Consider the following 115,343-nt stretch of genomic DNA (forward strand, 5'->3'; position numbering starts at 1 on the left):
AGGAGCTCTCTTTCAGGTAAGGTGAAGATAAGAAAAATTCTACTATTTTCCTTGACTTTCAAAACAGTACCTTTATCAACAAGGATTTATCAGCTTTAGCAGTGTATTTGCAAGTAGGAGTTTGAAACATTAGCTGACCTTGCTGAACATAACACCTGTGATGATACATTTGTGTCTCTGAAGTATCCGCATATTTTGGCATCACCCAAGTCAGCTTGAGTAGAATAAGGGCAGAAATTAGGTAAGCCAATGTTTTTTATCATTTGTTAAATTTAAATCAAGTTCAGTTCCTGACTTTTGTCAAAAACAAAAATAATGAACTGGATTATCTTGATTATAGCTGGGCTGTTTGAAGTAGCTTTTGCTTCTTGCTTGGGTAAAGCAAAAGAAACAACTGGAAGTGAGATGTACGGGTGGTATGGTGGTTTTTTACTTTCCCTAACAATCAGTATGCTACTCTTGATGAAAGCCACGCAAAATCTGCCGATCGGAACTGCTTATGCTGTCTGGACGGGCATTGGCGCTGTTGGCACGGTAGTGATAGGTATTGTGGTATTTAAAGATCCTATTACTTTTTGGCGTATCTTTTTCATCATAACCCTTATCGGCTCCATCATTGGGCTAAAATCTGTTTCGCATTAACTCTTCAATGACTTTACTACATCATCTAATTAGAGCAAATGGTAATTAGGGAACCATAAAGTCATAGCTTGTATGGAATTTTTAAAGGGTCAATCATAATATGAAAAATTAGTGCTAAAAGTAAATTAGCGAATTAGTTGGCTGCTTAACTGATTTAGCTTCCTTTAGTTAGGTAATTCCTGGCAATGTCTATAACTTGCTGCAATATGTTCTTCAATACCAGGCTGTTGTCATGCTTTCTCCATAATACATAAAGGTGCATACTATAAGGCAGAGGTATAAAACGCACGTTAGGAAGTGCACTTAAAGAATAGGATAAAGGTAGTATGGAGACCCCAAGCCCTTTTGAAACTAGTCCAAGTATCATTCCCCCAAAATCAGTTTCAACATGCACGTTGGGAGTAAATTGGTGCTCTTCAAAAATCTGTCGGAGAGTAGCGGTGTAGACTGAGTTATGCGCCAGGTTGGGTAGGATAAATTTCTCGTACTTTAAATCCTGAAGTCCGCTAAAGTTATGCTCATTGAGGTGGTAGTCAGATGGTACAACAAGAGCAAACGATTCTGAGTAAAGGCAAGTGGATTGCAAAGCGTAGTTCTCAGCAGGTTCTCTCCTGAGGGCCAGGTCCATCTGGTAATTGAGCAAAAGCTGCTCGAAGCTGGTATCAGTAGGCTCCACTAACTCCACCTTCAGTTCGGGCAGCGCGTGAGAAATATTGGCGATTAGATCTGGTATAAAGCTATACACAATAGAACCAGGATAACCAATTTTTACATGACCAAATGCTCCTTCATGAATCTTCTTTGCTTGCAAGTGAATCCGGTTGATCGTATCCAACAAGGGTATCCATTGGTCTCTTAGGTATACGCCAGCTTCGGTTAATTTTACACTTCGCTTGCTTCTTTCAAAAAGCTGAACACCTAGTTCTTCTTCCAACGCTTTAATCTGCCTGCTGAGCGCGGACTGGGTTATAAACATGCGTTCTGCTGTTTTCCAGAAGTGCAGTTCCTGCGCCAGTGCGAGAAAATATTTTATCTGCTGAATCTCCATTTACACTGATTCATTTTTTGCATTAGTTAAGCCAAACATAGCATTTTTATACACATAGAAACGCAGTTATTTTGTAATAAATAATAATCTATTACGCAATGGTGTCAATACGTCGGTACATGGGGGAAACGGTAGGTTGGGTTAGTGCAGTTATTTCGCTTTCAGCCTTCACGTTGAATAGTATGGGCTTTATTAGTGGTCAGTCAGTTGAATATTTGGTAATGAATATCATAGCTTGTTTTTTAATGATGCTATACGCCATATCCAAGAAAGCGCATGCGAGCTGGGTGCTTAACAGCATCTTTATGGGAGTGGCTGTAATCGCATTAATCAAGTCTTTTCTCACCTAATACATAAGAAAAGGAATTGTAGTGTATTAGTCATTACAGGCATTTTTTAGTTACATCTTTTGACTTTCATACAATGAAGGAGATAGGAGACAAACAATAATAGCTTGTTACTGCATTCTTCGACATAACTTCAGGGTAGGCAGTGTACTAAATTGTTTACCATAACTTCAAAGCCACTGAGGTCGTGATGACCTATTAGAGAACCATTTTTTCTTACAACAATGAGTATAAAAATTAGAAAAGCAGTTGAAGATGATAGTGTAAAGGTTTGGCCCTTGATGAAAGAGTTAGCCATTTTTGAAAAATATATCGAATCTTTTGCCATCACACCAGAAATCGTACGTGAAAGTGGATTTCATAAAAACCCGCCTGATTTTTATTGTATAGTTGCAGAAGATGAGGACAAAATTGTAGGCATGTTGGTGTATTATTTTCTGCCATATACTGCTCAAAATAGACCTGCTATTTATATGAAAGAACTCTATGTTGATGCACGTTACAGAGGGCAAAAGATAGGAGAGCAACTAATGCATGCTTTGCGGGAAGAAGCTAAACAAAAGAATTGTGGGCAAATTAAATGGACTGTTGCCCCTTGGAATAAGGCAGGCATCAAGTTTTATGAAAGATTAGGGGCGAATGAAAATCGGGATTGGCTAAACTACGAATGGAACATATAATTTTCAGGTATTACATTAATGGATAGAGCAATGGAAGTAATCAATATAACAAAAGCAACTAAAGACGACATTAACCAATTGCAGAAGATTGGTAGGCAGACATTTTCTGAAACATTTTCAGCCAGCAACTCTGAGGAGAACATGGCCAAGTACTTGGAAGATGGATTCTCTTTAGAAAAGTTAACGACTGAACTTAATGATCCAGGCTCAGAATTTTATTTTGCACTGCTTAACAAGGATGTAATTGGGTATCTGAAGCTGAACTTCGGGCAATCGCAAACGGAGTTAAAAGAGAACAAAGCACTAGAGATTGAGCGGATCTATGTCTTAAAAGAATTCCATGGAAAAAAGGTAGGCCAACTGCTTTATGAGAAAGCCCTTGAGATTGCAAAGCAGAAAAATGTAGACTTCGTTTGGTTAGGAGTATGGGAAGAAAACCCAAGAGCAATTAACTTTTATAAAAAGAATGGCTTTGTAGAGTTTGACAAACACATCTTCAAACTAGGTGATGACGAGCAAACAGACATTATGATGAAGCTAAATCTGATCGAAAAATAAGAAGGTTGCTGTTGGCAAAGCTGGCATATAATACAGAGTGTTGAATGAGTATAGACCAGATTATTGATAATATTTTCCAGCTTCCTGATACTTCAAAATCAATTCTTAAAGAGAACATTGTCGAAGTCAGGTATCCAAAAGGTCACATTTTGTTGAGGGCCGATAGGATTGAGTCAAACTTATACTTCATCCATAAAGGGATCGCTCGTGCATTTGCCTACTCAGGGGAAGCCGAAATTACTTTTTGGTTTGGTAGAGAAGGAGATACCGTCCTATCCATGAAAAGCTATGTAGAAAATCAGAAAGGATATGAGAACATAGAACTGTTAGAGGATTGTATCTTATATGAATTAAAAGCAGCCCACCTTCAAAAGCTCTTTCTTGAGGACTTGCATATAGCAAACTGGGGACGGAGATTGGCAGAGCAAGAACTAATAAAGACGGAGGAACGGCTCATATCCCGTCAGGTACGAACTGCCTCAGAACGATATGGACAATTGGTTATCGTTAATCCGGACTTAATTCAAAGGGTTCAGTTAGTCCACATCGCTTCCTACCTAGGTATAACTAGAAATAGCCTTAGTAGAATTAGAGCCGAAATCAGGTAATACCCTTTTTTAACATTTGGTAAATTCATTTTCAGCCCGATTCCAGACCTTTGATGAAAGAGGCATGAACTGGATTCTTCTGATTACTGCAGCAATAGTATTATACTATTGTTATCCTATTAAACAGTATTGCCGAGACTCCGACCCCTTGCAAAAGGCGCTGACAGGTTAAAGGCTCCCACGCTAGATTATCAGTTCTCCTATATCAATGGCTAATAGCCTTGGTTAAATAATGATGTGAAAATCAAAAGTAAACCTAATAAATATATGGAACCGATATTAAAAGAAAACCCCAACCGCTATGTCCTATTCCCCATCCAGCACGAAGAAATATGGCAGATGTACAAGAAGGCAGAGGCCAGCTTTTGGGTAGCAGAGGAAATAGACCTGGGGCAAGACATGAAAGACTGGGAGAACCTAAACGAAGGCGAGCGCCATTTCATCAGCCATGTCCTGGCTTTTTTTGCAGCCTCGGACGGTATCGTGAACGAGAACCTGGCCGTGAACTTTATGAATGAGGTGCAGATCCCGGAAGCCCGCTGTTTCTACGGATTCCAAATCATGATGGAGAACATCCACGCCGAGACATACTCTCTGCTGATTGACACCTATATCAAGGATCAGCAGGAAAAAGACCGTTTATTCCACGCCTTAGATACAGTACCAGCTGTTAAGAAGAAAGGTGAGTGGGCGCTGCGTTGGATCGACAGCGAGAACTTTACGGAGCGCCTTATTGCTTTTGCGGCTGTGGAGGGCATCTTCTTCTCCGGCTCGTTTTGTTCTATCTTCTGGTTGAAGAAGCGCGGCCTGATGCCAGGTTTAACGTTTTCCAATGAGCTTATCTCCCGTGACGAAGGTGTTCACTGTGACTTTGCCTGTCTGCTATACAGCATGCTGGTGAACAAGCTGCCAGAGGAACGCGTGCACGAAATTATCCGCGATGCGGTAAGTATAGAGCAGGAATTTGTGACAGACTCGCTTCCTGTTGACCTAATCGGCATGAACGCAAAACTGATGAGCCAGTACATCGAGTTTGTGGCCGATCGCCTGTTGGTAGACCTTGGCTATAGCAAGATTTACAACTCAACTAACCCATTTGATTTTATGGAGATGATCTCGCTGCAGGGTAAAACTAACTTCTTTGAGAAGCGTGTAGGCGAGTATCAGAAAGCCGGCGTGCTAAGCGACAAAGACAAAAATGTTTTTTCGCTGGACGAAGACTTTTAACTTTAATCAGCCTTCTAATTTGCGCTATATGTAATTTCGGATAAAGCAGATTAGAAGGCTATATGTTCTAGCAAACACTCCTCAATAACTGGTTTGATATTGTGTTGCAAATAAATGGTTGGTGGGTTTAAAAGTGTGGCTATAGTTACTTTTTGACTGGTTTGTATGAGAGTAATGAGTTGCTTTTACTTGAAATGCACCTGTTCTCTAAATGCAGTTCAAAAGAAAAACTATTTATGCTATTCTTCACTTTATAGGGAGCTCTAGAATGTTACTGCAAACTAACAGTTGCAAACATAAAACAAACATTCCCAACACGGAGGCAGCAGTCGTAATTCAACTAATCTCTGCACTTTGTTTAGTATGAGCTAGGTAGCAATAGCAGGTAACCCGGCTAATACTCAGGAGCCTTGGGAATCTCAATTCATGGAAAAAATTGTCTCTTAAAACCCTCGTGGCTGTTGCACAACCATCTTAGATATAGCCGTTAAATAATAGTTAGTGGTTAATTCTATGGTGTTATGCAGGGAAGGAAGAATTTTAAAGATGAGCGGCAATTGCTCTTTTCGCTTTCGGCCCATGTGCCGGAACATAACTTTTACCGGCGCCTCAAAGCCAGGCTCGACCTATCATTTCTCTACGAACTAACAGCTCCCTACTACGGCAAGTGCGGCCAGCAAAGCATTGATCCGGTCGTCTTCTTCAAGCTCTGCCTGATAAGCTATCTGGAGAACATCGTATCAGACCGTAAACTGATCGAGCACTGTAGCCTTCGGCTGGATCTGTTATATTTTCTGGACTACCAGCTCGACGAATCGTTGCCCTGGCACTCTACTGTATCGCGAACCCGCAAGCTATTCCCTGAACGCTTGTTTGAAACTCTGTTTGACAAGGTTTTCAGCCTTTGCGTAGAACAGGGCATGGTGTCGGGCAGTGTGCAGGCAATCGATTCCGCCCCGATTAAGGCCAACGCTTCCATGGAAAGCCTACTATTAAAGCAGCCACAGGAGACTGAGCAATTGTATCTGACGACTCTACCACATGACGATCAACACCCTAAGAATAACAAATCGACACAACTTATCACCGCTCCCGCCCATCAGCTCAGGAAACTGGAAAAGCATCAGCAAAATCTCAAAAGCGCACCTACTGCTTTAGGCGCAAATCATGAAAAGGCACAGCTAGTTAGCAACAAGACACATTATGCCCCACATGATCCTGATGCCCGCATCTCTGTCAAGCCAGGGAAGGTCAGAAAACTCAACTACCACTGCAGCATGGCAGTAGATACGGCACAGGGTGTGATCTCGCATATTCAGGCCGATTTTGCTGATGGTCGAGATAGCCAGTATCTGCCATCCCTGACTGGACAGGTGCAAAGCCGGCTTCTAGCTCATGGACTCCTGATGCAAGACCTGCTGGCCGATGCCGGGTATTCCAACGGCTCGAACTATTACTTTCTGGAATTGCGGGGGATTACTGGATGGATACCGGTATTCGGCATGTACAAGCCCGAGATAAATGGATTTCCTTATGATAAGAAAACAGACCAGTTTAGCTGCCCGATGGGTAGGCCACTACAGTTCAAAAGCTTTGATCATACGCCGGACGGCAGGTTACTGAAGCATTACTGGGCAGCGCCCAGTGATTGCAGGCAATGTCCTAGCAAAGCTACCTGTGCCCCTAAGACCCGGTGCCGCAAAATTACCCGCACCGCATATGATGAGCAATACCAGCGGGCCTACGCCCGGCAACATAGCAAGCAGGGCAATCACATGAAAAAGCTTCGCCAAAGCACCATAGAGCCTGTCTTTGGAAGCCTGGTGCAGCATTATGGCCTGCGCAAGATCAATGTGCTGGGTAAATCAGGAGCACACAAAGTAATGGTGCTGGCAGCCGTTGCCTTCAACCTCAAAAAGTACATGAAGTGCAAACCAGCCAGAGCTGTAAGCATGGCGCAGGTACTGGAAAAAGAAGCTCTTTTAATCGACTCTACTGCGTTTTTAATACGATATGTAACGCAAACTTCTAAAGCTAAAATGAAGTTATTGCCTTAGGAAGTTTAGACGCAAAAGAGTGGTACAAGTAAAGTAGTTGTGCAACAGCCACCCTCGTTTTCCTAAGATCCGCTTATTTGATGAAATAAGCATGTTTTGGTGGGTAATCATGTGAGCCAAAAGATCGTTTTCTTGATACTATCAACCAGTTGTTTGGGGTACAGCTGCAACCTGGAAACAATAAGTTTCAACCTAAAATCTAATTGATTGCAGACCTAAAGCAACGAGTTTAATGCTTGTACTGTTTCCAATATTGATACCTTTAATAGAAGCGGCTTGTTTACTAAAGTGATTAGCCTTTTGTGAGAATGCAGTTTTTCATCTAGTTCAACCGATTTCGATACTCACTTGGTGTAACGCCCAGCAGTTTTTTTACATAGCGGGTAAAAAAGGAGCGGCTGCCAAACTCCATTTTATCGGCAATCTCCGAGATGTTGAGGTTCTTGTTTTGCAGCAGGAGGATGATGCGCTCCTTGGCAGTGCGTTGAATCCATTCGGAGGCCGTGACCCCGGATGATTGCTTACAGATCTGGTTAAGGTATTTGGGAGTAATGTTTAACTCATTGCTGTAAAACTGGACTTCCCGCTCCGTCATGCAATGTTCCTGTGCCAGTTGCATAAACCGCTCATATAAGGTTCCCGTTTGCAGACTGTGTTTGCGTCTTTCATATTCATTGGCAAAAACGTGCCACATTTCAAGAATAAACAGCTGCATTTGCAAGTGCAGGGCTTCTTCATAAAAGCGGTGGTTAGTTTCCAGGTAGCGGTCATATAGCCATTTAAAGTTCAAGAGGATTTTTTGCTTATCATTTTCGCCATGTATTGTTTTTACCGGATACACCCTTGAATGCAAGAGGGCATTGATACTCCAGCTCTGATCGGGAATGTTATTGTTCAACAAATCTTTTTCCGCAAATAATACCGATGCTTTAAAGCTTTTTGAAAACTTCAAATCAGCCAGCCTACTTTCGGCAAACCAAAACAAAAACTCCCCTTTTCTGCATTCCATGTGCTGATCATTGAATGTAAACTTGATGCTACCACGATGGCAGAACAAATGGGTATGATAATGCTTTTCGAATTGATCTGGAAAATCACTCTTACCCGACACTTCCTGTAAAATTACTTTTGGTTGCATTCCAGTTGGCATTAAAAGTCCTTCTGCTAATATAAGTGATATGTGAAATTATTACAGCATTATGTGTAACAATTGGAAAGTTAAGGTGCTATACCTTTGTATCATACAAATGATACAAGATGCAGACATCCGATAAAGATATTTTTGAACGCCTGAGAGCAGGAGAAACTATAAGCCCAGCGGATACGCAGGGGAGCAGGTTGCGCGAAGCATCCTATGCTACAATGAAGTTGGTTCAACAAATGAATAATTCAAGTGACCCAGAAAAGATCCGAGAAATATTAAGTCAGATCACAGGGAAAGAAATAGATGCATTAACCACAGTATTTCCACCCTTGTATATCAATTACGGGAAGAATACTAAAATCGGCAAAAATGTATTCATCAACTTTGACTGCACCTTTCTGGACCTTGGAGGCATTACCATTGAAGATAATGTGCTGCTAGCGCCAGGCGTGAAATTACTCTCAGAAGGCCATCCGCTTTCTCCGGGTAGCAGGCAGTCGCTTGTTCCAAAACCCATTTGCATCAAGAAAAACGTCTGGATTGGCGCAAATGCAACGATACTTCAAGGGGTGACGGTGGGAGAAAATTCGGTTGTTGCGGCCGGAGCAGTTGTATCAAAAGATGTTCCTGCCAATACAGTTGTTGGTGGCATCCCAGCGAAAATCATTAAATCCATTTAATATGAAAAGATTCATCATCATGCTAGTAGCCTTGCTGATTAGTGGGCAGGCTATAAGTCAACAAGCAAACAAACAAGCTGTTAGTAAAACAAAGGATCAAGAGCACTACACCTTTCAATTAAGTGATAAGGTAACGCGCCAAGCAGTTACATTTAAGAACCGATTCGGGATTACAGTAGCCGGAGATCTATATCTACCAAAGAATAGTGGCAATACAAAGTTACCGGCTTTAATAGTAAGTGGTCCGTTCGGAGCTGTGAAAGAGCAGTCCTCAGGACTTTACGCAAACGAAATGGCTGCCAAAGGTTTTATAACGTTGGCTTTCGACCCTTCCTTTACAGGCGAAAGTGGTGGAGAAGTCCGCAATGTTGGTTCGCCAGAAATATTTACAGAAGATTTCAGTGCAGCGGTTGACTACCTTGGTTTGCTGCCTTCCGTTGACCGTGATCGCATTGGTGCGATTGGGATTTGTGGTCTGAGTGGTATGGCACTTACAGCTGCCACATCCGATTCACGGATTAAGGCGGTAGCCACAGCTTCGATGTATGATATGTCCCGCAGTATGAGCCGCAGTTACAAAGACAGTTATACAGTAGAACAACGCAAACAGGTAATTGATTACCTAAGCCAGCAGCGCTGGACAGATGCCGAAAACGGTACTTATGCAATAGGCTTACATGAAGTTCCTTTTGACAAAGACGGTAAAATAGTAAAAGGAAAGCGGGTGCTTCCTGAAACACTTCCTAAAGAAGCTGACCCTGTACTGGCTGCTTTCTTCGACTATTACCGAACACCACGAGGTTTTCACTCAAGGTCCATTAACTCTACCACTGCCTGGACTGCTACGACACCAATGTCCTTCTTCAATTTTCCGATGGCAGCAAACATTGAGATGATTTCGCCACGGCCAGTTATGCTGATTGCAGGCGAAAAAGCACACTCCCGTTACTATTCTGAAGATGTTTATAAGATGGCTTCAGAGCCTAAACAATTGGTAATTGTACCTAATGCAGACCACGTTGATTTGTACGATAGGTTAGATAAAATTCCATTTGATAAATTGACATCATTCTTCAACGAAAACCTGAAGATAGGTAAGTCTGCTCAGGCAGAATAGACTAAGGGGAGTAGTAGTACAAATAGAGAAAAGAAATAAAGGCTAAAAGTATGAGAACATTTTTGATTACAGCCATAGCTCTTTACAGTCTGTTAATAACAGGCTGTAAAGAACAAACTGATCAGCAGGCAGCTGCAACAGCAGTACAAAGCATCTTTCCGAAAGGGGATTTAGGCCCAGCAGAAAACTTCACAGGAAAAGCCTGGAATTATGGTTTGGTTCCTGCGGATTCTACTTATACCACGCTAGTAGGCAACGTCTATTTTGAACCAGGTGCCAGAAGCAACTGGCATATCCATCCGGCTGGTCAGATTCTGATAATAACTGATGGTGTAGGTTATCATCAAATTGAAGGTCAACCTAGGCAAACCATTAGAAAAGGCGATGTGGTAAAGTGTCCGCCGAATGTGAAGCATTGGCATGGGGCAAGTCCGGATACGGGATTACAGCAAATGTACCTTTTACCCAATACAGAAAAAGGTATTGTGCAATGGATGGAACCCGTAACGGATGAGGTATATAATAATCAGTAAAAGCTTATTAAGATAAAAACTGAAACGCCATTATGAAAAGGTTATTCCTACTTGTTTTCTGCACTTTCTCTCTTTTGAATAGTTGTGGGTCTTGTACCAAAAGCACGGTAGCGCCCACAAAAGGTGGCTCTGTAAATACCGATGATCCAACTCAAACAGGAAATAAAATGAAAATCCATATTGGAACCAGCACTTTCACCGCAACACTTTATGAAAACGCTACGGCTGAAGCCTTCAAAACCCGGTTACCAATTACTGTTAATATGGTTGAACTGAATGACAACGAGAAGTATGCTGATCTACCAAGTAGTTTACCAACCAATGCTTCAAACCCCGGTACCATTCAGGCTGGCGATCTAATGCTTTACGGTTCTTCGACACTGGTGCTATTTTATAAATCCTTTTCTACCTCCTACAATTACACAAAGCTTGGACGAATCGATGACATTACCGGACTTACAGCAGCGCTTGGTTCCGGAAATGTAAAAGTTACGTTTGAATTATAGTAAGAAAAGGGAAAGAATTAAGCCCAGCATTTCATTAGTTTCTGAGAAAGCCTTCAATTTACCCTGAAGGCCTTTTTTATTCTAATACGAAATCCTCAGATGTTTTTCAATCATTCATTTTTTTAATAAAACGCTTAATATTAAAACTCCCATTTTAAACTGAGCCTCACAACAAAACAAATTTGAGCCCCACAACAAAACTATAAACGTTTCATATCCACTAACTTTGCAATACCAAAACATTGAAAATTAAACAGGTACAAACAATGCAATCATTTATAACACCTAAATGAATGTTTCGTGATAGGTTAAATTTTAGATAACCTGGAAAGAATAAATTATAAATACCATTAGATTGTTTTAGAAAAAATGGAAAAGGGTTATCAGATTATTTCCGTGAACAATATTCTTTATTCTTGTGGTAGCAAGGCGCAACGTAACGGTGAACAGTTCATTGATGTGCACGTTCTTGGATTTGTTCTGACAGGAGAATTGCACCTTACTACACCTGAGAAGGTAATCATAATGAAAGCCGGCTCTATGGGTCTGATAAAACGGAACCAGTTAGTTAAAGCAACCAAAGTCCCGCCTCCTGGTGGGGAATTCAGTTCTATTAATATCTTTCTAACTCAAGATATTCTTAGAAAATATATAAGTGAAATTCCCCAGGATATTACAGGAAAAACCCACGGAGAAAGCTTTTTTGAAATCCAGAAAGATGCTTTACTGAAAGCTTATTTTCAGTCTTTGCAACCTTATTTTCAAGCACCGGAACGCTTTACTCCACAGCTTGCAGAACTCAAAACAAGGGAAGCTTTTGAATTGATCTTAAACATTGAGCCAGAGCTGAAAGAAGTACTTTTCGATTTCAGTGAGCCTCACAAAATCGACCTGGAAGCATTTATGCATCAAAACTATATGTTTAATGTTTCCATAGATGGCCTGGCGAAACTTACTGGTCGCAGCCGTGCAGGTTTTAAGCGAGATTTTGAGAAAATTTTCCGGACTTCCCCCGGGCAATGGATAAAACAGAAACGATTGGAGCAGGCTTATTATCTGATTAAAGAGAAAGGAATAAAGCCTTCCAATGCATACCTGGACGTTGGCTTCGAAAACCTTTCACATTTTTCTTATGCTTTCAAGCAGGCTTTTGGGATTAATCCTTCATCGCTTTTACATGCCTAACCCTGGGCTATTAATTTAAAATTTACTTAATGCCAGAAGCTGGCAATTATCATAATGAAAACCTTAATGTACATTACAACAACCGTTATTATTCTAACTCTTATAGGATTTGCTGTTATGAGTCAGAACGCATATGGCGCGCGACCAACCGGAAACCGGAAAGAGTTAATTAAGAACTCCAAGAATTATCGGGATGGTAAATTCCAGAACCTTAGCCATACGCCCAGCCTTGCCGAAGGGTATACTTATTGGGGTGTTCTCAATGATTTCTTTTTCAGGAAAAAAGTAAATCCGGTACCTACTGGAAACATTCCTGCAATTAAAACCAACCTGAAAAACTTACCCCCAAATGAAAACCTCCTGGTTTGGTTTGGTCATTCATCGTACCTGCTGCAGTTAGATGGAAAGACTATTTTGGTAGATCCAGTGCTTAGTAACCATGCCTCTCCATTCAGCTGGATGAATAAGGGTTTTAACGGAACAGATGTTTATACCGTGGATGATCTGCCTGAAATTGATTACTTGCTTATCTCTCACGACCACTACGACCACCTTGATTTTGAAACGATAAGTAAATTGAAAGGAAAAGTAAAAAACGTTATTTGTGGATTAGGAGTTGGCGCGCACTTTGAAAAATGGGGGTATCCTGCTTCTATGTTAATCGAAAAAGACTGGGGCGATACCGTTAAAGTAGACGATAAACTTACTTTTCATCTCACCCCAGCCCGTCACTATTCCGGCCGTGGGCTAATCCGAAACAGCACACTTTGGACTTCGTTTGTAGTGGAAACCCCTACCAAAAAGATTTATTTAGGTGGGGACAGCGGCTACGATAAGCACTTTGCAGAGATAGGGGAGCGATTTGGGGGATTTGATTTAGCCATACTTGAAAATGGCCAATACAATGAAGCCTGGCGCTACATCCATACCTTGCCCGATGAAGTTCTTAAGGCCAGTAAAGTCCTGAAAGCAAAGCGAACGTTTCCGGTGCATTCCAGCAAGTTTAACTTAGGTGGGCACCCCTGGGACGAGCCCCTTTCCAAAATAACCGAATTAAATAAGCAAGTTAACCAACCACTTATCACCCCTATGATCGGCCAGGTTGTAGAACTGGATAATGAAAAGCAGGTTTTTAGTAAGTGGTGGGAAAATGTCAACTAATCTAAAATTTTCAAATAGTAGTCATAAAGAAATGAAGTTAATAATTGCCGGAAGCACCGGAATGGTAGGCAACTTAGTTTTAAATAACTGCCTAAATTCTGATAAAATAAGCGAAGTAAGAAGTTTAGTTCGAAATCCTACTGGATTAAAGCATCCAAAACTTACTGAAATTGTAATTCAAAATTTTGAAGACTACTCTGAGCACTTCAACTTATTCAAAGATATAGAGGTTGCATTCTTTTGCGTTGGCGTTTATACCGGGCAAGTTCCAGATGAACAATTCAAACAAATTACGGTAAACTATGCGGTTGCATTTGCTACTGCCCTCAAACGGGAAAGTCCGGATGCTACGATTTGCTTATTAAGTGGTGCTGGCGCTGACAGAACCGAAAAAAGCAAAACTTCTTTTGCCCGTTACAAAGGGATGGCCGAGAACCGGATCTCTGATTTGAACATGAAGTTTTACGCTTTCCGGCCTGCCTATATTTATCCGGTCGAACCACGTAAAGAACCAAATTTGGGATATGGAATTTTAAGGGTCTTTTATCCTCTTCTAAAAATGTTCGGCCAAAAATACAGTATTAAATCTACCGAGCTAGCAAAAGCAATGCTGAACGTTGGATTGAATGGTGCGGATAAGGAAATTCTAGAGAATCAAGATATTTTAAAGTATATAAACTGAGATAAGAACCAGCAGTATAAAAGCTATCAGGTTAGTATCATATTAAGTTCAAGCTGAATCTTGGTTAGAAAAAATCAATTTAAAATGGTAAAGTTTCTGGCGCAAAAAGTAAAAACAACTGACATCAGGTTAACCCAATACTTAATACTAAAACTATGGATACAACAAGAACGATAGCGGAAGGAGGCACTTCTGCAAAAACAAAAGCAATAAAGGCATTCGGAACGGAAGCAGCTACAGCACCTTTAGATCAGTTAAATATAAAGAGAAGAATACCCAAGCCACACGATGTAGAGATCGATATTTTGTATTGCGGGGTTTGCCACTCTGATCTGCACACAGCACGGAATGAATGGCACGGCACCACTTATCCCTGTGTACCTGGTCATGAAATTGTTGGCAGGGTCGTAAGTGTTGGAGATCATGTTACCAAGTTTAAAGTCGGCGATCTTGCTGCCGTGGGTTGTATGGTAGATAGCTGCCGGGAGTGCGATTACTGTAATGAAGGATTGGAGCAGTATTGTGCAGAGGGCAACATCCAGACCTACAATTCGCCGGACAAATACCTAGGTACGCAAACATACGGCGGCTATTCAGAAAGTATTGTTGTAACCGAAAGCTTTGTTTTACGGGTGCCAGAAAACCTTGACTTGGCAGCTGTCGCTCCGCTGCTTTGCGCTGGCATCACAACATACTCGCCGCTGAAGCATTGGCATGTTGGTCCTGGCCAGAAGGTAGGCGTGGTTGGCCTGGGTGGTCTGGGACACATGGCCGTTAAAATTGCAAAGGCCATGGGTGCAGACGTAATCGTATTTACTACTTCACCTTCCAAGGTGGAAGATGCCAAACGATTAGGTGCTGACGAAGTGGTGTTATCTAGAGACGAAGCGCAAATGGCAAAGTATGCAGGCAAGCTTCATTTTGTGTTGGATGCCGTATCAGCAGAACACGACATCAACACTTACCTGAATCTGTTGAGAGTAGATGGTTCCTTGGTGCTGGTAGGAGCACCTGAGCAGCCGCTGCCGGTAGCTGCGTTCAGCCTCATCCCTCAGCGAAGAAGCTTCTCCGGGTCTATGATCGGTGGTATTGCAGAGACACAGGAAATGCTGGACTTCTGTGGCAAACATAATATTGTCTCAGACATAGAGCTAATTAACATTCAGCAGATCAACGAGGCGTATGAGCGCTTGCTAAAAGGGGGTGTTAAATATCGTTTTGTAATTGATATGGCTTCTTTGAAGGAATAAAAGTACTGAACAAGTATATACTGGCATGCAATTAGATTTAGTATGATCCAGTATAAATACAAGAAGGAGTTAAGAGAGCTAAGACTTGAAAGAGGGAAGTAACAGGGTTTGAAATCTTTTTTGTTACTTTCCTGTTACTCTGGAAACAAAAAACCCGCTTATTTTATGAAATAAGCGGGTTTTTAAGCTTTACTATGTAGTCCGCAGGATAACTTAATGGGGAGTTACATCTGTAGCTTGAGACTTTTTAGGATCCTATAGCTTCGGGGTTTAAGTTAGACTGCCTACACTTAAGTTAATTTCATTTTAGTATCGAATCTTGATCAACATTAAATCATGCTTTGATGAGACCTCAACTCTTGGTTTGAGGCAGGGGCAGCTTATCGTTAGCAAGGAATAAACTCCCCCTGCCGGTTGCTATCTTGCGGCGGATGGTATACTGCCTATTTGATACTTGTGGAATCAGTTTGTAATATACAAACGTGAACTTTATATCGTCTTTACTTTTTTGCAGATAAACGTAAAAGAATAGCGGATGAAGTAAAGGATTAGCCTTAAAGGCTGTTCATCCAGTTTACCATGTACTCCACTACATCAGGGGCAAAGGTTTCCTCTAGGTTGTTATACTCTGAGATCAGGCCGGTGCTGGTAGTCTGGAACAGGTGGTTTTTGTTCTCGAACTCTTTGATTGTATAATGTTTATTGCCGCCTTCCTGAAGCACTCTTTCTATGCGTTTCAGGTTAACAGATAATACCTGTAGGTCTTTGGATCCGTTTATGGCTAGCACAGGGCACTTTAGTTTCTGAATCTCTGAAGCTGTATTGTAAAACAGATCTTCGCGATAAGCCGGCGTCAGAAAATCTGCAAATTGATTTGGGTTGAGCGGAGTTGGCAGTTCCAGCAGCTTTCTTTCTTCAGGGCTGAGCTTTGCTACTTCTGAATCCAGCTTTTTAAACCTGGCAGCTATTTTGGACATGGCTTTGGCATCATCTTTTTCGCTTCGGATGGTCTCAAAAACAGCCTTCAATACCTTCTCATTCACAGCAATACCAGTCGGGCTCACCCCTATAGATTGATAGTGCGCACGTGCCTGCTCGTAGTAAGCCGTATGCACTGATTCTACTGCCGTCCCCGACAAGAGCACCACAAAAGCCACATCCGCTGCCCGATTTGCAGCAATAGGGGCTATCTCAGCACCCAAGCTATGACCTATCAAACCAATTCTCGATTTATCGATTTCGGGGCGGGACTTCAGGTAGTTAACAGCAGCCACGGCATCACTTGCCAAGTCTGCTATACTTGCCGAGGCAAAATCGCCGGTAGATTTGTTTACACCACGGTCATCGGTTCGCAGGACGGCATAACCGGCACGTGTCAGCATATCAGACAGCACCAGGAATACTTTGTGCCCGAATATGGTCTGGTTGCGGTCGTTGGGGCCGGAGCCGGAAATGAGCAGCACTACAGGGTGCAGGCCAGCGGTGTCAGGTATGGTGAGTGTGCCAGACAGAGTTACGTTGGCTGTTTCGTTGCGGTAGCTTACTTCTTCCGATAAGTATGGCAGCGGCTCTGTAGGCTCCTGCGGCCTGCGTGACTTTGCTACCGGAAGTTTCCCCACTTTTTTCATGTTCATCGGGAAGGCATCTGTGCTGTTTTGGGCCAGCCCACCCTGTATTGAAGTAGCATTTAACAGGGTGCCTTTGTAAGTGGCATTCAGCGCCTTTACCTGAAGTATTAGCTGGCTGCCGTCGAACTGCACTTCATCTACCGGGATGTCGTACACGTTTTGGTCGAGGCTGTGCAGCACGGCCTGCAGTTGCTGGCTTTCATTGTTACTGATCTCAAAAGCAATGTTCATGTGCACATCATTTTTGATCTGCAGCTTCCCAAGCCAGATTCCCTGTATAAGCTGGCCTTGCTGGGCCTGCGCTGCTGTATGGAGCAGGCTCAGGAGAAAGATGCTCAGGAAGAGAATGGAGTTGTGTAGGAGTTTCATCGTTTTATTTTGCTTTAGTTTGACTATCAGACACCCTGCCTGCTTTGGTGATCCAAACCTACCACGACTTCTCCGGTACAGAAAATCAAATCCGTCAACCCATTCTCTTATTATGCCAATTCTGGATTTTATATTTCAGGCCCCGTTCGTCCATACTTTTTCAAGTTCACATAAAAAATCGTGCAGTTCATCCATCGTGGTGTGGAAGGTATGGCGGGATTACTAATTTTAGGTGCTTGTCTGAATCAGGGTTTGTTTCCCATCTTTTAATGAAGAACCTGAATGGGGTAAATAAACTCTGATTAAAGCAACAACAGAAGAAAATAATTTCTACTTTACTGTATGCTGAAACGCAAACACATAGAACCCATTATACACGCGGTTGTCTGGCTGTCGGGTTACCTGGCGATTATACTTTGGGTAAACACGCTAGGCTCCTTCAAGAGCACCGACGGAACGATCCTGCTGCCCCTTACTATTGGTACCTTACTCAATATCTGCCTGTTTTACACCATCGCACTTGTGCTGATACCGCATTACTCAGCTACTAAAAAAGCGGGTATTTTCCTGTTAAGCTCACTTGCAATCTGGGTGGGACTGACGGCTTTGGAGACAGGTATAGACTATTTGCTCTTCATTAATTATTATTCTACCGAAGACGAAGGCTTCTGGGGACAGCTGCTCATAAACCTGCTGTTCAACTTCATTATTTTCTCACTGGCGCTTGGCTATGGCTTTACCAAAAGCTGGCTCCGCAACGAAAAGCAGCGACAGCAATTGAAAGAAGAAATGCTGCAGGCGGAGCTAAACTTCCTGAAGGCCCAGGTAAATCCGCATTTCCTGTTCAATGTGCTGAACATGGCCTATGCCAGCGCAGCCGGCAACGGCGACAAACGTACGGCAGGCATCGTAGAAAAGCTGGCCAACCTGATGCGCTATATGCTTTATGAGAGCAACGTGCAAAGAGTGGAATTATCGCGGGAGTTGGAATATATAGGTAGTTTTATTGAGCTGCAGAAAATGCGCCTGTCGCCGGAGCTACAGACAAACGTAAAGTTCATCGTTGAGGGCGATCACATCAAGTATAAAATCGCACCGCTCATACTTATCCCTTTTGTGGAGAATGCCTTTAAGCACGGTATTCGGCTCGACAAGCCTTCCAATATTTTAATCAGGCTCATACTGAAAGACAGGCAGCTATACTTTGAAGTGCAGAACAGCATCGCACAGTTACGCAAAGAGCCGGGGCAAAAAGCCGGAGGTGTAGGGCTGGAAAACGTAAAGAAAAGACTGGCCCTGCTTTACCCCAGTACACACCAGTTACAGATTTCCCGAAAAGATGATAGATTTAGTACATCCCTTACCCTTAAGCTGGATTGATGTTCGTTGGTCGTGTTCAGTTTCTGGTAGCTCGATTTACGTTTATAGTGCCAATGAGACTTTCTAACTTTCTAACTCCCAAACCCTCTAACATCCATGAAGTGTATTGTAGTAGATGATGAGCCTTTTGCACTTGAGCTGGCGGCGGATTATGTGCGGAAAACACCGTTTCTGAAGCTGGTTGGCACGTTCAGCAATCCGGTAAAGACGCTGGCTTTTTTAATGGAGCAGGAAGTGGACCTGATGTTTCTGGACATTAACATGCCGGAGCTTTCAGGAATGCAGTTGCTGGCCGCCTTACCTCGCAAACCAATGGTGGTGTTCACTACCGCTTACCCCGAGTTCGGTGCCGAAAGCTACAACTACGATGCCGTGGATTACCTGCTCAAACCCATTAACTACGCCCGTTTCCTGAAGGCGGTGAACAAGGCAGTGGAGTTACAGAATCTGAAAAGAAAAGACAATAATGCCCAATCTCATGCAGAATCAGCTGCTCCAATCCAGGACAGATTGAATGTGCTCCTTAAAAGCGGAACCCAAACCTTTAAGGTAAAGCTGGAAGACATACTTTACGTGGAGGGCGCAGGCAATTACATGGCTTTCTGCACCAAAGGCAAAAAGATTCTCTCACTGCTGACCATGAAAGAAGTGCTGGACCTGCTGCCTGCCGACCAGTTTGTGCGGGTGCACAAATCCTACATCGTGTCGCTGAACCACCTCGATGTGATAGAGCGCCACCAGGTAACCATTGCAGGCAAAACCATTCCGATTGGGATTACTTACCGTGAGCAGTTTTTGGCCAAGGCAGGCAATCAATAGGCTTGGAATATGTTGGGCCGTTCTTGTATTGTGGTCCAACTTTGTGCCTAACCGGAGTTATTTTTCGCACTTACTTAAGCTATATTCTGCAGTTGAATAAATATATAATCTTTATATATAATTCTATAACATACCTATCTATTCTGTTCCTGAATTTTGTTGCATCAACTATAATGGCAGCTGATTTGGTAAAAGATCTGATTGTAAAGGAGGGTATGCAATGTGTGGCCGTTCTTAATGAAGAGCTGTTGAAAATTGCAGTTAAAATTAAATAGCTGAGTAAAGGCTTTAATATTTGAATTGTTGAAAGCACTATAACTTAACAAAACCTATTTTGGAAAATTTAAGGACACAGATAGATCGGCAGCTCGAGTATAGCAGAAGAAAGAATCTCTTCTGTAACCCAGAAAATAACCTCTTAAGTTTTAAGCCTGAAACTATAGCGTACCTGCGGCAAAACCATCAGGCAATTAAAGCGCAATCGTTGGAGGAAGAAAAGGAATTGACGGAGTACCTGGTGGATGGTGCTATTAGGTCGTTATGCCATGCCAACCAGTTTTATTATTTTAATGAGCTTGATAAAGCTACTTTGCAAAAGCTTTACAACAAGTTACTTTCAAAACTAAAAGCTTTGCCGGAGAATGAAGAGGAAGAAGCTTATAAACAGTTAGCCACAGAGCATTTCAGTGCACTGCAGTCATTCCTTAGAAGGTCTAACCCCTTTGCCAGACATCTTTACTCTAACAAGGCGCCCTATCTGGAGCAGGAAGTTGTTTGTGAGGAGTATACTGCCGCTACACAGCTTCACTTGCTAAAGATTGACATTGCTACCCTGAAGGAGCCAGTACTGGATCTGGGATGCGGTCAGCAGGCACACCTGGTCAGGTATCTGCGAGATCAAAAGCTGGATGCTTATGGGGTAGATCGTAGCGTATCTCCTTCAAACCACACTTTTAAAGCTGACTGGTTCGAGTTCAGCTTAAGCGACAAAACCTGGGGAACAATTATTAGTAATCTGGGCTTCTCCAATCACTTTCTGCATCACCATTTGCGGGTAGGAGGGGATTATGCCAACTTTGGGATTCGCTATAAAGAAATACTGCACGCTCTAAAAACAGGCGGGACCTTTTATTATGCACCGGATCTGCCTTTTATAGAGAATTACCTCAAACCTGAAGAGTTTCTGCTGCAGCGGTTTGCTGTTGAAGGTACCGAGTATAAAGCCATAAAAGTAACAAGATTGGGCTCTTAAGAAACGGGAAGGCGCATGATTTAACTATTTTATTAAAACTAATTTGTATGAGGTTCTGCAGTATAAGCTGTATAAAAGTATCTGGAAGTGTAATAATCGTCCTGGTAAGTACCCTGGTGCTTTGTATCAAAAGCCTTGGTGCGGCTCCTGATTCCAGTCATACCACTTTTCAAAAAGTTCCAGTGTCATTTAAAAGCGGAGATAACTTGCTTAAAGGGATACTGATAAGCCCCAGGGGAGCTAAAACTAAAGTTCCAGCTATTGTTTTCTGCGTTGGCTCCAGTAGAAGTTCCACTGTGGCAAACTACGCCTCTCTTTTGGACTCCCTTTTTGAGCAGCATCTGCCACTGGATAGTATAGCGCTTCTTTACTTTGATAAGCGAGGGGTAGGTGAGTCTGAAGGTAAATGGTACAACACAGATTTTGAAGGTAGGGCCGCCGACGCAAAGGCTGCTGCTGACTATCTAGCTTCACTCCCAATGATCGACAAAAGTAGGATTGCAGTGGCTGGACATAGTCAAGGAGGCTGGATAACGCAGGTATGCCTGGCAAAGTATCCTGACACCTTTGTGGGAGGTATTTCACTTGCCGGTCCGACCTTTGATGTAAAGGAACAGGTAAGAAATGACTATGCAAGTGTGTTGATGTGTCAGGAGCAGATGGAAGAACAGGCTGCCAGAGAAAAGGCGCTGAGAATGGTAAAGCGCGATTTTTTCCTGGCATCTCTGCTACCTGTCCAGGAAAACTGGAAGCAGCTGAAAGTCATCAGGAAGTTTGACCCGGGCCAGTATCTTCCTTTTATCAATAAGCCGATACTCCTGATGTTTGGGGAGAACGACGCCCTTGTTTCTCCTAAGTATGCGATTGAAACGCTGAACAAATATTTTCCACAAGGTACTCCATCTAATTTTAAGGTATTGACAGTTGCAGGAGCCAACCATTCTTTCAAGGTTGCTGATTTCTGCCACAAAGGACCCACAAAGCATCTACCTTATTCAAAAGAGAGCAAGAAGCAAATAGCTGCCTGGGTGCGGACTGTTCTTTTACAGTCTTAATGCAGCCCATGAGCAAAAGCTAGGTGTTAAAGAGTACGGGAGCTTCAACAGTGAGAAGTGCGCTAGCATGTGATGTTGTTTATGATGTACTGTTGTGTTTGAGTGAAGAATTATGAAAGTCATGCTTTACAGAGTTTCCCCAAGCCAATGCTTCTTGCACTGATCACCATATTTGCCATTGAACTGCTTCTGAACTTTCTTTTCCTTTAGTATCTGCTAGGCAAGGCAGCCATGCGCTAAATATTCATAAGTAAAACTGCTAATCCATGGAGAAGTAACTACAGTACAGAGTTCCACTCTGATTATTTAATTCAAGGATGCATCAAATAATTAACACTTCTAAGGCTTATGTCATTTAAATCAAACAAGCAAATACTTCAAGTTTTCCTGCCTTATAAATAAGGCACAAAACATTATATTTGATGCGTACATCACAGACTATGAAATATGAACAAAGAGCAGTTTCTGCACCAGGATTTATTTGCTGTTGTCATGCTGTTTGGCATTATCCAAAGTGTTCTGCTTATCTACCTTTTCACCTTTAAAAATAAAGCCCCGTTTTTCCTGAAGCTTCTGGGCTTGTTGGTGCTTTCTCTCACCCTTATTACTGTCGAAATATTCCTGAGCTATAGCGGCTATATTGTATATGCTATTCATTTGGTTGATTTCAGCGAGCCGCTCAATTTCGTGCTAGGCCCACTTATCTATTTTTTTGTATTTTGTGCCTGTTACCCTAAACCATTCAATAAAAAATATTACCTGCACTTTATACCCTTTGTTCTGTACCTGGCTTATTGTGTTCCATTCTATCTTCAACCGGAGTCTGTTAAACTGGATGCTTTTCTATCGGCCTACCAGCCGGTTTTAGCAAATCCTGAACTGGAAGAAACATCAAATCTTGACCCACTCTTTTTAAAGCGGTTTGTTAATGAATTATGCCTGATGCACATAAGTATATATCTGGCACTCAGCCTTTGGTTGCTTAAACTGGAAACCAAAAGTCTGAATCAGTATACTAAGAAGCTGGTGCGGGCTGTTGTGTGGGGGATGAGCGCTTTATTGATCCTTACCCTTCTTGTTAAGTTTAGCTTTAGAGCTGACCTGGGTGATTACATCATTGCTGTTAGTTTTGCAGTTTCGGCCTTCGCTCTGAATGGAATACTACTACAAAGCTCCCAACTGTTGTCAGAAAAAGGAATGGAAACAGAGCATAAGGTTCCTGAGGCAAAGTATAGCAAGTCTGGCTTAAGCGAAGCACAGAAAGATGAGATCCTGCACCAGCTGAACGGGCTTATAGGAAAGGAGAAGTTTTATGTTGACCCAAACATCAGCTTGCAAGGTTTGGCTGCACGAATCCACACACATCCTAACTATTTGTCGCAGGTAATAAATGAGCGATTGGGCAAAAGCTTTTTTGACTTTATAGCTCAGTTAAGGGTAGATGAAGCCATCAGGTTATTGAAAAGTTCTTCGCATCAGAACACCCCTATTGAAGTGATTGCAGAAGAGGTAGGCTATAGTTCCAAATCTGCCTTTTACAACGCTTTCAAGAAAATAACGGGTAAAACACCTGCTCAGCAGCGTTCTTCCTTATAAGAAAGGACTACCTCCTTTCATATCAGGTTTACCTTCCGCTGTTTGTTGCCCTAAGTTTACCGAAAATTTAACGGTAAATTTTATGGAACAGACACAAACAATGTATCGCAGGTACGACCTTGATTGGTTAAGGCTTTTAGCTTTCATGCTCCTGATCTTATACCATGCAGGTATGATCTTTGTCAGTTGGGGATGGCACATACAGCACCCCGAAAGCAGCAAGTATTTTGAGTGGGCAATGATGCTGGTTAACCAGTGGCGGATGCCCCTGATCTTCTTTATAGGTGGAGCTGTGATCTGGTACTCGCTCCACAAGCGAAGCAGTGGAGAGTTCGTTAAAGAGCGCCTGGTTCGTATTCTGATACCATTGCTGTTTGGTATGTTGGTAGTAGTTGTGCCGCAAGCTTATTATGAGCAGGTTCAGAAGGGTGGATATGCCCAAAGTTTCTGGGACTTTTATACATCTGCCTATTTCTTTGAATTCTTTACCTGGAACCACCTGTGGTACCTGGTGTATGTACTTTTTTACTCCTTAGTGTGCCTGCCCCTGTTTAATCGCTGGATCAAAAAAGGGCAACCTAAGTGGATTGATCGTTTGATCTCGAATCCTCTTGGAGTAGTATTACTTGCTTTACCTATTATTATAAGTGAAGTGCTACTCAGAAAAGCTTTCCCTTCTTATCAAAATTTTATTACAGATCTTGCAAATCATGCCTTTTACTTACCTGTTTTTATCTACGGGTTCCTGATCGCTACTAATGCAAAGGCCATGGCTGCTATCAAGAAAGCGAAATGGAGCTACTTATTACTTGGGGTTGCACTATACACTGTGCTTTATACTTTCTACTGGGTACCTGAGACTGAGCCTGCAACCATACTAGGGTACGCCGTATACCAGGCCCTGCAAAGCTTAAACACATGGTTGTGGTTACTCATTGTATATGGCTTTGGCAGCACTTACCTGACCTTCTCCAATAATTTTTTGAAGTATGGTAGTCAAGCAATATATCCATTTTATATCCTTCACCAGACCATTATCATTATCATCGGTTATTACATAATCCAGATGCAAGTTGATGTAGGATGGCAGTTTTTGTTGATCAGTAGCGGTACTTTCCTGATTTGCGGTATCCTATATCACTTCATCCGGCAGTTCTGGTTAGGCAGGCTCCTTTTTGGTTTGAAAACAGATGTTAAAAAGAAAGGAAAAGCAGCAGTTAGTACAGTAGCCGCTGTGTGATAATACCGGTATAATAAAAAGGAGCCTAATGATCTCTAAGCTCCTTTTATTGTACTAATAAATAATTCATACTCAGGTTGTAGATCAAAAGCTTTCAATGCTGGGACTGGCAGCCTGCGCGAATAATTACTAATAGCTTTGGCTACCTTTTTTGTAGCACCTGTTTTGCTCTGGGGCCTATCCAACCTAAATGAGTGTGTTTAAAGCTGTCCGTGAACTTTAAGCCATAGCCTAAGGCTCTATCCATAGTACTGTGCCCGAAAAGCAAAAGACCTGTAAACTGCAGCGTCTCATGGCCAAGATAGAATCCGGAAATGCCAACTGCAATGGCAATGCCCTGGTGGTGTAGCAGGTTATAGGTAAAAGCACCAACTCTTGAGCTAACCAGGTAACCGGCCATCCCTATATCCGGAACAAGCAACAGAGCAAAGTATAGCCACCAGTCATACCCTAAGAATAAGGTGCCTACATAGGAGAGTATAAGCTTGGCCAGGTCTTCTGATTTTAGTAGTATTTTCATCATTATCATATTTAAAATCGGTAACCAACATGTACAGTAGGGAAGACTCCGAACTTGTCTTGCTGAAATTCTTTGCCTTCAAACTTTATTTTATCTGTATGGATATTGTAGTCAAGACTGATCCATGGGGTAATATAAAGACCTTTAGGTGTACCATCTTGATCTTTTTGGAAAAAGAAGCGGTAACCAATATGCGTGCCTATACCTATAGTTTTACCTGTCTCTTCAACGCCACTTTCTTTGTGAGTTGCTTTATTAGAAGTATAGCCGGTTCCGATACCGGTATAAAAGCCCTTTGTGCCTTGTAACAGGTAACTAGCTTTTATGCCGTAACCGTGAGTCATTAATTTACAGCCTTTGTTGCCGTGGAAGCTTTCCGGCTGCTGTACACCAAAAATGCCAACATCCAGGCGTACCCTGTTGGGTTGGTATATTACATGGGCGGAGTAGCCTTTCAGGAAAAAGGCGATTGGATCAACTTCAACTTCCCAGGTTGGAGTTGGCTTCTCTGTCTGAGCTTGTGAAACAGTGAACAGAAGGAGTGTAAGAGCAGTAATGAGTAGCTTTTTCATGTTTTATTTTGTGTGTTGTGATTGATTCGCTTAACCTACCAGTACAGCAGCAGCTTTAGATGACTAAGGCTAGTGCTAATACTATAAGTAGTACAAATATTTGCCAATCAATCAGATGTGGGAAATTATCTTTCCCGAACACTTAAAATCAAAGGATGAGCTTTGGAAATAGGAGACTGAAGACTTTAGAGCAAAGTAGAGTGAACTACAAACTATAAAAAGCAGGCGACTTATTAAGACTGATGTGTTATAGTTCTAAAATAGAATAGGCTAAGCATCAAGCCATTCTTTGAATGCTGTGTATTTTTCTATACTTACAAATATCTCTTTAAGAGTGGCAGGCTGCAACTCAACTTTCAGTCGGGTAGGGGAATATTTATGAATAGAATTGATAGACCTCAGGTGTATGATGAACTGCCTGTTAATTCGGAAGAAATGCTTTGGGTCTAGAATATTAGACAGCTTTTCCAGTGTATAATCTACAGGCAGGCGTTGTCCTTCCTTTGTTACCAGGAATGTCAGTTTTTCTTCAGAGTAAAAATAAGCAACATCAGCTATATCTATAGTTCTTATTTTACTGCCCTGTGTTATTAGAAATCTGGATTTATAGGTAGGCTCTTTATGAAGTGTCGCATTTAGAAGCTGCTTTAAAGAATCAGAACTAATACCAGCTGTACTATTTAACTTCTTAAATTTAGTAATGCTGGCTTGTAATTCATCCTGGTTGATAGGTTTTAACAGATAATCGATGCTGTTTACTTTAAACGCCTTGATCATATAGTCGTCGTAGGCAGTAGTAAAAACTACCGGTGTAAAACACTCCACCTGATCAAAGATTGCAAAGCTTTGCCCATCGTCCAGGTGAATGTCCATGAAGAGCAGGTCGGGTTGAGGATGTGTGCTCAGCCATTTTACACTCTCTTTTACAGACGGTAAAACAGCTTCTACTGTAATGCTGTTGTCGCATTTAATCAGCAGACTTGCCAGCCTTTTGGCAGCAAGTGACTCATCTTCAATGATTGCTACTTTCATGAGCTATTAGATAAGGAGAACCAGAACAATGCAACTCCTGAAACAGGAGAAGCCCTTACATTTTACAGCTCTTTGCAAGCTAGGTCAGTAATGGAACCCTCGCCTGATACAGGCTGTCAGACAGCTGGAAAGTTACTTTTTTCGGTGTAAAATAACTATATCGGTTTGTAATATTTTTCAATCCAACACCTGTAGAAGCAAACTCCTGCTTCCTTAACTGCACATTATTCTGCACCACCAGGTAACCATCATCTTCCGCTCTTATGTCTACTACCAAGGGGCTGCTTTTAGATAGCTCATTGTGTTTAACAGCGTTTTCAATCAGCAGTTGTAAGGTTAAGGGAGGAATGTAAAGGTTCAGCTTTTCTGCAGGAATGGATACGTTTACCTGTAGCTTATCTTCAAATCGAATTTTAAGCAGAAAAATGAAAGCGTTTATAAAATCAATCTCTGTTTTTAGCGGTACTAACTCCTGATCACGCTGCTCCAGCACATAACGGTAAGCTTTTGCAAGCCGATCAATAAACTTTTCTGAAAGATCGGCATCTACATGCACCAACGATGATAACACATTAAGACTGTTGAACAGAAAGTGGGGATTAACCTGGTTTTTTAAGCCTTCGTACTGCGCCTGTGCAATTTCTTTCTGTAGTACCTCTGCGTTGACAGCTGCCTTATGGTAACTTTTAAGAGCATTCAAACCTGTAAGAGCTGAGAAATAAACTCCAGAGAATAACAGGTTGATGACTGCGTTTAATCGTAATTCAACTTCAAAGTCTATTTTACCTATGGGCTCCATCTGAAGTATAAATACAAAGGGCACGATACCTATCAGAAAAACTAACAGCAGGCTAAACAACTGGAATACAAGCAGCCCAACAATATACTTTAGGTACAAGGCTTTTAAAAAGGACAGATACTTTTCCTGTTGGATTATAAGTAAGCGGTATCCTTCATATAAGAGCAAGAAATAAACAAAGGCGTAAATAAGATCAAATAAAAGGTGGCTTACCGGGTAAAACAAGGAGCCATAAATAACAAATGCCAATGCACTTGTATACAATACAGAAAGTAAAACAGCTGAAACGAGCTTTAATTTTATAGTTTCCTTATTACTTTTCTCTCTGATTAAGCTAGCTAGCTTCATACATTCATGTTTGTTCAGGTTGACTCTGAATAAAAGGTAAAGCTCTTCTTGAAAGCTTTAAGATCAAACCCTACTGTTCATAGGTGGAGCAGGGTTAGATCTGATGGCAAGTTGATGATTTGCTTATTGTGCTTCTGCTTCTATGATTGAAACTGCAGAAGCTCCAAAGTAGCCTATAGCCCCGTTACTAATGTTGGAAGGAGCATTGGCAGGTGTACCTTCAAAAGGGCCACCAGAAGAATTTTGCTGGTTTAGAAGAGCAAACCAGAAGTCGTAAGCTGGCTTGTCGATACCATACACTTCAACTCTTAATCTGTCTCCTTTTTGTACAGCAAACTGCATATTGGCATGGCCATAATTACCGTCATAAAGCTCATCATTCAGCACAGCCAACTCATCGGGCTCTAATACTCCATTAATATAAACATTCCAGCGGTAGTTATTGCCTTTACCTGCCGGGTCTCCGAAATGGACGATAGGGTAATAACCTTCATCTTCCATATGTCCTGCAGCTTTGTATTCGAATGTTAATGAATCAAGCGGAGAGACAGCAGGCATATAGCTCTGAGCAGTGTATTCTTTGCCGTTAACCACAGCTTTAAAATAATAGGTGTAGCCAGGGATACCCTGCAACGTGTTTGTCTGGTACAGACCCTCGCCGGCCGCTTTCAGTGTGTCTGTATGGCCATGATTGTCGGAAATAATGACCAATGCACCGTTAACGCCTGTTGTACGTCCTTCATCCAGGTACCCCTTGGTATTGGATAAGCGCACCTTATACGGGCCCGGCTGATCTGTTAACAAACCTTCCACTACTAATCTGCTCTCAGCTGTGTCCAGTTCGTAATCAATCACTTCTTCGCAGCTGGTAAAGGCCAGCATAAGCATAGCCAGCAAGTATAAAAGTATCTTTTTCATTTTGCGTCTGATTAAAAATTGAAGTTATAGGTAAGAGATGGCACAATACCGAACAGGTACGTTTTTACAGCTTCTGTTTTGCTGCTGTCATCTTCGTTCTCGCGGAAGTAGATAGAGAAAGCGTTTTTGCGTGCATATGCATTGTAGATACTCAGCGTCCAGGAACTGGTGTATTTCTTAAACTCATTCCTCGGCTTCTCATAGGTAGCGGAAAGGTCTAAGCGGTGGTAATCTGGCAGGCGGTAACCGTTACGCTCAGAGTAAACAGGGTAAGTTTTGCCATTATACTCGTAACGGCCGACCGGCATGGTAATAGCCCCACCTGTAGCGTAAGTCCAGTTAGTTCCCAGGTTTATACTTGGGCTAAACTGATAGCTAAGCACCAGGTTTCCGGAGTGGCGGCGGTCATAGCGCAGCGGGTAAGACTTGTTATTATTAATTCCTGGTACTGTGCGTTCTGTTTTAGATAAAGTATAGCTTATCCAGCCAGTCAGTAACCCCTTCTGCTTGCGCAGGTAAAATTCAGCTCCATAGGCTTCGCCGCTGCCCCGTAGTAACTCTGTCTCCAGGCGCTCGTTCAGGAATATCTCTGCGTAATCCTTATAGTCGATCTGGTTGTCCATCCACTTGTAGTATACTTCCACAGAGCCTTCAAACATGTTATCCTGAAAGTTGCGGAAGTAGCCGGCTGCTACCTGATCAGCCTTCTGTGGTTTTACATACGTGCTGCTTGGTATCCATACATCAAATGGCATTGCGGATGTAGAATTTGACACCAGGTGCAGGTATTGCAGTGTTCGGTTGTAAGATGCCTTAATAGAGCTTGCATCATTCAGTTCATACTTGGCTGCAAAGCGTGGCTCCAACCCACCATAGCTTTTTATCTTCTCAAATCGGCTATAGGTTACAGTATCTACCGGCGTATCAAAGTTTTCATCGTACAGGTACACTTTGCCCGGTCCCATGTTCGTAAAGCTGGATAACCTTAAGCCATAATCAAGGGTTAACCGGTCCGTGATCTGGTGCTCATTGCTCAGGTATAGCGCTCCCTCCAGCGCACTCGTAGAATTTAGTTTAAGCGCGTTAACATAAGAGAATTTGCCCGGTTTAACTTCAGCAGGCATAAAGTTATGGTAAGTCAGGTGCAGGCCAAACCGCAGCTGGTTCCTTGGATTTAGAAAAAGAGTGTAGTCATTCTTTAATCCATAATCTTTGATGTGTGACTTCCAGGTAAATTCAGATTCTTTTTCTTTTGAGCCAAGAGCATAGTCAAAGTCGGAGAAGATAAAGGTGGTGTTGGAGAAAAGTCTGTCACTAAACAGGTGGTTCCAACGCACAGTGGCAGTGGCATTACCCCAGTTCATCTTAAAGTCGTTGGTGGCTGCTACATCGCGTCCAAAGTAACCTGACACATATAGGCGGTTCTTTTCGTTTAAAGTATAGTTGAGCTTGGTGTTCAGGTCGTAGAAGTACAGTTTGTTATTTTTTACATTCTCATCGCTGCTCAATCCAAAGAAGATGTCGGCATACGTGCGGCGGCCTGATACTATAAAGGAACTTTTGTCTTTGATAATGGGTGCTTCAACTGTCAGGCGGCTGGAGATAGTACCTATACCACCCGATATTTCCAAGTTTTTATTGTTCCCCTCTTTCATGCGGATGTCCAGAAGGGAAGAAAGCCTGCCGCCATGTTGGGCTGGAATTCCCCCTTTGTAGAGCTGCACGTCTTTAATAGCATCGGCATTAAATACTGAGAAAAAGCCCATCAGGTGCGAGGCATTATACACAGGTGCTTCATCCAAAAGAATTAAGTTTTGGTCCACACCGCCGCCACGCACATAAAAGCCCGATGTGCCTTCGCCGGCATTCTGCACACCTGGCAGTAGCTGTATGGCTTTTACCAGATCTACTTCACCCAGCAGGGCAGGCATGTTTTTTATTTCGGCCACCTGCATCTTCAGGGTGCTCATCTCCATGCTTTTCACGTTGGTGTCTTCCCTACGCGATACAACTTCCACTTCTTTCAACTTAGTCACATTTTGCTCCAATTCTGTGTCAAGTTTCGTGCTGCTCTGTAGGTGCACTTGTCTGGAGATAGTTATATACCCAAGATAATTGAAGGTAAGGGTGTAGGTGCCTTTAGGTAGGGTAAGAGCGTAGTAGCCGTACTCGTTGGTAGTAACGCCAGTACCCGGTAGCTCTTGCACGCTAACCGAAGAGCCGATTAATCCTTCGCCAGTGGCTTTATCTTTTACATAACCGCTGACGGTTACTTTCTCCTGTGCTACTGCCACAGATGTCGATAGGCAAAGCAGTAGCACTAGTAAGCTCAATAATTGTTTCATGGTTTTATTTTGTAATATATATAGGAACAATGGGATAAGCGACACAAAGGTATTTTGCTACTGGAAGTAAGACTTTATAAAATTTCCGGAAAGCTTTATAGTTTTAATAACCTCATGTCATACTTTTAGTGCCACTCTCTAAATCATAAGCAAAATTATGGTGGTATTGGTACTGCTTAAAATGAACTTTTCCGAACACCGTATTTTGTTGTATGAAAGCTGATAAATAGGGTATGAACTGATAAATAATTGTGAGTTCACACTTTAGTTGGTTAATTATACAAGTGCCGATTCTATGATGGGTACTGTGGAAAGATCTCTTCAACTTGACTGAGAAGGGCTGAAACTAATTGATTCAGGTTTCATACTGCTTCTGCGTTTCCAGCTTCAAAAGCTTGTTTCTGATGCAGCATAAGCTAGAACCTGAGCAGTTCAAAGTATACCAACTTATCACTGGAACCCGAAATTGATCCAGGTTAACCTGCTCAGACTAACGGCGATCTTGGAAGAGATCTACTACAGGCTTACCGGATGAAATAGAAGTGAAGAAAAGCATTGCACGCCCAACACAAGAGCTAAAGGAGTAGACACAAAAGGCATTTTGCTTTTCGCGAGTTAAGAAAAGAACTCTTTTGTACAATAATAGGGTATAATGTTTCAGCTAATATAGTTACTTTATCTGTCTGCGCAACAGCTGCGCATTGATAGCTACAATCACGGTGCTCAGGCTCATAAGTGCAGCACCAATGGCCGGAGAAACCATGATTCCCTGCTGATACAGTACGCCAGCAGCCAATGGAAGTGCTATGACGTTGTAGCCTGTCGCCCAGATCAGGTTTTGGATCATTTTCCGGTAAGTAGCTTTGCCGAACATGATAAGCGAGGCAATGTCCTGCGGGTTGCTGTTTACCAAAATGATGTCAGCTGTCTCGGCGGCTACGTCGGTGCCAGAACCTACTGCAATGCCTACATCAGCCTGCGCCAGGGCAGGAGCATCGTTAACACCGTCTCCGGTCATGGCCACAAACTCTCCCTGGGCCTGCAGCTCTTTTATCTTCTCCTGTTTCTGGTGTGGTAGCACATTGGCCAGGTATCCATCCATACCCAGTTTATCGCTCACGTTTTTGGCTACGCGCTCATTATCACCGGTCAAGAGCAGGTTCTTAATGCCGTTCTCCTTTAATACTTTTATAGCGCCTGCAGACTCCGGTCGTATCTGGTCGCGCATGGTAATGTAGCCGGCAACCTGCTGGTCCACCAGCACATAAACCACCGTTTCTACACCTTCTTCGGCCTTACTTTCCGGCACTTGTATGCCATATTCTTTTATATAGTTTGGGCCAACCACTTTTACATCGCTGCCTTCCACAGTGCCTTCCAGTCCTTTGCCAGGCAAGTAATTAAAGTTTTCTGAAGCAGGTACGGCAATGCCATCCGCTTTTACTTTACGCAGAATACCCTGCGAGATATAGTGTTCGGAGTTCTGTTCCACACCCGAAGCCAGGCGTAGCAGTTCCTGCTCAGGGAAACGCTGGTCGAAGGAAACAACCTGTTCCACTTCATGAGAGCCTTGCGTCAGGGTGCCTGTTTTATCGAAGATGATGGTCGTGATCAGGCGGGAATTCTCAAAGGCAGTTCGGTTGCGTATCAGAAGCCCGTTATTGGCAGAAACAGCTGTGGAGATAGCTACTACCAGCGGAATGGCCAGGCCTAGTGCGTGCGGGCAGGAAATCACCATCACCGTTACCATCCGCTCCAGGGCAAAGTCCAGTTCAGCGCCCACCAACAACCAGACGGCAAAGGTGCCAAAGCCGGCGACCAGTGCCACGTAGGTGAGCCATTTAGCTGCTTTATCGGCCAGGCGCTGCGTGTCTGATTTTGTTTTCTGTGCTTCCTGCACCAGGTTGATCACTTTGTTCAGATAGCTGTCTTTGCCGGTGCTAACCACACGCACCTGCAGCGAACCGTTCCCGTTGATGGCTCCGCCGATTACGTTATCATCTTTCCTTTTCTGCACCGGTTTGCTCTCGCCGGTCAGCATGCTCTCATTCAGGTAACTATCACCCTGTACCACCACCCCGTCAGCAGGAACTTTCTCTCCGGGCTTTACCAGGATCAGGTCACCTGGCTGCAGGTCTTCAACTTTTAGGGTTATAGTCTCTCCGTTTCTGATCACCTGCGCTTCGGATGGCATCATGCTTACCAGCAGTTCCAGGGCTTTAGATGCCCCCAGCACCGATCTCATTTCGATCCAGTGCCCCAGTAGCATGATCACGATCAGGGTGGCCAGTTCCCAGAAAAAGTCCATGCCTTCGAGCCCGAAAGCAACGGCGGTGCTATACACATAGGCCACGGAAATGGCAACACCTATCAGCGTCATCATGCCCGGTGCACCTTTCTTTACTTCTTCTACTAAACCTGTCAGGAAAGGCCAGCCACCGTAAAAATAGATGATACTGGAAAGTGCAAAAGCGATGTACATGCCATAGGGCACATCCAGCGAAAAGCCAAGAATGTGCTGCACCATCGGGCTTAGCACGATCACCGGAACCGACAGCACCAGCGATACCCAGAAACGCTTCTTAAAATCTTCGATCATCATGCGGTGATGGTCGTGCCCGGCTTCACCGTGTGCCGCGTGTCCCTGGTGTGGTGGGTGATGGCGCGTGTCGCTGTGCATGGCATCGCTATGGCCATGCAGGGTTTTTTCTTGCAGGCGCTCTTCTGTTTTTTCTGTCTTGTTTACAGACTGTTCTTTGTGGCTGTGATGTTCGTGGTGTCTGTGATCTTTATTCATAGCTTTTCAGTTTTATGGACCTGTATCGGGTAACCTTTTCGGATATATCATGTACGGTCATTTGCCCCACGATGCTCTGAAGACTACCAAACCACTATGCTGATTTTCGCTGAGTCAGGATGTCTTATTTCACATATTGTTCTTTCTCCGTCTTCCTTAGTAATCCTAACCCATGAAGCGTTTGCAGCAGGCTATCTATCTGTTGCAGGCGCTGCGGTTGCTGTGCTTTGGCTACGGGCTTGAACTGATGGATAAGCTCCTGTGCGGTGGCCGGGCGCTCGTGTAGTTGCAGGGCACGTTGCACGGCCTGTGCCTGCTCCGAGAGCGTTTTTGGCCAGGCCAGTACTTCCTTAGCAGTGGCTTTCACAGCTTTGGATTTGGTTTCTATGCCCATATCGGTTTGCTGGGTGCCTTGCGGGTTCTGGTACTCTGGCCGGAGCCAGCGGATCTGGCCGCGTGCTTCTTCGGCGGCGCGTTCTTTGTTCAGGGCCACGAGGCGCTCCAGTATCTCTTCTTCGGGCAGGTTGGCAGGCCAGCCATAGGCGGCGGCTACGGCGGCATCCAGCTCCTGGTGCAGCTGCAAAAGTATACTTACCAGCCCTTGTTCGTGGGTTTTCTGCTCTTTGGCATTCAGCGCTTCGCCCGACCGAAGTTTCTCGAGCACGTTATACATGTCGGTTATAGTTAGCGTGGGGTGCTGCGCCTGCCGCTGCTTGCGGTGCTCGTCCAGCTGCTCGGCTATACTTCGGATCTGCTCCTGCTGTGCTTCGGTGGCGGCAGGGAAGGGGAAGGTGTCGAAGCAACGGGATTTGTTATATCTAGGGCGACTTTCAAGTGTTCCACCAGCAGCTAGAGACCATTTAATATGTATTGAACTTGACAATACTCCAAGATGATAGTAATCTTCAAGTGCAATCGCGATAATCATTGAATCAGGTAAAATATTGGAATCTAGGAAAGTGAAAATTCTATGCTTTGAAGTATAAACTGTGGCTATATACTTTCCTAATCCTTTGAGTGCTTCTCTTAGTAACGGCCTTGCCTCTCCAAACCAAAGCCAATTTTTCTTATAAGAAGCTCTGTTATTTTGGTCCCTTTCGGGTTTTACATTATTTAGAACATGCTGATATAACTGTGGAAATTTCTGCCTAGCTTGACTTTCTGTTAATCCATATAAGTCAATCACATATAAATCTCTAGAGTTTTGCGTTAGGTCTTTCCCATTCAAATATGGTTTGATATGCTCATTTATCTTAGGGTCTTCTCCATAACCCATGGCTTTAGCTTCTATTGGATTTAGTAGAAAACCAGCACCATAAAGCCCCATGCCAACACTTGAAATATTAGAATTTGAATCTAAGGTAACAGCACTTGTTACGTCAGCTCCCAAAGTTAAATCAGAGTTGATACTGCCATAGCTTTCTGAGAAAATTACCTTGCCTTCTACTTCGCCAGGGTACTCATTGATAATTTTATCTAGCCTTCCAGAAGTAGCGTTTAATTCGGCGACAGTCATCGCAATTCTAACAGCAGCTCCATCAGCACTATCTACCCAAGGATGATCAGGTATGGTATAAACTAAAGATAAAGGCTCTTTCCCTTCCATATGAGCCTGTATAACTCGACGGTTAAAGGTCTGCTTTATACTATTTGTAGTGATGAAACCGAAGCGTTCAGCCTTATAAGCACGCATAATTTCAGCCGCTTTATTCCACCAGTACATTACAAAATCCGCACTTTCCGGGACTATACCTTTGTATGTTTTTCGTAATGCATCCACATAACCATCACCTAAAGCACCACGCATCGCCTTATCACCTATAAACGGCGGGTTGCCAACTATAAAATCTGCTTCGGGCCAGGTGGCGGGTTTGGGGTCCAGGTAATCGTAAACTATAGTTCGGGCGGTTTCGTCGGGCACTTCCTGTCCGGTAACCGGGTGCGGTTTGGTGCTGTGGCCGTCCCAGCGGGTAACGGGCTGTCCGTTGGCGTCGAGGCGGGGTTTGCGGTCGGTGTAGCTCAGCACCGCGTCCTGCTGCTTGATGTTGCCGTACTCGCGCAAAATAGGGTTGCTCAGGCGGGTGGCCGAGCCGTGCGCCCGGAAGTGCCACTGCAGGTACCCGATCCAGAGCACCACGTCGGCGATGGCCGCTGCCCGTGGGTTTACTTCCAGGCCCAGCAGCTGAGCAGGAGTTACGGTATAGCCGCCTGTCATGTCCAGGGTCCGCTGCCCCGGGAAATGCTCCAGGTACTCCAGCACTTCGCCTTCCAGCCTTTTGAGGTGCTCCAGGGTCACGTACAAAAAGTTGCCGCTTCCGCAGGCCGGGTCCAGCACGCGCACCGAGCACAAACGGCGGTGGAAGCTCTCGATCTCTTTTCGGGCTCCAACTTCGTCGCCGCTGTCTTCAAGTATGGCCGAGGCGGTGCGGGCAGCTTCCCACTCTTCGCGCAGCGGCTCAATTACGGTTGGCATTACCAGGCGCTCCACGTAGGCGCGGGGCGTGTAGTGGGCACCCAGTTTGTGGCGCTCGCGCGGCTGCAAAGCCCGCTCCAGCAAGGTGCCGAAAATGGCAGGCTCCACATCGGCCCAATTGGCTTCGGCGGCAAGTATAAGCAGGTCCAGTTGGGCTTCGGTAATGGGCAACGCTTCGGGGTCTTTAAACAGGTAGCCGTTAAACTGCGGTATGTTGGTGCGCAGGGCCGGGTCAAATCCACCTCTGTCCATCGTTTGCCACAGCGCCTTCAGTGCATCGGGGAAGTAGGTTATATTCTGGCGGTAGTCCTGCAGCAGTTTGGTAAACGATTTTTCGGGCAGCAACTGCACGTCTTCGGCAAACATGGTAAACAAACAGCGCATCAGGAAACCCGACACCTGCTCGGGTGTATAGCCGGTCTGCTCTAGCGATGCCGCCAGCTTAGCCAGCCGCTCGGCCAGCTGCCTTGTTACACGGGCCGCACGTCGGCTTGGGTCCAGTTCCAGCGGCTCGGTAAAGAGCAAACGCAGGCGCTCGCGCACTTCCTGTTGGGCCAGTTCTTCTAAGGTAATTCTATAGTTCTGCGGGTCGGGGAAGGGCACATAGGTCTTTCCCTGCCGCGCAAAGTCAGCATACAGGTCGATGCAATACCCCACATCCACCACCGCCAGGAACGGCGGCCAGCCTTCGGTAGTCGGCAGCGAGCGGGCGTAGCGCAGGGCCTGTTCTTTGGCCTTTTTCATTTCGCGGTCCCAGGTGCGGGTATCGCGGGTGGCAGTACCGGATTTGGTCTTTGCGCGTTCAGCGCCCAGCAATTCAGCTTCGGTTGTGGTTGCTTTGTCGGCGCCCTGTTTGGCTTCCAGCACGAAGCAATCTTTCTTGTAGAGGTCGATAAAGTTGGTGCTCGTCCGGCCTTCGCCATCATCAAACACCACAGGCCGCTCAAAAGTATAGTTGGCTTCGTGTACCTTGTCGGTGGCCGGCATCGGTTTTTCCACGCCCAGCAGCTCACACAGCTCCGTCAAAAACAACTGGTAATTAGCACGTTCTGAAGCGCCGGAAGCTTTCCATCGGGAGATGAAGCTTTCTATAGTTGGAGTAGAAGTAGAGGGCATAGTTTGCTTTCGGGTAAAGTATGATTTTGCAGTTGCAGTATATTAAAATTTAACGATATTTACGCACTCTTTTTAAGGTTTAGCATCGTAGCTTAATATAAAAGCCGCATCCAAAACAGGATGCGGCTTTTGCTTTTGCAGGGCTATAGTTCCAGCTTTTTAGCCCTAGGTTGGCAGTGCTACTTCAGCAACTTATAGGCATGTGCTAACCTGTGCGTAGGCGAGCTTTCTACGGCCTGCTGTATAGTTGCCACATGGGCTGCGCCATATATCACCAGTATTCGATCCTCCGGGCTTTCGGTAATGCGCTGTATGTTGCGGAAAATGCGCAGGTTACGGTTAAACCAGGTAGCGCTGTACCAGTCTACACCCATGTAATCGTGCGTCTGTTCTTCGTAACGGAATGCTTCCCTAAAATAGTTGGCATGCCGTGTGCGTATCGTTTCCGGCTGGTTTTCATAGCGTAGCATGTCATAAACGGTGCGTGGCATTTTGCCAGATAGCTTGGCTACAGAGTCGCGGGCGATGGTGGTTTTGCGCAGGTACTTCCAGAAGCTGGCATGGCGGGCTGCAGCTTCTTCGCTTATCTCCAGAGGCTTCCCACCGGGCTTCTGGTAGCTATCCAGGTTACCCCAGGCATTGATGCAGTATACCCGCTGGTGGCCTAACTGCTTTGCCAGCCTGAAGCCTAACTGGTATACTTCATCTACACCAAGCTCGTAGCGGCCATCCAGGTAGGCCTGGTACAGCGAGTCTATTCGGGGTTGTTCTTCGGGCATTATTTCTACAGCAATTTTTGTAGGCTTAAACTTGGCCATTTGTTTAGTGATCTTCTGTATGTCGCGCTGGCCTTCTTCTGAGAGCACATCCAGCTGGTCTTTTTTCTCGGTTACAATAATGTCTTTGTTGCGGTAGGTAAAATGGAAAGTGCCCAGCAGCATTACCTGTGCCTGCTCATTTTTACCTTCCGAAGTTTTGACCTGCGCCTTAACAGGACTGATGCTGAAACCTGCTAACAGGGCTAAGGAGAGTAATATCTTTTTCATAGTGGTAGGTTGGTTTTTGTTTAGAGATGAAAATAATTAGGTGTCGGTTGCCTGTAGTTATTGTTTGCGCTGTAACTATAAGTTTATCAAAAGTTTATTTCTGACTATAGTTGTATGTGGCAAAGTACGTGTAGAGGAGTTGCCGGCTCAATGGATAAACCGTTACTTGTGTTGGACAATTGTGCAGGAAATTCTAGTTCTTAAGTTTTACAGCATAGAGGTACCCGTCTGAGCTCCCGAAGTAGATGGTTTGCCCGTCGATGGCTGGCTTCGATAGTATAGAGCCCAGTTGGTGGATCTTGCTTTCTGATTGCTTCACCTCCTCCATTGTTTTGCCATAGAGCACAAAGTCTTTCCTGAACTCATCTTTTTCGTCGTACACTTCCGAGGAGTTTATCCTGCTGCTTTCCGTCTGAAACTCCCACTTCACCTCGCCGCTAGCGTGGTCAACGCCATAGAGTTTTCCGTTGAAGCAGCCGAAGTAAATAAGGTTTTCATGTGCCACTGCCGCTCCGTACACACGCATGTTAAGCGGTAATTTCCACTTCATCTGCCCATCCGTTTTGCTTAAGCAGTAGAAGGCATGGGTGTCGGAGGTGCCTACGTAGAGGTTATCCTTGTAGAGCAGGGGAGTGGCGATGATCCAGCTGCCGCGCTCCTTCATGTTCCATTTCCCTCTACCGGTTTTAACATCCAGGGCATAAATGTTGTAGTCCCGGCTGCCAAAGTATACCACGCCATCTTGCACAAGCGCAGCTTCCTGTATTTCTCCTTTCGGAAAGTGAGTATCGCCGACTGTCCGGAACTGCCACAGTAGCTTGCCGCTCTCTGCATCCAGCGAGTAGAAGTGGCCATCGAAGCTGCCGAAGTACACCTTACCATCCTGAACAGCTGGGGAGGCATGAATGGTGTCTCCGGTCTTAAATTTCCACTTCAGCTTGCCCGTTGCATTATCCAATGCATAGAGGTGGCTGTCCCCGCTTCCCCAGTAAACGGTGTTGTGCTCTACGCTTGGAGAAGACAAGTAATAATCCCACAGGTCATAAGCTTTTTCACCTTCGGATTTAAAGACCCACATCAGTTTTCCGTTCGCTTTGTTCAGGGCATATAGGTTACCGTCAGCGCTGCCGATGTATACCAGGCTACCCTGCACAACAGGAGAGGAATATACGGCGCCACCGGTTTTGAACGTCCATACTTCTTTGCCGCTAAATTTATTCAGCGCATAAAATGTGTGATCACCGCTTCCTGTAAATAGCAACTCTCCATCTACTAAAGGGGAGGAGTACACTCTGCCTTTGGTTTCAAATTTCCATATAACATTCTCCTGGCCGTGCACCAGCAGTTGTGTAAGAAAGAGTAGTAGTGTTAGTATTAACCTGATCATAGTTTTAATTTTTGTGTTGTAGGAATTAAGTAGCCAATAATACACTTTTATCTCAAGCAGCTACAGCAGAGTATTTTACTTTAACCTAAGATAACAGTGCCGTCTCAACTGCCTGTGTGGCATGTATGGTGGATGTATCGAAGAGCACCACATCCCTGTCCTTTGGCCTGACAAGAAGCGGAACCTCGGTACAGCCCAGGATCACGCCTTCGGCATCATTGGCTATCAGATTGTCTTGTTAGGTTTTATGTATAGGTGATGATGTGTTACTTCTTTTTTGAAAGTATGTAGTTGCCACTGCTGCTGTTCATAGTCAGCGTGTAAGACTCGTTCAGTTCAAGAGTCCAGCCGTCTCCTGAGATTTTATTTCCGTTAAGTTCTGTCGGCAATGTGAGGGAGATCTTTTTCCAGTCCGGGCTCATCAGGGCACCATTTTCTACTGTCAGGATACCCCAGTTGTCGGTGACACGGATGGTAGGATAAACGGTGCCTTTGTCTTCTAAGGGCATCATGTTACGGGGGTCGAAGGAGACATTCATCTTCTCAAAGTATAGCTCCACGTGCGGCTGCTCCACAAATTTGCTTTTGTACTCGGCTACAAGTTTTCTTTTCTCTACTGCCCGTTTTGTTTCTTCTGCCATTATTTGCCTGCCGTTATAGTCCGCTGCTATTCGTTCGGCTTCATGCCTCAGATCTTGTGGTACCTCTATTTCGAAAGCATCTATAAAATAGCTGGTGAGATCAGTGTCGGGGGAGATTTTCTTGTTCCAGTACTTGTTGCGGCTGCTAAGCAAATAACCGTAAACTGGGATGGTGTGGTAGGCAAAGGAGCGCACAAACGTCGGGTTTTGCTGAAAGGAATTGATGCTGTTCTCAAAATGCACAACCGCCTGCTTTCTGCTTCTTTCGCTGATCACAAAACCCGTATACTCTGCCAGTCCCTCGTTAAGCTCCAGCAGGTTTTCTGTGGAGTCAGCATCCGGGTAAAGCTGGTGGCGATACTTTCGGAAGGTAAAGGCATGGGTGAGGTATTGCTTTCGCTCCCGATCGGGTGATGCCTGTAGTGCCTTTTTGAGTGCTTCCAGCTCCAGCCGTAAATAGATTCGCCCGTTCTTCTCATCCAGGTGGTTGTTGGCCGCGTTATGGAGCGCAAAGCCCAAGGACGGCTGCGTTTTATGGAACAGCTCATGAGCTAGTAAATTGATCCGCTCGTGTTTATCCTGAGGCAGTGGAAGCAGGAGCATGGCCCAGTGTTTACCGCCCCAATGCAGGGCTGTGTTGGCTACGTTTACTTGGGGTGGCAGGTAACCTGTAAACCGGTCTGCGCTGCCGGTTAAAATTCCTGCTGTGTCGGCTTCGTTCGCTACTATTTTTCTGGTCTGTGGGTCCACGATCAGGATGGAAGTATATAGGTCCATGTTCCAGAGCTGCCTGTGCTTTTTTGTGGCGGTCTCTATCTCCTTAAAATAAGTTGTAAAGCTGATGGTGTCTGGTTTTGCGGATTGGGTGCGCCCTGTATTTGCAAGTTGCAGCAGCAGGAGCAACAGTAGGTAAGACTTTTTCATAGTGGTAGGTTGGTTTAGGTTTAGAGATGTACACCCTAAGGTGCCGGTTGCCTCAGCAGGTAAGCTGCATGAGAGATTTTTATTAATTGTCTGAGACTCAAAAAGTATTTTTTGTGCTACTCCTGTTGTACAGGCACAAAGATCTCTTGTTAGTGCTCCGGACTCAATAGACAAACAGGTACTTCTCTTGCACAAATGTACAGCTCTCTGCGGCGTGTTTTTAGCAAAACAGAAAATCTGTAAATCAAACAGAAGATGATGTAATAGTTGGCCGCCGAAGACCTGCTATGTTTGCTGCACAAAATATACCTATGGAACATATAAAGATCTTTATCAAAAACATGGTGTGCGACCGCTGCAAGCGCGTGGTGGAGCAGGAACTGACAAAGCTGGGCTATAGCGTGCAGCAGGTAGAATTAGGCGAAGCTGAACTGGAAGCCAATACTATAAATTTAGAAGACGTGCGACAGGTGCTGGCCGTAAATGGTTTTGAATTGCTGGACGACCGCAAGGTACTCTTAATAGAGCAGGTAAAACTGGCCGTGATTGAGCTGATACACCAGCAGGGCGAAGCAGGCATGCACCTGAACATGTCGGATTATCTGGCTAAGAAACTGGGTATAGATTACCACACACTCAGCACCTTGTTCTCGGCTACCGAAGGCGTAACGATAGAAAAATATGTGATCCTGCAGCGCATCGAGAAGGTGAAGGAACTGCTGGTATACAATGAGCTAAGCCTGAAAGAGATTGCCTATGAACTGGGCTATAGTAGTGTGGCGCATCTCTCGAACCAGTTTAAGAAAGTAACCGGCCTTACCGCCAGTCATTTTAAAGAAATTAAGACCAGCAAGCGCAAAACTATAGATAAAGTAATAGATTGAGTAACTATAGTTGAAAGGAGAGAAGCCGGTAATATACTTGTGTTACCGGCTTCATTAATCATGGTAGGTGCGCCTGTGCTATTCAAATTATGCAACACGAAGCTATAGTTGTGTAACAGGTGTGGCTGCGTAAGTTGCGTCCTTTGCAGGTATAAACTATACTATACCAAAACTATGAAGATCATTTTAGTAGGTGCCACCGGCACCATTGGCCGCCATCTGCAGCAGGCACTCGCCTCAAAGCACCACCTGATAACCGCCAGCCGCCACAACGCAGATATAAAACTGGACATTACGCAGCCCGACAGCATCTGGGAAATGTTCGAGACAGTAGGTAAGTTTGATGCACTGGTTTCGGCAACAGGGCACGGCATATTTGCCAGCTTACCCGACCTGCGCACCGACGACTTTTACGAAGGCATTAAAAGCAAACTGATGGGGCAGATAAACCTGGTACTGATAGGCCAACACTACATAAACCCCGGCGGCTCCTTTACCTTAACATCCGGCATCCTGGCCGACGAGCCCATACGCGGCGGCACTTCGCTGAGCATGATCAACAGCGCCCTGCACGGCTTTACCATGGCTGCCGCTACCGAACTGGAAAACGGCGTGCGCCTGAACACAATAAGTCCCGGCCTGGTAGAGGATTCCGTTGCAACTATAGGTGCCAGCTTCCCCGGCCACAACCCTGTACCCATGCCTCGCGTGGTAAATGCCTACATCAAAAGTTTAGAAAGTGCGCTGACGGGGCAGGTACTAAAGGTGTATGGGTAAACTATAGTTGGGGAGAAAAGAAACCGCCACGCAGGGTTTAGGTTGTGTGGCGGGTTGTAATTCACATCTTGAAGATTTATAATTAATATTTATTTTATTTTTGAGGAAGGGGAGTGCTGTATGATTTCATCTATAAGATTTATCAGGCCATTTATTGAAGTTATATGTTTAGTAGTGCGTTCAAAAACTTCATAGTTAAGTTGCTGATTAATCTCCTTTTTTACCTCTGAAGGAGTTCTAGAACATACATAGATTGACTTGTTTTCAGCATTAAACTTATTCTTAATTATTTTTTTCAAGTGAGGCTCGTTTTTCATTGAATTCCCAAGAATTATAAGCTTATCAGCTGATTCTAAAGCCTCTTGTAAAGCCAAAAAATACCTATTTAAGACAGGGTTCCTATTTATTAATTCTTCTTTTTGATAGGGATTATTAAAAATGATAACAGGATCACCGTTTATTGCATCCTTTGGAGTTTTATATGTATTACCGAATTTCTTTTCAAAACGATAAGAACCATGGATGTGTAAAACTCGAAGGTCACTTTTTAAATTATCTTCATATAATTTAAAATAGCCTGGAACATCATAAGTTCTTCCAAATCCATCTGCACCTAGAAAGCCTCTCTGCGAGCTTTTAGTCAATAGGGTATCAAAAATACCGTCATAGTTTGTTGTAAAAATGTCACAGGATGTTATAGAATTTTTATCTAACAAATTCTTGAATGAATCTCCAAAGTAAGGGAAGATTCGCTTTAAATCTTTATAACCTTCAGATGTTTCATGTTGTCTAAATTCTTCTGCTATTTCTTTAATTTTATCTATTAATAGAAAATTAAAAGTATGTTTTATCCTTTCAATTTCTTCTTTCCCTATTACTTTTTCAAAAGCTTCTATACTAGAAAAGAAGTCAAGGACAGCATAAATCATTCTTATTAGTTCTTCTTCATTTACTGAGGGATACCCTTTCTTTAACTCATGGAACAGTAAATCGAACTTTTTCCATAAAGAAGAAATTGATTTTATTCTATCACTTAGTTCATCTTTTGACGAATGGAGTCTTGCCGGCAACTCTAATTCATCTGTATTTCTAATTATTGATTCGATTAAATAATTAAATCCGTTTCCAATAATAAAAGCTATTTTCATGGTTAAAGGTTGTGTTGGTAAAATTTTAGATATTATTTAAAAAGTAAAATAAATAAATAAAGCTCATTGGGAAAATTAAATGAGTATATATAAATCTAAGCGTTATGTATTATAGACGATAAAATCCTACAACTCTCACCCAAAATCCTGTAACAGCACTGCCGACCACGCACCCTACCTTTGGCATGTTCATCAATATAAAACTATAAGAACATGAGAGAGTTAAAATTCAAAACTACTACCAACTTAAATCTCTGTTGAACTATAGCCGGCTTAAACAGTTTGCTACGGTTCGCAGAATTGTGCAGCAAAACTGCTGTTTTGTGCATTGAGCTATAGCTGGCAACTATAGACTTTTGCACCGCTGCAACAAAAACCGGTCTTTTCGCACAGCGCTACTGGCAAACCTCCGGAACAAAGGAGCACTGCCAGTAAAATAACAGTCATCCAGAACTATAAAACCTCAAACTATAGCTGCCCCTGAAAAGGCGGCCAGCTAGCTTATTTTCTAAATTTTACAGATAGACCTATGAAAAAAATAGTACGCACCTTTTTAAGTGCAGCTGCCATCAGTATGCTGCTAATCCAACAGGCAAATGCCCAGATAGACCTGAACTTTCCGGCCTCTCTAAAGCCCGATACCACCCAGGCGGGCAAGCCCTATTTCAGATCAGGCATAAACGGTATCATCACGGCATCGGGCTTTGTGCAGGACGGCACGTTTGGCATGGGAGATGGTGCCATTACCATGTGGGCGAACCCGAAACAGCCTACCCAGGACGAGTACCAGTTCGGTGGCGACCTGCGCAAGACTTGGCTCATCTTTAAAGGTACAGCCTACAACCTGCCGCATGGCATCACGGCCACTGGTCGCGCCGAGCTGGACTTTTTAGGGGGAACGGCGGGCATAGGAGGCTTTGCTGACGAGAACCTGCTGCCGCGTGTACGCCTTGCCTACGTGGAAGTGCAGAAAGGACAGACCCGGGTGCGCCTGGGCCAGAACTGGACCCCGATGGTAGCGCATTTTCCTAATTCCGTAACACACTTCGCGATGGGTTATGGTTCGGCAGGTGGCATCGGTTTCCGTAATCCCGGCCTGTTTTTGTACCAGGGCCTGAGCAGTCCGGAAGCTGCTACCAGAGTGCGCCTGGATGTGGCTGTTTTCCGCGGCTCCTGGATCGGTCCGAAAGCGGAAGCCGACGGTCGTGATGAAGGCGAGATTGGCGTGCCGCAGACAGAACTTGGCCTGAACATCAGTAACCAAACCAGGCCGCTGAAATGGGAAATAAACATAGCCGGCCACTACGACCGCAAACGCCTGGTGCAGGGCGATACACGCAGCAACCTGGCTGGCAAAGCCGTACAGGCAGGTACCAAGCTAACTTATGGCGGCGCAACGCTGCAGGGCAATGCCTATTGGGGCCGCGCCATCGGCCAGAGTTGGGGCCAGTTGCTGCAGTTCGGCGACATAGAAGGCTACGGTGCCTGGGGACAGGCGGGTTATAAGTTCGGTAAGCACCTCAGCGCCTGGGTAATGTATGGACAGGATAACCCAAATGATACGGATGTGCTGGCAGCAGTACCCGGCAATGCCCGCCTGAAGAACGAGATCATTGTGCCCATGCTTCGCTATGATGCAGGACCGCTGGGTATAGCCCTGGAGTGGTATCGCGCCAACACCGACTGGCGACTGCTGGAGAACGGACAGGAAATCTACAAAACCACATCCGCTAACCAATTGGCGCTGGGCGCACAGTTTGTGTTCTAACCTTGCAAAATTCTGATGAGCATCCAGCATCAAAACCATTCATAATTCACTCAATCACTCAGTCAAAATTAAATTCAGAAACTATGAAAAATTCATCTGTTAAAACCTTTGTACTTATCTCCCGCATCCTGATCGGAGTTACATTCCTGATAGCCGGACTGCATAAAGCGCTGTTCTGGGATGGCCCTGCCATGTGGATGGCCTCTAAAGGATTGCCGTTTGTGCCGCTGCTGTTAGGTGCAGCTATGGTTACAGAACTGGCAGGTGCCTTGCTGCTGTTTGCCGGTTTCAGGGTAAAGCAAGTTGCTATCGCTCTAATCCTACTGCTATTGCCCATGACGCTGTTTATGCACACGTTCTGGAACATGGAAGGTATGATGCAGCAAACGGCTGTCATGGACTTCATTCAAAACATCGCCATTATGGGTGGACTGGTAGCACTGGCTGTAGTAGCGCATCTTTCATCCAAGCAATCCAATTAAAACGAAATAAAACAGTAACAGCAGCCGTGCTTCGGATTACCGGGCACGGCTTTAACTATAATACTATGGGACATCATCACCATCATCACGGGCATCACCACCACGCGACCGGTAACATCCGGTTTGCCTTTTTCCTGAACCTGGGCTTTGCTATCGTAGAGCTGATCGGGGGCTTTTTTGTGAACAGCGTTGCCATTATGAGCGATGCGCTGCACGACTTCGGCGATGCCTTTACCCTGGGCGTAAGCTATTTTCTGCAGCGCAAATCAGAACAGCAAGGCAACGAGCGCTATACCTATGGCTACAAACGCTATTCGGTGGCAGGCGCACTTTTGACATCACTTATCCTGATTACTGGCTCTGTGTTTGTGCTTTCAGAAGCTACCGAAAGATTACTAAGCCCCGAAATGCCTGACCCTTATGGCATGTTGCTTTTTGCTATAGTTGGGCTGGGCGTAAACGGAGCGGCCTTCTTCAGGCTGCGTGGCGGGCATAACCTGAACCAACGGGCTGTGTCGCTGCACATGCTCGAAGATTTGCTGGGCTGGGCCGCCGTGCTGGTAGCCAGTGTGGTGTTGCTGTTCTTCGAGTGGCCGTGGCTCGATGCGCTGCTCTCAATCGGGATTGCCTTGTTTATGCTGGTGAATGCGGTAAAAGGGGCCTGGGCTGCTTTAAAAGTGCTGCTACAGGAAAACCCACTGGCAACAGAGCTGGATGCTGTAAAGGCGCAGGTGCTTTCTGTTACGAATGTGCAGGATGTGCATCAGCTTAAAGTATGGTCGTTGGATGGGGAGCATCACATATTGTCGGCGCATGTGGTGGTGGAATCTGTAAAAGAGCCAACTGCCATGGCCGCCCTGAAGCAGGAGATACGCAACACCTTAAAACCCTTTGCCATAACTGATGCCACTTTAGAACTGGAGCACGCTGGCGAACGCTGTACAATGAACTCATAAACCTGTTCTTTAAAAAGCAGAAAGCCGTTACTATCCAGTAGCGGCTTTCTGCTTTTTGACCATACCGCAAGTTTAGCGTAAGCGTAACTAACAATGGGGCCAGTTTCCCCGAAATTCTTCGGGACAAGGTAACTGGCTTTCTGCGCCAGCAGAAACTATAGTTTACGGAAAGCTATAGTTGGGAAGAGCTATAGTTGTGGTATTTGTTATAGCGCGGGCACCCTCGCTCGTGTGGGCTATAGTTTGGTCTTCCCGCCCAGTTGGATAACAGGTCTAACTTTATAGATAAGTCACGGATCGCAGATTCGCGCCATCTCAGCTCTATGGATCAACTAAAGTTCTATAGTTACGGCTATAGTTTGTATTGCTTTTTCAAAGCAAAGCCAGTTGCAAACCGGCTCGCACAAGCCACCACATAATTTTACTTACCCTTCAAAGATCTTCAGGTAGCGCTTCACCGATCTTCTGAAAGCATCCTTTGCGCCTGTAGCTATAAGCTGCCCGTCAAAAGCACCGTGAATGGTGTCAAATTCCAGCGGCTCTACGCGGTTGCGGATCTGCTCGATGGCTTTTTTAGGGAGTGGCACCAGGTTGGGGTAACTATACATCATCGAAACATGCCGGCGGTCGCGGGCAACGTACAGGGTATCGCCGGTGAGCAGGGTGCCGTTGCCGTGGTGGGGCAGGTGCATAACGGTACTTCCATCAAAATGCCCGCCTGTGTGCACAACTTTCATCCCGTCCCATAGTTGTAATTCGTTGCCTTCCCATAGTTGTAGGTGCTTGCTTTTGTCCTGTATCCATTGTTTGTCGAGGTGGTGCAGGTAAATGGGGCAGTTAAAGGCGGCAGCCCATTCGGCCATTAAACTATAGTAGTGCGGGTGCGAAATGGCAATGGCTTTTATGCCACCCAACGCCTTGATGTAGGTTATAGTCTGCTCGTCGAGGTAAGGAATACAGTCCCACAGCACGTTGCCATTTTTCGATAGTACCAGGAGCGCTTTCTGGCCGATGGCAAAATCAGGGGTGATCTTCAGCTCATATAGGTTCTCCTGCAACTTAGTGATCTTTATGCTGTGCTCTTTTGCCAAACTGTTGTAGCTGAGCCAGGTTTGGCCGCCATCACCTACGTACTGGCGCTCGTCGGTGCAGATAGGGCAGGTGTCGGTAGCGGTTTTGGCAGTGGCGTAACGGGTGCCGCAGGTAGCGCAGATGTTTTTTTGCTGCGGCTCGCGGACAGTTATTTTTACTGGCTTGACACTGCTGCCCGAAAAGAAGTGGTGCGCAGGGCCGGGCAGGAGCAAAAGCGACGAGCCCAGCAGCGAATTTTTCAGAAATGATTTACGATTCATAATATGCTGTTTTACGAGGTAAAACGTTGTTTAACAGCACAAATGTCTATAGTTAAGTGGCTGGCTTCAATGGACAAAGCGTCGCTTGTCCTGCACTTACAGGAGCCTAACTTACGGGTTCCAGCTCTTTGCTCCGGAAGGCCAGGGGAGAAGCGCCGCTGTTTTTGGTGAAGAAGCGGGTAAAGTAGGCGGCATCTTCAAAACCCAGCTGTGCCGCTATTTCTTTTACTGATAACTGGCCGTGGTGCAGCAGGCGTTTTGCTTCCAGCATCAGTCGTTCTTTTATCAGCTGGCTCACATTCTTGCCGGCATACTTGTGCGTGATTTCGTTCAGGGTGCGGGGTGTCAGCGAAAGGGCATCGGCATAATCCTGTACAGCGTGTTGTCGCTGGTAGCATTCTTCTAACAGTTGCTTAAAGGTACGGTAAGTCAGGTAACGCGGTTCGGGTACAGGTTGTGTTATAGTTTGCGTGTGCACATCCTTCAGCTTATAAACCTGCAGCAAAAATATCTTCAGGTAAGAGGCAATGATCACTTCCGATAGGTCAGTTGGCTGCTTGTACTCCTGCAGCATTTTCTGCATCAGGTCATCGAGTAAAGCTACCGCGGTAGCATCCAGGTGCAGTACAGGCTGCACGTTTATGTTATCGAAAATGCCATACTTCAGCAACAGGTTCTCGGCACCCGCTTCCACGGCAAACACCGACTCGTTGAATTTGAGTACAAAGCCTTTGGTAGGGCCATCTTTCCGGATCTGGTGAATGTGGCTGGGCTGCAGCAAAAACAGGCAGGGCCCTTTAAATTCATACGGCTGAAAGTCGATGGTATGCAGGCCGCTTCCTTCGGTAATCCAGATGATCTCATAGTAAGTATGGCGGTGGGGTGCTACACGTCGAAGCCCTGCATCAGGCGCATCCTGGTACGAAGCAATGTAAAAGTCGCGGAATTTGCTTTTGGTAAAGCTTTCTGCTTCGGTGAAAACAGGAATAGGAATGCTTGCCTTGGCCATAGTTTTATGTGTTAGATGCGGAGTTGGTAAAGATAAAGAAGCTATAGTTAAATCTATAGTTTATGGTCAGTACAGATTATAGTGGTTTTTAACTTCCGTTACGTCACCTGCAGGTTTCCCATCATGCCCAGGTCCTCGTGCTCCAAAATGTGGCAGTGGTACATCACGCTGCCTTTAAAGGTTGTAAAAGGGATTGCAATGCGTACGGTGCTGTTTGCCGGTACATTCACCACATCTTTCCAGGCTCTGAAAGGGGCTGACACACCATTTATACTTACCACCTGAAATGGAAAAGTATGCAGGTGGAACGGGTGATCCATCATCATCGGGTTCACAATATCCCATACTTCTAATGTATCAACTTTAGCTGTCAGATCGGTGCGATGTTGGTCGAAAAGTTTGCCGTTTATGGTAAACTGCAGTGGCTGCATACTTGCCCCAAAAGTTATCGTTTTACGGCCTGTTGCAGTGGCCAAGTCAAGGGGTGGAACCTCTACAAGTTTAGGTGGTAAACTAACAGCTTTAGGGTGTCCGGTAACAGTAAATTTTGCCAGTAGCAAACCTTCTTCGGGTGTGTCTGTACTTGGGCCAACAGGAGTGCGTTTGTAAGGCAGGTTGAGCAGTTGCAGCTCTTCCGCCTGCGTGACTTCCACTAAAAGATCGGCTCTTTCGCCGGGCGTAAGCAGCAGCGCATCCAGCGCAACGGGAGCTTCCAAGAATCCGCCATCCATACCTATTACCTGTAGTTTTTTCCCGGAAACTTGCAGGTTATAGTAGCGGGCAGATGATGCGTTAACAATGCGCAACCGGAGCAGTCCGGTTGGTACACTAAACACTGGTTGCTGTTCGTCATTTACCAGCACCAGTTCCCCTTCTTTTCCTTTGCCCCAGTCCATACCTTTATGTGGCGCAACTTTACCGTTTTGCAGGGTAATGTCGTGCAGCACCAATACTTTTTCGGTAGCAGAAGCGATAGGCTCCATAGCATCCACAGCCCCACGAATGATGATCGGTCCTGACAGTCCTTCAAATAATTGGCGGGTAACTTTTCTGTGGGCATGTGGGTGGTACCAATACATGCCGGCACTGCCCGGCTGTGCTTCAAAAGTATAGCTCAGCGACTGGCCCGGCTTTACCACCTGGTGCGGCTTGTCAACTTCCGGCGCCATAAAGATGCCGTGCAGGTGCAGGTTGCTTGGCTCGTTCAGTTTGTTTATAAAATTAACAGTAACCACATCACCTTCCTGCACTTCCAGCAGCGGCCCCGGAAAGCTGCCGTTGTAGGTTAACACTTCGGCCTGCTGTCCGGCTATAGTTGTGGTCAGTGGCTGTGCCGTCAGGTTAAATGTGCATGTTGGTTTGTCTGGGTGTAGAGGCATGTTCATAGTTTTATGATGTAGCGTTTAACAGGAGCAAAACTATAGACCAGCACCGCTTCAAGCGTTACAAGATTTGCTTAAAACATTATAGATTTTTCAGGTGAACTGGCTGGTTTACCTTCCCAGCACTTCAGGGTTGGCTATTTTTACAGGTGTACCACTGGCAAAGGCAGTAACGTTTTCAAATGCCTTGCGGAAGTATAGTTCATAGCTGTGTTGCTCCACGTAACCCAGGTGCGGCGTACAGATCACATTTGGCAATTGCAGCAGTGGATAATCTTTATCGTAGATAGGCTCTGTTTCATACACATCTACGGCAGCAAAGCCGGGTCTGCCTAGTCTAAGCGCATGCAACAGCGCACCTTCTTCTATCAGTTCTGCCCGGCTGGAATTTACCAGCACCGCATTCGGTTTCATTAAGCCTAAATCTGATGCTGTAACAATACTTCTGGTGCTATTCGCTAAGCGCAGGTGCAATGTTACCACGTCAGCTTTGGAAAAGAACGCTGCTTTGCTCTCAGCTATTAATAAGCCATCTTGCAGGGCCTGCGTACGGGAGTTTTTACTGCCCCAAACCATCACTTTAGCACCAAAGGCTATGGCGTAGTCAGCCATACGTTTACCTATCTTTCCATAGCCCCAGATGCCAATCAGTCTTCCGTGAATGGTGCTACCGATGTTGGTTTGCCACTGTCCGGCTTTCATGGCTTCTATGGCCTGTGGTACCTGCCTTACTGCATTCATGATCAGGAGCCAGGCCAGCTCTGCCGGAGCTACTGGGGAGCCAATGCCTTCGGTAACTGCAATATTATGCCTGGTGCATGCCGCCAAATCTAAATGATTTGAGATTTTACCGGTCTGGCTGATAAGCTTCAGTTTAGGCAACTGCGCGACCAGTTCTTCGGTAATGGCTGTTCGTTCACGCGTTAGTACCAGAGCATCGGCATTTTTAAAGCGTGCAACCATAGTTGAGATGTCCTTAACCGTATCGTTATAGATAGTAACCTGATGGTCTTTCAGCAGCTGAAAACATGGCAGGGAACGAATAACATTCTGGTAATCGGCAGGAATGATGATGTGCATTAGAAAGATAATTGTATGCCTGCAAAACTCTGTTTTATGTAGGAAAAGCGCAACGGACAAATGAGTATATTATTTGGACAAACAGGTATGCTCTATAGGAGGCGCTGATTCTGTTTCCAGCTGAGTCAAGCTTTTGAGACGCATGTCGATTGTAGAGCAGATTACGATACTACGCTTTTTAGAGAAGTCTACTAGTGGGATGGGAGCGAGGCTATAGTTAGGTTTGTAGTTGGTGCTGGCTTGAGAAAGTGCAAGTGAGTAGAGCTGTGATTTTTAGGATCTTTAAGAAACTAGTAAAAAGTGCGATATCAGCCATGAAACTGATGGCTAAAAACAGGATTAAAGCAGGAGTACAGAAAGGCACGATTTAGTGCCGGAAACCGTAGAAAATGCTTACTCCGAACTGCGGAAATTTGTGCATTCATGTCCTTCAGTCAATAACCGGATATTTTGCGGTAAAACATGTATAGTCCGTATGCGGAAATAGCCCCATTTACCCCTTAAAACTATGCCGCGGAATTAACTAACTTGCGGAACTAAAAATGCGCGCAGAAAAGCGTGTAACTTTTTGTAACAGGCTTTCCGGCTACGGAAAAATGTTCCGCAACTAAACGTGATCCTACCTGTTGCGGAAAGTTCCGACGAACAATCTTTTTCGCCATCGGTTTCCGTCTGCGGAGTAATCAATTCTACGGGAATTCCGGGCACTACATTCAGATTATTTCTCCGCTAAATTACCGTTTTTGCTCCGGCTAAACTTGTGGTAGGTTTTGTAACTGTTTCCGTTGTACTTTTTTGTGAATTTGAACTGCACAATTATAAAGCCACATGAAAAGTGCAGAATACTTGTTTTTCAAGCTTTTTTGCGGAAACACGGAAACTGCTGTTTTTGCCAATTTTCCGTTGTTAAAAAATAGTTGTAACTCATTGTAATATCGTTAGTTGCGTCAGTTTATTACTGCTCATTTTAGCTGTTGCTCCGGAAGTGTGGTGCGGACAGTGATTTTACTTATTCCGCACGATCTTTCTGAAGATTATTGTTTCCGGCCTATTTCCGCATGTAAAAACACCTGCTCCGGTTGCTCATTTCGCATGTTTTCGGCAGCTTAAAAAGTGAGTGTAACTAATTGTGCGTACGTAACTTAGCTGTCCGCAAACTTTCCGCAAAGACGCTGATTTTAACAGCTCTTACGGAAACTACACGGTCTACTGCAAAACCCGCATCTCCGGCTCGTCTTTTCCGTTTCCGCAATCTGTAATAACACTTCTAATATCGCGCCTGCGAGCGCATGATGCGCCCGTACATGCGTGCACGCGAGATCCGTTTTCAAGTTTTTTGAAGTTAACACTTTGCTTACCTTACCTGCTGTTTCAACAACTGAACTGGCTTAAGAAAATATTTTATCCTGAAATAAAACAAATATTACAAAGTTGTTGTATAGTGTATTTTAAATATTACCTTTGGGTAAAATACAGTATTTAGATACCCAAGATGGAAGAGACAGAACTACCGGAAACAAGCACAGATGATTTTGCTTTGCAGCTGGACCTGCAGGAAATGGAGCAGCTACCCGAGCTGTATGAAAAGCTGCGCGAGCCAATTTTTTCGTTAAAGCAGACGGGTATAGCGCCTAAACTCTACGTGGACTGGAAGAAAGCCGGACTAGCCCCCAAGACCGAAGAGCAGGCCTGGACTAAGCTCAGTTTTCTGGAGTACCTGTGGCTCAAGATGGCCAAAGAACTGCGCGAATTGGGGCTGCCGCTGGCACGGGTAAAAGCCTTGCGGGATTACCTGATGAATGTACAGGAAATACCTGCTGATGCGCTTACGCCGGAAATGATCGCAAAGCTCCGAGAAGAGTTGATCAAATCGATGCCTGCTAAACAAGCTGAAGCACTGATCGAAGAATACCGCAATGGGCAGGTACAAGCGGCCCAGGCAAACTATGGCATTCAATTTTCGCTGCTCGAAACACTGGTGTATGCTGCCCTGTACCGCAAGCAGGAAGCAGGTATTCTGATCTTTCCGACAGGCGATCTGGTGCCGTGGCTGGATGAGATGCAGGGCATAGGACCAGAAGGGCAGGTGCTACTGTCAAGAACGCATGTGTTTTTATCTATTACCCAGCACCTGGCGGCTTTTATCCTGGATGCAGACAAAGCCGATTACATTCCGCGACTCTCGCTGCTAAGTGAAGAAGAGTTGCAGGTAGTGCGGGCTATCCGCAACAAAAGCTTCCGGCAGGTCACCATCACCTTTGATGAAAAGCGACAGATCACGTTGCGCACCACCTCAGATGGTATGCTGGATGAACGAATGTCAAAGCAACTGATCGAAACGCTGGCGCTGAAGAACTACCAGTCGGTTGAATTAGAAAATCGCGGTGGTTCAAAGCTCAGGTTTACCAAAGAGCACCGTCGCAGGATTTAGTGCTTAGTACCTTCTTACAGTAGTTTACTCTTGCGGGACGCTGATCCGGTAGGAGCCCAGGGTAGCGGTTACCCCGCCCCCTAACGTAGTAGCCCGCCCTGGTACTGGTCGCCCCGGACTTGTGGCACTGGCATACATAACAGTGAAAACCATAACTAAAACTCAACAACAGAAAAGCAAACGAACAAACAGTAATCAAAATCAAAAGTTAAATCAAGTACAGGCTAAGCGAAAAGAAAGCGCTGCTAAAGTTGTAGAACTTGAAGATTCGGCAGAGCAGTTCAGGGAGTATGATAGCTACTATAAGCAGCTCTCGGAAGAAGTAGAAACAATAGAGCGCCATGTGCGCGAGCTGAGGCAAACACCGGGGTTGGAGCACTTAACTGAAACTGAAGCACAGGCACAGGTAGATTTTATGCTGCGCTATAGCGCCTGGATCTTTAACCAGCACTCAGAAGAGCAGTTGAGAACAACTATAGCTGATTTAGATGATCCTGATGTAATGGCAGTTGAATCAGCAGATGTAGTGAAAGTACAAAAGCGATTAGCTAGAGTAACAAAAAAAGTAACAAAGTCCCTTACCCGTTAACCTAAATAAACATGAAAAAGCAAACCACTGCAGCCGTGCTTGAAGTAGCTAAAGCTGCACCTAAATCAAATAAAGTAGCTAAAGCACCCAAGACGACAGCTACAAACTCTTCTTCGAAAGCTAAAACGAAGGTTGCTGCAACTAAGCCTGCGACAGCTAAAAAGCCAGCAGTACTTCGGGCTACGATGGGGAAAGGAAGTGAGCTGAGCATCTTTGCACGGCCACTGCAGAAAGGCAGCAAGAAAGCTGCGCCGCGGGGTAAGGTGGCTATCATTTACACGCGTGTATCAACTAAAGAGCAGGCTGTAACCAATCAGAGCCTTTCGACGCAGTTAGAACGCTGTACAGCTTATGCGGAGCGCCACGGCTACCAGGTTGTTGGCAAATTTGGTGGCACGTATGAAAGCGCTAAATCAGACGAGCGCAAGGAATTTCAGAAAATGCTCGAGTTTGTAAAGAAAAGCAAGCTGCGGGTGGGTTATATCATTGTCTACTCGCACGACCGCTTTTCCCGTACGGGCTCTTCGGCCATCGGCATCGTCGATGAATTGAACCGCATGGGCATAGCCGTCGTGGCTGTTACGCAACCCGTAGATACCATGACAGCATCGGGTAAACTGCAGCAGGGCATTCAGTTTCTCTTCTCTCAGTTTGATAATGACCTACGCCGGGAAAAGTGCATGACAGGCATGGAAGCGCGCGTGCGGCGTGGGTTGTGGGTAGGGAAAGTGCCGATGGGGTATGATAAAGTGATCGTAGGAAAAGAAGTAATTCTAAAACCCAACAAGACTGGTAAACTCATCCGTCTGGCTTTTCAACTGAAAGCAGAGCAGGGGCTATCAAATACAGACATCATCAAGCGCCTGAAAGCACAAGGGTTGGTACTCTACAACCAAACCATCACAAAACTCTTTAAAAACCCCTTCTACTGCGGTTTAATAAGCCATGGCTTACTCGATGATGGGGAAGTGGTAGAAGGGCAGCACGAGCCTTTAATCACGCGCCAGCTGTTTTTAAAGGTCAATGGCTTGCAGGCGCAGAACGCGCATGGCTATACGCAGGTCAAAGAAGACGAAGAATTGCCCCTACGCCATCATATCAAGTGCGGTAGCTGTCGAAAGCCGCTCACGGGCTATGAGATGAAGAAAAAGCAGATCCATTACTACAAGTGCAACACCATCGGCTGCAAGCTCAACCGCAATGCTTCAAAGCTGCATAACCTGTACGAAGGCTTTTTATCTGAACTTGAAGTAGACCCACGCTATCTGCCTAAGCTGGCTGAAATCATGGAAGAGACTTACTACAAGTTAACAGAAGAAAGCCGTAGCGAAGAAAAGCGGTTGCAGACCCAGCACACGGAGCTGAAAAAGAGATTGGATGTACTAGAGCGGCGTTATGCGTTTGGTGAAATCGAGAAAGATCTGTTCACAAAGTATAGCTCTGAGCTGAAGACAGAGCTGCTGGAAATCGAGCAGAATCTGGAAAAGTGCGCGCCAGCGTTATCGAACCCAAAAGAGTTCATCAAAATAGGCCTGGAAAAAGCGGTAACTATCTCAGAATCATGGGGTAAAGCTTCTGTGCAATCAAGAAAGCAACTGCAAGCGATGATGTTCCCGGATGGGGTGTATTATGACCGTGAAATGGAAGGTTATCGAACCCAAAGAGTAAATGGCTTTTTTGCCCTTTCCAGCCAGATACAGCAGTTTTTGGAGCAAAAAGAAAAAGGGAAAAGCGATCAAAATAATCACTTTTCCCTTCCAGTAGCCCGTAGGGGAATCGAACCCCTGTTACCAGAATGAAAATCTGGCGTCCTAACCCCTAGACGAACGGGCCGTTCTGTCTAATTGTGGTGCAAATATACGGCTCTTTTAATTCATGCAAAATTTTAAGGCATATTTTTTTTAACATATTACGTAAGGGGCTAGGAACCAGCGTGGAAAAAATTATTGGTTTTACACTATGGTAATCGTAACTTCGCACCAATAAATCAAAACTCTCAAACTTAGATACCATGTCTAAAATAAAAGTTGCAATTAACGGTTTTGGCCGTATCGGCAGACTTACATTTAAGGCCCTGCTTCAGAAAGAAAACGTTGAAGTAGTAGCTATCAATGACCTTACAGACACCAAAACGCTGGCACACCTGCTGAAGTATGACTCAGTACACGGCCGCTTTAACGGTACTGTGGAGGCTTCTGCCAACGGTATTATTGTAAATGGCCAGGAAATTCAGATTACTGCTGAGCGCGAACCAAAGAATTTGCCATGGGGCAAACTTGGCGTTGATGTAGTGCTGGAGTCTACAGGCCGTTTCGTTGACGAAAAAGGTGCCGGTGGTCACTTAGAGGCTGGCGCTAAAAAAGTAGTAATTTCTGCTCCTGCAAAAGGAGATATCCCTACAGTAGTTCTTGGTGTAAACGAAGAGATCCTTAAAGGTGAGGAAACAATCGTTTCTAATGCATCTTGTACTACCAACTGCCTTGCGCCAATGGCGAAAGTGCTGGACGATACTTTCGGTATCGAAAAAGGATATATCACAACAGTTCACGCCTATACTTCTGATCAGAACCTGCAGGATGCGCCTCACAGCGATTTGAGAAGAGCACGCGCTGCTGCTTATTCCATCATCCCAACTTCAACAGGTGCTGCTAAGGCAGTTGGCCTTGTATTGCCTCACCTGAAAGGCAAGCTTGATGGTGTTGCGATGCGTGTTCCTGTTCCGGATGGCTCTTTAACTGACCTTACCTGTATCCTGAAGAGACCTGCTACAAAAGAAGAAATCAACGCTGCCATGAGAAAAGCAGCAGAAGGCGATATGAAGGGTATCATGGAGTATACTGAAGACCCTATTGTTTCTATCGACATCGTAGGCAATGCGCACTCTTGTATTTTTGATGCAGAGATGACATCAGCTAACGAAACACTTGTAAAAGTAGTTGGATGGTACGATAACGAAACAGGTTATTCTAACAGAGCTGCTGACCTGATCGCAAAAATAGGTTAAGTAACCTTGTTTAAAATTAAAGCGAAAGCCTGCTACACTTGTGGCAGGCTTTCGCTTTTTTGTTTGTACTAAACTGCAACAGCTTGGTATGAGTATAAAGTGATAAGTATCAACATAAATGTAAACGCAGATCATTATAAACATTAACATATGCTAATACTTTTGTAACTTAATACTCCACTTAAACCTAACCCGATGATTAAAAGAATACTAGTGCCAACCGATTTCTCGGAGCAAGCCAGAAGCGCTTTTGAGGTAGCAATAGCCATTGCACGCAAAACAGGTGCAGGAATTAAACTTTTGCATGCAGTAGAGGTGCCGTATGGTTCAGGATTTAGTGCCACCGGAGACCTTACATTGCAGCCAGATAATATGGAGCAAGTCTTTGTGCTGCAGCTATTAGAAAAAACTAAGGCAGACATGGCAAAACTTGTTAACTCGACAGAACATAGAGGGGTGGAAGTGGTGCAGCAGGTAGAAGTGAACAGGCCCATCAACCAGATCAGGAGAACGATAAAAGAAGATGGCGTGGACCTGGTGGTGATGGGATCAAAGGGATCTAGCGGGTTAGACGAGTTTTTAGTGGGCTCTAACACAGAGAAAGTAGTGCGTACAGCTGATTGCCCTGTGTTAACGGTAAAAGGAAGAGATCCGGAGTTTATCGTAAAAGAAATCGTGCTGGCCTCAGACTTTAAACGCGAGATAAAGCATGCTATGGAACGGTTTAAAACTTTTCAGGCGCTGTTCGGTGCCCGAATGCACTTGGTATACATCAATACGCCCGGCGCATTCGAGTCGAGCAGCAACATTAGCCAGAAATTAGAGCACACGGCACAAAAGTATGGCCTTCAGAATTATACTATCAATGTTTACAACGATGTGATTGAAGAAGACGGAATCCTGCATTTTGCAGAGGAGATTCGTGCTGACATGATCATGATGGCCACCCATGGAAGAACAGGACTGGCGCATTTGCTAAGCGGAAGTATAGCCGAAGACCTGGTCAACCACACTAACATTCCTGTACTTACTTTCTGCATGAAATAAGTATAAACCATTGGCAAAAAGCAGGGGCCTGGCGCATAGTTTGTGCCGGGCTTTTTTGTTTGTCCGCTGAATAAAGTAATTTTACGCATTGCCTACAGAAATAACTATGCCTGCACCTGCGCACATTCGGTTTATAATCAATCCAACATCCGGTACAAAGAGTCGTGTAAATGTTTCGGAGCGTATAGAGCAACTACTGGACCGCAGTAAGTATAAACCTGAGATTCTGTTTACAGAATACGCCGGGCATGCCCCCCTGCTAGCTAAAGAAGCCGCAGACAAAGGCTGCGAGATAGTGGTGGCCGTGGGCGGTGACGGTACTGTAAACGAGGTGGCACGTGGGCTTTTACATGCTGAGACCGCTTTGGGTATACTTCCGAAAGGATCTGGCAACGGCCTGGCCCGCCACCTTAAAATACCCATGGGCTTAGACAAAGCCATACTTACACTTAACCAGGGCCATATAACTACCATAGACAGCGCTAACATTAACGGGCATCCTTTTTTTACTGCAGCAGGGATCGGCTTTGATGCCTACATCAGTTCTGTTTTTGCGGGGAATAAAAAACGAGGCTTAAAAACATATGTGGAGCTGGTAATGAGAGAGGTGCTTAATTACAAACACATGCCAGTTAAGGCAAGTATAAATAACAAGGATTTTGACACCGACTGCTATGTAATGGCCTTTGCCAATGCTGCCCAGTATGGGAACAATGCCTACATCGCGCCTCTTGCCGATATACAGGATGGTTTTTTGGACGTATGCCTAGTGCGTAGCCTGGACCTGATAAAAGCCCTGAACCTAAGCTACTGCATGCTTACAAAGCAACTGGCGAACTCAGACAGCGCTGAATATTTTAAAACAACACACGTAAAAGTTAACACCGAAAGGCCTATCATGTATCATGCTGATGGGGAGTATATAGGAGAGGACACGGCATTTGAGGTGCACATGAACCCACAGTCTCTAAAGGTGCTTGTGCCGCAGAAAATGTAGATACTAAGTTGGTGGATGATTTTATAGTTAAACTCAGCAGGTATTTTAAATTCATCCGTTTATGAAGCTACCCATGTTTGGTTTACATTCCTTTTGCTACTGTTTGATAATTAAAATAAAATGAAAGACAAAAATAAGAAAGGCCGCCAGGGGGTGGTATACTCTACCAGCTCTGATTTTAATTATGCTTATGAAAGCGAGCAGGAGCAAGAAACGCTACCGCCACAGCAGCAGAACTTAAAAGTGATGCTCGACAAGAAGTCGAGGGGAGGTAAGCAGGTAACATTAGTTGAGGGATTTGTAGGTACAGATGATGATCTGAAAGAACTGGGCAAGACCCTTAAAAACAAATGTGGCGTAGGTGGCTCGGCTAAAGACGGTGAAATACTGATTCAGGGCGATTTCCGGGATAAAGTGCTGCAAATTTTACAGGCTGCAGGCTACAAGGCCAAACGTGTTGGAGGATGATCGTATATCAGGAGTTGGAGAGGCAATAGGTTTATACTTGGTTTTGCTTAACAAGAGCATCCAACGTATAAAAACATGAAGTACCGCCTCCCTAACCCCTGAACTGTTTAGAGGCCTAATTCTTTAACTTTCTCCAGGTCTTCCGGAGTATCGATGCCTATGGTTTCGAATGCTGTTATGGCGGTGGCAATTTTAAAGCCATGCTCCAGCCAGCGTAGCTGCTCCAACGATTCGGCCAGTTCTAAGCCAGATGGCGGTAGCTGCGTTATCTGCTCCAGTATATCTGTCCGGTAGCCGTAAATGCCAATATGTTTGTAGTACGTGTGCTGTTTGTGCCAAATGTCGTTGGGTACGTTGCGGCAATAGGGGATAGGCTGCCGGCTAAAGTATAAAGCTTCTCCAGCTTTGTTTATCACCACCTTCGGGGAGTTAACATTGAACAGTTCCTCCGGGGTATTTATCTCTTTTATGAGCGTTGCCAGTTGTGTGTGGGTGCTCTGGAAACAGCCTGCTACCAGGTTAATCTGCTCGGGCTTTATAAAAGGTTCATCGCCCTGTATATTGATAATGTAGTCGAATGGCTGGTTATACTGCTGATAAGCCTCAAAGCAACGGTCGGTACCGCTTTGGTGATGCTCGGCGGTCATGACTGCTTTTCCTCCGAAGTCCTGCACATGGTCAAAAATACGTTGGTCGTCAGTTGCTACCAATACAGCTGTTAAGTTTGCGCTTTTGGCCTGCTCGTATACCCGCTGTATCATGCTTTTTCCATTAATGTCGGTTAAAGGCTTGCCAGGGAAACGGGTGCTGGCGTAGCGGGCAGGTATAATTCCGAGTACTTCCATAGATTTCTGATTTCTTTTTATACTTGCCAAATGTACGCAAGGTCAGGCGTTTTAACAGCGGGCGGTTTTCTTTTTCTTGCCTGCTCTGCCCATCGTCTCCATTTGCTCGATGTAAGGTAAAGCAACAGGTACCTTACAGGATGTCTGGCCCATGTATACATCTACTTTACCTATAGCTTTTGCCACGGCTTTTGCTTTATCTGTTAAAGAAGGCACAAAACCGCCCATTGCAATTACAAACCCATTCATCGTGTAGCGCACCCGGTTGGGGCTGTTGTGTATGTTTTGCTGCACAAAGTCAAGTTGCTGGTTCAGGTAATCCAGGTCCAGTTCGCTATCAGGTTTTATGCTGGCAAGGTTTGATAAAGTGGCCCACCCCGTTGTGGCAATTGTTTCGATGTCGGATTGGATCCATTCTTTGGCGAGCTCAAACCCATACTTGCTTTCTGCCGCAACACTAGCTACAGTATGTTCACTAATCATGTACCAGTAAGCTTGTTCGGCCCAGCGCTGCAGGTCTGCTTTAGAAACAACATTTTCATCAGCGATAAGCCCAGCCAAGTACATAGCATCTGAGTTGCCGGTATCATATAACTCCATTGCCAAGGTATGGTTCTTTTTAATTTTCTTCTGGATAACTTTCAGGTCGCCAACCTTAACTCCAAAAAAGGGTTCTTTGGCGCCGTGTTTAAGAAAGGTGTTTTTGATGGTTTCGCTGCCCAGACTGGCAAGCTGCTGCATTATTTCTGGTGTCGTCATGAGTATGCCTCTGCAAGCCAATATATGGTGTGATATACGTTGGCGTTTTTACTTATTTGAATAAACAGTAGTTTTTTTGCCTTAGATGGCAGTAACAGAAATTACCCGAAGGGCATCCATCACGCGAGGCTGGGGAAGCATGCCGCAACGGCGATCAATCTGGTTTTCTAGCGGGAGGTAAGTGAGTCTTACTTCTGAGGTTTCGTTTTCTTTAAAAGTCCCAGGTATGGCATCTTCGTTTTCTGGGAGATATTTTTTCCCGTCTATCTCTATCTCAAAACCGCAGCCATCTGCCGCAATTTCGCCAGTCCAGAGTAAAGTGGCTTGTGTGGTGATGCCCTCTTTTTCAGATTCGTTTGCGTTTTGGCAGGCTGTCATGGTTATGGCTGCAAGTATAGTTACAAGTATAGGTGCTAGTTTCATATTGGCTTTTTAGTTGGGCATTTTAAGTGGAGTGAATTTAAATTTCAGAGTATAAAGCGCAGCGGTAAACTGGGCAGGCCACACGTAAATCGGATGTACAGCGATACTTAAACAGCCACCTTTTTAACCCGCAGCGAGAAAGTGCTCTGGTCTATTACCTGCACGGCATCGCCCTTCTGGATAAAGCCATCGCGGGCCTGGGCATCATACATTACGTCATCTATCACTACACGTCCGGTTGGGTTCATGGGGGTATGGGCAATACCTGTTTTACCAATCAGGTGCTCGGCTGTGTTAGCTGACCGGTAACCCTCGTTGCTGTGAAATGAATTGGTAAGCACCAGTCGCTGCATGGCGCTGCTGCCCACCAGCCTGTTCCAGCTCAAGGCAATAAATGCAGCGGCTCCCACCATGCCAATAACAACGGATATCAGGCTCTTCATCAGTTGGTCGGAGGGTACAAATGTAAAGTCAAACGTCTGGTTGTTTACCATGATCAGCACCAGCGATACCAGTACAAGCGCAATGCCGCTAATGCCAGCCACCCCAAAGCCGGGTATCACGAAAACTTCCAGCAGGATAAGTATAAACCCTGCCATTAACAGCAGTATTTCCCAGTTTTCGGCCAGCCCGTTCAGGTAGTAGGGCACTAAGTAAAAGGTACCGGCCACAATGGCTGCCAGCAAAGGAAAACCAACCCCCGGAGTTTGCAGCTCAAAGTATAAGCCGCCAATAATCACAAGCAATAATATGCCGCTTATAAAGGGGTTCAGGAAAAAGGAAATAATCTTGTTTGTAGTGCTTAATTGGTAGGTTATTACTTCTGCGTCAGATAGGTTGAGCATTGCCAGCACCTCTGCTGTAGAGTTTGCTGTGCCCTCGCAAAAGCCATACTTTATCGCTTCTGAAGTGGTTAGGCTCAGCACTTGTCCTGCCGATAAGGTGCTGTCTACGCTTGCTTCTACCATCGCCTCTGCCATGTGTGGGTTTCGGCCGTTGGCCTCTGCGGTAGAGCGCATGATAGAGCGCATGTAGCTTTGATACTTGCCCGGCGCAGCCTGTCCGTCGCCGCCTACCACGGTTGCTGCCCCAATATTGGCACCCGGTGCCATGTAAATGCTGTCGCAGGCTAGGGATATCAGGGCACCTGCCGATGCTGCATCTTTGTTTATAAATACATACACCGGCTTGGGATACTCCAGAATGCGGGTTCTTATCTCGTCGGCATCGTTCAGGGCACCTCCAAAGGTATCGAGTATCAGCAGGATATGATCGGCTTCCAGAGCTGTTGCTTCGTTTAAGGCCAGTTCGGTATAGCGGTTTGTGCGTGGATCAATTTCCGACTTTATTTCCATCACAAACACCTTAGGCTTTGCTTTTTGTGCAAAGATGCTGACAGGTGCTAACAGAACGCCGAGCATGTAAACAAGTACTACATACCAATGCTTTGGATAGGTTTTCATAATTTAGGGGCTGGTTGATGTACAATCAGGCAATAAGATAACAAAAAAACACAAGCTTATACTTCCGTTACTCTATTCATACGATTTTCTGGCGCCGGTGTGGCGAATTCGCATCGATACTGCCTGTGATAAGCTAGCCCTTGAGGTACGCGACCCTGATTTGCTGCTGGCGCACTTTTATACGTTGGATGCGAACGGCTTTACGCTTCACAAGCTGGACCTGAACCCCTCGAAGGCATGGTGGCAGGGGTTGGAGGATGTGCAGCAAAGTATAGTTTACCTGCATGGCTACGGCGACCGCAAAACAGGGCAGCACAAAGGTGTACTTGCCTTGGATGCAAGCACAGGTGCAGCGTTATGGACATTAGCCGAAATGGCTTTTTACGGCTTAACAGAAGCGGGACTTTTGGTTTATACAGCCGATGCGCCCGAAGATGCCCTTTGCCTGCTGGCACCCAAAACCGGAACTACAATAAGCACAAGTATAGACCAGCAGTCTGCAGCCCAAAAAGCGGAGGATTATAGTAGCAGCCGTTACCAGAATTGTGTGTATCCTATACTATACAAAGAAGGTGAGCCCTATTTTGATGAGGTATCCAATTTTTTAAAGTTGCAGTCGGGTGCAAAGCCGGTTAAGGCTATAGCTTACGCCGAGACAATATATTCTGTAGTAATTAGTTACTATGAGGAGATCGGCGGCGAATTATTAGATAATTTTGTGGCTGTATATGATTTGGAAGGTAACCTTTGCTTAAAAGTTGAACTTGGCAGCGCATTAAGTGGCATTGGTTCAGATACTTTTTTTATCTTTAACCTGAATTTATACTTGCTCCAGGACAAACACATCTTGCAAGTGTACAGACTTACAGTTTAGTGCAATTTTTAGCCATGGTTCGATCTTTATTAGTAACTCTTATTGTAGCCCCTTTGCTGTCGTTTTCGGCTAATGCTTTTGATGTAACTACTGCCCGCGACTCAGTAGGCGTGGAGCGTAAAAACGGAAAACTGTTTATTCAGCACAGGGTAGAGCCAAAGGAAACGCTGTATGCTATATCCAGAAAGTATAGCATTCCGATCTCGCAGATTGTGGAGGCAAATCCCAGGGTAGAGTCTACAATCAGGATAGGAGAGATTGTGCTTATACCTAGGAGAGGAAACGCAACCTCCGGCGCTGTAGCATCTGCAGCAAAAACAGCTCCTGCCACAGCCCGACCTGCTGCACCAGCTGCAAGTAACCGTACCTATACCGTTAACAATGCCGGTAACAAACTGCATACTGTAGAGCCCAAGCAAACGCTTTATTCTATATCGCGGCAGCACAACGTAAGTGTTGATGATATTAAACGCTGGAATAACTTAAGCGACAACAGTATAAGCGTAGGAGCAGAGCTGATAGTAGGCAAAGGCATGGCAGCGCCAACCAAAAAGCCTGTGTATACGCCAGAGCCGGACGATGAAATGACGAAGGCTAAACCAACAGAAACAGTTGCTGTTGCAGCTGCCTCAACCACGACACCGGTAACTACAACTGCTGTAACACCAGCCGCTACCTCCACCACGCCCGCTACTCCTGTGGCGGCAAATGAGCGCGTAGAAGAGGAAGCAGAAGCAGAAAATGCTGCATCTGGAGTGAAAAAAATGATCGAAAGCGGCATGGCCGAAATGATTGATCCGAAAGCAGATACAAACAAGTACCTGGCCCTGCACAAAACAGCCCCTGTTGGTACCATCATGCAGGTAAAGAATGCGATGAACGGACAGGTAGTTTATGTTCGTGTAATTGGTAAACTGCCAGACACAGGCGCTAATGATAAGGTGGTTGTGCGTATTTCTAAAAAGGCTTATCAGAAACTTGGTGCCGTAGATCAGCGGTTCAGAGTTGAGATTTCTTACATGCCGTAAGGGTTTTATAGAATCACATATCAGAAAGCGCCTGCACAGTAATGTTCAGGTGCTTTTTTTATACTGCACCCTAATTTATACTATACCCTAACTTCATCCGTACTCAAAATTCCAAAGCACGCGTACCTTACAACATGAAACAAAACCTTGCTGCCATAAAAGCCTTACTCGACGACAGGGTAGAAAAGTATAACCAGCCTAGCTTTATTTCTAACGACCCGGTTTCCATACCACATCGTTTTAGTAAGAAGCAGGACATCGAGATAAGCGGTTTTTTTGCTTCTATACTTGCGTGGGGGCAGCGCAAAACCATCATTAGCAATTGTATAAAGTTGATGGCGTTAATGGACAATGCCCCACATGATTTCATGCTTAACCACCAGGAGCAGGACCTGACGCGTTTTCTGGGGTTTAAGCACCGCACCTTTAACGATACCGATCTTTTATACTTGGTCTACTTTTTCAGGTGGTACTACAGCCGGCACAAAAGTTTAGAAACTGCTTTTACAGGAGAGCAAGGCGAAATTAAAACGCAGAAGCAACGACTGGAGCACTTTCATGATCTTGTTTTTAGCCTGGAGGAGGCGCCTCACCGCACCAAGAAACACATCTCCACGCCAGCCCGAAAATCTGCCTGCAAGCGCATAAACATGTACCTGCGCTGGATGGTGCGGCAGGATAATAACGGCGTTGACTTTGGTATTTGGCAAACCATGAAGCCCGCTGACCTGGTTTGCCCCTGCGATGTGCACGTGGAGCGGGTGGGCCGCAGGCTTGGCCTGATAACTCGCAAAGGCATGGACTGGCTAACAGCCGAAGAGTTAACAGACCATCTTAGAGCTTTTGACCCCAAAGACCCTGTAAAGTATGATTATGCGCTTTTTGGGTTAGGGGTAGAGGAAAAATTTTAAACGTTGTAGCTTACCCTAAGCAGGAATGTGTTTCGGTAATCCACCAAGCACCTCCAGCTCCAGCCCTTTCTCTGGTTTGCCAGCTAACAGCGGAATAGCCTGGGAAATTAGTGCGCCAACACCATCCAGGTGCAGCGATTTGTCATGATCTTCCCTCGTGTCCCATACTTCTGTTATCCAGATGCAGTCTGCGTCTGCAGCATCTTTGCTTACAAGGTATAAATGGCACCCTTTAGCTGTAGAGACTAATGCAGAAGCCTGTAGCAGGATAGAGGCTAATTCGTTGCCACGACCTGCTTGAGCGTTTAACTTACCGTGGAGTCCATATTTATTCATTTGAGTGTTGTTGAGGATAGTTGATTCTTATGAAGCCTATAGTAGCCAATGTGCCACTCTAAGTTAAAGTAATATAAGCTGATATCTTTAAATAGAAAAAGACTTCCCCTGAAGATGTTTCTCGTATAAAGAAACATTTTCAAGGGAAGTCTTTAGTTGTTGTTTTATGTTAACCTACGCCGTTTCCGTCGCCTTGCTTGGCATCGTCGTTACGGATAGACTTTTTGCGGCGCGGTGGCTTCTGCTGGTCCATTTTGCCGAAGCTGTAGTTAAAGCTAACTCGCACACCACGGTTAAAGTTGTTCATGCGCATATGCTGCTCATAGGCACGCGGGTTGGCTTTAGTAACAGGCGACTCCACATCATTCTTCATCTTCATGTTCTCCCGGAAAGGGTTATCCAAGCCTAAGCTTATGCCGCCCTTTTTATCAAACAATTCCTTTTTAATGGCGATGCTGTGGTAAGAGAAGGCTGCAAACCTGCCCAATAGCTGAATGCGCTGTGAGTTAAATCCTCCATTTAACTGGGCGCTGATACCCTTCCCAAAAGTATAAGAAGTGTTTGCGTTGATGTTATACATCCAGCCATTGTTGCTGTTATAGGCGCTTTTCAAATCCACGTAGTAGATGTTGGAGCTACCGCCGATAGTCCAGTTGTTAGTTGGCTTGGTGTTACCAAACAAGCTTACACCGTAGGTCTTATTTTTAGCAATGTTCTGGAAAGTTAATAATGTCGCTTCACGCTGTGATCCGTCTTCTTCCTCAACAGTAATGATAGAAGCAACTGGTTCAATGGCATTGTCCGTTTGGCGGGTGTAAGCAGTAATACTTAACGAAGTAGTTTTAAAGTATGTGCTGTAACCTAACTCATACAGGTCTGTCAGTTCCGCATCAAGGTTTGCATTACCCTGTACAAAGGTGTTGGATGTTTGCTCCTGGCGGTAAGGGTTCAGGTAAAACATAGATGGGCGTTGTATACGCTGCGTAAAGTTAGCCTTAAAGGTGTGCTTGTTTTTCAGGCTGTACGAAAGCGCTACACTTGGTATAAAGTTATCGTAATCTGTGGTATAGTCACTGTCATCTCCCAGCAGGTCTGCGCTTATATCTGTATACTCATAACGGCCGCCCAGTTTCACATTAAGCTTTTTCTTTAAAGTAAAACCGTAAGTCAGGTAGGTAGCCATTACATCCTGCTGATAGAAGAAGTTGTCAATCCGGCTTATCTCCGGCATATTAAGGAATTTGTCGCGGTATACAGCATCACTCTCCACATCTCTGAAGATAGACTTTGCTCCCAGCTCCAGCATTGTTTTATTTTTGAAAGGATGCGTGTAGTCTACCTGGAAAGTAAGTTCCTTGTTGGCACCATCGTTCGTGTTTCGCTTCAGGGTATAAGGCTGCTCGCCTTCGTTAAAGAAATCCTGGTTTATTCTGTTCTCTGTGTTTGTTACAGAGTATAAAGACAGTAAAGCAAGCTCTTGGCCTTGTTTCTTAAAGTAATGCGTAAAGTCAAGGTTATAGTCTGTGCCAACACGCTTGTTGCGCATAAGTATGGCATTACTAAAATCCTCAGTTCCATAAGCTGATTCAGAGTAAACCTCCTGATCGTTTGTTACTCTAAACTGACCGCCATTGGACCGGATACCTCCCGATAGGCTGTTCTGTGGGTTAAAGTCATATTCAAAACCCAATAGTCCGTTCATGAAAGCACCTCTTGGCTTTGTTTCACCACGCTGAAAGTTATAAGAGCTTTCATCATATGGTTTATCAGGAAAAGCAGGGTCAAATACAGTCTCCGGGTTGTCGAAGCCAATAAACTCGTTTGTCATGTTGCCCCTGTTGTAGAACATGTTACCACCAAAGGTAGCGTTAATGCCTAGTTTGCCACGGCGCACGTTCAGGCTGGCATTGCCGTTGCTGCCACGGGTTCCTGCAGCCAAAGCCACCGACCCTGTTACACCTTGCAGGCCGCCATCGCGTTTTGTAATAATGTTGATGATACCGGCGGTACCTTCGGCGTCATACTTGGCAGATGGGCTGGTAATAACCTCAACAGATTTAATCTGGTCGGCTGGGATTTGCTTTAGTGCATCGGCAATGCTGCCGGCAAGTATGGCGGATGGCTTGTTATTGATAAGCACACGCACATTGGAGCTACCTCTTAGCTGTACGTTCCCATCCGTATCCAACGACAGGGAAGGTACCTTCTGCAGTACATCAGCGGCGTTGCCACCTGCATTTGTCAAGTCTTTGTCGGCATTGTAAACGGTGCGGTCAATTTTTTCTTCAACCAGCGGTTTCTCACCTGTAATTACAACTTCGCTCAGCTTTTTAGCATCAGATGCCAGGGACACCGAGCCAATATTCACCTCTGCATTGTCAGATGCGACGCTTACGTTGTCGATTGTCTGTAGTTGATAGCCCAGGAACGACACGTTGAGTTTGTACTGCCCTGTAGCTACTTTTGTAATGGAGAACCGGCCTTTTTCATCGGCCATGGTGCCATCAATCGGTTTGCCGGTGGAAACGCTTATTAAGGCAACCGTGGCAAACTCAATGGGTTGCTTGGTGGTGGCATCAAGTATAACGCCATTTATTTTAGCATTGCCTTTCGGGGCAACTGTGGCCGCAGTTTGCTGCTGTGCCGGGCGTGCCTGCTGGCTTGCCGGAGCCTGGGCAAATGCCGGGGCCGTGCTCATACCCAGAAGTAAGAGTAGTAGATGCTTTTTCATAGTTCTTTCAGGAATGGCTTGTTGTGTATACTTTTTTAGCTGTTGTCATTTCTAGATTTTAGCAGTTTTATACCGCCTCCTGATACAAAGTAAAACCGCTTTTTTGAGCTGCTAAAACAGAATATACCAAAACATAGCATTTCTATATGAATAGCCTTAAGTACCCGATGAGCAGTTGGTAGGTGTTTTTGGTGCTTTGATCGGTATACTTTGCAGCAAATCAGGCCGCTAAGCTATAAATATGCTCTTGGTTGAGGGAATGAGGCATATACTGCGCGGGAGAAAACTGTGGGAAACACCTTGTAAAGGGTTTGCCTGTAGCTGCAGCATGCAATTTGGCTCAGAAACTTATACTTTATACTTTAGCAAAAAAGACAGATATGGAAGTTAACTTAACACGATTAGACCAGGATTTTCACTTTGCAGCAACAGGCACGTCGGGGGTGGCGGTGCACATGGATGGTGCTCCAGAGATTGGCGGACACAACCAGGGCGCCCGCCCTATGGAAATGCTGCTGATGGGGCTTGGTGGCTGCAGCGCCATCGATCTGATACAGATATTGAAGAAGCAACGCCAGCAGATTGGCTCCATCGACATTAAAGTAACAGCAGACCGTGAGAAGGTAGCCGAGCATACCGAATTCCGGAACATCAACATCCACTTTAAGCTTGGTGGCAACCTGGATGAGGAGAAAGTGCACAAAGCCATAAAGCTATCGCTGGAAAAATACTGCTCCGTGGCAATGGCACTTTACAAAACATCAAGTATAGATTATACTTTAGAACTGGTGTAGCTTAGGCAGCCAGTCGGGCTACATATTTTACCAGCGAACGCTTGGCAATTGGCAGCAGCGAGTGCTCCAGCGGTACCGGTATTTTAGAAACCACAGCAAAAGTGGCAGGGTTCGGCAATTCATGCCGTTCTCGCAGCAGCTGCACTTTCAGGTTTTCGTGGGTTTGCGCCAGCCCACGCCGTACTGTTTGCAGGTGCTGCGTATTTATGCCCCTGTACTTCTCGTAAGTGTTCTCAAAAATTGTAATGCGGTACAAGTATACCTGCGTTTCTTTACCCGGATAAGCCTCCAGGAAAAGATAGCCTTCGTTGTGGTAGATAGGCGTGATGCCGACGGGACTGATCTCAAGGTGGCGCTCCACAAAATCGTACAGTTCCTTACCCGACTCTACTGCTTCGCCAAACAGCGGTGCGGCATATTGAATGATGTCCTCGATCTGCTGCATGGTTTCGTCGTCCTCAACGATCTTTTCATATACCAGTTCCAGCTTCTCGAAATCGGCTCGGCTAATGCGCTGCGGAAACTGCTCGTAAACCAACTGTTTATGCTCTTTTACTTGCAGCAGGTTGCGGTAATGCATAATCAGATCAGAGAAAACAGGGTAGAGGCGCTGCTCCCCAAACTCTGCTTTGGCAGCCTGCAGATAAGCCAAGAGCAGGTACTTTTTATACTCAAAATCAATTAATCCCTCGGTTAGCCAGTTGATGGGTAGGGTGTTCATAGGCCTTCAACTTTAAGGTTAATGTTTCTGAATTAAACGAAATAGCAAAGGGTTCGGGTTTACTTCTTTACCTTTTTAAGCGAAAATTTCCCTTGCCTGTTTGGTTTCATACACACCCATTTCCTGCTGTTGCCCTGCTATCAGGCAGGCCTGCACCACTAACAAAAGCGAGCTCCTTACGTTATTATAGCAAGATTGTAAGGTAAGGCAGCGTTTTTGCCCCTTGCTAAAACATTTACGTTTAAAAGAAGACTTATGAATTATACAGAGAATTTTGAAGGCATAAAGTTAGATGTGCAGGCAGTAGATATCGAGATATCAGATGTGATACAAGAAAACATCCGCAAGAAGATTTCAAAGTTAAAGCGCCATGCCAAGAAGATAGACTCGGTGGATGTATACTTTAAGGAAGAGCCAAGCCAGTCTACAAACACAAAGAGTGTGCGTATGCGTGTTGGCGTGCCAGGCAACGATGTTTTTGCCCAGGATGAAGGAGACAATTGGTATCAGTTGCTGGACAATGTAGAGGATAAACTTACACGTCAGTTGGATAAAAAGTAAATCACCGCTTAAGTTTTAAAGCAAAGAAGGGCGCTACCATGGTAGCGCCCTTCTTTGCTTTAAAACTTATCAAATGAATCTGTGAAAGTCAGAAAAAGAAATGTGCAGTTTTCACACTTTATAAGCTTTACATTTTGTCAATCATGTCACCAAGGTCGCTCACCCCTAAAGTGAACATGAAAAGGACTATGGCAAGTATGATTTTCGCAACTGCCGGAATCTGGAAACCTAACCTTCTTTTTAGAAACACATTTGTCTGGGGAAGGTAGAGCAGGGCCAGCAGCAGGTACATGATACCCGGTACAGGATGCACCAAAACCATGTTTAATATGGCTACCACCAAAAGTACTACAGCAAATATTCCGCTTAATATGTTGCTGGCATTTATTGTCTTGTTCATAATGTATGTCTTTTTAGTATAAATGTAAGCCTTTGTAATAAAGCCTGTATGGTGTTGCTTCGGATAGCAGGCCATACTTCACGGCTCAAAATTTTGCATTATCGCTGCTCGGCAGGGTAGGCTAGGGGGCCATGCTTTTACTTAAAACCGAACAGTAACGGGAAAAGGAAAACCACTATTACCGTCCAGGCAAAATAAACGGGAATGTAAAGTACAATGGCCTTTCCTACTTCGGTTATTGCAGCTTTTTTTGTTGCCGATTTGTAAAGCATAACCGTAACGAGTAGCAGGTGAATAAGCATTAACACGTTGCCGCCCAGCACAGCCACTCGATTTGGCGTAATTCCCCACTCCGAAATCCGGAACGAGATAGCAGACAGCGCAATGCCATTTACGACAACAGTAACTACCGATAACAAAAGAAGTACCCAGATACCCGAAACAGCGCTTGACTTTGTAGAGCTTTCGGCAACCGAGAAGAATATCAATGCCATCACACCAATCAGCAACAAGTTAAACAGCAACAGGAATTCGCGGTCGTTGTAAGGGTCTTTGCCGGAGTACATGATGGCGAAAAGGTAAATTACCAGCATCACTAAAACCAACGGGCTGAATATTTTGGCAATAACAGGCGATACTTTATTTACCAGCTGCGGATTGGTTTGGGTAAGGTAAGTGCCTACTATAGGCGCTGCCGCCAGCCCAAAAACTCCTACATACTCAAAGTATAACTGCTCTATCCGAAATCCTATCAACGCGAAAAGCCCAATGGTAATGCCTGTCATGATGCCACCTGCAAGCAGTATAAGGGTTGTCATCACAATCAAGTCGCCGTTATACTTTAGGTAGTCGAGCCTGCGGTTATGGTCATTCAGGTTATTTCCAACAAAGGCAGCGCCAAGCAGTACCCACAGCAGCAATGGCAAATGGAGGCAGGCCAACACCAGGGTATCGCTGGTAGTGGATGCCGGAAGAGCGTTGATATAAACAAGTGATACCAGCAACATGGCGCCGATATAGGCAATTTGTTTTGGCTGCAACTTATTTTTCCAGGCGAAATAGGCCGCCAGGAGAGGAAGAAAAATAAACCCTATATTTCTGGGATAAAAGAACTCCTCATCAATCTGGAACATGGCGGGTACTTTGGCAATGAAGCCTGCCAGCAAAGAGGCAATAAGCACAATCAGAAATTCTTTGCTCGTTCCCCAGTTAATCTCATCGCTTTCGTAGTGCAGTCGCTCGTGCCAGAAGTCTGCAAGTGCGTTGCCTTTTAACTCCGGATAAAGCGAACTGAACTCCCGCTTAAAAGGCGTTTTGTTGCTACGGTACAGCCTTTCAAGCTGACCAGGATCGTTTAAATGGGCTCGTATTTCGTCTTTCATGGCTGTTTTCTAAGTATCTGACTTAATATTGACGCTACCTTATTATCGTCTTCGGCGGGTTTTTGAATATTAGCTTCCGGCAAATGGCGACCCGAAAATGCCAACAGCAAGCTCAGCCCATATAAGGAAAAGCGCGACCAATACGACTGCGATGATCCCGATGCGGTAGTCCAGGTTCTTTACCTTTCTGATTATAAGCTCGCACGTTAGGCCGGTAGCGAGAAGTAAAATGCCCATGATGATAAAGTCAGCCAGGTCCCAGTTTACTTCGTTAGTAAACTGCATGGCTATGAGCGGAATGAGCAAAAGCAGCCCTACTGAGAGCACTATCAATTTGAGTCTTTTGTTTGGCGTGATCATGATTTTCTGTTTTTATATGGATAATTCGTTTTACTAAAATCAGGGTTAGATGCTTTGCGTCATCATTTCTATCTTGTCAAATAGTTCACCCACCCCCATAGCTGCCCAGATAATAAACATGCCCAGGAGAATTTTCAACAGCCACATTTTAGGGATCGAGAAGCCAGCTGTTCTTTTAATTATGGCATTTACCGGAAGAAAATAAACCAGGGAAAGAAGGATTATAAAAATTCCGAAGCCGGTGTCGCCCCCCCAAAACGTGTTTACTACGCCTATTGCAAAAAATAGCGTTCCAAATAGCCAGCTGATGATTGTCAGGGCTGTTGATCCGTCGTTCACGGCTGTTTCTCCCTGCAGTTTCTGTTCGTCTTTCATGATGTCATACTTTTAAAGTTTTCGATAAAGTTTTGACTATAGTTTAAATGTTGTTCTGATGATTAGGTTAATCCCACATGGTGCCGTGCAACCCCAAAACGATACCAAGCCACAGCACAATGAGGAGCACAGCCAGGCTTAGCACCATAGCAAAAATGGCTCTCCAACCGCCTTGGAAGCGCAGGTGGTCCATGTTGAAAAAGAACAGCCCGCCCAGCGCACCGGCAGCCGGAACGATGAGAAGTGGTTTGATCATCCAGTATTCCGGCCACTCCGGATTAGGCGCTCCGGCTCCAAGCAAAAAGAAAGCTATGAGAGCTAAGCCAATTGCTGCGCCCTGCAGCATCCGCTTGCCAGCAGAAGCCGGATGGATGGGCTGGTTTTGATATTCATGTTTAGGTGCCATAGCAGTACAGTTTAAGTATGATGTAATGTGCTTTTGTTTTGTGTAAAGTACTTTGAAATGCAAAGTATAAGTATAAAAAAATATCAGATGTCTTTCCTGTTGCTTAAAATTAATTGCTCCAGGGCATCTAAGTGGCTGGTGAAGGCCTCGCGCCCTGCATCGGTGGCGTGGTAGGTAGTGTTAGGCTTACGGCCCACAAACTGCTTTTCCACACGCAGATACGCTGCGTCTTCCAGCGCACGCAGGTGGCTGGCCAGGTTTCCGTCTGTTAGTTGCAGCGTATCCTTCAGCGTACTGAAATCAACCCGGTCTTCCACCATCAATACCGACATAATACCCAGTCGTACCCTGCTTTCAAAGGCTTTATTTATATTGTCAAGGTAATCTTTCACAGGTTTGCTAGCGTTCGTATTTAAAGTACACCAGCGTACCATACACTATGTGCAGCACTCCAAAACCTATTGTCCAGGCCAGTAGCCCGTAGCCCACAAAGAAGCTGGCAAGCAAGCCCAACGCAATTTCCAGGATGCCCAGGTACCGGATATCGCTCAACGTATACTTGCTGGCGTTTAACAAAGCACAACCATAGAAAACAAGCATCACGGGTGCAACCAAGTACAGCAAATTGTGATAAAACAGGGCCACACAGAAAACACCGCCTGCCGCCAAAGGAATGAACAAGTTAACGAGCATGCGCTCAGTTTTGCTGTCCCAGACGCGGTGGTTGGTTTTGCGGGCGTTGCGGGCCGTAAAATAAGTAGCCGAGCAAAGTGCCAGTATAAAAACAAGTCCGGCTACGGCCAGAATAAACAAAATTGATTCCTGGGTTAGGTGAAGGCCCAGGTTTTGGCTATAGTTTATCTTGTTTGTAACCAGGTGCCATTTTACAACCGCTGCACCTACAAGCGCCGAAACTCCGGCCGCTACGCCCGAAAGTCCGCTGAGCGAAATAAACCGGGAAGAGCGGTCCATGATCTTACGGATCTCGTGCAGGTCTGCTAACTGGTCTTGCTGTTGGTTCATGATAAAGTACTTTGAGTTTCAAAGTTAGTAATGCTTTACGTAATGTCAAGGCTTACGGCTGAATATTTTCTAAATAATATCTTCATGAAAAAAAGTAAAACAAGCTCTAGCCATCTATAGTTATACTTAGCATTTCCAGGAAAAAGTAAACCGATGGCTGACACATACTATAAAAACAAAACTATACTTGTAACCGGTGGTGCACAGGGCATTGGCTTGGGCATGGCACAGGCTTTTGCCAGGGCAGGGGCCAATACTATTATAACCGACGCCGATGAAGAGGCAGGCAAGGAGGCTGTGGCATTTTTGAAGGAAGATAAGCTTAGCGCTGAGTTTATACTTTGCGATGTTTCTCAGGAGCATGAAGTAGTGTCGCTGATGAAGCAAGTAGGAGAGAAGTATGGCCAGCTGGATGCCCTCGTAAACAATGCAGGCATAGCAGACCCTTTTATGGAAAGCCTGGATAAAATGCAGCTCTCTGAATTTGACAGGATTTTGGCTGTAAACCTGCGAGGGCCGCTCTTATGCTCAAAGTATGGCTTACCGCTTTTGCAACATGCAGCTACTCCGGCCATACTTAATATCAGTAGCACCCGGGCGTATATGTCTGAGCCAGATACGTTTGCTTATTCTGCATCAAAAGGTGGGTTAGAGGCGCTCACGCATTCACTGGCGGTAAGCCTGGCAGAAGAAAGAATAAGGGTAAATGCCATTGCCCCGGGTTGGATAGAAACTGGCGCTTGGCAGAAAAAAAGCAAAAGCTACACCCCCAGGCATAGCAAAGAGGATAAAGAGCAGCATCCTGTAGGGCGGGTTGGCACTCCCGAAGATATAGCAAGTGCCGCTTTATTTCTGTGCTCAGACCAGGCGGGTTTTATTACCGGGCAAAGCCTAACCATAGACGGCGGCATGACTATCAAGATGATTTATAAATAGCGGCTGAGCGGGCAAACAGGTAGGCATTATACTACGCGCTGGCTCGGCTGACAAAAGTAAAGTAAACTGCAAAACTTAATATAAAGCCAACTAAGACAACCAAGTATGGCAGTAACCTGTAAAATATAGCCAAAAGTTTTGCCTATGGTATCTACTCCAGATAACCCGACATTGATTTACGTAACAAACCCTATGTGTGCCTGGTGCTACGGGTTTACATCGGTTGTTCGTCGCCTGCGTGCTTTGTGGCAGGGCAGGCTAAAAGTACAAGTGCTGTTCGGCGATTTAAACGCGCACGCTACTGCGCCTATGCTGCAATCAGAAAAAGACCAGATGGCTGTAAGCTGGCACCAGGTGCAGGAAAGAACGTACCTGCCATTTGATTACAGGTTTTTTAAACAACAGGATTTTGTGTACAATACTGAGCCGGCCTGCAGGGCTTTGCTTTGTGTGCGCCTGCTACGCCCCGTGCTTACCCTGGAGGTGCTTCGCGCCATACACTCTGCTTTTTACGCCGATGGCCTGGATATTCGGAAGCCGGAGGTACTGGCCCGCATTGTAGGCATGTTCGGGATATCAGAAAACCTTTTCCTGACCTTGTTTGAGTCTGAAGAGATTATGCAGCAGATGGAGGATGAGTTTGGCTATGTGGATGATATTGGCGCCACTACTTTCCCGAGTGCTTTTATCTTGAACGGGCATGGCATTGAAGTTATTGCCCGCGGCTTTACCGAACTGCACGAGTTGGAGCAGCGCATTTTGGAGGTAATGCAGTATGCCAAGAGGTAAAAAGCCAAAGGCTATACTTTGCAAGGCCCCGGGAACTAAGTGCATGTAGCTGCCATTTGCTGCACTTAAGTGGTAAGGCATGCTAAGTTTATACTTTAATTTAGGTTTTTAGAGGGTTTAAGGATATAAATGCATACTTCTCGTTGCCAAAATATTCAATTGTTCGTATATTTAGCAACAAGAGCTCTTTTGCTCTGTACGTGAGCTAAACCCTTATGAGAAGCAAAACAACAACAAACCAAGTAGACGAGTATCTCGAAAACCTGACTCCTGAAAAACAGCAATTAGCAACCGAAGTTCGCCGCATTATCCAAGCTTCAGTAGCGCACCTCGAAGAATGCGTGCGCTGGGACTGCGCCTGCTACTTTTTTTACGGCCCGGTATGCTACTTTGCTTCCTCGCGCAGCGGCATCCACTTCGGTTTTTTCCGTGGCAAAGAGTTATCAGACCCAAGCCGCAAGCTTGTAAGCCGCAATGGCCAGAACCCTCACATCAAAATAAGAACACTACAGGATATCGACGAAGATTACTTTTCGGAGCTGGTGCGTGAGGCTGTGCATTTAAACCAGAACTAGACTTCAGGCTTGCAGTTTTCAAAGCTGCAGATCTCCCCCGGCACTTCCAGCTCTATGGTTACGTGGCTTATGCCCATGTCGGCCATCTCTTTGCGGATAGCTTGTTTTACTGCGCTGGTTTGTACCGGTGTAACAGCGTGAGGCACCACCGCATGCAAACTCATAATATTGTACGTGCCGTCCATTGTCCAGATATGCAGGTCGTGGACAGACGTAACATCTGGCAGCGCGTTTAACCTGGCCTTTACATTTTCGGTATTAATATGCGCCGGAGTGCCTTGTAGCATGATTTTTATACTTTGGCGCAGGTTACGCACCACATTGTATAGTACAAATACAGTTATCCCAAGCGATAGCAGGGGGTCTATGATAGGCCAGTCGAAAAAGTAAAGTATAATACCGCCCACTAACACGGCTGCCCATCCCAGTACATCTTCCAGCAAATGCAGCCGCACTACTTTCTCGTTCAAAGACTCACCGCCTTTTAAGCGAAGCACCGCAGCCCCGTTTACCAAAATGCCAAGTATGGCAAAGCCTACCATGCCGGCAGCATTTACAGGTTCGGGGTTCCAGATGCGGGGTATAGCTTCTGAAAGTATAATAAAGGAGCCAACTAAAAGTATAACCGAGTTGATAACAGCACCGAGCAGCGAAAACCGCTTATAGCCAAAAGTAAAGTTTGCGTCGCGCTTCCGTTTTGCCACCTTCTCAAAATACCAGGCCAGCCCCAGCGATAAGGAATCACCCAGGTCGTGGAGTGCGTCCGAAAGTATGGCTACGCTGTTAATCCAAACCCCGCCTATAAGCTCGAGTATGGTAAAGCTAAGGTTAAGGAAGAAAGCTACCTTTATGTTGTCACCTGCGTGGTGGTGCCCGTGATCATGGTTATGACTGTGTGCCATTGTATACTTGAAACGGATACTGCCGAAATTTGATACCTTCGTAAACTATCCAGGCAATAGGTTGTTCGGATTTTGCATGTTATAGTAACTTGCACCCCTAAGGTAAACTTTATACTTAGAATTCAAAATAGCTCCCGCTTTACTTATATTGTGCTTATGAAGATCCTGCTCGTAGAAGATGAACCCAAAGTTGCCGCCTTTATCAAGAAAGGGCTTGAAGAACAGTCTTATGAAGTAGATCTGGCTTACGATGGCATGTTTGGTGCTAAAATGGCGCACCAGAACGAGTACGATGTTATACTGCTGGATGTGATATTGCCGCACATAAACGGACTGGACGTTTGCCGCGAGATAAGGCAGCGCAACAACACGGTAGCCATACTTATGCTGACGGCCCTGGGCAGTACAGACGATAAAATAACCGGACTGGATGCCGGTGCAGACGATTACCTTACCAAGCCCTTCGAGTTTAAAGAACTGCTTGCCCGCATACGTGCATTAACAAGACGTGGCACAGAAAACAACACCGGGGAAAAGCTCGCCATCGCCGACCTGGAGTTGGATGTTGCTAAAAAGACGGTTACCCGTGGCGGCAAGCCTGTTAACCTGACAGCCCGTGAGTTCGCGTTGCTGTACTACCTGCTGCGCAACCAGGGCAAAGTGGTATCCAGGGTAGATATTACCGAGCAGGTATGGGAAACATCTTTTGATACAGGCAGCAATGTGATAGATGTTTACATTAATTTTTTGCGCAAGAAAATAGATAAAGGCTACGATAATAAGCTGATCCATACTTTGGTTGGCATGGGCTATGTGCTTAAGGAGCAAGTATAACACATGAAAATACGGAACAAGCTGTCGCTTCAGTTTACAGGTATCATCGGCCTGATACTGGTTTTTTTCTCGTTGGTGATCTACTACTTCACGTCCATCTACCGGCAGGAGGATTTTTACAAACGCATCCATAACAGGGCCCTTGTTGCAGCAAAGTTTGTGCTGGAGTCAGAGAAAGCAAGCCCTGCGCAACGCCGCCAGAACGAGATAAACTATTACCACGAATTACCTTACGAAGGTGTTCGGATTTATGACGATAGCGGTAAGCTGCTCTTTTCCAATAAGGTAGGAAGCTTAGACATAAGCAAACAGTTGCTGCAGCGCGTAAAAGCTAATAAGGTAGTGGAGTACGAAAAAGGCGTGCGGCAGGTGGTGGGCGTTTATTACACAAGCGAAAACAAGCATTATTACATATTTGCCTCTTCTGTGGATGCCTATAGCCTGCGTAAGCTGCAGCACCTCAAGGTTATTCTTATTGTTGGCTTTTTAGGATCGATGGTGGTGGTGCTGATCGGTGGCTGGGTTTTTTCGAAGCAGGCCCTGAAATCAATCACCAAAGTAGTTGGCGAAGCAGAGAAAATCAATGCCAGCGACCTGCACCTGCGCCTGAGCGATGCCGATGGCAAAGACGAAATATCGCACCTGGCCCAGACTTTTAACAAAATGCTGGACAGGCTGGAGCTTGCTTTCGAGATGCAGAGCACTTTCGTATCCAGCGCCTCGCATGAGTTGCGCACCCCGCTCACAGCTATGATAGGAGAGTTGGAAGTGGCCTTGATGAAACCGCGCGACGCAAAAGAGTATGAGCGCGTACTGCAGTCTACGCTGGAAGATGCCCGCCTGCTAACAGAACTGTCTAATGGGCTGCTGCAGATTGCCCAGGCAAGTATAGATCCCTCTAAAATCAAGCTGACGCAGCTCCGTTTTGATGAGCTTGTGTGGATGGCTCATGAACAAGTGCTCAAGCGCCTTCCTCATGCACACATCAGCGTCGACTTTGCCAATTTTCCGGATGACGAGAACCACTTGATCGTGAACGGAAACGAAGCGCTGTTGCTTATTGCTGTAGTGAACGTGATGGAGAATGCCATAAAGTTCACGCCAACCGGCCAAACGGTTACAGCCCTCATCAAACTGCAGCGCAATTATGTGGTACTCGAAGTAACAGATCAGGGCTTAGGCATAGAGGAGGCGGACCTGAAGCACGTGTTTGTTCCCTTTTTCAGGGCTGAGAATGTGCGCAACATAACCGGCCACGGCATTGGTTTACCGCTGGCCGAACGTATACTTAAACTGCACAAAGGCCATATTATCGTTGATTCAAAGATAAATAAAGGCACTACGGTTACGATTAAACTGCCCCAGGCATTCTTATTTATTCCGCAGCAGCGTTAATTTTAATCTTATTTTAATTTCGTTTTAATCCCCTGTTAATCTGCCCAGCGTAGGTTTGTACTAAATTAACAAAAGGTGCGTGTTGTGCTTCCTCACCGCAGCACACATCCTTTATATAAGAGTACAAACAAACGTATGAAATCAGAAGAAAGAAGTTCTAATTACTTTGCCACTTTAGGAAAAGATTTGCCGGCAGGTCTTGTCGTGTTTTTAGTGGCTTTGCCCTTGTGCCTTGGTATTTCGCTGGCATCTGGTGCACCGCTTTTTGCAGGAATTATCACAGGTATAGTTGGTGGTGTTGTCGTGGCCTGGCTTAGTGGTTCTCAGCTTAGCGTGAGTGGCCCTGCTGCTGGCTTAACGGTTATTGTACTTAACGGTATCGAGACCCTGCAAACTTTTGAGGGTTTTTTAATGGCGGTAGTGCTGGCGGGTGTGTTCCAGTTATTCCTGGGCTTTTTTAAAGCGGGGGTTATCGGTTTATACTTTCCTTCTTCTGTTATTAAAGGGATGTTGGCCGCCATCGGACTCATACTTATACTTAAGCAGATACCGCACTTTATGGGTGCCGACGAAGATTTCTTCGGCGAAATGACCTTCTTTCAGCCTGATGGCAGAACAACTTTTTCAGAGATCGGTTATGCTTTTTCTGCCATAAACGTAGGGGCGCTTATAGTAGGAGCCATATCCCTGATCATACTTATAGCCTGGGACTCTGCATTGCTTAAGCGCTTTAAATTTTTTAAGCTTGTTCCGGGTGCCCTTATCGTTGTAGTTGTATCCATTGCTTTAAACGAGCTTTTTAAAAGTGTTGCCCCTGGTTTGGCTATTTCTGCCACACATCTGGTTTCGTTGCCAAGCATCAGCAGTATAACTGATTTCGGCAATGAGCTTCGCCTACCGGACTTTGGTATCCTGACTAATCCACAAGTATATGTGGTGGCTATCACAATTGCCATTGTTGCCAGCCTTGAAACACTATTAAGCGTAGAGGCCGTTGATAAGCTGGACCCGCACAAACGACGCACGCCAAATAACCGTGAGTTAAAGGCACAGGGGGTAGGTAACATCATTAGTGGTTTTATAGGGGGCTTACCTATGACAGCTGTTATCGTACGTAGCTCCGCAAACATTGCAGCGGGAGGCGAAACAAAAATGTCAGCATTTATACATGGTTTGCTACTGCTTTTGTCGGTGTTGTTCCTATCAAACTATCTTAACCTGATTCCGCTTTCGGCCTTGGCTGCTGTGCTGCTTATGGTTGGCTTTAAGCTTACAAAACCAAGCCTTTACAAATCTCAGCTAAAGATCGGCTCTGACCAGTTCATTCCCTTCATCGTCACTATCCTGGCTATTTTGTTTACTGACCTGCTTGTAGGTATCTGCGTTGGTTTGGCTGTTGGTATTTTCTACATCCTGAAAGCCAATTACAAATCGCCATACTTTTACCAGAAAGAGGAGCAGACTGACAAGGAGATTATCCGGATTAAATTAAGTGAGCACGTGTCGTTTCTTAACAAAGCCAGCATTGTGCTTACACTTGAGCATCTGCCTAAAAACAGCCATGTGATTATTGACGGAGAAAACTCAGAGTATATTGATTACGATGTGCTGGAGTCGATACAGGCCTTCAAGAAAACCGCGCATGAGCGGAACATTAAAGTGGATATACTGAATGTGCCAGAGGTGCCTGTAATGGATATGCACTAATCCCCTACATCAACAGCTAACTATAGATAAGATTAAGATACAGAAAACACATATGGAGAAAATATTTGAGAATAATAAGAAATGGGTTGCCGATAAGCTTGCTGAGGATAGAGACTATTTTACAAAGCTTGCCATGGGGCAGAAACCGCGTTACCTCTACATCGGTTGCTCAGACAGCCGTGTGCCTGTAAACGAAATTACGGGTACAGGGCCAGGCGAAATATTTGTGCACCGCAACATCGCCAACATGGTAGTGCACACCGACATGAACTTGTTATCGGTGCTACAGTATGCCGTAGAGGTGCTCAAAGTAAAGGACATTATTATCTGCGGCCACTATGGTTGTGGTGGTGTGGCTGCGGCGGCAAGCAGCAACCAGTTTGGCTTGATCGATAACTGGCTCCGCAACATTAAAGATGTTATTCGCCTGCACGATGGTGAGCTGCAGCAGATTGAAGACGAAGAGCAGCGTTTGCGCCGCCTTGTTGAGTTGAATATTATTGAGCAGGTTATTAACCTCTCCAAAACGACTATCATCCAGAATGCCATGGCGTCAGATAACCCGCCAAACCTTTACGGCCTGGTATATGATATCAGCGAAGGCTTGCTAAGAGACCTTAAGGTAGATGTGAAAACGCTATCGCGCTATGAGCATATCTATGGCATGAAAACGGAAGAAACCGTTGCTTAACCACCTTGTAAAATTTCATTAGTGCTGTTTGTTTTAACCAAAAAAAGCCCCTGCTTGCAGGGGCTTTTTTTGTTAATGTGCCAGAGATACTGTGCCTTTAAAACAGCAGGTAGCTTAGCATCAGGTTAAAAGATGAGTTGCGTCGTTCTCTTCCAACTAGTGCACCTTCATCGTCGATTTTCTTTAAGCCGCCATTGTAGCGCAACTCTATGCCAATGCCGTTATTTGCTCTAAAGCCAATACCAGCCACGTAGCTGAAATCTACAGTATATGGGTTGTCGGTGATATCGGTTTCTACAGTAGTGGTTGTGCTGCTGGTGTTAACTTCTCTTTTCTGCTTTGCTTTTGCGATAAAAGATGCCTGTGGGCCCAGGTCTATAAACATGCCGCCTGCAGACAGGTGCAGCATAACTGGAACATCCACGTAGTTCAGTCTGTAAATGTCGTTTACCTCTGTGCTTCCGGTCTTGTTTTCAATTTTTGCGCCTTTAGAAGTATAAAGCGCCTCCACCTGCACACCAACAAGGTCGGTAATGTGCTGCTGCAGCATTACACCAGCAGTATAACCCAGCCTATAATCGTAGTTGTCTGCGTCTTTGCCTTTAAATGTGGCATAAGTTGCTCCTGCCTTAACGCCTAATTGCTGACTGAAGCCAGAAAAGCTTACAAAAGCAAGCGCAACAAAAAGTAAGATTCTCTTCATAAAAAGTAAATGATAACTAAAAGGGTTTTGATGATTCTGCAAATGTAGGAAAAGCTGCTTGTATCAGAATCATTTAAACACAAAAAACCCTGTTGCAAGCGCAACAGGGTTTTCCTGTGGAGTTACATCCACTATCCTAAGGTAAATTACCAGAGGTAACCATATGAAAACGGTTGCCTGAAGGTGTTTCTACCACTCATAGTCTCTTCTCGAAGATGATCCGTAAGAGTAGGGAGGTCCGCTATAGGAGTTTCCCTGTGATGAGGAGCTTCTCCCATACCGGTTGTAATCGCTGTCGCCACTACGATCCTGCATTTCATCCATTCTTCTTCTGCGCTCTGCTTCATCATCGCCAAACCATGATTTTATTTCGTCGCCTGCACGCTCAAAGAACCCTCGGTCATGCTGGTCTCTGTCGTAGTCTGAGTTATAGCGGTCTCTGCCATACGATGAAGACGAACCATAGTTTGACGAGCCCGATCCATAGTTAGATGAACCGGAGCCGTAGCCTGAGCTGCCGTATCCAGAGGAGCCAGAGCCGTAATTGGACGATCCCGATCCATAGTTTGATCCGGAACCATAATTAGAGGATCCTGATCCGTAACCTGAGCTGCCGTATCCGCCATAACTAGATGATCCTGAGCCATAACCGGACATGCCAGATCTTCCGTAATTAGATGATCCAGAACCATAATTAGACATACCCGAACCACCATAGTTTGATGATCCTGAGCTATAGCCTGAACCATAGTTGCTTGAGCTGCGGTTTCTGTAATCATCACGATCGTTATCGTCTGTTGCTCTGTCCCAGGCGTTTGATACACGATTCTTAGTTCGGTCCCATGCATTTTCTATGCGGTCACCGGCGCGGTCCCAGCTGCTGTCGCTGCCATGGCGGTTTCTGTCGGAGTTGCTGCTGCCGTAGTTAGTAGAGCCGTAGTTTCCTGACGAGCCATAGTTTGAAGAGCCCGATCCATAATTAGAAGATCCAGAGCCGTAGCCTGAGCTGCCGTATCCGGAAGAACCGGAGCCGTAGTTAGATGACCCTGATCCGTAATTAGATGATCCTGCGGAACGGCCGTAGGTAGATGAATTACCATAGCCAGAGTTTGAATAGGCATCTCTGCCTGAGCCTAACTCTCCTGATCTATAATTAGAGCTACCGTAACTACGGTTGCGTGGTGAGCTGTCAAAGTCACTTGATGAATAGTTTCTGCCTGCACTTCTTGATTCAGACCTGTAGTTGTCGTTGTACGGGTTGTAGCCCGAGTTCTCATAGCTTCTCATAGTTGTTCTTTTTGTGTTAAGTGAAAAGTCATTTTCCCGTAGCAAAAAATAAGCTACGACGTGTTTTTTTACGACGTTGCTTGTGTTTAGTTATCAATGCCTTACTTAACTTCTTGATTTTAAAAAAAGCTTTTAACGAGCAGCAGCGCCTGGTAATTAGCAAATTTTACCTTTTTAGGTTTTAAACTGCATGCTTGCGCTTGCTACGCTATTATATTAATAGATAGGATTTGCACTTTAAGGCTTTTATGATAACTCAGATTATATAACAGCATTAAGCCAAAGAAAGCGTGGTTTCAATGTAAATCTTGTTTTGAATGAACTTATATTGCATTATATTTGATTGGATAATATTCTGGAATTGTAATGATTTAAGCTTTAGGTTATTTTTATTTGCTTAAATAACTGTAAGTTTACATTTGCAGCTCAAGCTCAAAAACGGGATAATCCTGAGAGGTCCGCTGTTAAAGGATCGAAGACAGCCCAAAAGATTACGAATAAACTTTTAGCCAAATACAATGAAACTGAAAACAATGCTGGTATCTGTGGTAGCCGTTAGTATGCTTACCGCATGTGAGGATCTTTTTGAGGACGGAAGCTTACAGCCAGATGGATCTAAGCCAAGCCTTACGATTAATAATCCATCAAACAACCAGACAATTAATACGTCACAGGGGCTTCGCCTAAGCGTTACAGCTGTAGACAAAGATCTGGTTAAAGACATTGAGTTTACAGTTAGCGGATTGAATTCAGAAACGGTACTGTTTAAGTTTAAGAAATTCCCGGAAAGAAACGTGATCGACTTTGATACAACAGTTGCGATAAGTGGCATAACGCCGGGTGTGTATAAACTGCAGGTATCTGCAACAGATAAGCGCACAAACCTAGAGCAGCAGGAAGTAAAATTTACTGTAAAGTAAATCTAACGTATAGATGGAACAGAAAAAGGGGTACCGCGAGGCGCCCCTTTTCTGTTTTAATGCGAGTCGGTCATACTTTAAAATTGGTACACCACCTGCCATTGCTCGTTAAAGCTGAGTGCGGCATCAAAAGGCTCACCGGTCTTCTCTGAAATAAAGCCTTTTATCTTGGCAGTCTTTCCTTTAAGAAGTAATGTCCCGATTTGTTTCTCGTTTAATTTTTTGCCTCCTTTTTCAAAAGGTATAATCAGGTGGCAGCCTTCTTTAAACCTGCTGCATCCGTAGGCTGCTTTGCCTTTAAGCAACTTGCCCTGCTTGCAGCGTGGGCATTGAGCAAAAGGATCAACGTCGGCTGCTTTCGCCACTTTTTCCAGTACAAGCTGGTGGTCGCTATTCAATGTAAGTATGGCATCAAAGCTCTCTCCCGCGTCATCTTTAAAGCTTTTTACCACAGGCGTTTTGCCTTTGCTTAGTAGTGCCTGCACTTGCTTTTCGGTAAATTCTTTGCCCTGTTGAGCAATAGGAATCAGAAAACGGCAGCCTTCTTTGAAGCGGATGCATCCGTAGGCTTTAGAGCCTTTAACTATGTGCCCTTCTTTACAGGCAGGGCAGTCGCCTAGGCCCTTTACAGGTGCCTGTTCTTTTTTTGCGGAGCTGGTGGCTGCTTTTTTCTTGGCAGGAGCTGGTTTGGCCTCTTCCTGGGTTGGCTCTAAGGTTACAGTTGCCTTATCATACTTTACTTCCTGCACCAGGCTAATCACAAAGTCCTGCAGCTCTTTTAAAAAATCCTCTGCCTTAAACTCTCCACCTTCTATCTGGCGCAGTTTACGCTCCCATTGCCCGGTCATCTCCGCCGATTTCAGGGTTTGGTTGCGTATAACGCCAATCAGGTCGATGCCCATTTGGGTAGGAATGATCTTCTTTTTTTCTTTGCGGATATACTGGCGCTTAAAGAGTGTTTCAATGATGGCAGCACGGGTGGAAGGCCTGCCGATGCCATTTTCCTTCAGCGCCTCCTTCAGTTCATCGTTATCAACCTGTCTGCCGGCAGTTTCCATAGCGCGCAGCAAGGTAGCTTCGGTATATTCTTTCGGCGGGTTGGTCATTTTTTTATCCAGCAGCGGCTCGTGCGGTCCGTGTTCGCCTTTATCGAAGTGCGGTAAAACGCCTGTGGCTTCGTCTTCTTCTTTATTTTCACCTTCTTTGCCGGTAGGCGCCTCAGATGACTTTACATCTTCGGCACCGTACAGTACACGCCAGCCCGGCTCCAGAATCTGCTTGCCTCTCACTCTAAAAGAATATCCCGCAGACTCTGCCATTACCGTAGTGTTGCTCACGATACAATCCGGGTAAAAGGCAGCTAAAAAGCGGCGGGTAATGATGTCGTATACATCAGCCTCGCGGCCATAAAGGCCACTTGCAGCGGCGCCAGTAGGTATAATGGCGTGGTGGTCGGTTACTTTATTGTTGTTAAATACCTTCTTCGTTTTCCTGATTTTACTTTGCAGCAGCGGTTCCACCTCTTGCCTATAATTGCTCAGCCCCTGTAGTATACCCGGAATCTTCGGGTAAATATCATCTGGTAAGAAAGTGGTATCTACACGCGGGTAAGAAACAACTTTTTTCTCATAAAGGCTTTGCACCGTTTTCAGCGTCTCGTCGGCAGATATGCTTAACTTGTTGTTGCACTCTATCTGAAGCGATGTCAGGTCGAAAAGCCTGGGAGATGATTCGGTTCCTCTTTTGGTTTCTACATCGGTAATAGTCAGCTCTGCCTCTTTTATCGCCTCCATTATTTTCTGGGCTTCTTCCTCTTTCTGGAAACGGCCGTTGGTGCTAGAAAATACTGTGTCGCGGTAAACAGTTTTAAGCTCCCAGAATGGCTGCGGCACAAAATTGGCAATTTCGTGGTGGCGGTTTACGATCATGGCCAGGGTAGGAGTCTGTACCCTGCCTATGGAAAGCGTCTGGCGGCTGCCGTTGGCATACTTCAGCGTAAATAAACGTGTTGCATTAAGGCCCAGCAACCAGTCGCCGATGGCGCGGCTTTTGCCTGCCTGGTAAAGCGAGTCGAAATCGGAGCCTGGTTTAAGCTGCGAGAAGCCCTGGCGTATGGCATCTTCGGTGAGTGAGGAAATCCAGAGGCGCTTAAATGGTTTTTTATACTTGGCTTCTGTTAATACCCAACGCTGTATAACTTCTCCTTCCTGGCCGGCATCACCGCAGTTTATCACTTCCTCCGCTTTATCCAGTAACTGTTGTATAATCTTAAACTGCTTCTGCACCCCAGAATCCTTCATCAGCTTAATGCCGTACCGCTCTGGCAGCATGGGTAAGTCGTAAAGGCTCCAGCGCTTCCATTCAGGGCGGTAATCATCAGGCTCGCGCAGAGTGCAAAAGTGGCCGAAGGTCCAGGTTACCTGATAGCCGTTGCCTTCATAGTAACCGTCTTTTTTGGTTTTAGCACCAATTACCATGGCAATTTCGCGGGCTACACTCGGTTTCTCAGCAATACAAACTTTCAAGTGAATTTGGGTTTTAGTAAACGTAACAGCTGTCAAATTTAACGTTTTCAGGCGGTAAATCCGAGAGATTTGTACATGCTTTCAAGGCTGCCTGTGCCTTTTTAAAACTAATACTGACTAACCTTGATGATAAGACGCAAAGGAAGTATGAATTGAATCTTGAGATGCGTTTTTGGAGTAAAAAGTATAAATTACATGCATATGCAGGCAGGAAAAGTAATTATAATAATAGGCGTTGTTGTGGTGCTAATCGGGCTGGTGGTATGGCTGGCAGGCGATAAGTTTAGCTGGTTCGGGAATTTGCCCGGTGATATTCGGGTGGAGCGGAAGAATATGCGCTTTTATGCTCCTATTACAAGTATGATCCTCTTAAGTATACTGCTGTCCCTGGTTTTATGGGTGATCCGGAAATTCTTCTGATGCAGATTTGCTGGCAGGCCATACTTATCTTTAAGGCTTTAAGTATATTTGGCCCTTCGGTTGCTTTGTGGCCGTAGCTGTAAAATTGTTCCTCAGTAATATCCTGCATGTTTTTTATACTTTCTAAAACCCTTCAATACCTGCTGATGCCCGTTATCTGGGTAATTGTGCTGTTGCTGTTAGCAGTATTTCTCAAGTCTCAGAAGTGGAAGCGTTTAACATTGCTGACATCGGTGGGGTTGCTACTCTTCTTCTCCAACCCGTTTATATCGAATGAAGTATGGCGTGCCTGGGAAGTTAAGGCAATGCCTATAAAAAATGTGGGTGATTATGATGTGGCGGTTATACTTACGGGAGTTACCTCTTACCGTGAAGATGTACCGGACAGAATTCATACTTCTAAAGGTGCGGATCGTTTTCTGCACCCTTTACACCTTTACCGCATGGGCAAAATAGACAAAATACTGATTACCGGTGGTAGCGGATTTGTATTGGAAAACAGGATACCGGAAGCAGAGCAGATTGAGAAAATACTGCTGATGGCCGGAGTGGCAGAAGAAGATATCATAACAGAGAGCAACAGCCGCAACACCCGCGAAAATGCCGTTAATACAGCAGCGCTTTTAGAAAAGCACCCTCAGTTTAAAAAGGTGTTACTCGTTACGTCTGCATTTCATATGAGGCGCTCAGCAGCTTGTTTCGAGAAAGCAGGAGTAAACGCTGATAGTTTTCCCACGGACTTTTACTCCTACGAGCGCCGTTATACCCCTGATGAAGTGATTATACCAAGCGCGGAGGCATTTAGCAGGTGGCATTTGCTAATACATGAAATTACTGGTTTTGTAGTTTATAAGCTGCTTGGCTACTGTTAATAATGCCCGCCATTCCGAACAGCGTGTAGTCTCTCGAACTGTTCGGGATGGCAGCAGTAGTCCTTCGTTAACCGACTTGTACAGTAGCTTTAAGCCACCCAAATACTTTTCTGGTTCACGAACTCTCTTATGCCCAGGTAAGACAGCTCACGGCCGTAGCCTGATTTTTTGATGCCGCCAAAAGGCATTTCAGGGGTAGAGGCAACCAGCGCATTTACAAACATAGCACCCGTTTCTACTTTGCGAGCCACACGCAGGCCTCTTTCTTTATCCTGTGTCCAAACGGCGCCACCAAGGCCGAAACGAGAATCATTGGCTATTTTAATTGCTTCGTCTTCATCTTTCACCACCATAACGGCTGCTACAGGCCCAAACATTTCTTCTTCGTAAGCAGGCATGCCGGGCTTTACGTTTTTCAGGATCATTGGCTTAAAATAGGCACTATCGTCTCCGTTGCGGCCACCATCAAGCACTATTTCAGCTCCTTTTTCTACAGATGCTTTCACCTGCTTTTCCAGGTCTTCTGCCAGGTCCTTACGGGCCAGCGGGCCATAATCAGCTTCTTCTGTTAAGGGATTACCTGTTTTAAGGCTACTCATTTTAGTCTTCATCTTCTCCAGAAAAGCATCGGCTATACTTTCTACCACAATAAAACGCTTAGCTGCAATACAACTCTGGCCTGTATTTACCATCCTTGATTTTACTGCAATTTCTGCTGCTTTGTCTAAGTCAGCGTCCTCCAACACTATAAAGGCATCGCTGCCGCCAAGTTCGAGCACAGTCTTCTTTATTTCGCGGCCTGCAATTCCGGCTACCTGGGCACCTGCACCCTCGCTTCCGGTTAAAGTAACTGCCTTTACAATAGGGTTTTCAATTACTGCCTCTACTTCTTTAGAGCCTATCAGCAGCGTCTGAAACACATCTGCCGGGAATCCGGATTCCCGAACGATCTCTTCCATGGCCAAAGCACATTGCGGCACGTTTGAGGCATGTTTCAAAAGGCCCACATTTCCGGCCATAAGGGCAGGAGCCAGAAAACGGTATGCCTGCCAGAAGGGGAAGTTCCAGGGCATAATTGCCAGCACGGCACCAAGTGGCTCGAAGGAAATCATACTTTTAGAGGCATCTGTTTCAATTATTTCGTCCTTCAGGAAATCTGCTGCATTGTCGGCGTAGTAGCGGCAGGCTTTTGCGCATTTCTTAACTTCGGCAATGGCATCTTTCAGGGGTTTGCCCATCTCTAGCGTAATGATTCTGCCATACTTTTCCGCCTCCTGCTCCAGGATGTCGGCCTGCTTGCGCATATACTTTGCACGCTCATCAAAGCTTGTTTCGCGCCAGCTTTTAAAGGCTTTTTCTGCGGCTTCAATTTTAGCTTTAACTTCCGAAGGGCTATCAGCCTTAAATGTTTTGATAATTTCTCCGGTAGCGGGATTTATACTTTCTATGGTCATAGTTTTATACTTGCTTGCGGCTTAAATATACAGTTTTGGTAAACAGTAGTTAATCTTTATGAATTTGTGAAACTGTTTATACTTTATAAACCGGTTTAGTGGTTCAGGGTTTTCAAATCTACGTTTACTATACTATAGATTGACTTAGCTAACATCACAAACTGTAGATAAACAGGTGCAATATTACATTTGCCGGCCCTAAACTTGAACAAATGTCGTATTTTAGGCTTCTACCTTAAACAAAGCTTTCAATTTATACTTCGAAACCTATGGATAGCGCATATTATAACCCCGCAGATCTCCCAAAATTCGGAAACGTTACAGAGTGGCAGCCAGAATTGGGCCGCAAATTCTTTGACTACTACGGTGAGGTTTTTAAAGAAGGAGCCTTAACAGAACGAGAGAAATCGTTGATAGCCCTGGCAGTAGCACATGCGGTGCAATGCCCTTATTGCATTGATGCCTATAGCACCGACTGCCTGCAGAAAGGTGCCGACGAAGCCCAGATGATGGAGGCGGTGCACGTGGCGGTTGCCATAAAAGGAGGAGCTGCGCTGGTGCATGGCGTGCAGATGATGAACAAGGTGAAAGAGGTTAGTATGTAGCCTATGGTGTTTACCACAAAATCTTTAAAGGGCCAGCACCACGAACTGGCCGACCCGTTTTACCAGTTAAACGTGCTGCAACAGCCAAGTAGCCACGGAGATCAGTTTCCGGCATTTGCAGCGCGGCTGCGCGAGCACGACTTGTTTCCGCTTACACCCACCGGCACAACCATACTACAGGTTAACGTAGGCAAAATGTGCAACCAAACCTGCAAGCATTGCCATGTAGATGCAGGCCCGGATCGGAAAGAGATAATGACCCGCGAAACGATGCAGTTGTGCCTCGATGCGCTGCTGCACGCGCCACAGATAACTACAGTAGACTTAACAGGCGGAGCACCAGAGATGAATCCGGACTTCAGGTGGTTTGTGGAGGAGCTTTCTAAGCTGGGGCGGCAGGTAATTGTGCGCTGCAACCTCACGATCATACTTGCAAACAAAAAATATCATAGCCTGCCGGAGTTTTTCAAGGAGCATGGGGTGCACGTTATATCATCGTTGCCATACTTTATGGCCTCCCGCACCGATGCCCAGCGTGGAGATGGTGTTTTTGATAAATCAATTAAAGCGCTGCAAATGCTTAATGCTGTGGGCTACGGAAAAGAGGGGAGCAGCTTTCAGTTGGACCTGGTGTACAATCCGTCGGGGGCTTTTTTGCCAAGCAGCCAGAAGTCGCTGGAGGGGGAGTTTAAGCGAAGGCTAAAAAGCGGCTATAACATCGAGTTCAACAACTTATTCTGCATCACCAACCTTCCTGTTAGTCGTTACCTCGATTACCTGATGCAAAGCGGAAACTACGAGAGCTACATGCACAAACTGATAGAGGCTTTTAACCCAGCAGCCGCAGCTGGCGTAATGTGCCGAAACACCGTATCAGTAGGGTGGGACGGGTACCTTTACGACTGCGACTTTAACCAGATGCTGGACCTGAAAGTTGCCCAAAGTGCACCGCAGCACATTAAAGACTTTAGCCTGGAGGAACTTGATGCGCGGCAAATTATACTTAACCAGCATTGTTACGGCTGCACCGCTGGTGCCGGCTCCAGTTGTGGCGGCGAAACAGTAAAGTAACCAATTTAAAATGACCAAAAAGCTTACCTTCCTGTTTATACTTGCTTACCTTTTCCTGTTAAAAGCCTGTGGCCAAACAAGTGAGAAGGCATATCATGCCATGCTTAAAACGCTGTACTCCAATTCTGTTCCTGTTATAACACCGCAGGTTTTAAAGCAAAAGCTAGATAATGGTAAACAAGAGCTTATACTTTTAGATACCAGAACTGAACGTGAGTATACTGTGAGCCACCTGCCAAACGCAACCTACATTGGGTATGATGATTTTAATTTGAATCAACTTCACCACCTCCCTAAAAACACACCGCTTATAGTATACTGCTCCGTTGGCTACCGCAGCGAAAAGGTTGGCGAAAAGCTGAAGAAGGCAGGCTATACAAACGTATACAACCTGTACGGAGGGCTTTTTGAGTGGGTAAACAAAGGCTATACTATCACCAATGCCAAAGGCCCGACAACTAAAGTGCATGCATACTCCCAGGCCTGGGGTATTTGGCTAAACAAAGGAGAAAAGGTTTATGAGTGATAAAAACTTACTGATGCTGTTTGTGCGCAACCCGGAGTTGGGAAAGGTAAAAACTCGATTGGCAGCCTCTGTTGGTCCTGAGGAAGCGCTGGCCATTTACATGCACCTGCTGCAGCACACCAGGCTGGTTACCGAAAACCTGCCGATGGACAAAGTAGTGTACTACTCCAACGAAATTGACCACCACGACCTTTGGCCCAATAGCAAGTATAAAAAGCAACTGCAGGCAAACGGTGATCTCGGAGAAAAGATGCAGCAAGCTTTTAGGGATGCCTTTGCCCAGGGTTATACTTCCGTTGTGATTATAGGGAGCGATTGCCACCAGCTGACACCTGCTATATTGGAGAAAGCCTTTGAGGCCCTTAAAACGCATGATGTTGTGATTGGCCCTGCCTTAGATGGCGGTTATTACCTGCTGGGTATGAACCACCTGCACCCTGAGCTGTTCCAGGGCAAGCGTTGGAGTACAGAACATGTTTTCCCGGATACCCTTTATGATATAGAAAGACTGCACCTGTCTCATAAGGTACTACCCGAACTCTCTGATGTAGACTATATGGAGGACCTTGATGAAGACTTCTGGCAGCAGACAGAAGAGTAGAGGAATAAGGTTATCTAAGCTTACTCAGCACTTAGCTGCGGCTGTTGATGAAAACCATACATATCTTCCCGGAACTGGACTTGCTCGAATTCATCTACCCAGGCAGTAAAATATACAATGCGCAATGGCAGCGGGTTTTTAACTTTAAGGTAGTGGTTAGGTTTGTTCTGGTTCCAGAGGGCTTTTACTTTTTCCGGAGTGTAGCCAGAGCCCTTTTCAAGTATAAAATCAGCTAACTCAAAAGGCTTTTCCAACCTGATGCAGCCATGGCTGAACGCCCGGTTAGGGTAATCAAATAGTTTTTTCTCTGGCGTGTCGTGCATGTATTGCGGCAGCTTATTGGCGTACAAAAACTTTACATGGCCCAGTTCGTTTTGCTTTCCGGCCAGTTGGTAAATGCGGTAAACATAATTTGAGGCATCTATACTTTGCCAGTTTACGCGCCAGGGGTTTACACGTACCCAACCAGTTGCGCTTTGCTTTTCGAGCACCATTCTCTTCCGGGCCAGGTAACCGGGGTTTCTGCGTAACAAAGGCACAATCTCATTAACGGCTATCGACTTCGGAATGTACCAGTATGGATAAAGCACCAGCATGTCCAGTTCGCTTAAGATAGGATACGTTTTTAGCCCGGGTTTACCAACAATTACCCGCATCTGCAACACAGTTTTACCGCTGTCTACTACCTGTAGCGTATAATCGGGCAGGTTGATAACAATATAGGGTTGCGGAGCTGCAAGATAGGAGCTATCCCAGAGCGAGAGGTTGTGCTGCAGCTGCCAAAGGCGTTGCGTTAGCGGCACGTTTAGGGTAACTACTGTATTTGGCCCAACCACGCCATCAGGGGCAAGGCCATGCCTGGCCTGAAAACGACGTACAGCCTTCTCAAGTGCGGAAGTATACACGCCTTGTAAACCAGCATTTTCAAGGGGCAGATCTCCAGTAAGCACCAGGTTTTCCTGTAGGGCCGTTACATGTTTGCTGGTATCGCCGGGCTTTAGCAGTAAGTCAACAGGAAACGTATTCCAGGCATTGGCCTCTACCATAGTTTGGTAAGTTGTGATAGCAGCCGCCAACCTGTCTTTCACGTATGGTTTTGCCGCATCCGTTATTTGCTGCGCACCTGCTACTGTAGCTATCAATGTATAAAGTAGTAAGTACAGTAAACGTAACATAATGATCTTGTGCGTGTAACCTTCTCTTTTGTACGTGAGCAAGTAGTTCGTGGCACGTTACCGGTTTATTATTTTGATACAAAACTCAGGATGTACTGCTAAGGAGGCATAGAAACAAAAGGACTGCTTTTTCTTTTAATTAGTTTTGTAGGTTTGTATGATAATCAGATACCCGATGCCAAAATACTTTTTACTTTTTTGTTTGCTCTGCTCAGGTATAGCCATAGGTTTAAGCGGCTGCTCCAGCCAGGGCACGAACTTAACCTCTGCCCAATCGCAACAAAAGGATTATAACATACTTCAGGAGTATTTCAACGCGGCCTGGGCAATGGATACGCTTTGGGACGACGGCCTGGCTGAAGTTGCTATATATGATGCTAGCAGAACGGTTTACAACAAAGTGCGCCACTTCGATTATACTATAATTACCGTGAAAGAGGACTTCAATAAAGCACACAATGTTAAAACAGACGACTACACCCGTGATGATCTATTCCCGGTGATGAAGGTGAACGAGTTTGCCCGCATTGAAACAGACAACTACCCGTACCATTACCTTACTTCCGTGTTTGTGCACCGTAGCCGGCCGTGGGCGCTGCATAAGCTAACCGCCTCGTCGCAGGAGTGGTGTGGCAACACGTTTAAAAGTATAACCGATGCGTCTTCCGTTTTCCGGCAGCACTTTAATTCATACTTTGATGGGCAGGGTGAGGGTAGCCGGGAGTTACCAAAGAATATTTTAATTGAAGACCAGCTGCCTTACACGTTGCGCGCGCTTCGCTTCTCTGATACTCTGCAATTTGAGGCAAATGTGCTGGAACTGCAACAGACAAACAAAGCCAGCGAACCTCTAATTTACAAAGCCCATATAGCAAGTATAAAAACACAGGTAAACGGCAAGCCGGCATGGCAGGTAAAGGTGCAGTTAGATAAGGATAAACAGAATATTTATACGTTTGATGCCCGTTACCCAAACCACTTGCTGCAGCAGCAAACCTGGGATGGCCGCACGCTTCAACTTAAAAAGATCAGCCGTTACGCCTACTGGGAGAACCCCGAAATTTAACTTTGATTTATACTTCCTCGTTCTTTAGCTAAAACAAACATAAAAATACAAAAGCATGCCTGCCACCATAGATAAGAGTACACTTGCCTTTTTAGCCGATCTTACCCAAAACAATACCCGCGAGTGGTTTAACGAACACAAGAAACGCTACGAAGAGGCCCGAAAAAATTATATCGGTTTCCTGGACGAGATGCTGGAGCACATGCAGGTTTTCGAACCTGTTGCCCTCAACCAAAGTGGCAAAGACCTCGTGTTCCGGATATACCGCGATGTACGCTTCTCTAATGATAAGCGGCCTTACAAAGACCATTTCGGTGCCTATGTTGCAGAGGGAGGGCGTAAATCCATCAACCCGGGCTATTACTTGCACCTGGCAGGCAACAACAATTCTTTTGTGGCAGGTGGCCTTTGGATGCCCCCTGCCGAGCAACTAAAAGCCGTGCGCCAGGAAATAGATTATAACCTGAATGAGTTTAAAAGTATAGTCGAGGCCGCAGACTTTAAAAAGCGTTTTGGAAATTTGAATGGTGAGCAGCTTAAAACCACGCCAAAGGGCTATGATAAAGAGAACCCCGCTATAGGATACCTGCGCTTTAAAAGCTGGAACGCCACCATGCCGATTAGCGACAAAGTTGTTTTGAGTGCTGGCTTTATGGATGTGGTGATAGATGCCATGAAAGCCCTCAAGCCCCTGAATGATTTCCTGATGCAGCCCCTGAAAGATATGGGGGAAGAGTAAAGTATGATGTGGTTTAACGGATTTGTATTGAGCTTGCAACTTATAAGCAAATCAACAGCTACAAAGTATAACTGGATTCGCTAAACCGGCTTTTCATCCAAAGCCATGGCCTCCAGCATGTGCGCTAGTATGGGTTCGCATTTTTCGTGGCAGGCAGGGTAAAAATGTCCATGCTTCCAAAAGTCGGATTTAGGCGATAAACCCCACCAAAACTCTGCCATAGCCAAAGGCTGCATGTTGTGCTGAAACGCGTAGTGCAGCAACTTTGGGGCTGCACACTCGCCGGCTCCGGCAGGAGGGTTGCTGTTACCCCGAAAAATCTCACGCAGACTTTTTACTACACCAGCCTGGTTCAGGAAATTGTACTGGTCAAATAATTTAGCTTGTAAAGCAATCGAGTTCTTTCTGCGTAGCTCCAGAAGCAGGTCAATCTTCGCTAAATTTTCATCAGACGTAAGCGCTCCAAGGGCTTTAATCTCGTGGTTAATGCGTGATAGTTCTGTCATGCCAATGTTCAGGAAGCTGCCTGCTGTAAGCCCGTCAAAAACGGGCGGAACAAATTTTGCATGGTGGTAGCCACCTGCTAGTTTGCCAGAAAATGCAGCCAGGTATCCTACTTCATTTTGCTGCGTTCTTACTACCAGCACACCAAACATTTTCCCGATTACTGCTCCTGCCTGTCCCGGGGTAAGGCCAAAGTTGTGCTCCCAATCGTTTTGCTCCGTTAGGTATTGCTGCAGTTCAGCTACTGCGCGTAAACTAAGTGGGTGCGGCTCGTATTTAAAGGGATAAGTAAACTTATCTGGTAACGTGTATGCCCTAAGTGCTTCGCCAAATGGAACAAAGAATTGATGCCCGGGGGGTACTGTAGATGTCAATTGTGTGGGTAGTTACTATGCGCAGCAAAACTACGCATTAATAAGCTATAGTTGAACAATCAAGTTGCTATGGCGCGCAAAATTATTATTCGGCCTGTGTTATTTTAAGTATAGTTTGATTTTGCCTCAAGCACACAGGCTACAAAATGTACTGCTAAAGAATGTAAGGGATTTGCCAACAACACAGCATCGGCTATGCTTTTAGATTACTGTGCTTTCTGCGCTGGCGATACAAGTATAGCTCTACCATCACCCACAGAAAAACAAGCATATACTCTAGTGTTACCAACAAAAGATCCTCTTTATAAGGCGTGTGCTGGTAAGTGGCGTAGGTAAGTATGGCTAAACCCGACCATACCACAGCGTACCTGAACTGGCTTAGAACCGTAAGGGCCAGCACCGTGCTGATATACCAGGGATGCACGGTTGTAGCCAGGAACAGGTAAATGGTAAGGGCCACCGCCATATAGCCAGCAAGCCTCCGCACCGAGCCGATGTTTTTAACAGAAGCCAGGGCAAGAATACTCACCAACACTACCCACGAGAGCAATGGCCCGATAACAGCAATCTGGTTGTAGCCGGTAAGTATAAAGCCAAACCAGCGCAGCAGGTAGTAAATGCTGGCATTAAACTCAAACTGCTGAAAGTACAGGTCGATGCTTTGCCATATGTTTTGCAGTAACTGCAGGCTTACCAGCGGGTAAAATAGTAGAACCAGCGTTAGTGCCATAGCAGCAGCAAGCACCGTAAACTTAAGCACCCCAAGCTTTCGGAACAGGAAGGGCAGAAACATGAGCGGAAGCAGCTTGGTGCCTATGGCCAGCCCTAGTGCCACTCCCGTTATGAGTACACGCTGGTACAAAAGCTGGTACAGGGCCACCAGCAGGAAAAAGATCATCAGCGCTTCAAAGTGCAGGTTGCCGGTAAGCTCTAAGATAACGAGTGGGTTCAGGGCGTACAGCAGCAGGTGCTTTTCAGGTAAGGCCATTTTGCGTAACAGGCGCAACAGCAGCAGTATACTTCCAAATTCGGCAAGTATAAGTATAAGCCGCATCACCACCACGCTACCGGTTATACTTGCAAGAGATAACTTAACAGAAAGCCAGAACACCGCTTGTGCCACCGGTGGGTAAACACTAAAGTAATGCTGTGAATTTAAGTTTTGGTAAAGTGCCTCTGTTATGCCGGCAAGCTGTGGCGCATCTGGTTTCACAAAAAAAGAAGGCAACTGCGCGTACGGGTTTATACCTGCGGCCAGCAAGCGCCCATCCCACACAAACCTGAAATAATCATCAGAAAGGGCAGGCGTTGCCATAAGAAACAACAGCCTGAAAAACATGGCAGCAGCTATGCCATGCCACACACTAAACCTATGGTTAATTACATACAGGTAAGCGGCAAACACAAAGGCATACAGCAGCAAAAGCTGCGTAAAGGCTATACGCGGCGTAGCATAAGCCAATGCCAGGTAAGCCACAGCCGAAAGGGCAAGTAACGTATAAGCAGCTATATTGCTTTTCGTCATAAAACGTGTTTAAGCGCGTCTGTTATGGTAAAGGGAATAGAAAAATACAGCGCCAAACCCGATTACCAGCATCACATGGAAAGGCAGCAAACCATAGTCCCCAAGCCAGAAGGCCAGCACAATGCCAGCCGCAAAGTATAAAGTAAGCAAACCCTCCAGTACTGTTAAAAGGCTTATACTTTGCATAAAGTATGCTTGTTTCCGCCACGAGTCGCGGGCATGCAAAAGGTTATACTTTGGGGTGCGGATAAAAGGAGTTTTTATTCCCAGCAAGCCTTCTGCAACGGCCATGCTGTTGTGCAGCGATAAACCCATGGAAATACACAGGAACAGGAAAAAATCCGGAACAAAGCGTTTGGTGGTTTTCCAGGCTTGCCGGCTTTGCTGGTAAAGAGCTGTCCAGTAAAAGGCAATCAAGGCAACCAAGCTTAGCAGCAACACAGACCCGAATTTGAAGAGCAGGGCCAGCTGCGGGTTATTATCTTTTATAAACAGCATGGGTATACTTAGTACCGCCGTCAGCAGCACGCAAATAAACACCATGCTGTTTAGCAGGTGGAAGGTAGCATGCAGCTTAGTGGGTAGCGGCACCCGCGACTGCAGCACATGGGCCAGGTGTTTGCGTGCTGTCTCGGCTGCCCCCTTGGTCCAGCGGAACTGCTGCGACTTTAGCGCACCCATGGCGGCAGGCAACTCGGCAGGGGCATCCACATCCTCTAAAAAAATAAACTGCCAGCCTTTTAGCTGTGCCCGGTAGCTCAGGTCCAGGTCTTCGGTAAGGGTATCGGCTTGCCAGCCGCCGGCATCCTCTATGCAGGCTTTGCGCCATACGCCGGCTGTTCCGTTAAAATTAATAAAATGCCCACCGCTGTTTCGGCCAACCTGCTCTACAGTAAAATGTGCATCCAAGCCAAAAGCCTGCAGGCGGGTAAGCAAAGAGTAGCTTTTGTTCAGGTGCCCCCAGCGCGTTTGCACTACCCCAACCTTATCGTGGCTAAACGAAACGATGGTGCGTTTGAGAAAGTCGGGGTGTGGCAGGAAATCAGCGTCGAAAATGGCGATATATTCCCCGGTAGCCGTTTGCATTCCGTATTGCAGGGCTCCGGCTTTAAACCCTTCGCGGTCTGCCCTTCTGATGTGCTGGATGTTGAGGTCCGGGTACTGTAGCAGTTTTGCCTGTATGATGGCCGTAGTTTCGTCAGTAGAATCGTCGAGGACCTGGATTTGTAGCTGTTGGGGTGGATAATCAAGTGCGGCGATTGCCTCAATCAGGCGTTCTGCCACATAACGCTCGTTATAAAGGGGCAGCTGCACCGTAACAGCAGGCCATACTTCAGCGCTTTGGGTTTTACGCGGACTCCCTGCAGCAGGCTTCTTTTCTTTGCGCCAGTAAAGTATCGTCAGGTGCAGTTGGGCCATACTATAACAAAAAATAAAAGCAAGGCAGAGGCTGTATACTCCAATCGTCATTGCTTCTGGTATGTTCATAGTTGCTGTGCCTTTTAAACGTTACGCTGATGTTGTGCATGCTTTTGGCAAAGGGCAGGGGAGGGAGCCCGTGCTAAATCAGAATAATACTTTAAATATCGTGAATATAATTTTATACCCGGCCATTACACTTCCTTTAACGGTGCCTGATACTTTGGAAAAACCAATGCGCTTACGGTAAGTTACGGGAACTTCGGTATAAGGCACTTTGTGTTTGGCAGCTTTGGCCTGCATTTCAACGGTCCAGCCGTAGGTGCGGTCGCGCATGTCCAGTTGCAGCAGAGTGGGCAGCTTAATGGCTCTGAACGGTCCTAAGTCTGTGAAACGAGCACCGTATAGCCACCTGAGCAAGGTTGTAGCCAGCCAGTTCCCGAATATCTGTTGCGGCATCATGGAGCCAGCCTCCCGGTTTCCCAGGGCCCTTGACCCAATTACCATCTCTGCGCGGCCATCTAACAAAGGTTGTACGATAGCAGGCAGCTCCCCGGGGTAGTCAGAATAATCGCCATCCAGGAAAACGATAATATCGGGGCGTATCGCCTCGGGCTTAGCCGCAGCATAGGCTATGCCTTTTAAACAGGCGTTGCCATAACCGGGTTGTGGCTCGTGCAGCACGGTGGCACCCGCAGCGGCAGCTTCAGCGGCGGTAGCGTCCGTAGAGTTGTTGTTAACCACAATCACCTCTGCCACAAAGGCATCAGGAATATCCCTGATTACTTTAGCTATAGATTTTTCTTCGTTAAAAGCAGGTATGATAACGTGTATGAGCGGCATAGGTGCGTAAGGGTGTGCACAAATATCTCTAAATTCTTTTTTTTAAGCTAAAAGTGACCTTTTTCTTTGGTGGATTGGTTGGTTTAAATCTAACTTGCAGACGAACTTTTTATTGCAGAATTGGTTTTTTATAGGAGATGAATGTGAACCTGATTATGAGTGGAGAAGCAATAAAGGTAGGCGATAAAGCTCCGGACTTTGAACTGACAAGGCAAGATGGAGGCTTTTTTCGGTTGCAGGACATGCGGGGAGAGAAAAACGTGGTATTGTACTTTTATCCTAAAGACAGTACCACAGGATGCACAAAGCAGGCATGCGAATTCAGGAACCAATACGAAGTTTTTAAAGAGTATGGTGCTGAGGTAGTAGGTATCAGCTCAGACAGCGTGGAGTCGCATAAGCGCTTTGAACGTGTGCACCACCTGCCGTTTGTGCTGCTTAGCGATGAGGGCGGGCGCATACGCAGTATGTACGGCGTGCCCCGCAGGTTGGGTATTTTGCCTGGCCGCGTTACGTATATCATCGATAAGAAGGGTATTGTGCGTTACATTTTTAATTCGCTCTCCAAACCGCTGGAGCATGTTAAAACAGCCATTGATGTGCTGGTTGAGTTAAACAAAGAGTATCAGCACGTTTAAGGTGATGAAAACAAGAGAGGCAGCTTTTAGAAGCTGCCTCTCTTGTTTAAAAGCTGTTACAGTTGCAGGTGCTTGCCACCATAGAAATCTACTTTAATGAAGCCATCAGTTTTATTAAACAGTATCTGCTTCACTTTGCCTTTGTTATCGTTGTCATTGCCCGGCACGTTTACCTCAAACACGTTCGCGTATACCTTATTATTAACTGTTAGCGAAGGGTGTGTAGGATTCTGCTCATCTATCTCGTAAACGCCAAGCCCATCTACTAGCAAGTGCACCTTTAGGTCTGCTGGCTTTCTAAGTATAGATACTGCCAGACCGGGCATTTTTCTGGCTACATCCTGTATAACGGAGCTTGCCTGCGTGTCCATTTGCTCAATGCATTTATCCTCAAATGAATAACCATCTCCTGGAACAGTTGCTGAGTGAAGTTGCGTGCGAACAAACTTTATAGTAGCGTTAACTTCGTTTGTAAACCTGATGGTGTCTGGTTTGCCATCCGAAGGAACAGGGTTCACATAGGCCAGCCAGTTAGTGTCTTCGAGCGTAAGTTGTGCTGTAGTAGGTGTCTCGCAGTTTTCGCAGGAGGTAAGCAATGCAAGGCCTGCAACAAATGGCATGAAGTTTTTAAGGGTTAATTTCATAAGGGTAATATGCGTAGTTGTAAAATTTAAGCAGAGTTATTATTTATGATCAAGCATATGGTGTTTAATCTCCTGACCCTGTTTTAGGTGAAAGCGTTGCAACAGCACCATTTTTTTTAAACCAACCCAGCACCACCGGGAAATGATCGTGGGGTGCATCATGATGGGTAAGTATATCAATGTGGCCATAATCGTGCAGGTTACCGTTTGCCTTGCTGAGCACTCTAAATTCGCTTTGCTTGCTGCCTGTTTCCTGCATCAGTTTTTCTACATCGGTGGGGTGGCCCAATACGTCGTCTTTAGCTCCGGTTAAGTATAAAGTAGGCGGCAGGTGCATGTGTTGCAGGGCTGCGGCATAATCAAAACCGTCGTGCCAATGGCGCCACTCTTTTTGCACCACCCAGGCATGGGTTTGGCGGTGCGTAAGCCGGGTTTCGCTGTCAGAGCCCATGCGCATGTGTTTGGCTGGCAACCAGCCCTTTGCAGCCACCACTACCTTTGCAGCCCAGTTCCAGACCACATCCACCATCATAAACTTTTTAAGGCTTTTGATGCTGATGCGCCTTTTGCTGCCAAAAAATGCCATTGCCTGCACTTGTACAGGCTCTGATGGCCTTGCCAGGTATGCCAGCATTAACACGCCTCCCCAGGAGTGAGCGGCCCAGTATTGCGGCACATCACCTTTAAGTTCTTTTATTTTCCGGATTATGGCTGGGAAATCCTCCTGCAACGTATGGTTAAGGCCAAAATCTGAGTAACGCGATATGGCAGGCGTGCTTTTGCCACGACCGCGAAGGTCTGCTACAAACACATCATACCCTTGTTCGGCCAGGTATGGCGCAAAACCCTTCCCGGATTTAGTATAGAATATTTTGCCGTTTTCGATAGAGCCGTGCACCAGTAGCACCGGCGGGCCTTGATGTTGCCTGCTTACACGCCGTAAATGCAAAGTGTCGGTGGCATTTAGCCTGATAAAAACAGATTCCTGTTGTACGCCTTTACTTTTGTTCATGCTGCGGTGCCTGGTTTCGGTTTATAAAGGCTTGTACGCCATTACGGCCACTTTTTAGCAAAGTGCTTTTCTCAATTTCGCTAAGCTTGCGCACCTTAGAGCTAAAACCGGCTGTGCTGGTAGAAATGGTTCTTGTCCAGTCGTGGGGTTGTATGTGCTGGCGATTCAGGCTCTCTTTTACGATGTTATAAAAAGCCCCCATATAGTCGCTAAACTTGCTGATGTTGTAAGGCGCCAATCCTGCCTGCTGTTTATCAAAGGCAATTTGTTCGTCTCTGTCCAGCCGGAGGCCCAGCGTTTGCGGGTTGTAAAACGTACCTTGGCTGTCGTAGTCTGTTTGGGCAGGAGAGGTGGATGCTAAGTACTTCGGATCGTCGAAAAGGGTTAGGGGGAAGTTTGCCAGTATCCCGCCGTCTACCAGCACATCTACCTCCTGGCCTTTCTTAGGTTTGGTTACAATGTTGCCCTGTTGGTCCAGCAATACCGCCCTGTAGTATAATGGGATGGACATGGAAATGCGCACAGCATGCTTTACCTGCATGTCCGGGAAAGTCTCATGCGAGAAAACCATAACACTCTGGTCAGATAGGTTGGTGCCCGTAACATAGAGGTCTTTGTAATTGCTGTAACCTGCTAGGGCGTGCAACTGGGCAAAGGTCAGGTTAGGTGATCCTGTTTTAGCCTCTATCATTTTGCCTATCCAATCGGTAAATTTATCGCCCCTGTACCAGCCATACTGCTTAAAAAGCCGGTTAGTACCTCCAAAAAATATAAAGCGGCCGTCGTTGAACTGCTGCACCGGTGTAGCGTAGGTTATTTCAGTAATCTCGGTGGGCGTATAACCCACCGCCAGCAACGCTGCCTGTATGGCACCCGCCGATGTGCCTGCTACCCTTTTTATCGGAGACAAGATACCCAGGGAGTCTAATTGCTCTAAAGCACCACCGTAAGCAATGCCTCTAACGCCTCCGCCTTCAAATACAAGGTTTTGATAGGTGGGCTGTTGCGCCAAAGCAGTTAAGCTAAGCAGAAGGCATAGGCCTGAAAGAAGTGATCGCATGAGGAGGTTGGTTTATACTTCTCAAATATACATACTTTGCCATACTTAGCACAGGCATAACAGCAGCTTCTAAAAAAGCAGGAAGCTGTAAACAGTTGGATATGGGCAAAAAAACAGCTGGCAACATCGAGTGCTGCCAGCTGAAAAATAAAACTTGAAAATTATCTCATTAACTCCGGACGGGTACCGTTTGTGTTTCAAGTTTAGGCCTGAAAACTAACCAAACTACCGTTCCGAATATCGTACCCGAGAAAAACGTTAAAGCCGTGATAAGCCAACCGTTTAACCCGCGCTGTTCTGCATCATGGTATACCCATGCCAGCATAAACACCAGCAAGAGCAAGTATAAACCCACAACAGTAAAAAGTATAATATTTGGTAAGTACTCCATGAGTATCTGGTTTAATTGCACAAAGCTGCTTGATAATGAAGCAACTACTATACTTATTAAACCGATAACTGAACTTAAAGTTTATAACTTTATAAAGAATAGTATTGGAATGCTTAAAAAATATGAGGTAAAAATTGGAATCTTATACTTGGTGGGGCACACGGAGGAGGTCTGTGGATTGCATTAAAATTAAATTGAATGCTTTTAAGGTGCTTTGCTTTGGTGCAGAGACAGCAGGCGGTGGAGTATTTCTGTTATATAGCTGCCGGCTGTAGGGCCATAAAAGTTCATGGCCCTGGCTTCATACTTCTTAAGTTTGTAGTGTGCATCCGGAATAATATAACCAAGGTAACTGCCGTTAAAACCGGTTACCATTACATGTTTTTGCTGCTTCCGGGCATGTGCGGCCAACGCTGGTATAAACTCCCCGGAGTAATCTGCCGGTACTCCCAGCATTACCACAGGGCCAATTTGCAGGCTGTTAAGATAGGCGTTGTAGCGGCCAAAAAAAGTATAGAATAAGCCTGGTGCAAACCTTTTGTTTTCGCCGATACGCCAATGCGGTTCAGGAAGGCAAAGCGGTACTCGTTTTGTGCTAAGGTCTGATGTAAAGGAAACCGGCGTTTCCGGAACTGCTGCAAGTATGCGTTTAGCCAGGTTTTGGCCTACTTCTTCGGTACTTTCAAAACTATCGCCGTGGTGGTAAACGCTGGAGTGGCTGCCAACTGCCCCCGCCGAAAAGGCCGCAAAACTTACATGTTGCTCCAGCTCCCGCACCAGCACCGCAGGGTAGTCTCCGGAGAGCACAGGCTGCATGGATGGTAGGATGGTAGCGTGCGCTGAAAAACTGCAAAGTATAGCCGTTGTGCCATCAGACCGCTCGAATTTCAAGTAGCGCAGCGTCGTGTCTCTCTCTGCGGCAACGCCAGTTAAACGATTTTTTACTAGTGCTGCGCCGTTTGCTGTGCCGTAGCCAACTTTAGCAGGCTGCTGGTTTTGGCGTGCAAGCTGTATACTTTGGATGATGCGTTGCACCGTTTGGTTTACTACCTCCTTTTTATACTTGCCAGCCATAATGCGGCCCGCAACTTTTTTGCCCCACCCACCAAAGCTGCTATGGGTGTGGGTGGCAGATAAGTATACTTGGTCCGGTTGCAGATTTAAGCGCGGGTATTCTTCCTCCAGGGCAGCAGCTACACTCATCGGCGCAATCAGCATGTCCAAAGCCACGAAATAGGCCTGGTTTTTACCGTTGTCAAACGCAAACGTACGTACCCAAACAGAGTCGTGCACAACCGTATACTTCATACCGAGCCTCTTGCCATAGCCAGCTAGTGGTGTACCGGCAGGAGGTGTGATATTTACTTTTGCCCATCCTACCTGCAGGGTATCGCCGGCGGCATTAACGTGTGGCTGCTGCTGCAGGGCATCTACAGTTTGGCGGTAGTATGTAGTGTGTTTGTATGGCGCCTGGTCCAGTTGCTGCACTACGCAGCTTTGGCAAATTACCAACAGGCAGGGCAGCAGGTAAAAAAGTATCGTATGGCTAAGGGGCTGTTTCAACTATACTAAGTTACAGATTAGATGGCATTGCAAACCCGGATTGCCGTTTTTAATTCTGGAGTGTTTCTGCTGAGGAGTAAAGGCTAATCTGGTTAGCAGATACTGCCGTTCGTAAAGTGCGGAGATCATCAGCGGCAGGCATTTCAAATACTTCCAAATCAAAGTATTTTACCGCAGCCAACAGGTGGTCGAACATATCGGCCATGATCATCTCATACCTGTCCCAGCGTACATCGTTCGTAAACACGTACAGCTCAATAGGCATACCTGTGGTAGTTGGTTCCAGTTGGCGCACCATCATGGTCATGTTCTTATGGGTAAACTCATGCTGCGCAATATAAGCATCAATATACCTCCTGAATACGCCCACATTGGTCATGCTGCGCCCATTTATAAGCAGACTTTTATCAATATGCTTTGCCTTGTTATACGCTTCTATCTCTGCCTGGCGCTCCTGCAGGTAATCCGTTACAAGCTGTATCTTGCTAAAGCGGCTTATATCCTTCTCTGAAAGGTATTTTATACTTGATATCTTGATGAGGATGGAGCGTTTGATGCGCCGGCCACCTGCGTTCTGCATGCCGCGCCAGTTCTTAAACGAGTCAGAGATAAGGTAATAAGTCGGGATGGTGGTAATGGTTTTATCGAAATTCTGCACCTTAACGGTGGTCAGGTTTATCTCGATCACATCGCCGTCTGCGCCATACTTTTCCATCGTAATCCAATCGCCGATGCGCACCATGTCGTTTGTAGATACCTGTATGCTGGCCACAAAGCCAAGTATGGTGTCTTTAAAAACGAGCAGAAGTATAGCCGAGGCTGCACCCATGGCTGTTATAAAAGCCCAAACTTCTTTGCCGGTAAGCAACGAAAAAATAAGCAGGCCGCCCACAAAGTATAAAAAAATGGAAATTACCTGTAAAAAGCTATCCACGGGCTTGTTACGGAAAAGGGCCGTAGTTTTAAGGTAGTCTTTTAACGTGCGCAAAAATGCCCGGATCACCCAGATTGATAGCAGCACAGTATAAACATCCACTAAAGTTCTCAGCGGCTTTATCCACTCCTGGAAGTCAGAGAGCATAACTGGAATCGCCTGCACCATAATAACAAGCGGCACTACTTTGGCTAAGTGGTCAAAAACCTTGTTCTGGATTAAAAAATCGTCGAACTGCGTGGATGTTCTGGCTGAGAATTTCTTTGCGGCCCCCACCATCAGCCTTCGGGCAATGGCTCCAGAAGTATAAGCCAGCAATAATACAAGGGCAAGCAACAGCAGCATGTTCAGGTAGATGGCTGTGTTTTCGGGCATTCCCAAATTTACCAGGTGGTTATAGGTCCAATGGTTGATGGAGGAGAATTGGTTTGCAGTTTCCATGTTGGTTTGTAAAAGGCTAAAAGATGGATTGCGCCACAAAGGTAGCAAAATTTAAGGAGGCAAACCGGTAGGCGGTGATATACTTGCACTTGTGGGGCTCATACTTGCTATTCGTGCCTTTTCAGCAGATAATGTTTTAAGGTTAAGCAATAAGGCTTAAATTTGATGTTCCGATGGCTTTGCTTTATACTTTAGGGCAGGGCAGAGGCCGCTGGTGCAGGAGGAAAGGAGGGGGATGGCCTTTGGGTTTATACGTTCTGCCTGCTGCTGCTAATGCAGATTATTGTCTTATATCAATATATGGAACCTAATTTAGAGCATTTATTAAAGATTGCCTCAGAGCTTTCTATCACGATCAAACAGGTAGAGGCTACAGCAAGCTTGTTGGACGAAGGGGCGACTGTACCGTTCATCTCACGTTACCGAAAAGAAGTTACCGGCTCTCTGGACGAAGTGCAGATAGCTGCCATCCGTGACAGAATGGAGCAGCTGCGCGAGCTCGATAAGCGCCGCGAAAGTATACTTAAGTCTATTAAAGACCAGGAAAAGCTGACGCCGGAACTGGAGGCGCAGATCATGGCAGCCGAAACCATGGCTGTGCTGGAAGATATTTACCTGCCATACAAACCAAAACGCCGCACCAAGGCTACCATTGCCCGCGAAAAGGGGCTGGAGCCGCTGGCAGAGCGTATTTTTGCCCAGGAAAACATTGATGTAGAAGCCGAAGCCGCCAACTTTATCTCGGAAGAGAAAGAGGTGAAAGATGTAAACGAGGCCCTTGCCGGTGCCCGCGACATCATGGCTGAGTGGATGAACGAGAATGCCGAGGCACGTGCCGCCATGCGTCAGCTTTTCGAGAAGCAAGGCGTGTTTAAAAGCCGCGTAATGATGGGCAAGGAAGAGGCAGGCCAGAAGTTTAAAGACTACTTTGAGTGGGAAGAGCCGATAGAGAAAGCGCCATCGCACCGTATCCTGGCGATGCGCCGCGGTGAAACCGAAATGGTGTTGATGCTTACAGCCCAACCAGACGAGGAAGCTGCGCTGGCAAAGCTGGAGAATATGTTTGTGCAGGGCAATAACGCTGCCTCGGAGCAGGTAAAGCTGGCTGCCAAAGATTGCTACAAGCGCCTGCTTAAGTTAAGTATGGAAACTGAAGTACGCTTAAGTTCCAAGAAACGTGCCGATGAAGAAGCTATCCGCGTATTTGCCGATAACCTGCGCCAGCTTTTACTGTCGTCACCGCTTGGCCAGAAAACAGTATTAGCCCTTGACCCTGGCTTTAGAACGGGTGTTAAGTCCGTGGTACTGGATAAGCAAGGCAAACTGCTGCACAACGAAACTATTTACCCGCACACAGGCCAACACAAGGAGCAGGAGGCCGCGCAGGCCGTGCGTTATATGGTTACCCGCTTCGAGGTAGAGGCCATTGCCATTGGCAACGGTACTGCCAGTCGCGAAACGGAAGCTTTTGTAAAAAGCCTGAAGTTGCCGGCATCGGTGCAGGTGGTGATGGTGAATGAAAGTGGGGCTTCTATCTACTCTGCCTCGGATGTAGCCCGCGAAGAATTCCCGGACCAGGATGTAACGGTGCGTGGTGCCGTTTCCATAGGCCGCCGCCTGATGGACCCGCTGGCTGAATTGGTTAAAATAGATCCGAAAAGTATAGGCGTTGGCCAGTACCAGCACGATGTGGACCAGTCTGCCCTAAAGCACTCTTTGGATGATGTGGTGATGAGCTGCGTAAACGCCGTGGGTGTGGAAGTGAACACAGCCAGCAAGCAACTGTTAACCTACGTTTCTGGTTTAGGACCAGCCTTGGCACAAAACATTGTAGAATACCGCAACCAGAATGGGCCATTTAAAACAAGAACAGAGTTAAAGAAAGTTGCCCGCCTGGGAGATAAAGCTTTTGAGCAGGCTGCTGGTTTCTTGAGGATCAGAGACGCAAAAAACCCGTTGGATGCCTCTGCAGTACACCCGGAAAGCTACCCGATTGTAGAACAAATGGCCAAAGACTTGGGGGTAACCGTACAGGACCTGATGCAGAAGGAAGAGTTGCGCAAGCAAATCAACCTGAAAAATTATGTTACTGAAAAAGTAGGTCTGCCAACCCTGCAGGACATTGTAAGCGAACTTGCCAAGCCAGGTCGTGACCCACGCCAGACTTTTGAGGCATTTAGCTTTACAGAAGGTGTAAATGAGATTAAAGACCTGCGCGAGGGAATGAAGTTACCGGGTATTGTAACAAATATTACTGCTTTTGGCGCATTCGTGGATCTTGGCGTGCACCAGGATGGCTTAGTTCACGTGAGCCACCTTTCTGACCGCTTTATAAGCAACCCGCATGATGTGGTGAAGGTAGGCCAGAAAGTGGATGTAACCGTACTGGAGGTTGATGTTCCGCGCAAGCGTATCTCTTTAAGTATGAAAGGCGACCCTAACGCGCCAAAACCGGCGGGTGGCGGGAATCGCACGAATAAAAGCGGCAACAAGCGTGAAGAAGAACCGCTAGATGATTTCCAGGCTAAACTAGCTAAGCTAAAAGGCATGTTTAAGTAATAACTATCATACTATAGTAAAGGACAAAGGGCTTCTATGGCAACAGCTGTAGGAGCCCTTTTTTTATATTAAAGTATAGTTAAAATATTATATACATTGGTCCACGTGTAGGCGCAACCTTTGCTAAGGTTTCTTTATCAGAAGATAGCGAAGAATTCTCTAATGATGATATCAAGTCAACTGCTGGCTTGCAATTTGGAGCTGTTGCAAACTTCATGATCAATGACATGTTTTCTATTCAGCCGGAGCTTCTTTATGTACAGAAAGGCTATAAGATCGGTGAGGATGAAGCCTATCTTAAGGGTAAATCAAACTATCTTGAAGTTCCTGTATTAGCTAAAATAGGATTTGGCGGCGAGCAGGTACGTGGCTTTGTTACAGGCGGACCTACATTAGGATACTGGACTGGTGGTAAATCTACTGTTAAGTTTGGGGATATGGAAGACAGCGAAGACTATGAGTTTGAGGATGAGGATAACCGTCTTGAGCTTGGTGCAAGCTTTGGTATCGGCGCAGCTTACAAAGTTGGTGCTGGCGAGTTAAACTTAGACGTTCGTTATGGACTTGGCTTCTCAAGCCTGTATGAAGCAGAAGGTAATGAGCCAAAAACAAGAAACCGTGTTTTTGGTGTTTCTTTAGCTTATCTTTTCAGCCTATAATTGCTGACAATAAGTATACTTAGTATACTATGTTAAATAAAAAGCCCCTGGTTCAAAGCGAACCAGGGGCTTTTTTATTGCTGTGCTTACTAAATAGGGCAGCTATTGATGAAGTATACTTGAGCTGTACCTGAAAGTGCTACACATACTTGAGTATAAATGAAAAACTCAATTAAAAACCACTTTTTAGTTATTGTGATTTAAATAAGTATACATGTAGTTTTTTTTATAAAGTACGTACTATACTAATAAGCTGCTATGTTTAAAAACCTATAACTGAAATGGCTTAATTGTTTATTTGGCAGCGAGTTATGCTTTAATAGTTACTGTTTTGCCTATAAAACATGGTATAAAATCAAATTATTAATTTCTGATACTACTACAAGCTTTCATTATAAACTTACAAAGCCTATGAAAACCAAACTTTTGCTAGCTTTTCTTGTGGTGGCTGGTCTAATTGCTACGGCACAGGCACAAACAATTTCTGTAGGACCTCGCGTGGGAGTTACATTTGCTCAAATCCATGCATCAGGCGACAATGCTGATGAACTGAATGATGCAGCTGAGTCTAATACAGGCTTTCAGGTTGGTGCAGTATCGAATATAATGCTTAGCGAATTATTCTCTATTCAGCCTGAGTTGCTCTTTATACAAAAAGGGGCTAAAGTTGGAGACAGCGATTACTTTAAGCTTCGCACAGATTACCTGGAGCTGCCTATATTAGCAAAAGTATCTTTTGGGCCAGAGCAACTCAAGGGTTTTGTTACAGCAGGCCCAACTGTGGGATACTGGCTAAGCGCAAAATCTATAAGCGAGATTGGTGGCAACAAAGAATCTGAGAGTTACGATTTTGAAGATGAAGATAACAGGCTGGAAATAGGTGCCAGTTTTGGTGTAGGAGTAGCTTACAAAGTAGGAGCAGGCGAACTTAACCTGGACGTGCGTTATGGGCTGGGCTTTTCGAGCATAGCTGAGTATGAAGGCGACTACAAAGAAAAAAACCAGGTTTTTGGTGTGTCCTTGGCCTACTTATTTTCCCTTTAGCAACACCTCTAATGTTTAAAATTAGTCCATTGATTGCATAATGCTAACAAAATATTTTTGTATCTGTTTTTATAGTTAAAGTATATATAGTATATTTGATATATATAATTTAATATATGAAAATACGACTGTTTATATTGGCGCTGGTAGCAATTGGTATGGCTTTTACCTCTATGTTATAGTTTAACCTACCTATAGGGCCAGTACAGCTAAAAGGCATGATGCTGCACAATTAAATATGCGGCACCCGCGCTATTAATTAGGATTGAGTAAGTTTAGTTGGTTAAAAGCGGCAGTTGCCTCCCAGGCGGCTTGCCGCTTTTAATTTTTATAAGCAAATCTTTTATCAGTTTAGGCTGCTCCTCAGACGCAACAGCAATCACTCAAACCTAAAATGGTGCGTATTTTGCTGTATACTGGCATCAGTAACCACCAATTTATGAAGAAAAGCATTTTTGGCCTTTTGTGTGCTTTAGTTATATGCAGTATTAGCTGCAAGCAAGCCAGCGACTTAAAGGCTTTTACAGAAGCGAAGTATAGCTTGCATAAAGTACAGCATCTGGAGCTTAATGGAATTGATGTGATGCAAAAGCGTAATCCAGGAGATTTTACTACGAACGAGGGAGATAGTATACTGGCATCTATCTCAGATAATACGTTGCAGGCTACAACTACTTTATACTTGCAGGTAACGATGCAGGACCCGGATGTTGCGAGGCAAATGAAAATTACACAGCTAAAGTGGCAGCTTTTAGTTGATGGTGAAGAGACCTTGAACGGCGTGATCAGTACACCGTTGGAGTTGCAGAACGGCTTGAACGAACTGCCTGTACAAACAGTCGTGAAGATGTCTGAAGCTGACGGCAACCGCAACTACGAAGGTTTATCTAAGCTGATGACGCTGTTATCCCATAATAAGGACCTTAGTAGTAACCTCACTCTGCAAATAAAGCCAACGGTGCAAACGCCGGTAGGTGCCATCGAAGTACCGCAGTACATTGCTGTTGCAGGGCCTGCCGGAAGTTAAAAATCCAGGTCGCTATTCTCCAGAAGCCAATTGCGGGCATTGCGCTCCAGTTCAAAAAACTGAATTTCTACTTGTGCTTCACTATCCAGGTTATCAAAAAGGGCCATAAGGCTTAACCTGTTAAATATATTTTTAGACTCTATAATGGCAATTTTCCGGAGATCCAGTTCCTCAGATACGGCAGGCATAATTTCGTTGCTTGTCCACCAATGATCTTCAGAACTGATAGAGCAGCCCTTGGCGCAGTTGATTAGCCAATGGCTGATGTTATCTTTCTTTGTTTGCTCCAGAAGTAGGTTGATGCCCTTTTTGTAGGTTTCAGATTTGGTATAACCGCTTAATGTAAGAACAGCAAGTGGCAGAGGAGGTTCTTTATGGATTTTTAGTTTCTCTGAGTTGATAACGGTAATATGTTCTGTCGTCTGGTCGGGCATTTTGAAGGTTTTACTTTTTAAATACCATCTG

Annotated in this window: 109 protein-coding genes and 1 tRNA gene; 58 read left to right on the plus strand and 52 right to left on the minus strand. The window is 45.5% G+C overall.

Annotated features, from left to right (window positions below; all coding sequences use genetic code 11):
- Window positions 1-315: 315 nt before the first annotated feature.
- Window positions 316-642, plus strand: coding sequence for a multidrug efflux SMR transporter (locus tag Q1A23_RS04550; RefSeq protein WP_299820580.1), 327 nt, complete (start codon window positions 316-318; stop codon window positions 640-642).
- Window positions 643-796: 154 nt separating this feature from the next.
- Here the strand turns inward: Q1A23_RS04550 and Q1A23_RS04555 are convergent, their stop codons facing one another.
- Window positions 797-1,690 carry a LysR family transcriptional regulator gene (locus tag Q1A23_RS04555; protein ID WP_299820117.1) on the minus strand — a complete coding sequence of 298 codons (894 nt, stop codon included), beginning with the start codon at window positions 1,688-1,690 and terminating at the stop codon, window positions 797-799.
- A 571-nt stretch (window positions 1,691-2,261) separates the two neighbouring features.
- Between Q1A23_RS04555 and Q1A23_RS04560 the strand changes: the two genes are divergently transcribed.
- The 5 genes from Q1A23_RS04560 to Q1A23_RS04580 all read left to right on the plus strand — a co-directional run bounded on the left by Q1A23_RS04560 (window position 2,262) and on the right by Q1A23_RS04580 (window position 7,167).
- Window positions 2,262-2,717 (plus strand): GNAT family N-acetyltransferase, encoded by a 456-nt coding sequence (locus tag Q1A23_RS04560; RefSeq protein WP_299820120.1) that lies wholly within the window; start codon window positions 2,262-2,264, stop codon window positions 2,715-2,717.
- Between the two features lie 30 nt (window positions 2,718-2,747).
- Complete coding sequence (locus Q1A23_RS04565; protein ID WP_299820123.1) at window positions 2,748-3,275, plus strand: GNAT family N-acetyltransferase; 528 nt, start codon at window positions 2,748-2,750, stop codon at window positions 3,273-3,275.
- A gap of 44 nt (window positions 3,276-3,319) precedes the next feature.
- Entirely contained in the window at window positions 3,320-3,883 is a 564-nt protein-coding gene (locus Q1A23_RS04570) for a Crp/Fnr family transcriptional regulator (RefSeq protein ID WP_299820126.1), read from the plus strand.
- Between the two features lie 267 nt (window positions 3,884-4,150).
- On the plus strand, window positions 4,151-5,110 hold the full coding sequence (locus Q1A23_RS04575) for a ribonucleoside-diphosphate reductase small subunit (protein WP_299820129.1): 960 nt from the start codon (window positions 4,151-4,153) through the stop codon (window positions 5,108-5,110).
- Between the two features lie 521 nt (window positions 5,111-5,631).
- Complete coding sequence (locus Q1A23_RS04580; RefSeq protein WP_299820131.1) at window positions 5,632-7,167, plus strand: IS1182 family transposase; 1,536 nt, start codon at window positions 5,632-5,634, stop codon at window positions 7,165-7,167.
- 322 nt (window positions 7,168-7,489) lie between these two features.
- Here Q1A23_RS04580 and Q1A23_RS04585 read toward each other — a convergent pair whose 3' ends face one another.
- Window positions 7,490-8,305 carry a helix-turn-helix domain-containing protein gene (locus tag Q1A23_RS04585; protein ID WP_299820134.1) on the minus strand — a complete coding sequence of 272 codons (816 nt, stop codon included), beginning with the start codon at window positions 8,303-8,305 and terminating at the stop codon, window positions 7,490-7,492.
- A 119-nt stretch (window positions 8,306-8,424) separates the two neighbouring features.
- Between Q1A23_RS04585 and Q1A23_RS04590 the strand changes: the two genes are divergently transcribed.
- From Q1A23_RS04590 to Q1A23_RS04625, 8 genes are all read left to right on the plus strand, one after another.
- Window positions 8,425-8,991, plus strand: a complete 567-nt coding sequence (locus tag Q1A23_RS04590; protein WP_299820137.1) for a sugar O-acetyltransferase — start codon at window positions 8,425-8,427, stop codon at window positions 8,989-8,991.
- A gap of 1 nt (window position 8,992) precedes the next feature.
- Window positions 8,993-10,108 (plus strand): alpha/beta hydrolase, encoded by a 1,116-nt coding sequence (locus tag Q1A23_RS04595; RefSeq protein WP_299820140.1) that lies wholly within the window; start codon window positions 8,993-8,995, stop codon window positions 10,106-10,108.
- Between the two features lie 50 nt (window positions 10,109-10,158).
- Window positions 10,159-10,641, plus strand: a complete 483-nt coding sequence (locus Q1A23_RS04600; protein WP_299820143.1) for a cupin domain-containing protein — start codon at window positions 10,159-10,161, stop codon at window positions 10,639-10,641.
- A 167-nt stretch (window positions 10,642-10,808) separates the two neighbouring features.
- The gene (locus Q1A23_RS04605) at window positions 10,809-11,147 is read left to right on the plus strand and encodes a cyclophilin-like fold protein (RefSeq protein WP_299820146.1); all 339 of its coding nucleotides are present in this window, start codon (window positions 10,809-10,811) and stop codon (window positions 11,145-11,147) included.
- Between the two features lie 369 nt (window positions 11,148-11,516).
- Entirely contained in the window at window positions 11,517-12,332 is an 816-nt protein-coding gene (locus Q1A23_RS04610) for an AraC family transcriptional regulator (protein ID WP_299820149.1), read from the plus strand.
- Window positions 12,333-12,449: 117 nt separating this feature from the next.
- Complete coding sequence (locus Q1A23_RS04615; protein WP_299820152.1) at window positions 12,450-13,493, plus strand: MBL fold metallo-hydrolase; 1,044 nt, start codon at window positions 12,450-12,452, stop codon at window positions 13,491-13,493.
- A 31-nt stretch (window positions 13,494-13,524) separates the two neighbouring features.
- On the plus strand, window positions 13,525-14,175 hold the full coding sequence (locus tag Q1A23_RS04620) for a hypothetical protein (protein ID WP_299820155.1): 651 nt from the start codon (window positions 13,525-13,527) through the stop codon (window positions 14,173-14,175).
- A gap of 155 nt (window positions 14,176-14,330) precedes the next feature.
- Window positions 14,331-15,425, plus strand: coding sequence for an NAD(P)-dependent alcohol dehydrogenase (locus tag Q1A23_RS04625; protein WP_299820158.1), 1,095 nt, complete (start codon window positions 14,331-14,333; stop codon window positions 15,423-15,425).
- Between the two features lie 554 nt (window positions 15,426-15,979).
- Here Q1A23_RS04625 and Q1A23_RS04630 read toward each other — a convergent pair.
- Window positions 15,980-17,422, minus strand: a complete 1,443-nt coding sequence (locus Q1A23_RS04630) for an alpha/beta hydrolase (protein ID WP_299820161.1) — start codon at window positions 17,420-17,422, stop codon at window positions 15,980-15,982.
- A gap of 342 nt (window positions 17,423-17,764) precedes the next feature.
- Between Q1A23_RS04630 and Q1A23_RS04635 the strand changes: the two genes are divergently transcribed.
- From Q1A23_RS04635 to Q1A23_RS04660, 6 genes are all read left to right on the plus strand, one after another.
- Window positions 17,765-18,802 (plus strand): histidine kinase, encoded by a 1,038-nt coding sequence (locus tag Q1A23_RS04635; protein ID WP_299820164.1) that lies wholly within the window; start codon window positions 17,765-17,767, stop codon window positions 18,800-18,802.
- A gap of 96 nt (window positions 18,803-18,898) precedes the next feature.
- A complete protein-coding gene (locus Q1A23_RS04640; RefSeq protein ID WP_299820167.1) occupies window positions 18,899-19,621 on the plus strand; it encodes a LytTR family DNA-binding domain-containing protein in 723 nt (240 codons plus the stop codon).
- A 334-nt stretch (window positions 19,622-19,955) separates the two neighbouring features.
- Window positions 19,956-20,873, plus strand: a complete 918-nt coding sequence (locus tag Q1A23_RS04645; protein WP_299820170.1) for a class I SAM-dependent methyltransferase — start codon at window positions 19,956-19,958, stop codon at window positions 20,871-20,873.
- Window positions 20,874-20,920: 47 nt separating this feature from the next.
- Complete coding sequence (locus Q1A23_RS04650) at window positions 20,921-21,928, plus strand: alpha/beta fold hydrolase (protein ID WP_299820173.1); 1,008 nt, start codon at window positions 20,921-20,923, stop codon at window positions 21,926-21,928.
- A gap of 447 nt (window positions 21,929-22,375) precedes the next feature.
- A complete protein-coding gene (locus tag Q1A23_RS04655; protein WP_299820176.1) occupies window positions 22,376-23,524 on the plus strand; it encodes a helix-turn-helix domain-containing protein in 1,149 nt (382 codons plus the stop codon).
- 82 nt (window positions 23,525-23,606) lie between these two features.
- The gene (locus tag Q1A23_RS04660) at window positions 23,607-24,764 is read left to right on the plus strand and encodes an acyltransferase (RefSeq protein WP_299820179.1); all 1,158 of its coding nucleotides are present in this window, start codon (window positions 23,607-23,609) and stop codon (window positions 24,762-24,764) included.
- A 142-nt stretch (window positions 24,765-24,906) separates the two neighbouring features.
- Here the strand turns inward: Q1A23_RS04660 and Q1A23_RS04665 are convergent, their stop codons facing one another.
- The 11 genes from Q1A23_RS04665 to Q1A23_RS04715 form a co-directional block, all read right to left on the minus strand.
- On the minus strand, window positions 24,907-25,287 hold the full coding sequence (locus tag Q1A23_RS04665) for a DUF4260 domain-containing protein (RefSeq protein ID WP_363322026.1): 381 nt from the start codon (window positions 25,285-25,287) through the stop codon (window positions 24,907-24,909).
- 8 nt (window positions 25,288-25,295) lie between these two features.
- Entirely contained in the window at window positions 25,296-25,856 is a 561-nt protein-coding gene (locus tag Q1A23_RS04670) for a hypothetical protein (protein WP_299820182.1), read from the minus strand.
- A 270-nt stretch (window positions 25,857-26,126) separates the two neighbouring features.
- Window positions 26,127-26,888 carry a LytTR family DNA-binding domain-containing protein gene (locus Q1A23_RS04675; protein WP_299820185.1) on the minus strand — a complete coding sequence of 254 codons (762 nt, stop codon included), beginning with the start codon at window positions 26,886-26,888 and terminating at the stop codon, window positions 26,127-26,129.
- 79 nt (window positions 26,889-26,967) lie between these two features.
- Window positions 26,968-27,786 carry a histidine kinase gene (locus Q1A23_RS04680; protein WP_299820188.1) on the minus strand — a complete coding sequence of 273 codons (819 nt, stop codon included), beginning with the start codon at window positions 27,784-27,786 and terminating at the stop codon, window positions 26,968-26,970.
- 372 nt (window positions 27,787-28,158) lie between these two features.
- Window positions 28,159-28,953 (minus strand): DUF4249 domain-containing protein, encoded by a 795-nt coding sequence (locus tag Q1A23_RS04685; RefSeq protein ID WP_162345801.1) that lies wholly within the window; start codon window positions 28,951-28,953, stop codon window positions 28,159-28,161.
- Between the two features lie 11 nt (window positions 28,954-28,964).
- Entirely contained in the window at window positions 28,965-31,298 is a 2,334-nt protein-coding gene (locus Q1A23_RS04690) for a TonB-dependent receptor (protein WP_299820198.1), read from the minus strand.
- Window positions 31,299-31,968: 670 nt separating this feature from the next.
- Entirely contained in the window at window positions 31,969-34,095 is a 2,127-nt protein-coding gene (locus Q1A23_RS04695; RefSeq protein ID WP_299820201.1) for a copper-translocating P-type ATPase, read from the minus strand.
- Between the two features lie 124 nt (window positions 34,096-34,219).
- A complete protein-coding gene (locus Q1A23_RS04700; protein ID WP_299820204.1) occupies window positions 34,220-37,684 on the minus strand; it encodes a DNA methyltransferase in 3,465 nt (1,154 codons plus the stop codon).
- 179 nt (window positions 37,685-37,863) lie between these two features.
- Complete coding sequence (locus Q1A23_RS04705; RefSeq protein WP_299820207.1) at window positions 37,864-38,730, minus strand: DUF5694 domain-containing protein; 867 nt, start codon at window positions 38,728-38,730, stop codon at window positions 37,864-37,866.
- Between the two features lie 193 nt (window positions 38,731-38,923).
- The gene (locus Q1A23_RS04710) at window positions 38,924-40,117 is read right to left on the minus strand and encodes a PQQ-binding-like beta-propeller repeat protein (RefSeq protein WP_299820210.1); all 1,194 of its coding nucleotides are present in this window, start codon (window positions 40,115-40,117) and stop codon (window positions 38,924-38,926) included.
- A gap of 266 nt (window positions 40,118-40,383) precedes the next feature.
- A complete protein-coding gene (locus Q1A23_RS04715) occupies window positions 40,384-41,682 on the minus strand; it encodes a hypothetical protein (protein WP_162345806.1) in 1,299 nt (432 codons plus the stop codon).
- A gap of 311 nt (window positions 41,683-41,993) precedes the next feature.
- On the opposite strand from Q1A23_RS04715, the gene Q1A23_RS04720 reads away from it, so the two are divergent.
- A complete protein-coding gene (locus tag Q1A23_RS04720) occupies window positions 41,994-42,566 on the plus strand; it encodes a helix-turn-helix domain-containing protein (protein WP_299820217.1) in 573 nt (190 codons plus the stop codon).
- Between the two features lie 174 nt (window positions 42,567-42,740).
- Window positions 42,741-43,343 (plus strand): short chain dehydrogenase, encoded by a 603-nt coding sequence (locus Q1A23_RS04725; RefSeq protein ID WP_299820220.1) that lies wholly within the window; start codon window positions 42,741-42,743, stop codon window positions 43,341-43,343.
- A gap of 89 nt (window positions 43,344-43,432) precedes the next feature.
- On the opposite strand, the gene Q1A23_RS04730 is transcribed toward Q1A23_RS04725, so the two are convergent.
- On the minus strand, window positions 43,433-44,491 hold the full coding sequence (locus Q1A23_RS04730) for an SIR2 family protein (RefSeq protein WP_299820223.1): 1,059 nt from the start codon (window positions 44,489-44,491) through the stop codon (window positions 43,433-43,435).
- Between the two features lie 529 nt (window positions 44,492-45,020).
- Here Q1A23_RS04730 and Q1A23_RS04735 point away from each other — a divergent pair.
- From Q1A23_RS04735 to Q1A23_RS04745, 3 genes are all read left to right on the plus strand, one after another.
- Window positions 45,021-46,259 (plus strand): hypothetical protein, encoded by a 1,239-nt coding sequence (locus tag Q1A23_RS04735; RefSeq protein WP_299820226.1) that lies wholly within the window; start codon window positions 45,021-45,023, stop codon window positions 46,257-46,259.
- Between the two features lie 83 nt (window positions 46,260-46,342).
- Window positions 46,343-46,741, plus strand: a complete 399-nt coding sequence (locus Q1A23_RS04740) for a DoxX family protein (protein WP_299820229.1) — start codon at window positions 46,343-46,345, stop codon at window positions 46,739-46,741.
- Window positions 46,742-46,806: 65 nt separating this feature from the next.
- Entirely contained in the window at window positions 46,807-47,697 is an 891-nt protein-coding gene (locus Q1A23_RS04745) for a cation diffusion facilitator family transporter (RefSeq protein WP_299820232.1), read from the plus strand.
- Between the two features lie 425 nt (window positions 47,698-48,122).
- Here Q1A23_RS04745 and Q1A23_RS04750 read toward each other — a convergent pair whose 3' ends face one another.
- The 4 genes from Q1A23_RS04750 to Q1A23_RS04765 form a co-directional block, all read right to left on the minus strand.
- Window positions 48,123-49,049, minus strand: a complete 927-nt coding sequence (locus Q1A23_RS04750; protein WP_299820235.1) for an MBL fold metallo-hydrolase — start codon at window positions 49,047-49,049, stop codon at window positions 48,123-48,125.
- 106 nt (window positions 49,050-49,155) lie between these two features.
- Window positions 49,156-50,058 carry a helix-turn-helix domain-containing protein gene (locus tag Q1A23_RS04755; protein WP_299820238.1) on the minus strand — a complete coding sequence of 301 codons (903 nt, stop codon included), beginning with the start codon at window positions 50,056-50,058 and terminating at the stop codon, window positions 49,156-49,158.
- Between the two features lie 98 nt (window positions 50,059-50,156).
- Window positions 50,157-51,443, minus strand: a complete 1,287-nt coding sequence (locus Q1A23_RS04760) for a multicopper oxidase family protein (protein WP_299820241.1) — start codon at window positions 51,441-51,443, stop codon at window positions 50,157-50,159.
- A 108-nt stretch (window positions 51,444-51,551) separates the two neighbouring features.
- On the minus strand, window positions 51,552-52,520 hold the full coding sequence (locus tag Q1A23_RS04765; RefSeq protein ID WP_299820244.1) for a D-2-hydroxyacid dehydrogenase family protein: 969 nt from the start codon (window positions 52,518-52,520) through the stop codon (window positions 51,552-51,554).
- 1,492 nt (window positions 52,521-54,012) lie between these two features.
- Between Q1A23_RS04765 and Q1A23_RS04770 the strand changes: the two genes are divergently transcribed.
- Both Q1A23_RS04770 and Q1A23_RS04775 read left to right on the plus strand, forming a co-directional pair.
- Window positions 54,013-54,951, plus strand: a complete 939-nt coding sequence (locus Q1A23_RS04770; protein ID WP_299820246.1) for a hypothetical protein — start codon at window positions 54,013-54,015, stop codon at window positions 54,949-54,951.
- Window positions 54,952-55,093: 142 nt separating this feature from the next.
- Entirely contained in the window at window positions 55,094-55,540 is a 447-nt protein-coding gene (locus tag Q1A23_RS04775; protein WP_299820249.1) for a hypothetical protein, read from the plus strand.
- 1 nt (window position 55,541) lies between these two features.
- Here Q1A23_RS04775 and Q1A23_RS04780 read toward each other — a convergent pair whose 3' ends face one another.
- Window positions 55,542-55,814, minus strand: a complete 273-nt coding sequence (locus tag Q1A23_RS04780; protein WP_299820252.1) for a hypothetical protein — start codon at window positions 55,812-55,814, stop codon at window positions 55,542-55,544.
- Between Q1A23_RS04780 and Q1A23_RS19580 the strand changes: the two genes are divergently transcribed.
- Window positions 55,726-57,339: a recombinase family protein gene (locus Q1A23_RS19580; RefSeq protein ID WP_363322027.1), complete on the plus strand. Its 1,614-nt coding sequence runs from the start codon at window positions 55,726-55,728 to the stop codon at window positions 57,337-57,339. The genes Q1A23_RS04780 and Q1A23_RS19580 overlap by 89 nt on opposite strands.
- On the opposite strand, the gene Q1A23_RS04785 is transcribed toward Q1A23_RS19580, so the two are convergent.
- Window positions 57,302-57,373 (minus strand) — tRNA-Glu (locus Q1A23_RS04785). The genes Q1A23_RS19580 and Q1A23_RS04785 overlap by 38 nt on opposite strands.
- A gap of 178 nt (window positions 57,374-57,551) precedes the next feature.
- Between Q1A23_RS04785 and gap the strand changes: the two genes are divergently transcribed.
- From gap to Q1A23_RS04805, 4 genes are all read left to right on the plus strand, one after another.
- On the plus strand, window positions 57,552-58,544 hold the full coding sequence (gene gap / locus Q1A23_RS04790) for a type I glyceraldehyde-3-phosphate dehydrogenase (RefSeq protein WP_299820255.1): 993 nt from the start codon (window positions 57,552-57,554) through the stop codon (window positions 58,542-58,544).
- A gap of 195 nt (window positions 58,545-58,739) precedes the next feature.
- Window positions 58,740-59,591 carry a universal stress protein gene (locus Q1A23_RS04795; RefSeq protein WP_299820258.1) on the plus strand — a complete coding sequence of 284 codons (852 nt, stop codon included), beginning with the start codon at window positions 58,740-58,742 and terminating at the stop codon, window positions 59,589-59,591.
- 106 nt (window positions 59,592-59,697) lie between these two features.
- Window positions 59,698-60,588 carry a diacylglycerol kinase family protein gene (locus tag Q1A23_RS04800; protein WP_299820261.1) on the plus strand — a complete coding sequence of 297 codons (891 nt, stop codon included), beginning with the start codon at window positions 59,698-59,700 and terminating at the stop codon, window positions 60,586-60,588.
- A 120-nt stretch (window positions 60,589-60,708) separates the two neighbouring features.
- Entirely contained in the window at window positions 60,709-61,056 is a 348-nt protein-coding gene (locus Q1A23_RS04805; RefSeq protein ID WP_299820264.1) for a translation initiation factor, read from the plus strand.
- A 107-nt stretch (window positions 61,057-61,163) separates the two neighbouring features.
- On the opposite strand, the gene kdsB is transcribed toward Q1A23_RS04805, so the two are convergent.
- From kdsB to Q1A23_RS04825, 4 genes are all read right to left on the minus strand, one after another.
- On the minus strand, window positions 61,164-61,901 hold the full coding sequence (gene kdsB / locus Q1A23_RS04810; RefSeq protein ID WP_299820267.1) for a 3-deoxy-manno-octulosonate cytidylyltransferase: 738 nt from the start codon (window positions 61,899-61,901) through the stop codon (window positions 61,164-61,166).
- A gap of 51 nt (window positions 61,902-61,952) precedes the next feature.
- Entirely contained in the window at window positions 61,953-62,660 is a 708-nt protein-coding gene (locus tag Q1A23_RS04815) for a DNA alkylation repair protein (protein WP_299820270.1), read from the minus strand.
- An 81-nt stretch (window positions 62,661-62,741) separates the two neighbouring features.
- Window positions 62,742-63,083 carry a hypothetical protein gene (locus Q1A23_RS04820; protein ID WP_299820272.1) on the minus strand — a complete coding sequence of 114 codons (342 nt, stop codon included), beginning with the start codon at window positions 63,081-63,083 and terminating at the stop codon, window positions 62,742-62,744.
- A 107-nt stretch (window positions 63,084-63,190) separates the two neighbouring features.
- A complete protein-coding gene (locus Q1A23_RS04825; protein WP_299820274.1) occupies window positions 63,191-64,546 on the minus strand; it encodes an NfeD family protein in 1,356 nt (451 codons plus the stop codon).
- A 97-nt stretch (window positions 64,547-64,643) separates the two neighbouring features.
- Between Q1A23_RS04825 and Q1A23_RS04830 the strand changes: the two genes are divergently transcribed.
- The 3 genes from Q1A23_RS04830 to Q1A23_RS04840 all read left to right on the plus strand — a co-directional run bounded on the left by Q1A23_RS04830 (window position 64,644) and on the right by Q1A23_RS04840 (window position 67,359).
- Window positions 64,644-65,420 (plus strand): DUF4905 domain-containing protein, encoded by a 777-nt coding sequence (locus Q1A23_RS04830; protein ID WP_299820276.1) that lies wholly within the window; start codon window positions 64,644-64,646, stop codon window positions 65,418-65,420.
- A gap of 14 nt (window positions 65,421-65,434) precedes the next feature.
- On the plus strand, window positions 65,435-66,448 hold the full coding sequence (locus Q1A23_RS04835; RefSeq protein ID WP_299820278.1) for a LysM peptidoglycan-binding domain-containing protein: 1,014 nt from the start codon (window positions 65,435-65,437) through the stop codon (window positions 66,446-66,448).
- Between the two features lie 134 nt (window positions 66,449-66,582).
- Window positions 66,583-67,359, plus strand: a complete 777-nt coding sequence (locus Q1A23_RS04840) for a TIGR02757 family protein (protein ID WP_299820281.1) — start codon at window positions 66,583-66,585, stop codon at window positions 67,357-67,359.
- Window positions 67,360-67,374: 15 nt separating this feature from the next.
- Here Q1A23_RS04840 and Q1A23_RS04845 read toward each other — a convergent pair whose 3' ends face one another.
- Entirely contained in the window at window positions 67,375-67,695 is a 321-nt protein-coding gene (locus tag Q1A23_RS04845; protein ID WP_299820286.1) for an antibiotic biosynthesis monooxygenase family protein, read from the minus strand.
- Between the two features lie 169 nt (window positions 67,696-67,864).
- A complete protein-coding gene (locus Q1A23_RS04850) occupies window positions 67,865-70,426 on the minus strand; it encodes a TonB-dependent receptor (protein ID WP_299820288.1) in 2,562 nt (853 codons plus the stop codon).
- A 380-nt stretch (window positions 70,427-70,806) separates the two neighbouring features.
- Here Q1A23_RS04850 and Q1A23_RS04855 point away from each other — a divergent pair, with 380 nt between their 5' ends.
- Entirely contained in the window at window positions 70,807-71,220 is a 414-nt protein-coding gene (locus Q1A23_RS04855; protein WP_299820290.1) for an OsmC family protein, read from the plus strand.
- Window position 71,221: 1 nt separating this feature from the next.
- On the opposite strand, the gene Q1A23_RS04860 is transcribed toward Q1A23_RS04855, so the two are convergent.
- Entirely contained in the window at window positions 71,222-71,941 is a 720-nt protein-coding gene (locus tag Q1A23_RS04860; RefSeq protein ID WP_299820293.1) for a hypothetical protein, read from the minus strand.
- A 255-nt stretch (window positions 71,942-72,196) separates the two neighbouring features.
- On the opposite strand from Q1A23_RS04860, the gene raiA reads away from it, so the two are divergent.
- Window positions 72,197-72,502 carry a ribosome-associated translation inhibitor RaiA gene (gene raiA / locus Q1A23_RS04865; protein ID WP_299820296.1) on the plus strand — a complete coding sequence of 102 codons (306 nt, stop codon included), beginning with the start codon at window positions 72,197-72,199 and terminating at the stop codon, window positions 72,500-72,502.
- A gap of 127 nt (window positions 72,503-72,629) precedes the next feature.
- On the opposite strand, the gene Q1A23_RS04870 is transcribed toward raiA, so the two are convergent.
- The 7 genes from Q1A23_RS04870 to Q1A23_RS04900 form a co-directional block, all read right to left on the minus strand.
- Window positions 72,630-72,902, minus strand: coding sequence for a hypothetical protein (locus Q1A23_RS04870; protein WP_299820298.1), 273 nt, complete (start codon window positions 72,900-72,902; stop codon window positions 72,630-72,632).
- A gap of 137 nt (window positions 72,903-73,039) precedes the next feature.
- Window positions 73,040-74,284: a hypothetical protein gene (locus Q1A23_RS04875; RefSeq protein ID WP_299820300.1), complete on the minus strand. Its 1,245-nt coding sequence runs from the start codon at window positions 74,282-74,284 to the stop codon at window positions 73,040-73,042.
- Between the two features lie 69 nt (window positions 74,285-74,353).
- Window positions 74,354-74,644, minus strand: a complete 291-nt coding sequence (locus Q1A23_RS04880) for a hypothetical protein (RefSeq protein WP_299820302.1) — start codon at window positions 74,642-74,644, stop codon at window positions 74,354-74,356.
- 45 nt (window positions 74,645-74,689) lie between these two features.
- Complete coding sequence (locus Q1A23_RS04885) at window positions 74,690-75,019, minus strand: hypothetical protein (RefSeq protein ID WP_299820304.1); 330 nt, start codon at window positions 75,017-75,019, stop codon at window positions 74,690-74,692.
- A gap of 67 nt (window positions 75,020-75,086) precedes the next feature.
- Window positions 75,087-75,425, minus strand: coding sequence for a potassium transporter KefB (locus tag Q1A23_RS04890; RefSeq protein WP_299820307.1), 339 nt, complete (start codon window positions 75,423-75,425; stop codon window positions 75,087-75,089).
- 83 nt (window positions 75,426-75,508) lie between these two features.
- A complete protein-coding gene (locus tag Q1A23_RS04895) occupies window positions 75,509-75,817 on the minus strand; it encodes a transcriptional regulator (RefSeq protein WP_299820310.1) in 309 nt (102 codons plus the stop codon).
- Window positions 75,818-75,824: 7 nt separating this feature from the next.
- On the minus strand, window positions 75,825-76,448 hold the full coding sequence (locus Q1A23_RS04900; RefSeq protein ID WP_299820313.1) for a hypothetical protein: 624 nt from the start codon (window positions 76,446-76,448) through the stop codon (window positions 75,825-75,827).
- 153 nt (window positions 76,449-76,601) lie between these two features.
- Between Q1A23_RS04900 and Q1A23_RS04905 the strand changes: the two genes are divergently transcribed.
- From Q1A23_RS04905 to Q1A23_RS04915, 3 genes are all read left to right on the plus strand, one after another.
- Window positions 76,602-77,384: a glucose 1-dehydrogenase gene (locus tag Q1A23_RS04905; protein ID WP_299820316.1), complete on the plus strand. Its 783-nt coding sequence runs from the start codon at window positions 76,602-76,604 to the stop codon at window positions 77,382-77,384.
- A 144-nt stretch (window positions 77,385-77,528) separates the two neighbouring features.
- A complete protein-coding gene (locus tag Q1A23_RS04910) occupies window positions 77,529-78,173 on the plus strand; it encodes a DsbA family protein (RefSeq protein WP_299820318.1) in 645 nt (214 codons plus the stop codon).
- Between the two features lie 215 nt (window positions 78,174-78,388).
- The gene (locus Q1A23_RS04915) at window positions 78,389-78,748 is read left to right on the plus strand and encodes a DUF1801 domain-containing protein (RefSeq protein ID WP_299820321.1); all 360 of its coding nucleotides are present in this window, start codon (window positions 78,389-78,391) and stop codon (window positions 78,746-78,748) included.
- Here the strand turns inward: Q1A23_RS04915 and Q1A23_RS04920 are convergent.
- Window positions 78,745-79,650, minus strand: coding sequence for a cation diffusion facilitator family transporter (locus Q1A23_RS04920; RefSeq protein ID WP_299820324.1), 906 nt, complete (start codon window positions 79,648-79,650; stop codon window positions 78,745-78,747). The two genes, Q1A23_RS04915 and Q1A23_RS04920, sit on opposite strands and share 4 nt — an antisense overlap.
- Before the next feature lie 156 nt (window positions 79,651-79,806).
- On the opposite strand from Q1A23_RS04920, the gene Q1A23_RS04925 reads away from it, so the two are divergent.
- The 4 genes from Q1A23_RS04925 to Q1A23_RS04940 all read left to right on the plus strand — a co-directional run bounded on the left by Q1A23_RS04925 (window position 79,807) and on the right by Q1A23_RS04940 (window position 84,277).
- Window positions 79,807-80,484 carry a response regulator transcription factor gene (locus Q1A23_RS04925; RefSeq protein ID WP_299820327.1) on the plus strand — a complete coding sequence of 226 codons (678 nt, stop codon included), beginning with the start codon at window positions 79,807-79,809 and terminating at the stop codon, window positions 80,482-80,484.
- A 3-nt stretch (window positions 80,485-80,487) separates the two neighbouring features.
- On the plus strand, window positions 80,488-81,879 hold the full coding sequence (locus Q1A23_RS04930; protein ID WP_299820330.1) for an ATP-binding protein: 1,392 nt from the start codon (window positions 80,488-80,490) through the stop codon (window positions 81,877-81,879).
- 135 nt (window positions 81,880-82,014) lie between these two features.
- Window positions 82,015-83,586: a SulP family inorganic anion transporter gene (locus tag Q1A23_RS04935; protein ID WP_299820333.1), complete on the plus strand. Its 1,572-nt coding sequence runs from the start codon at window positions 82,015-82,017 to the stop codon at window positions 83,584-83,586.
- Between the two features lie 52 nt (window positions 83,587-83,638).
- A complete protein-coding gene (locus tag Q1A23_RS04940; RefSeq protein ID WP_299820336.1) occupies window positions 83,639-84,277 on the plus strand; it encodes a carbonic anhydrase in 639 nt (212 codons plus the stop codon).
- A 97-nt stretch (window positions 84,278-84,374) separates the two neighbouring features.
- On the opposite strand, the gene Q1A23_RS04945 is transcribed toward Q1A23_RS04940, so the two are convergent.
- Together Q1A23_RS04945 and Q1A23_RS04950 are read right to left on the minus strand one after the other, a co-directional pair.
- Entirely contained in the window at window positions 84,375-84,980 is a 606-nt protein-coding gene (locus Q1A23_RS04945; protein WP_299820339.1) for a porin family protein, read from the minus strand.
- Window positions 84,981-85,169: 189 nt separating this feature from the next.
- On the minus strand, window positions 85,170-86,267 hold the full coding sequence (locus Q1A23_RS04950) for an SWFGD domain-containing protein (protein ID WP_299820342.1): 1,098 nt from the start codon (window positions 86,265-86,267) through the stop codon (window positions 85,170-85,172).
- A gap of 518 nt (window positions 86,268-86,785) precedes the next feature.
- Between Q1A23_RS04950 and Q1A23_RS04955 the strand changes: the two genes are divergently transcribed.
- On the plus strand, window positions 86,786-87,187 hold the full coding sequence (locus Q1A23_RS04955) for an Ig-like domain-containing protein (protein ID WP_299820345.1): 402 nt from the start codon (window positions 86,786-86,788) through the stop codon (window positions 87,185-87,187).
- A 77-nt stretch (window positions 87,188-87,264) separates the two neighbouring features.
- Here the strand turns inward: Q1A23_RS04955 and Q1A23_RS04960 are convergent, their stop codons facing one another.
- Complete coding sequence (locus Q1A23_RS04960) at window positions 87,265-89,712, minus strand: type IA DNA topoisomerase (RefSeq protein ID WP_299820348.1); 2,448 nt, start codon at window positions 89,710-89,712, stop codon at window positions 87,265-87,267.
- A gap of 201 nt (window positions 89,713-89,913) precedes the next feature.
- Between Q1A23_RS04960 and Q1A23_RS04965 the strand changes: the two genes are divergently transcribed.
- Both Q1A23_RS04965 and Q1A23_RS04970 read left to right on the plus strand, forming a co-directional pair.
- Window positions 89,914-90,132, plus strand: a complete 219-nt coding sequence (locus tag Q1A23_RS04965; RefSeq protein ID WP_299820351.1) for a DUF2905 domain-containing protein — start codon at window positions 89,914-89,916, stop codon at window positions 90,130-90,132.
- Between the two features lie 107 nt (window positions 90,133-90,239).
- Window positions 90,240-91,004, plus strand: coding sequence for a YdcF family protein (locus Q1A23_RS04970; protein ID WP_299820354.1), 765 nt, complete (start codon window positions 90,240-90,242; stop codon window positions 91,002-91,004).
- An 89-nt stretch (window positions 91,005-91,093) separates the two neighbouring features.
- Here Q1A23_RS04970 and Q1A23_RS04975 read toward each other — a convergent pair whose 3' ends face one another.
- Window positions 91,094-92,458, minus strand: coding sequence for an NAD-dependent succinate-semialdehyde dehydrogenase (locus Q1A23_RS04975; RefSeq protein ID WP_299820357.1), 1,365 nt, complete (start codon window positions 92,456-92,458; stop codon window positions 91,094-91,096).
- Between the two features lie 269 nt (window positions 92,459-92,727).
- On the opposite strand from Q1A23_RS04975, the gene Q1A23_RS04980 reads away from it, so the two are divergent.
- From Q1A23_RS04980 to Q1A23_RS04995, 4 genes are read left to right on the plus strand one after another with little or no spacing between them, the layout of a single operon-like run.
- Window positions 92,728-93,063 (plus strand): arsenosugar biosynthesis-associated peroxidase-like protein, encoded by a 336-nt coding sequence (locus Q1A23_RS04980; protein WP_299820360.1) that lies wholly within the window; start codon window positions 92,728-92,730, stop codon window positions 93,061-93,063.
- A gap of 3 nt (window positions 93,064-93,066) precedes the next feature.
- Entirely contained in the window at window positions 93,067-94,134 is a 1,068-nt protein-coding gene (arsS, locus tag Q1A23_RS04985) for an arsenosugar biosynthesis radical SAM (seleno)protein ArsS (protein ID WP_299820363.1), read from the plus strand.
- Window positions 94,135-94,144: 10 nt separating this feature from the next.
- Window positions 94,145-94,660: a rhodanese-like domain-containing protein gene (locus Q1A23_RS04990; protein ID WP_299820366.1), complete on the plus strand. Its 516-nt coding sequence runs from the start codon at window positions 94,145-94,147 to the stop codon at window positions 94,658-94,660.
- Window positions 94,653-95,261, plus strand: a complete 609-nt coding sequence (locus Q1A23_RS04995) for a TIGR04282 family arsenosugar biosynthesis glycosyltransferase (RefSeq protein WP_299820369.1) — start codon at window positions 94,653-94,655, stop codon at window positions 95,259-95,261. The genes Q1A23_RS04990 and Q1A23_RS04995 overlap by 8 nt, the downstream gene beginning before the upstream one ends.
- 20 nt (window positions 95,262-95,281) lie before the next feature.
- Here the strand turns inward: Q1A23_RS04995 and Q1A23_RS05000 are convergent, their stop codons facing one another.
- Window positions 95,282-96,436 carry a L,D-transpeptidase family protein gene (locus tag Q1A23_RS05000; protein ID WP_299820372.1) on the minus strand — a complete coding sequence of 385 codons (1,155 nt, stop codon included), beginning with the start codon at window positions 96,434-96,436 and terminating at the stop codon, window positions 95,282-95,284.
- A 157-nt stretch (window positions 96,437-96,593) separates the two neighbouring features.
- Between Q1A23_RS05000 and Q1A23_RS05005 the strand changes: the two genes are divergently transcribed.
- Both Q1A23_RS05005 and Q1A23_RS05010 read left to right on the plus strand, forming a co-directional pair.
- Complete coding sequence (locus Q1A23_RS05005) at window positions 96,594-97,502, plus strand: hypothetical protein (RefSeq protein WP_299820375.1); 909 nt, start codon at window positions 96,594-96,596, stop codon at window positions 97,500-97,502.
- Between the two features lie 55 nt (window positions 97,503-97,557).
- Window positions 97,558-98,241 carry a DUF2461 domain-containing protein gene (locus tag Q1A23_RS05010; RefSeq protein ID WP_299820378.1) on the plus strand — a complete coding sequence of 228 codons (684 nt, stop codon included), beginning with the start codon at window positions 97,558-97,560 and terminating at the stop codon, window positions 98,239-98,241.
- Between the two features lie 80 nt (window positions 98,242-98,321).
- Here Q1A23_RS05010 and Q1A23_RS05015 read toward each other — a convergent pair whose 3' ends face one another.
- The 4 genes from Q1A23_RS05015 to Q1A23_RS05030 all read right to left on the minus strand — a co-directional run bounded on the left by Q1A23_RS05015 (window position 98,322) and on the right by Q1A23_RS05030 (window position 102,906).
- Window positions 98,322-99,119 (minus strand): pseudouridylate synthase, encoded by a 798-nt coding sequence (locus tag Q1A23_RS05015; RefSeq protein ID WP_299820381.1) that lies wholly within the window; start codon window positions 99,117-99,119, stop codon window positions 98,322-98,324.
- 193 nt (window positions 99,120-99,312) lie between these two features.
- Complete coding sequence (locus tag Q1A23_RS05020; protein ID WP_299820384.1) at window positions 99,313-100,644, minus strand: hypothetical protein; 1,332 nt, start codon at window positions 100,642-100,644, stop codon at window positions 99,313-99,315.
- 9 nt (window positions 100,645-100,653) lie between these two features.
- A complete protein-coding gene (locus tag Q1A23_RS05025; protein WP_299820387.1) occupies window positions 100,654-102,132 on the minus strand; it encodes a cellulose synthase family protein in 1,479 nt (492 codons plus the stop codon).
- A 78-nt stretch (window positions 102,133-102,210) separates the two neighbouring features.
- Window positions 102,211-102,906: a glycosyltransferase family 2 protein gene (locus tag Q1A23_RS05030; protein ID WP_299820390.1), complete on the minus strand. Its 696-nt coding sequence runs from the start codon at window positions 102,904-102,906 to the stop codon at window positions 102,211-102,213.
- Between the two features lie 155 nt (window positions 102,907-103,061).
- Between Q1A23_RS05030 and Q1A23_RS05035 the strand changes: the two genes are divergently transcribed.
- Window positions 103,062-103,544, plus strand: a complete 483-nt coding sequence (locus Q1A23_RS05035; RefSeq protein WP_299820393.1) for a peroxiredoxin — start codon at window positions 103,062-103,064, stop codon at window positions 103,542-103,544.
- Between the two features lie 56 nt (window positions 103,545-103,600).
- Here Q1A23_RS05035 and Q1A23_RS05040 read toward each other — a convergent pair whose 3' ends face one another.
- The 6 genes from Q1A23_RS05040 to Q1A23_RS05065 all read right to left on the minus strand — a co-directional run bounded on the left by Q1A23_RS05040 (window position 103,601) and on the right by Q1A23_RS05065 (window position 109,589).
- Entirely contained in the window at window positions 103,601-104,188 is a 588-nt protein-coding gene (locus Q1A23_RS05040) for a hypothetical protein (RefSeq protein WP_299820396.1), read from the minus strand.
- Between the two features lie 64 nt (window positions 104,189-104,252).
- Window positions 104,253-105,200: an alpha/beta fold hydrolase gene (locus tag Q1A23_RS05045; RefSeq protein WP_299820399.1), complete on the minus strand. Its 948-nt coding sequence runs from the start codon at window positions 105,198-105,200 to the stop codon at window positions 104,253-104,255.
- Complete coding sequence (locus tag Q1A23_RS05050; protein WP_299820402.1) at window positions 105,187-106,260, minus strand: patatin-like phospholipase family protein; 1,074 nt, start codon at window positions 106,258-106,260, stop codon at window positions 105,187-105,189. Before Q1A23_RS05050 ends, Q1A23_RS05045 begins: the two co-directional genes overlap by 14 nt.
- Window positions 106,261-106,429: 169 nt before the next feature.
- Window positions 106,430-106,651, minus strand: a complete 222-nt coding sequence (locus Q1A23_RS05055; RefSeq protein ID WP_299820405.1) for a hypothetical protein — start codon at window positions 106,649-106,651, stop codon at window positions 106,430-106,432.
- 204 nt (window positions 106,652-106,855) lie between these two features.
- On the minus strand, window positions 106,856-108,214 hold the full coding sequence (locus tag Q1A23_RS05060; RefSeq protein WP_299820408.1) for a neutral/alkaline non-lysosomal ceramidase N-terminal domain-containing protein: 1,359 nt from the start codon (window positions 108,212-108,214) through the stop codon (window positions 106,856-106,858).
- 49 nt (window positions 108,215-108,263) lie between these two features.
- Entirely contained in the window at window positions 108,264-109,589 is a 1,326-nt protein-coding gene (locus tag Q1A23_RS05065; protein WP_299820411.1) for a mechanosensitive ion channel domain-containing protein, read from the minus strand.
- A 300-nt stretch (window positions 109,590-109,889) separates the two neighbouring features.
- Here Q1A23_RS05065 and Q1A23_RS05070 point away from each other — a divergent pair, with 300 nt between their 5' ends.
- From Q1A23_RS05070 to Q1A23_RS05085, 4 genes are all read left to right on the plus strand, one after another.
- Window positions 109,890-112,148 carry a Tex family protein gene (locus Q1A23_RS05070; protein ID WP_299820414.1) on the plus strand — a complete coding sequence of 753 codons (2,259 nt, stop codon included), beginning with the start codon at window positions 109,890-109,892 and terminating at the stop codon, window positions 112,146-112,148.
- Between the two features lie 95 nt (window positions 112,149-112,243).
- Entirely contained in the window at window positions 112,244-112,807 is a 564-nt protein-coding gene (locus Q1A23_RS05075) for a porin family protein (protein ID WP_299820586.1), read from the plus strand.
- Between the two features lie 411 nt (window positions 112,808-113,218).
- Window positions 113,219-113,851, plus strand: coding sequence for a porin family protein (locus Q1A23_RS05080; RefSeq protein ID WP_299820417.1), 633 nt, complete (start codon window positions 113,219-113,221; stop codon window positions 113,849-113,851).
- Window positions 113,852-114,290: 439 nt separating this feature from the next.
- Window positions 114,291-114,878 carry a hypothetical protein gene (locus Q1A23_RS05085; protein ID WP_299820420.1) on the plus strand — a complete coding sequence of 196 codons (588 nt, stop codon included), beginning with the start codon at window positions 114,291-114,293 and terminating at the stop codon, window positions 114,876-114,878.
- Here the strand turns inward: Q1A23_RS05085 and Q1A23_RS05090 are convergent.
- Window positions 114,875-115,312, minus strand: coding sequence for a hypothetical protein (locus Q1A23_RS05090; protein ID WP_299820423.1), 438 nt, complete (start codon window positions 115,310-115,312; stop codon window positions 114,875-114,877). The genes Q1A23_RS05085 and Q1A23_RS05090 overlap by 4 nt on opposite strands.
- Window positions 115,313-115,343: the final 31 nt, after the last annotated feature.

The organism is uncultured Pontibacter sp. (assembly GCF_947492645.1).
In the GTDB taxonomy this organism is placed as follows: Bacteria; Bacteroidota; Bacteroidia; order Cytophagales; family Hymenobacteraceae; genus Pontibacter.

Coding starts and splice junctions, on each gene's coding strand:
- Q1A23_RS04550 (WP_299820580.1), top strand. CDS start 316: ATGAACTGGATTATCTTGATTATAGCTGGGCTGTTTGAAGTAGCTTTT.
- Q1A23_RS04555 (WP_299820117.1), bottom strand. CDS start 1,690: ATGGAGATTCAGCAGATAAAATATTTTCTCGCACTGGCGCAGGAACTG.
- Q1A23_RS04560 (WP_299820120.1), top strand. CDS start 2,262: ATGAGTATAAAAATTAGAAAAGCAGTTGAAGATGATAGTGTAAAGGTT.
- Q1A23_RS04565 (WP_299820123.1), top strand. CDS start 2,748: ATGGAAGTAATCAATATAACAAAAGCAACTAAAGACGACATTAACCAA.
- Q1A23_RS04570 (WP_299820126.1), top strand. CDS start 3,320: ATGAGTATAGACCAGATTATTGATAATATTTTCCAGCTTCCTGATACT.
- Q1A23_RS04575 (WP_299820129.1), top strand. CDS start 4,151: ATGGAACCGATATTAAAAGAAAACCCCAACCGCTATGTCCTATTCCCC.
- Q1A23_RS04580 (WP_299820131.1), top strand. CDS start 5,632: ATGCAGGGAAGGAAGAATTTTAAAGATGAGCGGCAATTGCTCTTTTCG.
- Q1A23_RS04585 (WP_299820134.1), bottom strand. CDS start 8,305: ATGCAACCAAAAGTAATTTTACAGGAAGTGTCGGGTAAGAGTGATTTT.
- Q1A23_RS04590 (WP_299820137.1), top strand. CDS start 8,425: ATGCAGACATCCGATAAAGATATTTTTGAACGCCTGAGAGCAGGAGAA.
- Q1A23_RS04595 (WP_299820140.1), top strand. CDS start 8,993: ATGAAAAGATTCATCATCATGCTAGTAGCCTTGCTGATTAGTGGGCAG.
- Q1A23_RS04600 (WP_299820143.1), top strand. CDS start 10,159: ATGAGAACATTTTTGATTACAGCCATAGCTCTTTACAGTCTGTTAATA.
- Q1A23_RS04605 (WP_299820146.1), top strand. CDS start 10,809: ATGAAAATCCATATTGGAACCAGCACTTTCACCGCAACACTTTATGAA.
- Q1A23_RS04610 (WP_299820149.1), top strand. CDS start 11,517: ATGGAAAAGGGTTATCAGATTATTTCCGTGAACAATATTCTTTATTCT.
- Q1A23_RS04615 (WP_299820152.1), top strand. CDS start 12,450: ATGAGTCAGAACGCATATGGCGCGCGACCAACCGGAAACCGGAAAGAG.
- Q1A23_RS04620 (WP_299820155.1), top strand. CDS start 13,525: ATGAAGTTAATAATTGCCGGAAGCACCGGAATGGTAGGCAACTTAGTT.
- Q1A23_RS04625 (WP_299820158.1), top strand. CDS start 14,331: ATGGATACAACAAGAACGATAGCGGAAGGAGGCACTTCTGCAAAAACA.
- Q1A23_RS04630 (WP_299820161.1), bottom strand. CDS start 17,422: ATGAAACTCCTACACAACTCCATTCTCTTCCTGAGCATCTTTCTCCTG.
- Q1A23_RS04635 (WP_299820164.1), top strand. CDS start 17,765: ATGCTGAAACGCAAACACATAGAACCCATTATACACGCGGTTGTCTGG.
- Q1A23_RS04640 (WP_299820167.1), top strand. CDS start 18,899: ATGAAGTGTATTGTAGTAGATGATGAGCCTTTTGCACTTGAGCTGGCG.
- Q1A23_RS04650 (WP_299820173.1), top strand. CDS start 20,921: ATGAGGTTCTGCAGTATAAGCTGTATAAAAGTATCTGGAAGTGTAATA.
- Q1A23_RS04655 (WP_299820176.1), top strand. CDS start 22,376: ATGAACAAAGAGCAGTTTCTGCACCAGGATTTATTTGCTGTTGTCATG.
- Q1A23_RS04660 (WP_299820179.1), top strand. CDS start 23,607: ATGGAACAGACACAAACAATGTATCGCAGGTACGACCTTGATTGGTTA.
- Q1A23_RS04665 (WP_363322026.1), bottom strand. CDS start 25,287: ATGATGAAAATACTACTAAAATCAGAAGACCTGGCCAAGCTTATACTC.
- Q1A23_RS04670 (WP_299820182.1), bottom strand. CDS start 25,856: ATGAAAAAGCTACTCATTACTGCTCTTACACTCCTTCTGTTCACTGTT.
- Q1A23_RS04675 (WP_299820185.1), bottom strand. CDS start 26,888: ATGAAAGTAGCAATCATTGAAGATGAGTCACTTGCTGCCAAAAGGCTG.
- Q1A23_RS04685 (WP_162345801.1), bottom strand. CDS start 28,953: ATGAAAAAGATACTTTTATACTTGCTGGCTATGCTTATGCTGGCCTTT.
- Q1A23_RS04690 (WP_299820198.1), bottom strand. CDS start 31,298: ATGAAACAATTATTGAGCTTACTAGTGCTACTGCTTTGCCTATCGACA.
- Q1A23_RS04695 (WP_299820201.1), bottom strand. CDS start 34,095: ATGAATAAAGATCACAGACACCACGAACATCACAGCCACAAAGAACAG.
- Q1A23_RS04700 (WP_299820204.1), bottom strand. CDS start 37,684: ATGCCCTCTACTTCTACTCCAACTATAGAAAGCTTCATCTCCCGATGG.
- Q1A23_RS04705 (WP_299820207.1), bottom strand. CDS start 38,730: ATGAAAAAGATATTACTCTCCTTAGCCCTGTTAGCAGGTTTCAGCATC.
- Q1A23_RS04710 (WP_299820210.1), bottom strand. CDS start 40,117: ATGATCAGGTTAATACTAACACTACTACTCTTTCTTACACAACTGCTG.
- Q1A23_RS04715 (WP_162345806.1), bottom strand. CDS start 41,682: ATGAAAAAGTCTTACCTACTGTTGCTCCTGCTGCTGCAACTTGCAAAT.
- Q1A23_RS04720 (WP_299820217.1), top strand. CDS start 41,994: ATGGAACATATAAAGATCTTTATCAAAAACATGGTGTGCGACCGCTGC.
- Q1A23_RS04725 (WP_299820220.1), top strand. CDS start 42,741: ATGAAGATCATTTTAGTAGGTGCCACCGGCACCATTGGCCGCCATCTG.
- Q1A23_RS04730 (WP_299820223.1), bottom strand. CDS start 44,491: ATGAAAATAGCTTTTATTATTGGAAACGGATTTAATTATTTAATCGAA.
- Q1A23_RS04735 (WP_299820226.1), top strand. CDS start 45,021: ATGAAAAAAATAGTACGCACCTTTTTAAGTGCAGCTGCCATCAGTATG.
- Q1A23_RS04740 (WP_299820229.1), top strand. CDS start 46,343: ATGAAAAATTCATCTGTTAAAACCTTTGTACTTATCTCCCGCATCCTG.
- Q1A23_RS04745 (WP_299820232.1), top strand. CDS start 46,807: ATGGGACATCATCACCATCATCACGGGCATCACCACCACGCGACCGGT.
- Q1A23_RS04750 (WP_299820235.1), bottom strand. CDS start 49,049: ATGAATCGTAAATCATTTCTGAAAAATTCGCTGCTGGGCTCGTCGCTT.
- Q1A23_RS04755 (WP_299820238.1), bottom strand. CDS start 50,058: ATGGCCAAGGCAAGCATTCCTATTCCTGTTTTCACCGAAGCAGAAAGC.
- Q1A23_RS04760 (WP_299820241.1), bottom strand. CDS start 51,443: ATGAACATGCCTCTACACCCAGACAAACCAACATGCACATTTAACCTG.
- Q1A23_RS04765 (WP_299820244.1), bottom strand. CDS start 52,520: ATGCACATCATCATTCCTGCCGATTACCAGAATGTTATTCGTTCCCTG.
- Q1A23_RS04770 (WP_299820246.1), top strand. CDS start 54,013: ATGGAAGAGACAGAACTACCGGAAACAAGCACAGATGATTTTGCTTTG.
- Q1A23_RS19580 (WP_363322027.1), top strand. CDS start 55,726: ATGGGGAAAGGAAGTGAGCTGAGCATCTTTGCACGGCCACTGCAGAAA.
- Q1A23_RS04780 (WP_299820252.1), bottom strand. CDS start 55,814: ATGATAGCCACCTTACCCCGCGGCGCAGCTTTCTTGCTGCCTTTCTGC.
- gap (WP_299820255.1), top strand. CDS start 57,552: ATGTCTAAAATAAAAGTTGCAATTAACGGTTTTGGCCGTATCGGCAGA.
- Q1A23_RS04795 (WP_299820258.1), top strand. CDS start 58,740: ATGATTAAAAGAATACTAGTGCCAACCGATTTCTCGGAGCAAGCCAGA.
- Q1A23_RS04800 (WP_299820261.1), top strand. CDS start 59,698: ATGCCTGCACCTGCGCACATTCGGTTTATAATCAATCCAACATCCGGT.
- Q1A23_RS04805 (WP_299820264.1), top strand. CDS start 60,709: ATGAAAGACAAAAATAAGAAAGGCCGCCAGGGGGTGGTATACTCTACC.
- kdsB (WP_299820267.1), bottom strand. CDS start 61,901: ATGGAAGTACTCGGAATTATACCTGCCCGCTACGCCAGCACCCGTTTC.
- Q1A23_RS04815 (WP_299820270.1), bottom strand. CDS start 62,660: ATGACGACACCAGAAATAATGCAGCAGCTTGCCAGTCTGGGCAGCGAA.
- Q1A23_RS04820 (WP_299820272.1), bottom strand. CDS start 63,083: ATGAAACTAGCACCTATACTTGTAACTATACTTGCAGCCATAACCATG.
- Q1A23_RS04825 (WP_299820274.1), bottom strand. CDS start 64,546: ATGAAAACCTATCCAAAGCATTGGTATGTAGTACTTGTTTACATGCTC.
- Q1A23_RS04835 (WP_299820278.1), top strand. CDS start 65,435: ATGGTTCGATCTTTATTAGTAACTCTTATTGTAGCCCCTTTGCTGTCG.
- Q1A23_RS04840 (WP_299820281.1), top strand. CDS start 66,583: ATGAAACAAAACCTTGCTGCCATAAAAGCCTTACTCGACGACAGGGTA.
- Q1A23_RS04845 (WP_299820286.1), bottom strand. CDS start 67,695: ATGAATAAATATGGACTCCACGGTAAGTTAAACGCTCAAGCAGGTCGT.
- Q1A23_RS04850 (WP_299820288.1), bottom strand. CDS start 70,426: ATGAAAAAGCATCTACTACTCTTACTTCTGGGTATGAGCACGGCCCCG.
- Q1A23_RS04855 (WP_299820290.1), top strand. CDS start 70,807: ATGGAAGTTAACTTAACACGATTAGACCAGGATTTTCACTTTGCAGCA.
- Q1A23_RS04860 (WP_299820293.1), bottom strand. CDS start 71,941: ATGAACACCCTACCCATCAACTGGCTAACCGAGGGATTAATTGATTTT.
- raiA (WP_299820296.1), top strand. CDS start 72,197: ATGAATTATACAGAGAATTTTGAAGGCATAAAGTTAGATGTGCAGGCA.
- Q1A23_RS04870 (WP_299820298.1), bottom strand. CDS start 72,902: ATGAACAAGACAATAAATGCCAGCAACATATTAAGCGGAATATTTGCT.
- Q1A23_RS04875 (WP_299820300.1), bottom strand. CDS start 74,284: ATGAAAGACGAAATACGAGCCCATTTAAACGATCCTGGTCAGCTTGAA.
- Q1A23_RS04880 (WP_299820302.1), bottom strand. CDS start 74,644: ATGATCACGCCAAACAAAAGACTCAAATTGATAGTGCTCTCAGTAGGG.
- Q1A23_RS04885 (WP_299820304.1), bottom strand. CDS start 75,019: ATGAAAGACGAACAGAAACTGCAGGGAGAAACAGCCGTGAACGACGGA.
- Q1A23_RS04890 (WP_299820307.1), bottom strand. CDS start 75,425: ATGGCACCTAAACATGAATATCAAAACCAGCCCATCCATCCGGCTTCT.
- Q1A23_RS04900 (WP_299820313.1), bottom strand. CDS start 76,448: ATGAACCAACAGCAAGACCAGTTAGCAGACCTGCACGAGATCCGTAAG.
- Q1A23_RS04905 (WP_299820316.1), top strand. CDS start 76,602: ATGGCTGACACATACTATAAAAACAAAACTATACTTGTAACCGGTGGT.
- Q1A23_RS04910 (WP_299820318.1), top strand. CDS start 77,529: ATGGTATCTACTCCAGATAACCCGACATTGATTTACGTAACAAACCCT.
- Q1A23_RS04915 (WP_299820321.1), top strand. CDS start 78,389: ATGAGAAGCAAAACAACAACAAACCAAGTAGACGAGTATCTCGAAAAC.
- Q1A23_RS04920 (WP_299820324.1), bottom strand. CDS start 79,650: ATGGCACACAGTCATAACCATGATCACGGGCACCACCACGCAGGTGAC.
- Q1A23_RS04925 (WP_299820327.1), top strand. CDS start 79,807: ATGAAGATCCTGCTCGTAGAAGATGAACCCAAAGTTGCCGCCTTTATC.
- Q1A23_RS04930 (WP_299820330.1), top strand. CDS start 80,488: ATGAAAATACGGAACAAGCTGTCGCTTCAGTTTACAGGTATCATCGGC.
- Q1A23_RS04935 (WP_299820333.1), top strand. CDS start 82,015: ATGAAATCAGAAGAAAGAAGTTCTAATTACTTTGCCACTTTAGGAAAA.
- Q1A23_RS04940 (WP_299820336.1), top strand. CDS start 83,639: ATGGAGAAAATATTTGAGAATAATAAGAAATGGGTTGCCGATAAGCTT.
- Q1A23_RS04945 (WP_299820339.1), bottom strand. CDS start 84,980: ATGAAGAGAATCTTACTTTTTGTTGCGCTTGCTTTTGTAAGCTTTTCT.
- Q1A23_RS04950 (WP_299820342.1), bottom strand. CDS start 86,267: ATGAGAAGCTATGAGAACTCGGGCTACAACCCGTACAACGACAACTAC.
- Q1A23_RS04955 (WP_299820345.1), top strand. CDS start 86,786: ATGAAACTGAAAACAATGCTGGTATCTGTGGTAGCCGTTAGTATGCTT.
- Q1A23_RS04965 (WP_299820351.1), top strand. CDS start 89,914: ATGCAGGCAGGAAAAGTAATTATAATAATAGGCGTTGTTGTGGTGCTA.
- Q1A23_RS04970 (WP_299820354.1), top strand. CDS start 90,240: ATGTTTTTTATACTTTCTAAAACCCTTCAATACCTGCTGATGCCCGTT.
- Q1A23_RS04975 (WP_299820357.1), bottom strand. CDS start 92,458: ATGACCATAGAAAGTATAAATCCCGCTACCGGAGAAATTATCAAAACA.
- Q1A23_RS04980 (WP_299820360.1), top strand. CDS start 92,728: ATGGATAGCGCATATTATAACCCCGCAGATCTCCCAAAATTCGGAAAC.
- arsS (WP_299820363.1), top strand. CDS start 93,067: ATGGTGTTTACCACAAAATCTTTAAAGGGCCAGCACCACGAACTGGCC.
- Q1A23_RS04990 (WP_299820366.1), top strand. CDS start 94,145: ATGACCAAAAAGCTTACCTTCCTGTTTATACTTGCTTACCTTTTCCTG.
- Q1A23_RS04995 (WP_299820369.1), top strand. CDS start 94,653: ATGAGTGATAAAAACTTACTGATGCTGTTTGTGCGCAACCCGGAGTTG.
- Q1A23_RS05000 (WP_299820372.1), bottom strand. CDS start 96,436: ATGTTACGTTTACTGTACTTACTACTTTATACATTGATAGCTACAGTA.
- Q1A23_RS05005 (WP_299820375.1), top strand. CDS start 96,594: ATGATAATCAGATACCCGATGCCAAAATACTTTTTACTTTTTTGTTTG.
- Q1A23_RS05010 (WP_299820378.1), top strand. CDS start 97,558: ATGCCTGCCACCATAGATAAGAGTACACTTGCCTTTTTAGCCGATCTT.
- Q1A23_RS05020 (WP_299820384.1), bottom strand. CDS start 100,644: ATGACGAAAAGCAATATAGCTGCTTATACGTTACTTGCCCTTTCGGCT.
- Q1A23_RS05025 (WP_299820387.1), bottom strand. CDS start 102,132: ATGAACATACCAGAAGCAATGACGATTGGAGTATACAGCCTCTGCCTT.
- Q1A23_RS05030 (WP_299820390.1), bottom strand. CDS start 102,906: ATGCCGCTCATACACGTTATCATACCTGCTTTTAACGAAGAAAAATCT.
- Q1A23_RS05035 (WP_299820393.1), top strand. CDS start 103,062: ATGAGTGGAGAAGCAATAAAGGTAGGCGATAAAGCTCCGGACTTTGAA.
- Q1A23_RS05040 (WP_299820396.1), bottom strand. CDS start 104,188: ATGAAATTAACCCTTAAAAACTTCATGCCATTTGTTGCAGGCCTTGCA.
- Q1A23_RS05045 (WP_299820399.1), bottom strand. CDS start 105,200: ATGAACAAAAGTAAAGGCGTACAACAGGAATCTGTTTTTATCAGGCTA.
- Q1A23_RS05050 (WP_299820402.1), bottom strand. CDS start 106,260: ATGCGATCACTTCTTTCAGGCCTATGCCTTCTGCTTAGCTTAACTGCT.
- Q1A23_RS05055 (WP_299820405.1), bottom strand. CDS start 106,651: ATGGAGTACTTACCAAATATTATACTTTTTACTGTTGTGGGTTTATAC.
- Q1A23_RS05065 (WP_299820411.1), bottom strand. CDS start 109,589: ATGGAAACTGCAAACCAATTCTCCTCCATCAACCATTGGACCTATAAC.
- Q1A23_RS05070 (WP_299820414.1), top strand. CDS start 109,890: ATGGAACCTAATTTAGAGCATTTATTAAAGATTGCCTCAGAGCTTTCT.
- Q1A23_RS05080 (WP_299820417.1), top strand. CDS start 113,219: ATGAAAACCAAACTTTTGCTAGCTTTTCTTGTGGTGGCTGGTCTAATT.
- Q1A23_RS05085 (WP_299820420.1), top strand. CDS start 114,291: ATGAAGAAAAGCATTTTTGGCCTTTTGTGTGCTTTAGTTATATGCAGT.
- Q1A23_RS05090 (WP_299820423.1), bottom strand. CDS start 115,312: ATGCCCGACCAGACGACAGAACATATTACCGTTATCAACTCAGAGAAA.